The organism is Corynebacterium glaucum, from assembly GCF_002287505.1.
Taxonomy (GTDB): Bacteria; Actinomycetota; Actinomycetes; order Mycobacteriales; family Mycobacteriaceae; genus Corynebacterium; species Corynebacterium glaucum.
The window spans coordinates 2,036,533-2,148,451 of sequence record NZ_CP019688.1; the positions used below are offsets into that span (position 1 = coordinate 2,036,533).

At 61.1% G+C, this 111,919-nt stretch carries 108 protein-coding genes, 10 tRNA genes, 3 rRNA genes and 2 pseudogenes (2 of these 123 running past the window's edge); 46 read left to right on the forward strand and 77 right to left on the reverse strand.

All coding sequences use genetic code 11. The features are described from left to right. The 3 genes from ettA to CGLAU_RS09885 all read right to left on the reverse strand — a co-directional run. Positions 1 to 94: the 5' end (the start) of an energy-dependent translational throttle protein EttA gene (ettA, locus tag CGLAU_RS09875; protein ID WP_095660560.1), read on the reverse strand. It extends 1,577 nt beyond the left edge of the window; 94 of the gene's 1,671 nt are visible here — the first part of the coding sequence; its start codon is at positions 92 to 94; its stop codon lies off the left edge, out of view. A 109-nt stretch (positions 95 to 203) separates the two neighbouring features. Next, positions 204 to 746, reverse strand: coding sequence for a single-stranded DNA-binding protein (locus tag CGLAU_RS09880; RefSeq protein WP_095660561.1), 543 nt, complete (start codon positions 744 to 746; stop codon positions 204 to 206). Between the two features lie 176 nt (positions 747 to 922). Beyond that, complete coding sequence (locus CGLAU_RS09885) at positions 923 to 2,896, reverse strand: bifunctional copper resistance protein CopD/cytochrome c oxidase assembly protein (protein WP_095660562.1); 1,974 nt, start codon at positions 2,894 to 2,896, stop codon at positions 923 to 925. Between the two features lie 78 nt (positions 2,897 to 2,974). On the opposite strand from CGLAU_RS09885, the gene CGLAU_RS09890 reads away from it, so the two are divergent. After that, a tRNA-Arg gene (locus CGLAU_RS09890) sits at positions 2,975 to 3,051 on the forward strand. Positions 3,052 to 3,142: 91 nt separating this feature from the next. On the opposite strand, the gene CGLAU_RS09895 is transcribed toward CGLAU_RS09890, so the two are convergent. The 10 genes and pseudogenes from CGLAU_RS09895 to CGLAU_RS09945 form a co-directional block, all read right to left on the reverse strand. Next, entirely contained in the window at positions 3,143 to 4,339 is a 1,197-nt protein-coding gene (locus CGLAU_RS09895) for an IS481 family transposase (protein ID WP_095660563.1), read from the reverse strand. Positions 4,340 to 4,699: 360 nt separating this feature from the next. Then, on the reverse strand, positions 4,700 to 6,049 hold the full coding sequence (locus tag CGLAU_RS09900) for an IS256 family transposase (protein ID WP_095658980.1): 1,350 nt from the start codon (positions 6,047 to 6,049) through the stop codon (positions 4,700 to 4,702). A 326-nt stretch (positions 6,050 to 6,375) separates the two neighbouring features. Continuing rightward, positions 6,376 to 7,322: pseudogene (locus CGLAU_RS12535) on the reverse strand (IS3 family transposase); the annotation flags it as partial. A 51-nt stretch (positions 7,323 to 7,373) separates the two neighbouring features. Further along, positions 7,374 to 8,438: pseudogene (locus CGLAU_RS09915) on the reverse strand (IS481 family transposase); the annotation flags it as partial. Positions 8,439 to 9,469: 1,031 nt separating this feature from the next. Then, complete coding sequence (locus tag CGLAU_RS09925) at positions 9,470 to 10,117, reverse strand: NAD(P)-dependent oxidoreductase (protein ID WP_095660567.1); 648 nt, start codon at positions 10,115 to 10,117, stop codon at positions 9,470 to 9,472. 18 nt (positions 10,118 to 10,135) lie between these two features. Further along, positions 10,136 to 11,047 (reverse strand): EamA family transporter, encoded by a 912-nt coding sequence (locus tag CGLAU_RS09930; protein ID WP_095660568.1) that lies wholly within the window; start codon positions 11,045 to 11,047, stop codon positions 10,136 to 10,138. Beyond that, a complete protein-coding gene (locus tag CGLAU_RS09935; protein ID WP_095661164.1) occupies positions 11,032 to 11,973 on the reverse strand; it encodes a pseudouridine-5'-phosphate glycosidase in 942 nt (313 codons plus the stop codon). The genes CGLAU_RS09930 and CGLAU_RS09935 overlap by 16 nt, the downstream gene beginning before the upstream one ends. Further along, positions 11,966 to 12,196: a tautomerase family protein gene (locus tag CGLAU_RS12305; protein WP_157731350.1), complete on the reverse strand. Its 231-nt coding sequence runs from the start codon at positions 12,194 to 12,196 to the stop codon at positions 11,966 to 11,968. The genes CGLAU_RS09935 and CGLAU_RS12305 overlap by 8 nt, the downstream gene beginning before the upstream one ends. Positions 12,197 to 12,236: 40 nt before the next feature. Further along, the gene (locus CGLAU_RS09940; RefSeq protein ID WP_095660569.1) at positions 12,237 to 16,061 is read right to left on the reverse strand and encodes a non-ribosomal peptide synthetase; all 3,825 of its coding nucleotides are present in this window, start codon (positions 16,059 to 16,061) and stop codon (positions 12,237 to 12,239) included. Between the two features lie 26 nt (positions 16,062 to 16,087). After that, positions 16,088 to 16,498 (reverse strand): uracil phosphoribosyltransferase, encoded by a 411-nt coding sequence (locus CGLAU_RS09945; RefSeq protein WP_095660570.1) that lies wholly within the window; start codon positions 16,496 to 16,498, stop codon positions 16,088 to 16,090. Here CGLAU_RS09945 and CGLAU_RS09950 point away from each other — a divergent pair. Continuing rightward, the gene (locus tag CGLAU_RS09950; protein WP_157731307.1) at positions 16,454 to 17,122 is read left to right on the forward strand and encodes a hypothetical protein; all 669 of its coding nucleotides are present in this window, start codon (positions 16,454 to 16,456) and stop codon (positions 17,120 to 17,122) included. The two genes, CGLAU_RS09945 and CGLAU_RS09950, sit on opposite strands and share 45 nt — an antisense overlap. Positions 17,123 to 17,193: 71 nt before the next feature. Continuing rightward, a complete protein-coding gene (locus CGLAU_RS09955; protein WP_198304885.1) occupies positions 17,194 to 18,111 on the forward strand; it encodes a DDE-type integrase/transposase/recombinase in 918 nt (305 codons plus the stop codon). On the opposite strand, the gene CGLAU_RS09960 is transcribed toward CGLAU_RS09955, so the two are convergent. After that, a complete protein-coding gene (locus CGLAU_RS09960; RefSeq protein WP_095660572.1) occupies positions 18,104 to 18,481 on the reverse strand; it encodes a uracil phosphoribosyltransferase in 378 nt (125 codons plus the stop codon). The two genes, CGLAU_RS09955 and CGLAU_RS09960, sit on opposite strands and share 8 nt — an antisense overlap. A gap of 62 nt (positions 18,482 to 18,543) precedes the next feature. Then, positions 18,544 to 19,245: a phosphoribosylanthranilate isomerase gene (locus CGLAU_RS09965; protein ID WP_095660573.1), complete on the reverse strand. Its 702-nt coding sequence runs from the start codon at positions 19,243 to 19,245 to the stop codon at positions 18,544 to 18,546. A gap of 756 nt (positions 19,246 to 20,001) precedes the next feature. On the opposite strand from CGLAU_RS09965, the gene CGLAU_RS12310 reads away from it, so the two are divergent. The 8 genes from CGLAU_RS12310 (at position 20,002) to CGLAU_RS10000 (ending at position 24,342) form a co-directional block, all read left to right on the forward strand. Further along, positions 20,002 to 20,148: a hypothetical protein gene (locus tag CGLAU_RS12310; protein WP_157731352.1), complete on the forward strand. Its 147-nt coding sequence runs from the start codon at positions 20,002 to 20,004 to the stop codon at positions 20,146 to 20,148. Between the two features lie 2 nt (positions 20,149 to 20,150). Then, a complete protein-coding gene (locus CGLAU_RS09970) occupies positions 20,151 to 20,435 on the forward strand; it encodes a hypothetical protein (protein ID WP_095660574.1) in 285 nt (94 codons plus the stop codon). Positions 20,436 to 20,590: 155 nt separating this feature from the next. Continuing rightward, positions 20,591 to 21,973: an MFS transporter gene (locus CGLAU_RS09975; protein WP_095660575.1), complete on the forward strand. Its 1,383-nt coding sequence runs from the start codon at positions 20,591 to 20,593 to the stop codon at positions 21,971 to 21,973. A 41-nt stretch (positions 21,974 to 22,014) separates the two neighbouring features. Next, positions 22,015 to 22,440, forward strand: coding sequence for a hypothetical protein (locus tag CGLAU_RS09980; RefSeq protein WP_095660576.1), 426 nt, complete (start codon positions 22,015 to 22,017; stop codon positions 22,438 to 22,440). Next, a complete protein-coding gene (locus CGLAU_RS09985; protein ID WP_095660577.1) occupies positions 22,437 to 22,754 on the forward strand; it encodes a transcriptional regulator in 318 nt (105 codons plus the stop codon). The genes CGLAU_RS09980 and CGLAU_RS09985 overlap by 4 nt, the downstream gene beginning before the upstream one ends. A 10-nt stretch (positions 22,755 to 22,764) precedes the next feature. Beyond that, on the forward strand, positions 22,765 to 23,580 hold the full coding sequence (gene cmrA / locus CGLAU_RS09990; protein ID WP_095660578.1) for a mycolate reductase: 816 nt from the start codon (positions 22,765 to 22,767) through the stop codon (positions 23,578 to 23,580). Further along, positions 23,573 to 24,217: an oligoribonuclease gene (gene orn / locus CGLAU_RS09995; RefSeq protein ID WP_095660579.1), complete on the forward strand. Its 645-nt coding sequence runs from the start codon at positions 23,573 to 23,575 to the stop codon at positions 24,215 to 24,217. The genes cmrA and orn overlap by 8 nt, the downstream gene beginning before the upstream one ends. Before the next feature lie 49 nt (positions 24,218 to 24,266). After that, positions 24,267 to 24,342, forward strand: a tRNA-His gene (locus CGLAU_RS10000). Positions 24,343 to 24,392: 50 nt separating this feature from the next. Here the strand turns inward: CGLAU_RS10000 and CGLAU_RS10005 are convergent. Next, positions 24,393 to 25,625 (reverse strand): L,D-transpeptidase, encoded by a 1,233-nt coding sequence (locus CGLAU_RS10005; RefSeq protein WP_415877160.1) that lies wholly within the window; start codon positions 25,623 to 25,625, stop codon positions 24,393 to 24,395. Between the two features lie 192 nt (positions 25,626 to 25,817). Here CGLAU_RS10005 and CGLAU_RS10010 point away from each other — a divergent pair. Continuing rightward, a tRNA-Lys gene (locus tag CGLAU_RS10010) sits at positions 25,818 to 25,890 on the forward strand. Positions 25,891 to 26,006: 116 nt separating this feature from the next. Continuing rightward, positions 26,007 to 26,570, forward strand: a complete 564-nt coding sequence (locus CGLAU_RS10015) for an isochorismatase family protein (RefSeq protein ID WP_095660581.1) — start codon at positions 26,007 to 26,009, stop codon at positions 26,568 to 26,570. Here the strand turns inward: CGLAU_RS10015 and CGLAU_RS10020 are convergent. Beyond that, positions 26,567 to 27,193: a DUF305 domain-containing protein gene (locus tag CGLAU_RS10020; protein ID WP_232507104.1), complete on the reverse strand. Its 627-nt coding sequence runs from the start codon at positions 27,191 to 27,193 to the stop codon at positions 26,567 to 26,569. The genes CGLAU_RS10015 and CGLAU_RS10020 overlap by 4 nt on opposite strands. Positions 27,194 to 27,309: 116 nt before the next feature. Continuing rightward, the gene (locus CGLAU_RS10025; RefSeq protein WP_095660582.1) at positions 27,310 to 27,585 is read right to left on the reverse strand and encodes a DUF3618 domain-containing protein; all 276 of its coding nucleotides are present in this window, start codon (positions 27,583 to 27,585) and stop codon (positions 27,310 to 27,312) included. 88 nt (positions 27,586 to 27,673) lie between these two features. Between CGLAU_RS10025 and bcp the strand changes: the two genes are divergently transcribed. After that, complete coding sequence (gene bcp, locus CGLAU_RS10030; protein WP_095660583.1) at positions 27,674 to 28,144, forward strand: thioredoxin-dependent thiol peroxidase; 471 nt, start codon at positions 27,674 to 27,676, stop codon at positions 28,142 to 28,144. 155 nt (positions 28,145 to 28,299) lie between these two features. Here the strand turns inward: bcp and CGLAU_RS10035 are convergent. Continuing rightward, a tRNA-Leu gene (locus tag CGLAU_RS10035) sits at positions 28,300 to 28,384 on the reverse strand. 111 nt (positions 28,385 to 28,495) lie between these two features. Here CGLAU_RS10035 and CGLAU_RS10040 point away from each other — a divergent pair. Both CGLAU_RS10040 and CGLAU_RS10045 read left to right on the forward strand, forming a co-directional pair. Then, entirely contained in the window at positions 28,496 to 28,942 is a 447-nt protein-coding gene (locus CGLAU_RS10040) for a hypothetical protein (RefSeq protein ID WP_095660584.1), read from the forward strand. Positions 28,943 to 28,945: 3 nt separating this feature from the next. Beyond that, positions 28,946 to 29,356, forward strand: coding sequence for a DUF3817 domain-containing protein (locus CGLAU_RS10045; protein WP_095660585.1), 411 nt, complete (start codon positions 28,946 to 28,948; stop codon positions 29,354 to 29,356). Positions 29,357 to 29,404: 48 nt separating this feature from the next. Here CGLAU_RS10045 and CGLAU_RS10050 read toward each other — a convergent pair whose 3' ends face one another. The 9 genes from CGLAU_RS10050 to clpS form a co-directional block, all read right to left on the reverse strand. Next, complete coding sequence (locus CGLAU_RS10050) at positions 29,405 to 29,776, reverse strand: hypothetical protein (RefSeq protein ID WP_095660586.1); 372 nt, start codon at positions 29,774 to 29,776, stop codon at positions 29,405 to 29,407. Positions 29,777 to 29,803: 27 nt separating this feature from the next. After that, positions 29,804 to 30,403: an RdgB/HAM1 family non-canonical purine NTP pyrophosphatase gene (gene rdgB, locus CGLAU_RS10055; protein ID WP_095661166.1), complete on the reverse strand. Its 600-nt coding sequence runs from the start codon at positions 30,401 to 30,403 to the stop codon at positions 29,804 to 29,806. Positions 30,404 to 30,408: 5 nt separating this feature from the next. Continuing rightward, a complete protein-coding gene (rph, locus tag CGLAU_RS10060) occupies positions 30,409 to 31,155 on the reverse strand; it encodes a ribonuclease PH (RefSeq protein WP_095660587.1) in 747 nt (248 codons plus the stop codon). A gap of 15 nt (positions 31,156 to 31,170) precedes the next feature. Further along, positions 31,171 to 31,941 carry an MBL fold metallo-hydrolase gene (locus CGLAU_RS10065; protein WP_095660588.1) on the reverse strand — a complete coding sequence of 257 codons (771 nt, stop codon included), beginning with the start codon at positions 31,939 to 31,941 and terminating at the stop codon, positions 31,171 to 31,173. 10 nt (positions 31,942 to 31,951) lie between these two features. Then, positions 31,952 to 32,785: a glutamate racemase gene (murI, locus tag CGLAU_RS10070; protein WP_095660589.1), complete on the reverse strand. Its 834-nt coding sequence runs from the start codon at positions 32,783 to 32,785 to the stop codon at positions 31,952 to 31,954. Next, positions 32,782 to 33,441, reverse strand: a complete 660-nt coding sequence (locus tag CGLAU_RS10075; RefSeq protein ID WP_198305110.1) for a rhomboid family intramembrane serine protease — start codon at positions 33,439 to 33,441, stop codon at positions 32,782 to 32,784. The genes murI and CGLAU_RS10075 overlap by 4 nt, the downstream gene beginning before the upstream one ends. A gap of 159 nt (positions 33,442 to 33,600) precedes the next feature. Next, on the reverse strand, positions 33,601 to 34,560 hold the full coding sequence (locus tag CGLAU_RS10080; RefSeq protein ID WP_095660590.1) for a P1 family peptidase: 960 nt from the start codon (positions 34,558 to 34,560) through the stop codon (positions 33,601 to 33,603). 9 nt (positions 34,561 to 34,569) lie between these two features. Then, positions 34,570 to 35,109 (reverse strand): DUF2017 domain-containing protein, encoded by a 540-nt coding sequence (locus CGLAU_RS10085; RefSeq protein ID WP_095660591.1) that lies wholly within the window; start codon positions 35,107 to 35,109, stop codon positions 34,570 to 34,572. 5 nt (positions 35,110 to 35,114) lie between these two features. Continuing rightward, positions 35,115 to 35,450: an ATP-dependent Clp protease adapter ClpS gene (clpS, locus tag CGLAU_RS10090; RefSeq protein WP_095661168.1), complete on the reverse strand. Its 336-nt coding sequence runs from the start codon at positions 35,448 to 35,450 to the stop codon at positions 35,115 to 35,117. A gap of 67 nt (positions 35,451 to 35,517) precedes the next feature. On the opposite strand from clpS, the gene CGLAU_RS10095 reads away from it, so the two are divergent. After that, positions 35,518 to 36,933 (forward strand): nicotinate phosphoribosyltransferase, encoded by a 1,416-nt coding sequence (locus tag CGLAU_RS10095; protein WP_095660592.1) that lies wholly within the window; start codon positions 35,518 to 35,520, stop codon positions 36,931 to 36,933. Positions 36,934 to 36,944: 11 nt separating this feature from the next. After that, positions 36,945 to 38,903: an ATP-dependent DNA helicase gene (locus tag CGLAU_RS10100; protein ID WP_198304918.1), complete on the forward strand. Its 1,959-nt coding sequence runs from the start codon at positions 36,945 to 36,947 to the stop codon at positions 38,901 to 38,903. 154 nt (positions 38,904 to 39,057) lie between these two features. Here the strand turns inward: CGLAU_RS10100 and CGLAU_RS10105 are convergent, their stop codons facing one another. From CGLAU_RS10105 to nrdF, 4 genes are all read right to left on the reverse strand, one after another. After that, a complete protein-coding gene (locus CGLAU_RS10105; protein ID WP_415877131.1) occupies positions 39,058 to 39,807 on the reverse strand; it encodes an aminoacyl-tRNA hydrolase in 750 nt (249 codons plus the stop codon). Beyond that, positions 39,804 to 41,057: a phosphoserine phosphatase SerB gene (gene serB / locus CGLAU_RS10110; protein ID WP_095660593.1), complete on the reverse strand. Its 1,254-nt coding sequence runs from the start codon at positions 41,055 to 41,057 to the stop codon at positions 39,804 to 39,806. The genes CGLAU_RS10105 and serB overlap by 4 nt, the downstream gene beginning before the upstream one ends. Before the next feature lie 143 nt (positions 41,058 to 41,200). Then, the gene (gene ctaD / locus CGLAU_RS10115; RefSeq protein WP_095660594.1) at positions 41,201 to 42,979 is read right to left on the reverse strand and encodes an aa3-type cytochrome oxidase subunit I; all 1,779 of its coding nucleotides are present in this window, start codon (positions 42,977 to 42,979) and stop codon (positions 41,201 to 41,203) included. Between the two features lie 288 nt (positions 42,980 to 43,267). Then, entirely contained in the window at positions 43,268 to 44,287 is a 1,020-nt protein-coding gene (gene nrdF, locus CGLAU_RS10120; RefSeq protein WP_095660595.1) for a class 1b ribonucleoside-diphosphate reductase subunit beta, read from the reverse strand. A 170-nt stretch (positions 44,288 to 44,457) separates the two neighbouring features. Between nrdF and CGLAU_RS10125 the strand changes: the two genes are divergently transcribed. Together CGLAU_RS10125 and CGLAU_RS10130 are read left to right on the forward strand one after the other, a co-directional pair. Then, a complete protein-coding gene (locus CGLAU_RS10125) occupies positions 44,458 to 45,171 on the forward strand; it encodes a FadR/GntR family transcriptional regulator (protein WP_095660596.1) in 714 nt (237 codons plus the stop codon). Between the two features lie 96 nt (positions 45,172 to 45,267). Next, a complete protein-coding gene (locus tag CGLAU_RS10130; protein ID WP_095660597.1) occupies positions 45,268 to 45,702 on the forward strand; it encodes a VOC family protein in 435 nt (144 codons plus the stop codon). 19 nt (positions 45,703 to 45,721) lie between these two features. Here the strand turns inward: CGLAU_RS10130 and nrdE are convergent, their stop codons facing one another. From nrdE to CGLAU_RS10155, 5 genes are all read right to left on the reverse strand, one after another. Then, positions 45,722 to 47,875 (reverse strand): class 1b ribonucleoside-diphosphate reductase subunit alpha, encoded by a 2,154-nt coding sequence (gene nrdE, locus CGLAU_RS10135; RefSeq protein WP_095661171.1) that lies wholly within the window; start codon positions 47,873 to 47,875, stop codon positions 45,722 to 45,724. A 77-nt stretch (positions 47,876 to 47,952) separates the two neighbouring features. Further along, entirely contained in the window at positions 47,953 to 48,486 is a 534-nt protein-coding gene (gene nrdI / locus CGLAU_RS10140) for a class Ib ribonucleoside-diphosphate reductase assembly flavoprotein NrdI (RefSeq protein WP_095660598.1), read from the reverse strand. 94 nt (positions 48,487 to 48,580) lie between these two features. Further along, entirely contained in the window at positions 48,581 to 48,808 is a 228-nt protein-coding gene (nrdH, locus tag CGLAU_RS10145) for a glutaredoxin-like protein NrdH (RefSeq protein WP_095660599.1), read from the reverse strand. A gap of 342 nt (positions 48,809 to 49,150) precedes the next feature. Beyond that, positions 49,151 to 49,273 (reverse strand): type B 50S ribosomal protein L36, encoded by a 123-nt coding sequence (gene ykgO / locus CGLAU_RS10150; protein ID WP_005288826.1) that lies wholly within the window; start codon positions 49,271 to 49,273, stop codon positions 49,151 to 49,153. A gap of 131 nt (positions 49,274 to 49,404) precedes the next feature. Next, entirely contained in the window at positions 49,405 to 50,787 is a 1,383-nt protein-coding gene (locus tag CGLAU_RS10155) for a sugar porter family MFS transporter (protein ID WP_095660600.1), read from the reverse strand. Positions 50,788 to 50,813: 26 nt separating this feature from the next. Between CGLAU_RS10155 and nadE the strand changes: the two genes are divergently transcribed. After that, the gene (nadE, locus tag CGLAU_RS10160) at positions 50,814 to 51,659 is read left to right on the forward strand and encodes an ammonia-dependent NAD(+) synthetase (RefSeq protein ID WP_095660601.1); all 846 of its coding nucleotides are present in this window, start codon (positions 50,814 to 50,816) and stop codon (positions 51,657 to 51,659) included. A gap of 9 nt (positions 51,660 to 51,668) precedes the next feature. Here the strand turns inward: nadE and CGLAU_RS10165 are convergent, their stop codons facing one another. Further along, positions 51,669 to 52,427 (reverse strand): fructosamine kinase family protein, encoded by a 759-nt coding sequence (locus tag CGLAU_RS10165; RefSeq protein WP_095660602.1) that lies wholly within the window; start codon positions 52,425 to 52,427, stop codon positions 51,669 to 51,671. Next, on the reverse strand, positions 52,420 to 52,914 hold the full coding sequence (locus CGLAU_RS10170; protein WP_095660603.1) for a methylated-DNA--[protein]-cysteine S-methyltransferase: 495 nt from the start codon (positions 52,912 to 52,914) through the stop codon (positions 52,420 to 52,422). The genes CGLAU_RS10165 and CGLAU_RS10170 overlap by 8 nt, the downstream gene beginning before the upstream one ends. Positions 52,915 to 53,061: 147 nt before the next feature. Here CGLAU_RS10170 and CGLAU_RS10175 point away from each other — a divergent pair, with 147 nt between their 5' ends. From CGLAU_RS10175 to CGLAU_RS10195, 5 genes are all read left to right on the forward strand, one after another. Continuing rightward, a complete protein-coding gene (locus CGLAU_RS10175; RefSeq protein ID WP_232507105.1) occupies positions 53,062 to 53,487 on the forward strand; it encodes a MarR family winged helix-turn-helix transcriptional regulator in 426 nt (141 codons plus the stop codon). Positions 53,488 to 53,558: 71 nt separating this feature from the next. Further along, positions 53,559 to 54,173, forward strand: a complete 615-nt coding sequence (locus CGLAU_RS10180; protein ID WP_198304924.1) for a DsbA family oxidoreductase — start codon at positions 53,559 to 53,561, stop codon at positions 54,171 to 54,173. Continuing rightward, complete coding sequence (locus CGLAU_RS10185; RefSeq protein ID WP_095660605.1) at positions 54,166 to 54,633, forward strand: nucleoside deaminase; 468 nt, start codon at positions 54,166 to 54,168, stop codon at positions 54,631 to 54,633. The genes CGLAU_RS10180 and CGLAU_RS10185 overlap by 8 nt, the downstream gene beginning before the upstream one ends. A 22-nt stretch (positions 54,634 to 54,655) precedes the next feature. Continuing rightward, on the forward strand, positions 54,656 to 54,976 hold the full coding sequence (locus tag CGLAU_RS10190; RefSeq protein ID WP_095660606.1) for a DMT family transporter: 321 nt from the start codon (positions 54,656 to 54,658) through the stop codon (positions 54,974 to 54,976). 34 nt (positions 54,977 to 55,010) lie between these two features. Then, a complete protein-coding gene (locus CGLAU_RS10195) occupies positions 55,011 to 55,412 on the forward strand; it encodes a DMT family transporter (protein ID WP_095660607.1) in 402 nt (133 codons plus the stop codon). A gap of 113 nt (positions 55,413 to 55,525) precedes the next feature. On the opposite strand, the gene CGLAU_RS10200 is transcribed toward CGLAU_RS10195, so the two are convergent. The 4 genes from CGLAU_RS10200 to pgm all read right to left on the reverse strand — a co-directional run bounded on the left by CGLAU_RS10200 (position 55,526) and on the right by pgm (position 58,703). After that, positions 55,526 to 55,598 (reverse strand) — tRNA-Ala (locus tag CGLAU_RS10200). A gap of 91 nt (positions 55,599 to 55,689) precedes the next feature. Beyond that, positions 55,690 to 56,433, reverse strand: coding sequence for a DsbA family protein (locus tag CGLAU_RS10205; protein WP_095660608.1), 744 nt, complete (start codon positions 56,431 to 56,433; stop codon positions 55,690 to 55,692). An 18-nt stretch (positions 56,434 to 56,451) separates the two neighbouring features. Continuing rightward, complete coding sequence (locus tag CGLAU_RS10210) at positions 56,452 to 56,973, reverse strand: MauE/DoxX family redox-associated membrane protein (RefSeq protein WP_232507106.1); 522 nt, start codon at positions 56,971 to 56,973, stop codon at positions 56,452 to 56,454. 71 nt (positions 56,974 to 57,044) lie between these two features. Then, complete coding sequence (gene pgm, locus CGLAU_RS10215) at positions 57,045 to 58,703, reverse strand: phosphoglucomutase (alpha-D-glucose-1,6-bisphosphate-dependent) (RefSeq protein ID WP_095660609.1); 1,659 nt, start codon at positions 58,701 to 58,703, stop codon at positions 57,045 to 57,047. 547 nt (positions 58,704 to 59,250) lie between these two features. Between pgm and CGLAU_RS10225 the strand changes: the two genes are divergently transcribed. The 3 genes from CGLAU_RS10225 (at position 59,251) to CGLAU_RS10235 (ending at position 61,253) form a co-directional block, all read left to right on the forward strand. Continuing rightward, positions 59,251 to 60,423, forward strand: a complete 1,173-nt coding sequence (locus tag CGLAU_RS10225; protein ID WP_095660611.1) for a globin domain-containing protein — start codon at positions 59,251 to 59,253, stop codon at positions 60,421 to 60,423. A 109-nt stretch (positions 60,424 to 60,532) separates the two neighbouring features. Beyond that, a complete protein-coding gene (locus tag CGLAU_RS10230) occupies positions 60,533 to 60,871 on the forward strand; it encodes a fluoride efflux transporter family protein (protein ID WP_095660612.1) in 339 nt (112 codons plus the stop codon). Positions 60,872 to 60,875: 4 nt separating this feature from the next. Continuing rightward, positions 60,876 to 61,253, forward strand: a complete 378-nt coding sequence (locus CGLAU_RS10235) for a fluoride efflux transporter FluC (protein ID WP_095660613.1) — start codon at positions 60,876 to 60,878, stop codon at positions 61,251 to 61,253. A 24-nt stretch (positions 61,254 to 61,277) separates the two neighbouring features. On the opposite strand, the gene CGLAU_RS10240 is transcribed toward CGLAU_RS10235, so the two are convergent. The 7 genes from CGLAU_RS10240 to ramA all read right to left on the reverse strand — a co-directional run bounded on the left by CGLAU_RS10240 (position 61,278) and on the right by ramA (position 72,882). Beyond that, positions 61,278 to 63,860 carry an ABC transporter permease gene (locus tag CGLAU_RS10240; protein ID WP_095660614.1) on the reverse strand — a complete coding sequence of 861 codons (2,583 nt, stop codon included), beginning with the start codon at positions 63,858 to 63,860 and terminating at the stop codon, positions 61,278 to 61,280. Next, positions 63,860 to 64,585: an ABC transporter ATP-binding protein gene (locus tag CGLAU_RS10245; RefSeq protein ID WP_095660615.1), complete on the reverse strand. Its 726-nt coding sequence runs from the start codon at positions 64,583 to 64,585 to the stop codon at positions 63,860 to 63,862. Before CGLAU_RS10245 ends, CGLAU_RS10240 begins: the two co-directional genes overlap by 1 nt. Positions 64,586 to 64,778: 193 nt before the next feature. Beyond that, positions 64,779 to 64,896 (reverse strand): 5S ribosomal RNA (gene rrf / locus CGLAU_RS10250). Between the two features lie 136 nt (positions 64,897 to 65,032). Beyond that, positions 65,033 to 68,113: ribosomal RNA gene (locus tag CGLAU_RS10255) — 23S ribosomal RNA — on the reverse strand. A 497-nt stretch (positions 68,114 to 68,610) separates the two neighbouring features. Beyond that, a 16S ribosomal RNA gene (locus tag CGLAU_RS10260) occupies positions 68,611 to 70,123 on the reverse strand. The 16S, 23S and 5S rRNA genes sit together here, the layout of an rRNA operon. Positions 70,124 to 70,743: 620 nt before the next feature. Next, complete coding sequence (murA, locus tag CGLAU_RS10265; protein WP_095660616.1) at positions 70,744 to 72,003, reverse strand: UDP-N-acetylglucosamine 1-carboxyvinyltransferase; 1,260 nt, start codon at positions 72,001 to 72,003, stop codon at positions 70,744 to 70,746. A gap of 39 nt (positions 72,004 to 72,042) precedes the next feature. Beyond that, on the reverse strand, positions 72,043 to 72,882 hold the full coding sequence (ramA, locus tag CGLAU_RS10270) for an acetate metabolism transcriptional regulator RamA (protein WP_095661174.1): 840 nt from the start codon (positions 72,880 to 72,882) through the stop codon (positions 72,043 to 72,045). Between the two features lie 275 nt (positions 72,883 to 73,157). On the opposite strand from ramA, the gene cysK reads away from it, so the two are divergent. Further along, a complete protein-coding gene (gene cysK / locus CGLAU_RS10275) occupies positions 73,158 to 74,093 on the forward strand; it encodes a cysteine synthase A (RefSeq protein ID WP_095660617.1) in 936 nt (311 codons plus the stop codon). Between the two features lie 91 nt (positions 74,094 to 74,184). Next, on the forward strand, positions 74,185 to 74,775 hold the full coding sequence (gene epsC / locus CGLAU_RS10280) for a serine O-acetyltransferase EpsC (RefSeq protein WP_095660618.1): 591 nt from the start codon (positions 74,185 to 74,187) through the stop codon (positions 74,773 to 74,775). Between the two features lie 22 nt (positions 74,776 to 74,797). On the opposite strand, the gene CGLAU_RS10285 is transcribed toward epsC, so the two are convergent. The 4 genes from CGLAU_RS10285 to CGLAU_RS10300 all read right to left on the reverse strand — a co-directional run bounded on the left by CGLAU_RS10285 (position 74,798) and on the right by CGLAU_RS10300 (position 76,327). After that, positions 74,798 to 75,082, reverse strand: a complete 285-nt coding sequence (locus tag CGLAU_RS10285) for a GNAT family N-acetyltransferase (protein ID WP_095660619.1) — start codon at positions 75,080 to 75,082, stop codon at positions 74,798 to 74,800. 78 nt (positions 75,083 to 75,160) lie between these two features. Then, positions 75,161 to 75,233, reverse strand: a tRNA-Phe gene (locus CGLAU_RS10290). A gap of 26 nt (positions 75,234 to 75,259) precedes the next feature. Beyond that, positions 75,260 to 75,333 (reverse strand) — tRNA-Asp (locus CGLAU_RS10295). Between the two features lie 97 nt (positions 75,334 to 75,430). Continuing rightward, positions 75,431 to 76,327 carry a DMT family transporter gene (locus tag CGLAU_RS10300; RefSeq protein ID WP_095660620.1) on the reverse strand — a complete coding sequence of 299 codons (897 nt, stop codon included), beginning with the start codon at positions 76,325 to 76,327 and terminating at the stop codon, positions 75,431 to 75,433. 63 nt (positions 76,328 to 76,390) lie between these two features. Between CGLAU_RS10300 and CGLAU_RS10305 the strand changes: the two genes are divergently transcribed. Further along, positions 76,391 to 76,969 carry a TetR/AcrR family transcriptional regulator gene (locus CGLAU_RS10305; protein WP_232507107.1) on the forward strand — a complete coding sequence of 193 codons (579 nt, stop codon included), beginning with the start codon at positions 76,391 to 76,393 and terminating at the stop codon, positions 76,967 to 76,969. A gap of 61 nt (positions 76,970 to 77,030) precedes the next feature. Here CGLAU_RS10305 and CGLAU_RS10310 read toward each other — a convergent pair. Then, positions 77,031 to 77,104 (reverse strand) — tRNA-Asp (locus CGLAU_RS10310). Between the two features lies 1 nt (position 77,105). Continuing rightward, positions 77,106 to 77,178, reverse strand: a tRNA-Glu gene (locus tag CGLAU_RS10315). A gap of 71 nt (positions 77,179 to 77,249) precedes the next feature. Between CGLAU_RS10315 and CGLAU_RS10320 the strand changes: the two genes are divergently transcribed. Next, the gene (locus CGLAU_RS10320) at positions 77,250 to 77,834 is read left to right on the forward strand and encodes a CG0192 family protein (protein WP_095660622.1); all 585 of its coding nucleotides are present in this window, start codon (positions 77,250 to 77,252) and stop codon (positions 77,832 to 77,834) included. Between the two features lie 3 nt (positions 77,835 to 77,837). On the opposite strand, the gene CGLAU_RS10325 is transcribed toward CGLAU_RS10320, so the two are convergent. The 3 genes from CGLAU_RS10325 to CGLAU_RS10335 all read right to left on the reverse strand — a co-directional run bounded on the left by CGLAU_RS10325 (position 77,838) and on the right by CGLAU_RS10335 (position 79,141). Next, entirely contained in the window at positions 77,838 to 78,251 is a 414-nt protein-coding gene (locus CGLAU_RS10325; RefSeq protein ID WP_095660623.1) for a YccF domain-containing protein, read from the reverse strand. A 10-nt stretch (positions 78,252 to 78,261) separates the two neighbouring features. Then, positions 78,262 to 79,062, reverse strand: coding sequence for a zinc transporter ZupT (zupT, locus tag CGLAU_RS10330; protein WP_232507108.1), 801 nt, complete (start codon positions 79,060 to 79,062; stop codon positions 78,262 to 78,264). 6 nt (positions 79,063 to 79,068) lie between these two features. Further along, positions 79,069 to 79,141 (reverse strand) — tRNA-Lys (locus CGLAU_RS10335). Positions 79,142 to 79,315: 174 nt separating this feature from the next. Here CGLAU_RS10335 and CGLAU_RS10340 point away from each other — a divergent pair. Then, positions 79,316 to 80,278, forward strand: a complete 963-nt coding sequence (locus CGLAU_RS10340; RefSeq protein WP_157731354.1) for a DUF559 domain-containing protein — start codon at positions 79,316 to 79,318, stop codon at positions 80,276 to 80,278. Between the two features lie 197 nt (positions 80,279 to 80,475). Here CGLAU_RS10340 and CGLAU_RS10345 read toward each other — a convergent pair whose 3' ends face one another. Next, a complete protein-coding gene (locus tag CGLAU_RS10345; RefSeq protein WP_095660625.1) occupies positions 80,476 to 81,990 on the reverse strand; it encodes an acetyl-CoA hydrolase/transferase family protein in 1,515 nt (504 codons plus the stop codon). 169 nt (positions 81,991 to 82,159) lie between these two features. Between CGLAU_RS10345 and dusB the strand changes: the two genes are divergently transcribed. Next, positions 82,160 to 83,332 carry a tRNA dihydrouridine synthase DusB gene (gene dusB, locus CGLAU_RS10350; protein ID WP_095660626.1) on the forward strand — a complete coding sequence of 391 codons (1,173 nt, stop codon included), beginning with the start codon at positions 82,160 to 82,162 and terminating at the stop codon, positions 83,330 to 83,332. Continuing rightward, positions 83,322 to 84,092 carry a phosphate signaling complex PhoU family protein gene (locus CGLAU_RS10355; RefSeq protein ID WP_198304925.1) on the forward strand — a complete coding sequence of 257 codons (771 nt, stop codon included), beginning with the start codon at positions 83,322 to 83,324 and terminating at the stop codon, positions 84,090 to 84,092. The genes dusB and CGLAU_RS10355 overlap by 11 nt, the downstream gene beginning before the upstream one ends. A 223-nt stretch (positions 84,093 to 84,315) precedes the next feature. Here CGLAU_RS10355 and pstB read toward each other — a convergent pair whose 3' ends face one another. From pstB to mshD, 5 genes are all read right to left on the reverse strand, one after another. Continuing rightward, positions 84,316 to 85,092: a phosphate ABC transporter ATP-binding protein PstB gene (gene pstB / locus CGLAU_RS10360; protein ID WP_095660628.1), complete on the reverse strand. Its 777-nt coding sequence runs from the start codon at positions 85,090 to 85,092 to the stop codon at positions 84,316 to 84,318. A 32-nt stretch (positions 85,093 to 85,124) separates the two neighbouring features. Continuing rightward, positions 85,125 to 86,117 (reverse strand): phosphate ABC transporter permease PstA, encoded by a 993-nt coding sequence (gene pstA / locus CGLAU_RS10365; RefSeq protein WP_095660629.1) that lies wholly within the window; start codon positions 86,115 to 86,117, stop codon positions 85,125 to 85,127. Positions 86,118 to 86,134: 17 nt separating this feature from the next. Beyond that, the gene (gene pstC, locus CGLAU_RS10370; protein ID WP_095660630.1) at positions 86,135 to 87,211 is read right to left on the reverse strand and encodes a phosphate ABC transporter permease subunit PstC; all 1,077 of its coding nucleotides are present in this window, start codon (positions 87,209 to 87,211) and stop codon (positions 86,135 to 86,137) included. Between the two features lie 168 nt (positions 87,212 to 87,379). Beyond that, complete coding sequence (gene pstS, locus CGLAU_RS10375) at positions 87,380 to 88,537, reverse strand: phosphate ABC transporter substrate-binding protein PstS (protein WP_095660631.1); 1,158 nt, start codon at positions 88,535 to 88,537, stop codon at positions 87,380 to 87,382. Between the two features lie 194 nt (positions 88,538 to 88,731). Then, positions 88,732 to 89,580, reverse strand: coding sequence for a mycothiol synthase (gene mshD / locus CGLAU_RS10380; protein ID WP_095660632.1), 849 nt, complete (start codon positions 89,578 to 89,580; stop codon positions 88,732 to 88,734). Positions 89,581 to 89,604: 24 nt separating this feature from the next. Here mshD and CGLAU_RS10385 point away from each other — a divergent pair, with 24 nt between their 5' ends. Continuing rightward, a complete protein-coding gene (locus tag CGLAU_RS10385; RefSeq protein WP_095660633.1) occupies positions 89,605 to 90,261 on the forward strand; it encodes a heme-binding beta-barrel domain-containing protein in 657 nt (218 codons plus the stop codon). A 7-nt stretch (positions 90,262 to 90,268) separates the two neighbouring features. Here CGLAU_RS10385 and CGLAU_RS10390 read toward each other — a convergent pair whose 3' ends face one another. Next, positions 90,269 to 91,192, reverse strand: a complete 924-nt coding sequence (locus tag CGLAU_RS10390; RefSeq protein WP_095660634.1) for an aminodeoxychorismate lyase — start codon at positions 91,190 to 91,192, stop codon at positions 90,269 to 90,271. A 32-nt stretch (positions 91,193 to 91,224) separates the two neighbouring features. Between CGLAU_RS10390 and ygfZ the strand changes: the two genes are divergently transcribed. Next, a complete protein-coding gene (gene ygfZ / locus CGLAU_RS10395; protein ID WP_095660635.1) occupies positions 91,225 to 92,292 on the forward strand; it encodes a CAF17-like 4Fe-4S cluster assembly/insertion protein YgfZ in 1,068 nt (355 codons plus the stop codon). Between the two features lie 113 nt (positions 92,293 to 92,405). Next, positions 92,406 to 92,615: a DUF3073 domain-containing protein gene (locus CGLAU_RS10400; RefSeq protein WP_095660636.1), complete on the forward strand. Its 210-nt coding sequence runs from the start codon at positions 92,406 to 92,408 to the stop codon at positions 92,613 to 92,615. A gap of 71 nt (positions 92,616 to 92,686) precedes the next feature. On the opposite strand, the gene purM is transcribed toward CGLAU_RS10400, so the two are convergent. The 3 genes from purM to CGLAU_RS10415 are packed head-to-tail and all read right to left on the reverse strand — an operon-like array spanning position 92,687 to position 95,634. Next, positions 92,687 to 93,760, reverse strand: coding sequence for a phosphoribosylformylglycinamidine cyclo-ligase (gene purM / locus CGLAU_RS10405; protein ID WP_095660637.1), 1,074 nt, complete (start codon positions 93,758 to 93,760; stop codon positions 92,687 to 92,689). Next, positions 93,757 to 95,226: an amidophosphoribosyltransferase gene (purF, locus tag CGLAU_RS10410; RefSeq protein ID WP_415877133.1), complete on the reverse strand. Its 1,470-nt coding sequence runs from the start codon at positions 95,224 to 95,226 to the stop codon at positions 93,757 to 93,759. The genes purM and purF overlap by 4 nt, the downstream gene beginning before the upstream one ends. Before the next feature lie 24 nt (positions 95,227 to 95,250). Continuing rightward, positions 95,251 to 95,634 carry a sterol carrier family protein gene (locus CGLAU_RS10415; protein ID WP_095660639.1) on the reverse strand — a complete coding sequence of 128 codons (384 nt, stop codon included), beginning with the start codon at positions 95,632 to 95,634 and terminating at the stop codon, positions 95,251 to 95,253. A gap of 24 nt (positions 95,635 to 95,658) precedes the next feature. Between CGLAU_RS10415 and CGLAU_RS10420 the strand changes: the two genes are divergently transcribed. Beyond that, on the forward strand, positions 95,659 to 96,666 hold the full coding sequence (locus tag CGLAU_RS10420; protein WP_095660640.1) for an acyl-CoA thioesterase: 1,008 nt from the start codon (positions 95,659 to 95,661) through the stop codon (positions 96,664 to 96,666). Positions 96,667 to 96,709: 43 nt separating this feature from the next. Here CGLAU_RS10420 and purL read toward each other — a convergent pair whose 3' ends face one another. From purL to purS, 3 genes are read right to left on the reverse strand one after another with little or no spacing between them, the layout of a single operon-like run. Beyond that, positions 96,710 to 98,992, reverse strand: a complete 2,283-nt coding sequence (gene purL, locus CGLAU_RS10425) for a phosphoribosylformylglycinamidine synthase subunit PurL (RefSeq protein ID WP_095660641.1) — start codon at positions 98,990 to 98,992, stop codon at positions 96,710 to 96,712. Between the two features lie 2 nt (positions 98,993 to 98,994). Continuing rightward, the gene (gene purQ / locus CGLAU_RS10430; protein ID WP_095660642.1) at positions 98,995 to 99,675 is read right to left on the reverse strand and encodes a phosphoribosylformylglycinamidine synthase subunit PurQ; all 681 of its coding nucleotides are present in this window, start codon (positions 99,673 to 99,675) and stop codon (positions 98,995 to 98,997) included. Continuing rightward, the gene (purS, locus tag CGLAU_RS10435; RefSeq protein WP_095660643.1) at positions 99,672 to 99,902 is read right to left on the reverse strand and encodes a phosphoribosylformylglycinamidine synthase subunit PurS; all 231 of its coding nucleotides are present in this window, start codon (positions 99,900 to 99,902) and stop codon (positions 99,672 to 99,674) included. Before purS ends, purQ begins: the two co-directional genes overlap by 4 nt. Positions 99,903 to 100,117: 215 nt before the next feature. On the opposite strand from purS, the gene CGLAU_RS10440 reads away from it, so the two are divergent. The 4 genes from CGLAU_RS10440 to CGLAU_RS10455 all read left to right on the forward strand — a co-directional run bounded on the left by CGLAU_RS10440 (position 100,118) and on the right by CGLAU_RS10455 (position 105,326). Next, a complete protein-coding gene (locus CGLAU_RS10440; RefSeq protein WP_095660644.1) occupies positions 100,118 to 102,826 on the forward strand; it encodes an ExeM/NucH family extracellular endonuclease in 2,709 nt (902 codons plus the stop codon). 66 nt (positions 102,827 to 102,892) lie between these two features. Next, complete coding sequence (locus CGLAU_RS10445; protein ID WP_095660645.1) at positions 102,893 to 103,828, forward strand: metal ABC transporter solute-binding protein, Zn/Mn family; 936 nt, start codon at positions 102,893 to 102,895, stop codon at positions 103,826 to 103,828. Then, the gene (locus CGLAU_RS10450) at positions 103,825 to 104,508 is read left to right on the forward strand and encodes a metal ABC transporter ATP-binding protein (RefSeq protein WP_095660646.1); all 684 of its coding nucleotides are present in this window, start codon (positions 103,825 to 103,827) and stop codon (positions 104,506 to 104,508) included. Before CGLAU_RS10445 ends, CGLAU_RS10450 begins: the two co-directional genes overlap by 4 nt. Beyond that, positions 104,508 to 105,326, forward strand: coding sequence for a metal ABC transporter permease (locus CGLAU_RS10455; RefSeq protein WP_095660647.1), 819 nt, complete (start codon positions 104,508 to 104,510; stop codon positions 105,324 to 105,326). The genes CGLAU_RS10450 and CGLAU_RS10455 overlap by 1 nt, the downstream gene beginning before the upstream one ends. On the opposite strand, the gene CGLAU_RS10460 is transcribed toward CGLAU_RS10455, so the two are convergent. Both CGLAU_RS10460 and CGLAU_RS10465 read right to left on the reverse strand, forming a co-directional pair. Continuing rightward, positions 105,327 to 106,001, reverse strand: a complete 675-nt coding sequence (locus CGLAU_RS10460; RefSeq protein WP_095660648.1) for a DUF2334 domain-containing protein — start codon at positions 105,999 to 106,001, stop codon at positions 105,327 to 105,329. It abuts the gene before it with no gap. Positions 106,002 to 106,006: 5 nt separating this feature from the next. Next, entirely contained in the window at positions 106,007 to 108,130 is a 2,124-nt protein-coding gene (locus CGLAU_RS10465) for a S9 family peptidase (protein ID WP_095660649.1), read from the reverse strand. 86 nt (positions 108,131 to 108,216) lie between these two features. Between CGLAU_RS10465 and CGLAU_RS10470 the strand changes: the two genes are divergently transcribed. Continuing rightward, positions 108,217 to 108,939: a hypothetical protein gene (locus CGLAU_RS10470; RefSeq protein ID WP_095660650.1), complete on the forward strand. Its 723-nt coding sequence runs from the start codon at positions 108,217 to 108,219 to the stop codon at positions 108,937 to 108,939. Positions 108,940 to 108,942: 3 nt separating this feature from the next. On the opposite strand, the gene CGLAU_RS10475 is transcribed toward CGLAU_RS10470, so the two are convergent. After that, on the reverse strand, positions 108,943 to 109,830 hold the full coding sequence (locus tag CGLAU_RS10475; RefSeq protein WP_095660651.1) for a phosphoribosylaminoimidazolesuccinocarboxamide synthase: 888 nt from the start codon (positions 109,828 to 109,830) through the stop codon (positions 108,943 to 108,945). Between the two features lie 19 nt (positions 109,831 to 109,849). Here CGLAU_RS10475 and CGLAU_RS10480 point away from each other — a divergent pair, with 19 nt between their 5' ends. Further along, complete coding sequence (locus CGLAU_RS10480) at positions 109,850 to 110,371, forward strand: hypothetical protein (RefSeq protein WP_095660652.1); 522 nt, start codon at positions 109,850 to 109,852, stop codon at positions 110,369 to 110,371. Between the two features lie 4 nt (positions 110,372 to 110,375). Here the strand turns inward: CGLAU_RS10480 and purB are convergent, their stop codons facing one another. Further along, positions 110,376 to 111,830, reverse strand: coding sequence for an adenylosuccinate lyase (gene purB, locus CGLAU_RS10485; RefSeq protein WP_095660653.1), 1,455 nt, complete (start codon positions 111,828 to 111,830; stop codon positions 110,376 to 110,378). Then, positions 111,823 to 111,919, reverse strand: partial view of a phosphoribosylamine--glycine ligase gene (gene purD / locus CGLAU_RS10490; RefSeq protein WP_095660654.1) — the final stretch only. The gene runs 1,178 nt beyond the window's last position; the window shows 97 of its 1,275 coding nt (coding positions 1,179-1,275); its start codon lies beyond the right edge, outside the window; the stop codon is at positions 111,823 to 111,825. The genes purB and purD overlap by 8 nt, the downstream gene beginning before the upstream one ends.

Genomic DNA, 111,919 nt, shown 5'->3' on the forward strand with positions numbered 1-111,919 from the left:
CGCCCGGGTAGAAGGCCATGGTGACATTGTCCAAAATGACCTTGTCACCGATAGCACGGCGGACATTCTTCATCGTGTAGATGAACTCAGCCACGTGTAATCCCCTTGGGTTATGCGAGTTGAAAGACGCTTCACAGGGTACATCACCCACCCCCGCCTCACCCAGGGGCATTCAGGGGACTGCGCAGGGGCGGATCCATGAACTAGAACGGGGCAGCGGCATCTTCCTTCACATCGTCAAACGTCACCACATCCTCCGCGCTGATGCGGGTTTCCGCGAACGCGGGCCCATCCTGTCTAGCGACCAGATCATCCGCCGATTGCGCTTGCAGTTCCTCGCGCAAAGCTCGCGCGGAGTGCAGGACCTGGTAGTTCGACAGATCAAAAGAAACCTGTGTGGCTTTCAGCATGATCTTGGAGCGGGTCTGGGTCACCGGCTTCCCGGTTTCATCCACCCCCTCCTCGGACCAGGTCTTGGTGACCAGCTTGCCGGTGACAGAAACGGGGGCGCCTTTGAACAGGGAGACGCGGCAATTGTTGGCCAGTGATCCCCAGCACTCCGCGTCGATGTAGAGGTTGTCAACGTCTTCCCAGATCTCGGAGCCGTGTTCATCCTGGACTCCGGTGGGTCTGCGACGCGAGGATGCGATCCGGAGTTTGGTCAGCTGCCGATCCTGCGGACCGACGCGCAAGTACTCCGGCTGCGAGACGAGATTGCCGTGAATAGTGACGATGGTGGCGGACATAGGAAGTAGGCCTTTCGCTCAGGTTTACGTGGTGGGCCGGGGCAGGGGTGCCGTCGATAAGCAACTTGCTCCCCCAGCACCTGCAGCATGGCACGAAACAAACGAAAGGTAAAGGAAGCGTCGATTTGGCCTGTGTGCAACTTTTTTGCTCTCCACAGGTGAGCGATTTCGCGCAGCTAAGACTGGTTATATTGCGCGAGCATCTCGTTGTAACGGCGCCACTCTTCGTCGTCGGTTTCCTCAGCTCGGCGATCCACCTCGGCGGTCTCTGCACGATCGTCCAGCAGCCATTGCCTAAACAACACGCCGAAGACGATGACCAGCGGGAACGAACCAGTGGCCCACGCGATACCGCCGCCGACTTTCTGATCCGCAAGCAAGTCCGGCTGCCACGGCAACTGGAGCGCCTGGTAAAAGTCCTCTGCGAGCACGATGTTGAGCTGCATAAGGTACACACCCATGAAGAGGTGGACTGGCATGGAGATCCACAACCATGCAAGGCGGATCTTCGCGTCGGCGCGCTGCGGAATTTCGTCGGGTCCGATGAGCTCCCAGAAGTAAAAGTACCCGGAAACCAAAAACACCGCGTTCATGATGACATGACCGGCGTGCTCTGAAATCATCAGCTCATACAGCGGAATAAAAAGGTACAGCGCGTAGAAGAAGAAGATGAACTGAATCAGGCTCACCGGCGGGTAGGTGACCACGCGCAGGAACGTCGACCGCTGGAAACTTTCCACCCATTGCCGCGGATTGAACTCGCCGGCGGGGTATGCGGCGCGCACCAGGGTCAGTGGAGCGCCGAGCACCAAGAGGACCGGCACGCCCATCGACAGGATCATATGCACGGCCATGTGCGCGGAATAGGCCGCAGGCATGTGCATGCCGAGGCGGGAAGAGAGCGTGACGACGATTGCGCCGCAGCCAAGCAACCACCACACCGTGCGAGAAACTTGCCACCCTTCGACGCGCCGTGCGAGGTGCAGATAAAAGGCAGCCAGCAGAATGGCAATGACGCTGAATAGCAATTCAAAGCGCCACAGGGTGAACCAGTTGCCCCACGTCACCGGCTCCGCCAGGTTGTAACCCATCTGCACCTGCATCTGCGTGAGATTGGGATCGCGCGGCGGGGGCGGCGGGGTGCGGCCGAGGGTGGCGGCGAGGCCGGTGACGGCAGCCATGACAATCACCTCGACGGCGGCGAGGCGGGTGAATGCCTTCGGGTCTTTGCTCAGCGCAGGGATGGTGCGCTGCCGGTGCCAGTAACCGAGCACGCCTAGCGCGAGGAGTCCAACAGCCTTCGCAATGAGTACCCAGCCATAGTCATAGTCGGTGAGTTCGGTCAGCTGGATGCGGATTGCCCCGTTGATCAGTCCCGAGACAAGCATGGCGAGGAACGCGAAGAGCGCGATATTGGAGTAGCGGCGCACCGCCGGTTCCAGGTTCGGTCCGAGCCTGCGCCCGTGTGCGACTAGCGCCATCAGCGCGCCCACCCAAACGAGCATGAATGTCAGGTGCCAAATGAACGAGTTCGTGCCGTAGTCGTGATTACCACCGGTAGCGGAGTGCCCGGTGAGCGCCAACGGCATGATCGCGATGACCGCACCGATGAGCAGCGCAACCTGCGGCCACCACGTGCTAGCAACAAAACCGGCCGCGGCCACGACAGCGGCGATCGCGGCAACGATGAGCCAGACTTGCGATTCCTGGACTTGCTCGATTGCGGTTGACCACGCATTGGCTTCGAAGATGACGTTGGCCAACGGTTCGCCGGAGACGTCGGAAAGCACGAGCGGGATCATGACAATGCCGACTAGCGCAAGTCCAGCCGACGCCCACGCGCCGGTACGCGAAGCGATGTGGCCGTCGACAGTCAGTGGCGCGCCGTTCAGGTCCTGCCCGACCATGCGCGGGGGGATGAGAAACGCGGAAAAGAGGAATGAGCCAACCGCAAGCGCGGCGAGCATCCAGCCGGCCCCGCGCAGCGCCGGTAGGCCGAACGTGGTCGGCCAGCCCGGATCTGGGATGCCCAAGACGGCTAACGACTCCCCCACAAACGACTGAGCGACCGCCCCCGCAATGACCGCCGCGACAAGCACAGCCGCGAGGTAGAACGGCCACGCCGCTTTCACAGCCCGCTTCTCTTGCATGCCTTTCACCCTACTTTCGCACGGTTACAAGCCATAACTCGCGCTGCGCTACAATGCTGGCTGGGTTTTTCACCCACTGCCTCCATAGCTCAGTGGATTAGAGCAACCGGCTTCTACCCGGTGTGTCGCGGGTTCGAGTCCTGCTGGGGGCGCCATGTCCTGAGTCGCGACATGCTTGACAGATGAGTCGCGACATGGTGGACAAACCGGTGCCTCGGTTTTTGGTTTTCTGGGGTGCCGGTTTTGTCATTGGTGGGGGTTGAGGGGTGGGTCTCCTGTTTTCCAGTAGGGCTTTTGGTAGTCGCGACTGGTGTCGATGTAGTGCTCTGTGATGACTTCGCCGGTGTCGGCCAATGACGTGATGATGTGTTTGTCGGTGATGACCATGAGGATTTTCTTGCTGGCGTATGCGCGTCCGATGCCGAGGTGGAAGAGTTTTCCGGCGTAGCGGACGGTGGTTTTGCCGTTAGTGCATACGGTGTCGTTTCTGATTCGCCATTCTTCTTTGGGGTTGTCGCGTGGGCTGGCTTTGGCCCCAGTGGTGTAGACCTGCGCTGGGGTACGTCTGCCGAGTGCGCGGTGGGGGCGTTGGGTGTTGTAGTAATCAGCGAATTCGTCGAGGAGGTGCTGCAGCTCGTTGATGGTGGGCGCTGGTGATCTGGCGGCGAGCCATTTCTTGAGTGTCTGGTGGAAGCGTTCGATTTTGCCTTGGGTTTGGGGATGTCCGGGGCGACCATTCTTTTGCTGGATACGGTTGGCGGTGAGCACTTTCTCGAAGGCGTTCCTGCCGCCTTTTCGCCCGGCCAAGCGGGCGGTGAAGACGAGCCCGTTGTCGGTCAGCGTTGATGCTGGCGGCCCGTATGTGCTGATGAGGCGGGTCAATTCGGCAGCGACTGCCGCCCCGCTGAAGGCCGCGGCGGCGGTGATTGACATCAGGTAGCGGGAGTGGTCGTCGATGAAGTCGAGGACTTCGACTCGGGTGCCGTCAGCGAGGAACACGTGGGTGATGTCGGCCTGCCAGATTTCGTTGCACAGCGCTGCCTCAAAGCGGATGTAGGAGCTTTTGGGGCGCTTCTTCGGCTCTGGGGTCACCAAACCGGCATCGGTGAGGATCCGTCTGATTGTTGAGGTTGACGGCACCCGTTTGCCCTGCGCGGCTAAGTGGTAGGCAATAGTTTCCGGTCCCGCATCAAGGCCATGGCGGGTGAGCTGTTTGCGCATATCGATGATGTCGTTGCGCAGTGCTTCTGGAACCGCTTGCGGGTGCGTGTGCGGGGCCCGAGATTTCGGGGCGACGGCGGCATCGCCGCCGGCATCGTAGTCGGCGAGGATTTGATACACACGCTGGCGGCTGACACCGAAGCGTTTCGCCACCGCGGCAACTTTTTGTTTCTGGTCGCGCACTGCACGAACGATGGCGAGATTGCGGTTGGGACTGTTCATCTGTCAAACATGTCCCGACTCACCTGTCAAGCATCACTCATCAAGTTAAGGTCGGCCTAAGTGTCAAGAATGTCCCGACTCACCTGTCAAGCATCAGGACCATCGCCGCTGGAACAAGGTGTCAAATATGTCATGAACCTAGACACTGCTGGGGGCGCCATGTGTTGTCTTGAGACATCGTTCCGGTCGTGTCTCGAGATTTCGTCATTTTTGGGTGCCCCGGAGTGGGTTGGGTGCGGCTTTCAGATGGGGAGATCGGCCGCCCTGGCATTGGTCCTCCTGCGGTCCTTGAACGTGCCCGGCATTGGGCCAGAGCAGCTTCGTTGAGGGTGTCCGATTGTTTGTGTGCGGGGGCTTGGTTTACAGGTAGTCCGCGAATCGGTCGGGGTATGCCACGGCTAGTTGGTTGATGGCTTGTTTCCACCCGGTGGCTTTCGCCCCTTCAATATAGCCGTTGCATTCGATTGCCCGTTTTGCCTTCTTCGCCCGCTGGGCGGCGCGTTTGTCTTCGATGTTGCAAATCATCAACCACAGCGTCTTCAGCGCCGCGGTGTCGTTCGGGAACTGGCCCCGGTTGCGGGTAGCTTTGCGCAGTTCAGCATTGAGCGATTCGATCGCGTTCGTGGTGTAGAGCACCCTCCGGGCCGCTGGCGGGAACTGCAAAAACGGCACGAACTGCTCCCACGCATCACGCCACACCTTCACCGACTGCGGGTAGCGGCGCCCTAGCTCAGAGGCTTCGAACGCGTCCAGGGCGGCGCGGGCGGTGTCCTCGTTCGGTGCGGTGTAGACCTCCCGTAACGCACTCGATACGGGTTTGCGGTCTTGGTAGGACACCCACCTGTTCGCAGCCCGAATCAGGTGCACGATACAGGTTTGCACCATCGAGTTCGGCCAGGTTGCCTCCACCGCATCGGGTAAGCCTTTGAGCCCGTCGCAGCAGACGATGAACACGTCTTGGACCCCACGGTTGGCAAGGTCAGCGCACACGGACGCCCAGAATGCGGCACCTTCGTTACCGGCGATCCACAACCCAAGGATGTGTTTGATGCCGTCCATGTCGACACCAACGGCCATGTAGCAGGACTTGTTGACCACGCGGTTACCATCGCGGATCTTGATCCGCAATGCGTCGAGAAAGATCACCGGGTAGAACTCTTCGAGCTGTCGGTTCTGCCACATCATCACCTCATCGAGTACCGCGTCGGTGATCGTGCTGATCGTATCGGGGCTCATGTCCACCCCGAGGGTGGTTGCGAGGTGGTGCTGGATGTCTCGCACTGTCATCCCGCCCGCATACAGGGAAATGATCATGTCATCAAGCTCAGTGAGCCTGCGGGCCCCCTTTGGCACCATCTGCGGGGCAAACGTCCCCGCCCGATCCCTTGGCATGGTTACTTCCAGCGGGCCGTAGCCAGAGTCGACGGTCTTGGTATACGACCCGTTGCGGTGGTTATCCTCACCGCGGGTGTCAACCTCAGCTTTGGCTTTGCGGTCAGAGTGCTCATAGCCCAAATGGGCATCCATCTCCGCCTGTAGACCGGCATTGATCGAGGCCTGTAAAAGCCCCTTGACCAGCTCGCTGGCATCGTCGGTGGAGGTGGACAGCTCCCCGATGAGCTTGGCGAGCTCGGGGTTATCCATCAGCTTCTCGCTGATCTCATTGACCCTGGCCGGGTCATGGCTTTTCTTCGGTGACACCGTAGTCATTATCGGTGAAACTCCTTCAGATCAGAGCCTCACACACAAAACTCCTGACACCCTCAGCTTCGTTCAGACGGTCCCAATGGATCTAGCGATTGACGGCCCATGAACGTGACGCATCTGCCACGGGGCCGAATCCATCTGTTTAGGCGCTTCGCATGCGCAAGGATTGTCCGGAGCCGGAACGATGTCTCGAGACATCAGTTCACACCGCCGCGGGACGGTTTCCGGGCACGGGTTGCCCACCGGAACGATGTGGTGAGACATACCGCCTAGACAGACCGGAACGATCTCATGAGACATGCGGAACGATGTCATGGAACCAGACAACCGTAGCGGATCGACACATACTGCGAACCACGATCACTGTGGTGGACAAGCCCTTCAGCGCGAAGATCACCCGCGTGATACAGCGCGTGCTCAAACGCCTCTAGCGGCAGTTCATCGGTGTGCATACTCGCCCGGGTCGCGACACCGACAATCTTGCGCGAATACACATCGGTGATGAACGCGGTATAAGCAAAGCCCGACAGGGTACGCACATAGGTGATGTCAGCAACCCACAACCGGTGCGGTGCGCACGCAGTGAAGTCACGATTGACCAAATCGGGACGGCAATCAGCGACGTCAGTCCGAAGTGTCGTGATCGGAGTGCGGCCACGCCTGCGGCCTTGGATGCCGGCGAGTTTCATCAACCGTGCGGTTTGATCACGACCGATATCCCAGCCGGCGCGCTGCATGGCCTTCCACATCTTCCGCACGCCGTAGACGCTGAAGTTGTCCTCGTAGACCTTCACAAGTTCGGGGATGAGCAGCGCGTCTGACAAGCTCCTGGCTGACGGGGCTCGTGTTTTCGCTGCCCGGTAGCCACGAGAAGTGATAAACCCACACTCTGTCTGCCTCAACGTGCGACAAATGGCCTCGACCCCGAAGCGATCGCGATACGTGTCGATGTATTCGATCATCTTCTGGTGGGACGGGCGAGTTCCGCTGCGAAAAAAGCTGACGCTGTCTTCAAAATCTCGTTAGCCCTGCGCAGCTCGTTATTTTCCCGCCGCAGACGCTTCAGTTCATCCTCTACTGACTCGTCGGTGCTGCCCTGAGCATCGAAGGCAGATATTCGAGGTTTCAACCAGTGATTAAGCGTGTGCGCCGAGACGCCAAGCTTCTCACCGATCTCTTCGGCCGCAGCCCACTTTGAGCACCCCTCAAGCTCAACGAGTTCCTCAGCGAGGCGCACCGCCTTGTCTTTGAACTCGTCACTGTACTTCCTAGGCATGATCCCCATCCTTCTCTAGAAACGATCGGAGCTAAACCCAGGACGCTTCATGATGATCATGAGTACTTTTTCGCCTCTGTAGGCTCGTCCGATTCCTAGGTGGTAGATCCTTCCGGCGTAGCGGATGGTGACTTTTCCGTTGGTGGCGACGGTTTCGTGGCGGACGCGCCATTCTTCTTGTGGGTTGTCGTTGGGTGCGGCTTTTACTCCTGTGGTGTAGGCCTGCTCGGGCGTGCGGCGGTTGAGTGATCGGTGGGGGCGTTGGGTGTTGTAGTAGTCGGCGAATTCGTCGAATTGGTGTTGGAGTTGGTAGACGGTTTCTGTTGGTGGTCGGGCATTGAGCCAGTGTTTGAGTGTTTGGTGAAACCGCTCGATTTTGCCTTGGGTTTGCGGGTGGCCTGGGCGGCCGTTTTTCTATTGGATGCGGTGGTGGTTGAGGAGTTTTTCGAAGGCGTTTCTGCCTCCTTTGCGTCCGGCGAGACGTGCGGTGAACACCATCCCGTTGTCGGTGAGGGTTGATGCTGGTGGGCCGTAGGTGTCGATGAGGTATTGCAGCTGCGCTGCCACGGCTGCGCCTGTAAATGCTGGTTGTGCGGTGATTGACGGTAGGTAGCGGGAGTGACCGTCGATGAAGTCGAGGATTTCTACGCGTGTGCCGTCTAAAAGAAACGCGTGGGTGATGTCGGCTTGCCAGCATTCGTTCGGTAGCGCGGCTTCAAATCTGATGTAGGAGCTACGTGGTTTCTTTTGCGGTTGCGGGCTGACCAAGCCGGCATCGGTGATGATTCGGCGGATCGTTGATGTTGACGGAACGCGCATGCCTTGGCGTTGCAGATGGAAAGCAACGGTGTCTGGGCCTGCGTCGAAACCGGCCCTGGTGAGCTGTTTGCGCATGTCGATGATGTGTTTGCGCAGCGTTTCAGGCACAGCCTGTGGGTGGGTGTGCGGGGCGCGGGATTTCGGGGCGATGGCCTCTGGGCCGCCTGCATCGAAATCGGACACGATCTTGTAGACGCGTTGGCGTGAGATGCCGAAGCGTTTGGCGACCTTGGCGACAGGTTCGCCTTGGTCGCGCACAGCTTTGACGATGGCGAGGTTGCGATTCGGGCTGTCCATTTGTCAACCATGTCCCGACTGAATACCAGCGTCGTACCGCGCCTTGCTGGGGCAGCTGAACGTGTCAATCATGTCGCGACTGAGGTGTCAACCATCACCCCGAGTACTTTCCCGCCCCTAAGTGTCAATCATGCCGCGACTCACCTGTCAACCATCATTACCATTGCTCCAGGCACAAGCTGCAGCGGATTACAATATGGGCCTGTTTCAATGGGATTGTCAGGAATGCGTCCCACCAAGCCGTTTGATATGTGCTTGCGCCGAAACTTTGAAGATGGAATCCACATTCCCTTTCAAGGTTCGCCCGAAGTTGTCGAGTGCTTTGATCGCCCCGGTGGTGGGATAGCGTTTTACCATGCGCTCAACCTCAGTAGAGTTCAGTGGAAGCAAGTTGGGGTAGCTCCACATGAAAGCAAAACGTTCGTTTGGCCTAATTTGGGCTGTGTCTGATGAGAAAAGCCAGCTTTCAGTTGCCGACCTCCTCCATACAAGCACGCTCGAGCCGGGGAAGTGTCCTCCTAACTGGACTAAGCGCGACCTCAAATCAATCTGCAGATCGTCTTTCCAGAATACCGAGGGTACACTTTTAGTATGCGCCCATTCCTCGTCCATTTGATTGACGAGAACGCGACCACCATACGAGTCGGCCCAATGACTCTGTGCCCCATACATGTGAGGGTGACTAGCGGCTATCGTCAGAGGGCTAAGATTCTCGCCTGTTTCTATCAGGGCCTCAACAGGGTCGAGGACGACAGGCAATGGATCCCACAGAAGCCACTGGTCCTGGCTCTTTAGCAAATAAGATGTATGTCCAATCCCGATCTTCGGGCAGGTAGTCATTGAGAATGCGTCGGACGCAATCTTTTTAACTTTTACTTTAACGTCGGTTAGGCTGGTCGGGTCCAGCCATACTTGACCTTCTGGATCCCGGTACTGCCGAGGGTCCTCACAGACGGGACACCAGAGCTGTCCGCTCTCTACAGCTTCAAAATTCTCCACTCCGCAATTACGGCAGATTAGCGTTTTAGCCACTAGTAACCCCCGGTGACCAACCGCTCCCCCGAAGGCTTCTCGACCTCTTCCAAGATGAGACCCGCATAGTCCAACCACGTCAATTCCGATACCCCCTGTTCATTAGAAACCAGCGCTGTATTAGACTTACGCACCCTACCTACCCGCTCCCCTTCGACTAGGCGGGAGGGTGGAGCCACATATGTCCATCTTCCCCGTGGAAAGATGTCCACTAAGGCGTCGAACTGATCCGCTGAAGCTCTTGCTATATCGCGCCAAGCGTCCTCGACGTAGCCCGAATCCACCACGCGCTCAGCGTTAGGCTCATCCGACACGGGCAGAGCTCCGGCGCCCCCACTAACCACGAGCCAGACGCCCTTTTCGGCGCAAACACTCGCAACAGACAGCGTGCCTCTCACGAGCTCCGCCTCCCGCCCCTTTGACGGCCGTGTCGCGCTGACAACAACGTCCGGTTTAAAGGAGTTAATTATCCCAGTTAGGAATTCCGCATCGTAAGCATCACCATTCACTAGCTGGCCACCCAACTTCTCCAGTATCCGAGAGGAGCTAGAACGCGTGACTCCCACAACGATGTGCCCTCGCTCCAGCGCGGCCTCTGTCAGGACAGATCCTACCTGACCACTAGCTCCTAATACCAGTACTTTCATTCTCGATTCACCATGCTTTCATCTTCGCGTTGCCCCCCTAAGCGAGGTTTGGGCCGCTCCCCATGGCGGGGCGATCTGAGACAAAACGATGGCAGTCAAACACAAAAGGAAACCGAACCACTGTGGGAGAGTTAACAACTCGTCTAGGAGTAGGTAGCCAAGCAAGGTTGCCACCAATGGAGACAGCAATGGCAAGAAACTTGCAGACACGGCAGATATTTTCCCCAGACCTGTAAACCAAGCCCAATAGGTCAAAAGTCCTCCTGCGATTGACAACCATGCATACCCAAGTATACTCCTCAAATCTTGAGGTGGAGGCGTACCCTCAAACAAGATAGCCATCGGTAGTTGCAACAACCCACCCCACGCTAGCAACCAAGCTGCCCAGGTGAAACCGTCAGTAGGGCGCTGCCATTTTTTGGTCATTACGATTCCGAGCGCCATGGATACGGTTCCAAGAATACCTGCGGTTATACCTAACGGGTCAAAGATAGAGTCCGATGCAAGCACCATTACAGCAACTCCGACCACTCCAGCGATTGCCCATGCGACACGCCAGATGCTTGGGCTTTGATACAACAAGACCCATGCGAATGCGATAACGAAAAGAGGCTGACATGCGGATAAAACTGATGCCATTCCCCCTGGCAGCCGGTAAGCCGCTACGAATAGCAGGGGGAACCACAACCCAATGTTAAGGATCGCCATAATTAAGGATCGCCAGATCCATTCGCCTCGAGGAAGCTGCTTACATATTAAAAGGCCAATTATCCCTGCCGGTAACGCGCGCAAAACGCTAGACCAGATAGGGTATCCTGGGGGCAAGAACTGAGTTGTGACGATATAAGTAGTACCCCATACCGCCGGGGCAGAAGCCGATAACACTACCCAGCGCCAATTTTCCGTCGGTTTTTCTATCGACGCTCCCATACTACCTTTCCCTCTCCTTTGAAAGTGCCACCGCTAATTCCGCCCCCCCTGCTCACTACCTCAACCATAACCTCGAAATTTGCATCTCTCGATCGCATATTCGTCTTTTCGTCGATGAAGCGCATTACATATTTAGTTATGTCCTTTCCTCGCACATTTTCGGCGTGAGCTCTCGCAAGTGCCTGCTGGACTGCCGACTCCACCAATTCATGGTCAAGGGCGATTTCGTCGCTGGGTGAGACTAGCGCCAAGAACCCACTACCTAGATCAAGTTCGATGTGGTTGCGAGCCGCTTTGGCGAGATCAGCAAGCCTGTCGAACCGAGCACCCAACTTGACACCCGAAGACTTGCAGTAGAAAGCAGGAAACTCTGAAGTATGAAATCCGACCGCTGGAATATTCAGCGTCTCCAACACCTCGACGGTCTTAGGTATGTCGAGAAACTTCTTGACACCGGCTGACACGACTATTACTCGTCTACGTGCAATTTCGTACAAATCGCCCGACATGTCCATAGTCGTCGCGTAGTCTCGATGAACACCTCCAAGCCCTGCGGAGGCGAATATTGGCACACCTGCCAATTCACAGATCGCTAGTGAGGCGCTGACTGAGGTCGCACCAAGGCTACCACGGACCAGTTGAACGGCAATGTCTCTGGACGTAACTTTATCGACGTTGTTCGCGGTGGTCAGGCGCTCTAGGTCCGCTTCGGTAGCCCCAAGGCACAATTTACCGCGGTCAATAAACGTAATTGCGGGCACCACTCCGCGTGAGCGTATTGCTTCGTCACAGGCACTCTGAAGCTCCACGTTCTTAGGGAAAGGCAACCCGTGCGAGAGTACATTAGACTCCAACCCTAGGATCGGAGTTCCCTCCTCGAGGGCATTCCTCACCTCATCTGAAACAGAGACTCGAAGTTCATTCAAGATAATCAGCCACCACTTGCAGCTCATCAATGTTGGGAAGGATGATCGGATCAACTACCTCTTCACCCCAACGGCTCCCGTCCACAGGCACTAAGTGTAATGACACCTTCCTGTAAGAAACCGAGAAGTACCGCTCGATGAGCTCTGCCAACTCACGACCAAAGCTGTCTTTCTGCTCGTTGCTTATAGGAGATTGGAAGTAATACATTTCAACGTGTGGCACAGGTCAGAACTCCTTGATCATGTATACACCCGGTCCAGTATCAGACATGGATTGCGTTCGATTGGAAATCCGAAATTATGGCACCTAGCTCTTTCACATGCGGAGGCTTCAGTATTTCGTAGTGGTCCGCGTCGAACCCAATCGTTGTGATGTCTAGAATATTTCTTTCGAGAATCTCATCGACAGAAGAGTATTTGTCCCCCTTTGCTTTCACTAGCAGTATTGGGCAGCTAACGTGATAAGCCTCCATTTCTTCGAAAGAATAATCGAATTCATATTGCGTGCAAACCAACCTCACAATCCGCTCGATCTGATCTGGATCAATCGCGTGATTCTTTTTCTGAATAAACTCGACGACATCGTCCAAGGACTTGGCTGTTGCTGTGACCTTCTGGAAATCGTGAGGATCCAAGGGGTGGTTGAACACACTCAAAAGCATTCCTACGAATTCTGGGTTGTCGACGCTGCTATCCCGTTCGCCCGTTTGGGGTATAAGAAGATGCCCGTCGGTAGATAAGGTTGGATTTCCCGGACAGAGTAGCGTCAAGGAGTCAACCCTACGGCCTTGCGCTTCAAGCAAGGCCGCGCTAGTAAGAGCAGTGCGACAGCCGAATGAATAGCCAATCAGGTGCAGCACGCCTTCGCCCGGCGCGAATTCGCAATCCTGTTCAGCCACCTGCTCTATAGAAGCTACCGGACTTTCCCGTTCATTGATTCCTTGTGCTTGAATTCCGATGATTTCCCCACCCGCTGACAGATTATCTGCAAGGTGGCTCAGGTTCAGGGGCAGGCCACCGAGGCCTGGCCACATCAGCGAACTCACTCGGCCGCTGCTTTGAGCTTGGCCACCGCCTGGATCCATTTCTCTCAATTTGATAGCGCGACTTTGTGTGATCGGATTCTTGATGACCGAGGCCAGTTCCTCAAGGACCGGGTTAGCAAATATCAGCTGAGGGGTCACCGACTCTCCAAAGACCGTCTTAAGGCTCGAAACTAGCATCATCACCCGCACTGAGTTGCCACCCAAATCAAAAAAGTTGTCAGTGGCCTTGATGCCCTCACATTTTAGGATCTGTCCCCACGACCTTGCAATGGCCCTCTCCACCTCCCCCTCCGGCGCACGACCGGAGCTCGATCTAAGGGAAGTAGCTCTCTGCTCGGAGATGGCCATGAGCGCAGTGCGATCAACTTTCCCGTTGGGGGTTGTCGGTAGAGCCGGTAAGACAGTGACTTGGTCCGGAACCATGTAACTCGGAACCTGGTCACGTATCTCACGGGTAACAATTTCTGCAGGCCCCTCCATATGCACCTGGTCCTCGTTCATACCCCTGTGCAGCCTTTGGGATTTGCTTATGGGGCCACCGACCGCAAAGTAGAACGATATCTCCTTAGACTCGGATTCAATTTTAAGAATCTCAGTCGCCTTGATAGCGGCCGGCAACGGGCTACCAGAAAATGAACTATACCCTGAAGACATAAACCCAAATGCTTCACAGTGGGACTGCAACCGGTGAAGAGCTGCTCCTAGCGAAACATACTGCCTTTTCAAGTCGAGTTCGGAATCCAGGAAATACAAGCCAACCCCGAACGACGAGGTCCTGTAGACACTCTGATTAATTGCAATGACATCAGAAACCTCTACGAATGCGTCGCTTATTTTTGTAAATTGACCAGCATTCTCAGCATACGTGCCACGGCTCAGACCACTCACCCGATCATCAACGGAGATGAAAACTTCAGGCGCATGACAGTAACTATCGGGTAATTCGGAACTGGATATCGATACGATTTCGAGTGAACCGAGGTATAAGTCCTGCGGCAGCTTTCCGCAATCAACATAGTCGGGCGGACTATCGCTGAAGACCGCACAGTACCTGCTATTTTCAAAAATATCGTCGAGCAAGCCAAGCAAATGTCCGAGCTCGAAGTACTGAACTTCCCTTACATTCTTCTCATAGACAGAACGGATAGCCGCCTCGTGGGATACGAGGTGAACCCTAGTTACAGAACTCGGGCTGTGATCATCCTGTACCCATTTGAATCCCTTTTCTACGGGATCGAAATACCAAGTTTGACCATAGTGGGGTGAATCCTTACCGAAGCTAACGTACGCCTGAATAGAGTACAGAGCGCCGGGCGATGCATAACCGTATTTCGGCAATAATCGTCGCTCGTCTTTGAACGCACTTATTCCCCAAAGTATAGAAGCTAACGGGGCGGCGTCAACCAAGTCCCTATCGAGGCCAATGCCCAGGTGGAGCGGGTCCGATTCTTGTTTTGCGACACGAACCATCTGCACCAGATCTTCGAGGGAGAATTTATCTCCCTCAAATGTGCGATAGCTCTTGCGGCAAAATGCAAGCTGCTCGAGCTGTTCGACCAGCTCATTTGGGGCTTCATTTATTAGGCTCTCAACTTCTGTACCCAAATCCGTGCGAACACCAAGGTTCGAAAGCTGCGCTTTAACCTGGAGTCGGCTGTTCTTCGAGAGATGATGGACACCGCCACCACGCCCATCCATAAGTGGAGCTGCATTAGACGATAGCTGGAGAAAAGCTTCGAGGCGCTGGGGCACGTCTTCACCACCCCCAACCACGACACATTCCGCTTTCGAAACCCAAGGGTGCTGAAGATATTGGTTATTGATTTCATCCAACTCGATCCGATTCCCCCGCAGCTTAATCTGGTTGTCTATTCGACCAAGGAAGCGTAACTGGGCATCGTCCCCACAACGAACCAAATCTCCCGATCGGTAGCTGGGCAACCCGTTGACGGTAAGAAACTTTTTGCGTGTTTCTTCGCTATTATTCACGTAGCCCATTCCAACTAGTTCGCCGCAAATGATCAGTTCGCCTTCGATACCAGGAGTTGGCTGCCTAATCCCGCCGCCTACATCGATGTAGAAAACGCTATCTGCGGCGGGAGCGCCGAGAGGTACGGTAGAAGACCTATCAGTTGGAGCAATCATCTCGGGACCGAACCTAAACGCAGAAGAGTTAATTGTGCACTCACTCGGGCCGTATAGGTTAACGATCTCAGCTGACGGGAGTTGGCTACGTATTTCGTCCACAAGGTTCCACGAAAGTGCCTCACCACCCGAAAAAACCTTTTGGAGCGAAGGCGAGGCGGCGAAGCCACCAATGTCGGCGATCGCCTGCAAAAGAGTTGGTACGGCTTGCAAGGTATTAACCGCGTAATCCGATATAGCCTGTACTATTGTATGAGGGTCTCGAAACGCCCCGTGTGGTGATGGAACCGGAATAGCCCCATTGATAGGCGCTAGAATCTCCCACTGCGCCGCGTCGAAGCCGATCGGCGTCTTCTGCAAGATGCGTGTTGAGGGATCCAGGAAGCCTTCGCTTCTGAGCCAACGCATTTGACAGCTCAGGTTTCGCCTTGATATGGCTATGCCCTTGGGGTTTCCCGTAGAGCCTGAAGTATAGATGAGGTACGCAGTTTTATGGCCGTTCCACTCCAGAGATACGACGGGCCACTCCTCCGTGGGAGTGTCAAATCCCTGCGTTAGGCGTTCCTCAAGCTCGAGAGGAAGCCGAACCAGCTGCAGACCTTCAATCTCCCCGAGGGCTTTCGCGTCTGCCGAACTGTCAATGATAGCTGTTCTCGTGGTTGAATCTTCTAAAATGTATCGGATGCGTTCCACAGGGTATTGGGAGTCGATCGGAATGTAAGTTGACTCTCGCGCCAGAGCCTCGAGCGCGATCATCGAAATATGCGGCCCCGGCTGCCCGATGATTGCCACCGGCGAAGCATTCTTCGAGGCCTCGCTGAAAACAGCATGGACTTCCGCAGAAGAGCCTGCGCAGTTTGAGTTACTGGGTGAGTTCATGTCTAAGTCCATTCTCATTTCTTAGAAGGTAGCTAAACTGCTAATCACCCTGCACTGAAGAACCGGTCGCCGAAGTCACCAATACCCGGGAGCATGTATCCATTTTCCGTGAGGGCCTCTTCTATCGAGGCGATAACGTATGTGCAGTCGGGGTGACGTTGCTGCACAAATTCAAGCCCTTGCGGTGAAGCGAGGTAGTTAACTGAGATTATCGAGGTCTCCTGAACGCCGACATCCTTAAGGCGATCAATAGCGAGGGATAGGGACCGCCCAGTGGCAACCATAGGTTCAAAGAGCAGAACTGTCGACGAAGCAACACTGTCAGGAAGACTTTCGTAATAAAACTTCGGCGTTAAGGTTTGGGAGTGAAGCTTTCCTGTGAACCCCCGGTTATCGGTGAGGAGTTCCAGATGAATTACCCGTTGGCGGTTCGCGAGCGTGCCGTCGAGCTTTATCGCAAGGGGTTAGAACCTCGGCAGGTACGCACCCGTTTGAGTGATGAAGGCATCGATCCTGTGCCTTCGGCGGCGTCGATTTGGCGGTGGGCAGTTAATGCTGAGCACGGTGTTGAGGTGGATCATCATTGGCGCAGTCCGAGCGAGGTTGCCGCAGCGGTGCGGGCGGCACTGACTTCGCCGGGGTCGCTGCGGGAGATAAGTCGGCAGTGTGGGGTATCTTCGACCGCGTTGTCGATCTGGGTTCGAAATTTCGCTCCCGACGAAGAGACGCGGCGTGGGATGAACCCTGAGCAGCTGGAGCAGGCGACACTGTGGCGTGTGGAGCAACATAGACGCCGCCCGCGCAAGAGCGCATCGCCACAAACCCCCAAGCCGACTTCTGCTAGGGCTGCCAAAATTGCGAGTGAGCAGCATGTGACTCAGCTCGATGATGCTGCGTTGCCGGATGATCCTGAAGAGCTTAAGGCGATGTTGCGCCACGAGCGGTTTCTACGGCTTGCGGACAAGGCCTTGTTCGAGGCTGTGATGGAGTCCGAGGGAAAAGCCCCGGCCCGGAGACGCTCGACAGCATGGTCGTCGCTCAAGCTGTCCAGCGACTCCGGGCGCACGGATACCAAGTAAAAGCCAGCTGCGAGCACTTCGGGTTGAACCTGAGCACCTACAAGCATGCGTGTCGACGACTGAAATACCCGATGTCGCAGCGGGCAACTGCCACATCGGCGATCATCGCGGTGTCGAAAGCAAACAGCGGAATCTACGGCTATCGCAGGATCTTGGCGGTGTGCAGGCAAAACGGGTGGACGATAGGTGAGAAAACAGTACGCGCCATCATGTACGCAGAAAACCTCACCCCGAAGTCCAAGCGGACCATGAGGCACCGCTCGTACAAAGGAGAAAACGCCCACCGGCCGGCGAACAAGCTGCTCATCGGGGACCTGGAAGAAGCAGCTGCCGCGGATGTCGTTGTCTCACAGGGCTACTCGCGCGAAGCGTGCAGACGTCGCGAAGCACTTGAGCCCGATTTGGTTCACGACTTCTACGCCGATAGGCCGAACGAGAAATTCGGTACCGACGTCACCGAGTTCGCATGCCGAGACGGCAAGGTGTATTTCAGTCCGTTGATCGACTTCCATGACAATCTGCCCCTCGTCTACACCATGAGCACCAGCCCGACCGCCGCGCTGACGAACACCATGCTGGAAGCCGCGTTGACAACCATCAAGCCTGGGACCAAACCGATCATTCATTCTGATCGTGGGTGGGCCTACCGACATCCGGAATGGGTAAGTATGCTCACCGACCCCACCCACGACCAGGCAGCATGCGGCAACTGTGACCCGGGCAAACCCTGCGACAACGCATGGGTTGCGATCCCATCGCTGTCGCGACTCGGCAAAAGCGGCGATAACGCCAGAGTGGAAGGATTCTTCGGCCTGCTCAAAAGAGAGCTCTACGCCGCCGGCATCAACTCCCAAAAGATGGGCACCGAGGAATTCATGAACTATCTTGAAACCCACCTGGACTGGTTCGTCTACCAACGACTCACAAGACATCCAGGTAAGGGCTACACAACCCTGGCCGAGCAACGCGCTCTGGCTACAGCTATCTAACAAACACGACTAAATAGCCACAGTGGTTCACAGGAAAGCCGCAGTCCCTTTCGCGGTTTCTTTGCAGAAGTATTTTACCTATTGTCATTCCCGGCAAAAGGGAGCGTGCAGCAAATTCCATACTTTCACCTGCCCTTATTACTGACACCCCACATATGGGCCTAGTCAATCGGACACCATTAAATTTGGCATTGGTTGGGGTAGTTACCGACTCAGGGGTGTAGTGGGCGAAACTCAAAGCGTATTCGATCAACATTCGATTAACGCGCTCTGTCGCCCATGTGAACTCGCGAATCGAACTGTTTTTATTACGAGCGATCGTCTGAAAGTAAGTAAGAAGATTTGACGACGGAAGCTCATTAACTGACATACTCCTTCTTTCACCTTTCTGCGCATGGAGGACGGCGCGCCAACTTTTGTCTGGGTTATGCGTTAAAGTTTTTTACCCCCTCCGTTAGAGTTGGCGATTTGGCGGAAGGCGCGCATCGCCTCCGAAACGAATTCTTTGACTAGTCCGGCATCCTTACGCCCGTCGCTACCCTCCAGCCCGGTGTGAGCGTCAACCCCAGCTGGTTTAGTTTCCAGAATCGCATCGCCAACATTGTCGGGATTCAACCCCCCGGCGATAATTACCGGTTTGCTAGCCTGTCGGACAATTGCCGCGCTGGTTTCTATGTTGTGCTGGATCCCTGTCGCGCCCATGGCTCCAGTCCTTGGGTTATAGGTGTCAGTCAAAAACATGTCCACATGCGCATCCATGGCTCGAACAGTTTCCAGTAGCTCCACTTCGTTGTTTTCTTTAACGATGAGGCTCTTAAGGATCTGAATTTGCGGGAGTTGCTTTCGAAGGCGTATGATTTCACTGGTCTCGATGTCCCCATGCAGCTGAACGGCATCGAAACCAAGTGCGCTTACTAACTCGGTTAATTCTACTGCACTAACGCTGTAGGAGATCAATACTGAAGTTGCGCGACCTTCAACATGTTTTACTACGTCTTTCGCCATGGCTTCGGTCAGATCATCGTTACCCGACGGTAGACGAAGTGGAATCCCTAGCCAATTTGCACCGGCCTGGATGACCAGGTCTGCCTCATCCGGATCGTGAAGTCCAGCAACCTGAATGACTGGGTTCATGGTTCCCCCTTACTTTCAATTAACGGATGCTTATACCCTACACCAGAATCTATTCGCTTCCTCTTGTCTTTTTGCGTATGAACTCGTGCGGTAGCGTTTGCGGAGCTAGTGGGACCCAAAAAGGCGGTCAGTTCGAGCATTTTCAGAAGCATTTTAATGAAAACTTCAGCCCTTCCAGGGTCATTAGCTCAGATTCATTTTGTTCATAGGCTTCTTGGACATAGGTCCGAGGACTTCTTTGACGTGGAGTCGGCGGTCTTCTTTGACATGACGAGCGGATCTTCTCCGTTCTCCGCATCCCCCTTTCAGCCACTTAACCCGCAAATGCCCAATCGGCCTTTCTGAGCTAATGTAAGTCTGCCGAGAATTGCCCGATTCCTGCAAAACTGGGAGACCGTTTTACTCTCGAGCCGGATCGAATTCAGCGACCTTTTTGCGCTTGTGCAATGGAAGCCAACCAGCAAATTCACCTTCGCAAACGTCTAGAAAGCCGACAGGCATGCCTAGGAGGTCGCCGGACTTCACAGGAAGCTAGGGAACCGGTCCTTGTTAAGAGGAAACAGCACCGGCGAGGCAGTTCAGATTCGGGCGAGGACGTCGGGGATTTCAAAGTCACCTAAGAGCCGTCGACCATAAACGAAATTATGTGATTAACATTGTTTAAGTTTCTTCAAGTTACGCAGCATCTTGGCCGCCGAGGCTTCTGGTAAACTGGGTACTCTGGGAGACTCATCCAAGTCCAGAAGGGAGCGAACCATGACCGAGAGCCGCCCACCGAAGATCGAAGACAGCATTGACCACCTCGGCGATCCGGATGCCACTCACGACGTGCAGGAATCCGCGTCAGCGGAAGACACGATCGAAAGCACCAATGCGGACGCTGAAAGTGATGAGGAGGCGTAACCATGGCTGACAATCCGAACTACGACGGTGTAGATAACGTCGATGACTCGAACGGCGGAGTGGGCGATGCCGCCGCAGGTGTAGAAAACACCGGTGTCGAGCCGGGCAGCGAAACCGACCGCCTGCTCGACGCGGCGACGACCCGTATTGGCAACGAGCCAAATGATGAGGGTTCGTTAGGCGATTTCGAAGATGTAAACCAGGACGCAGTCGACGGTACCCGCAACGTCACCGAGGGCGACCACGGCGAGACCCCAGATCAGCTGCGATCCGACATCGAACGCTAGAAGCAACGTCGCACCTCCCCCACCGCTGAGACTCTTCGCGAGCGCTCGGCGGTTTTTCATTTGCTGGGTGAATTTGAGACGACCGTTCCACTGTGTGATACATTCTGAACCGCCAGATGGACTTTGGTCCACACAGTGGAATGAAAGGACTCGCGATGACGGCGAGCGTCGATAATCAGCCCTCTCCCCAGCCGGCGATACCTACGGCGATTCGGGAAACCACTCCGGAAGAACGTCGCCGCGTGCGACTCGCTTCCACGATCGGCACCACGATCGAGTTCTACGACTTCTACGTCTACGCCACCGCCGCTGTGGCGGTGTTCCCATTCCTATTCTTCCCAAAGTCGGAATCCAGCACCGTCGCCCTGCTCTCGTCGTTCGCCACATTCGGCCTCGCGTTCATCGCTCGCCCGCTCGGTTCCATACTCTTCGGACACTTCGGTGACAAGGTCGGCCGTAAGGCCACCCTGGTCGGCGCCCTGCTGACCATGGGCATTGCTACGTTCATCATCGGTTTGCTTCCCACGTACGCGCAGGCGGGCATCTGGGCGCCGGCGCTGCTTGCACTCATGCGCTTTTGCCAGGGCCTCGGCCTCGGCGGCGAGTGGTCAGGCGCAGCCCTGCTGTCCACCGAGACCGCAGCGAAGGGCCGCCGCGCCTGGGCCGGCATGTGGCCACAGCTCGGTGCACCGTTCGGCTTCTTCCTTGCCAACGGGCTTTTCCTCATCTTGGTTTCGGCCTTGGGCCACACCACCGGAGATTTTGAAGGCGCGTTCATGCGCTGGGGCTGGCGCATCCCATTCCTCCTCTCCATCGTGATGGTTGCGATCGGCCTGTGGGTGCGCCTCCAAGTGGAAGAGACCCCGGTGTTCCAGCAGGTCGAACAGAACGACCAGAAGGCGGCATCGCCTTTGGCCGAGGTGTTCAAGACCGCATGGAAGCCGCTAATTCAGGGCACCTTCATCATGGTTGGCTGCTACACACTGTTTTACATCGTGACCACCTGGTTCTTGTCTTACGGCATTGGCTCCGCGGAAGAGGGCGTTGGCCTAGGCATCGCATACCCAACCTTCCTCAAGCTGCAGCTAATCTGCATCTTCGGCTTCATGCTGGGCATCCCGGTCGCGGCGCACCTAGCCGACACGTTTGGCCGCCGCCCAGTGTTGGGCCTGACCTCGGCCGCAATCATTGTTTACGGCCTGTGCTTCAAGTGGCTCCTTAACCCGGACACCTTCACCATGGTCTCCTTGGGCATCTTCCTGTTCATCGGCATGATCCTTATGGGCTTCATTTTCGGCCCGATGTCGGCGATTCTGCCTGAACTGTTCCCGTCTAACGTGCGCTACACCGGTTCCGGCATCGCCTACAACATCTCTTCCATCTTGGGCGCTGCCATCGCCCCATTCATCGCGACCGCCTTGAGCGCCGAGTACGGCCCCCAGGCCGTGGGCGTCTACCTGGTCATTGTTACTGCGATCTCGCTTGTGGCCATCCTCTCCGCCCCGGAGACCAAGAACCAGGAAATGCACGAGATCTAATCCCCTTGCTTTCCAAACCGGAAAGTGTCACACTTGCCGATATGGAAAGCAACAACGTCACCCCGGAAGAGGCCCGCGTTGCCCTCGAATCCGTGGACGGGATCGCGCAGAGCGTCAAGCGCTCCCCCACGCCCCTATGGGCGTACGCGCTCGTCAGTTCGCTCTTCGGCTTCACCGTCGCGATGACGATACTTGAATGGAAGTACTGGTGGGTGGCGTTTATCCTCATGATAGTCGTGAGCGTTGCCCTGGCAATGTACGAGCGCAACCGCGCTGTGCGCCCCAGCATGAAGCAGCCGCTACAGGAGGACCCTCAGCCCAACTGGGTAGCCGCGGTGGCGCCGGTGGCCATCCTGCCATTGATCTGGCTCGTACCTGAAGGGAGTACCGTCGGCGCGGCGATCGCGGGTGTAGTCACCGCGGTGGTGTTCACCGCCATCCTTTACTACGAGGGCAAACGCCGATGATCGATCCAATCATCCACCCGCTGCCCCGCCTCCAGATCTGCGCGGCGCTCTTCCACGCCGGTGCTGTTGAAACTGCAACGAGCCGCCAGGAGATGCGCTTCTCCAGCCTTAAGACGACAACCGGTCTCTCGGACTCCGCGCTTTCGAAGCAGCTCACTGCGCTAGAAGAGCACGGTTACATCTCACGATTTCGCGAGTACGGCTCAAGCCGGGCAAAAGACACGGTCTGGGTAATGCTGACCGAGCACGGAGTCCGGGCATTCAAAGGGCACATCCAAGCGCTTCAAGAAATTGCCGCCGGGCAGGGCGGGTAATCTAGCGGCTATGAGTTACCCGCAGCCGTCGACAAGTGCCTATGCCCTGATCACGGGCGCAAGCCAAGGCATCGGTGAGGCGATCGCGCGCAAGCTCGGCGCCGCCGGCCATAACCTGATCCTCGTCGCCCGGCGCGAGGAGGTGCTCATGCGCATCGCGAACGAACTTGCCGCCACCCACGGCATCAACGTCGAAGTCTTCGCCGCTGACCTGGCGAAGGAGCGCGATGTCGACGCCCTGTTGGACCACATCGCGCAGCGCGAGATCTCGATCTGCGTCAACTCCGCGGGCATCGCCTCCTTCGGCGCATTCATGGACCAGGACTGGGAGTACGAGACGAACCAGTTCAACCTCAACGCGACCGCGGTGTTCCGCATCACCAAGGCGGTGCTCGATCAAATGGTGCCGCGCGGCAACGGCGCACTATGCAACGTCGGCTCAGCCGCGGGCAATTCCCCGATTCCAAACAACGCAACCTACGTCTTCACTAAAGCTGGCGTGAACACGTTTACGGAGTCGCTGCACTACGAGCTCAAGCCCACCGGCGTACACTGCACGCTGCTCGCGCCGGGGCCGGTCCGCGAGGCGGAAGTGCCGGCGGAGGAACAGACGTTCGTCGATAAGCTTGTGCCCGACTTTCTCTGGACCACCTACGAGTCTTGTGCTGAGGACACAATCCGCGCGATGCGCAAGAACAAGCGGCGCGTGGTGCCGGGCCCGTTGTCGAAGGCGATGGACGTGGTGTCTACATACGCTCCGCGCGGCTCGCTCGCGCCGCTGCTCGGTTCGTTCTACGCGAAGATGGGAGAGGAACAAAATGCCTGAAACCACCCTCGACATCCCGGCGAAGGACAACCGCATCGTCTGGGTCGACCTGGAGATGACGGGCCTGGACCCGCAGCGCCACGTGATCGTGGAGGTCGCGGCACTGGTTACTGATGCGGAGCTGAACATCCTCGACGAGGGCCTCGACATCGTCGTCCACGCCACCGACAACGAGCTGGCGCAAATGGATGACTTTGTCACCGACATGCACACCACCAACGGGCTCCTCGACGCCATCAAGGAAACTTCGACAACCATCGCGCAGGCCGAAGAGCAGGTGCTCGCGCTGATTGCGAAGCACTGTGAGAGCTCGAACCCGCCCCCGCTGGCGGGCAACTCCATCGCTACGGACCGCGCGTTCATCCGTCAACACATGCCGCGCTTGGACGCCGCCCTGCACTACCGCATGATCGATGTGTCCACGATCAAGGAGCTCGCCCGCCGCTGGTTCCCCAAGGCGTATCAGAACCAGCCGGAGAAGGGCATGAGCCACCGGGCGCTCGCGGACATCGTCGAATCCATCCAGGAGCTTGATTACTATCGACGCTCCGTTTTCACCGCCTCCCCCGGCCCCACCGGCGAGGATGCCCGCGCCGCCGCTTCCGAAGCGCAGCAGGCGTACCAGCGGTTTTTGTAAACTACACGGCCCGTACTAAGGTAGATCCCGCTGCTTTTCAGCAGCGATGGTGGCTGTAGTTCAGCTGGTAGAGCACCAGGTTGTGATCCTGGGTGTCGCGGGTTCGAGCCCCGTCAGCCACCCCAAAGCGCGAAAGCCCTGGCCACCCGGCCAGGGCTTTTCCGCGGTCAAAGGGCTACTCGTAGAGCGGTTCAGCGGACCCGCCGGAGCGCATTTCCCAGTCGAGGTTCCAATACCCCAGCCCGTCGTACGGCGTTAGCGTGCCGCCGGAGGTGTTCTCCACGATCACCGGGTCGCCGCGGCGGACGTACTCCATGAACCACTTCGCGTCCTCTGTGGTCGCGTTGATGCAGCCGTGGGAGACGTTGCGCGAACCCAGATCACCCACTGCCCACGGCGCCGCGTGCACGTAGATGCCGGAGTAGGACATCTGCGTTGCATAGCTCACCGGCGTGACGTAGCCGCCCTCGCTCAGATCCAGCCCGTACGAACGCGAATCCATCACCAGGCTTTGGTGTTGATCGCCCACCACGTAGATACCGTTCGGGGTGTCAAACTGCTCATCGCGGCCCAGCGCGATCGGCAACGACTTCACCAGCTCCCCGTCGCGGTACACGCTCAGGGTCTTCGAATCGTTGTCCACATAGGCCTCCACCAGATCGCCGATGGTGAAGCTCACCGTTTGCTCATCGCCGCCACCCCACAGGTCGCCACCTAGGTTGTGGCCGTACAGGTTCGTGGTCACGCTGACCTCAGTGCCCGGCTCCCAGAACTCTTTCGGGCGCCACCGCAGTTCGTAGGGGTCGATCCAGAAGAACCCGCCCTCGGTGTCGTTGGAAGTCTCGATGGTGATCGCATCCTCGGCGGCCTTCGTGTCCTGAATCGGCGCACCGAACCGGAACGTCACCGCCTGCGCCACGCCCACCGTCGAGCCATCAAGTGGCCCCACAGCCACGTTCGCCTTCCACCCAGGGTTCACGGTGGAAAACTTCGACGTCGACGTCTTTCCGTCCGCGTTGCGCGCCTCCACGGTGTAGGTACGTCCGTAACCCAGCACCTCAGTGGTTTCCCACTCAGAGTTGTCCGAGTTGAACTCGGCCTCGACCTCGGTCCCTTCCTCATTCTTTATGGTCACCGAGAGCAGTTTGCTTGTCGACGTCACCGTGACACCTTCCGAAGGCGCCACTCCCGTTTCCCCATCCTTGATTGAGATCTTGGGCGGCTTCGCGTTCGTGGTCGAGGTGTCGGTGCTTTCGCCGTCGTCACCCGAGGGGGCGGCGAGTGCTTCTGAAGTTTCCGCAACGGAACTTAACTGCTGGTCACCGATCGTGCACCCTGACACTCCAAGGCCCACAACACCAGCGATAGCCGCCGCCGCGATGAACCGATGAGCGCCCTGCAACCGCATCCGCTCTCCCCTCGTGCTAGCTCGTTCGTCGTTGAGCATATCGCGGCGTCGCCTCGAGTTGTTAGTCGATCCAAGTCCCACCGCAATTACTACAGCACGTCGCCGAAATGCCCACACGCAGGCGATTTCACCAGAATTCCGGTCGGTGCTATAGTTCTTTTTCGTTGCCCAGGCGGGCGGACAAGTTCATAAGCGCCATTAGCTCAATTGGCAGAGCAACTGACTCTTAATCAGTGGGTTCGGGGTTCGATTCCCTGATGGCGCACAAAATCACCACACTGCAAGGCTCGCGGAACTCAGCACCGCGGGCCTTGTTCTTTTTCCACTGCTTGCAAGGTTCTTTTTCCACCGCTTGCAAGATCTGGGCGCTACAGTGTCATCATGACTCGCGCACTGCTAATCGTTGACGTTCAAAACGACTTCTGCCCCGGCGGCGCACTTGCTACTGCCCGCGGCGATGAGGTCGCGGGCAAGCTCGCAGAGCTGCTCGAGGACGAAGCTGCCATCAGCGGCTACTCGCATATTCTGGCCACACAGGACTGGCACATCGATCCGGGTGAGCACTTTTCACAACAACCGGATTTCGTTGATTCGTGGCCGGTGCACTGCGTCGCCGACACCGCTGGAGCGAATCTCCGTGCACCGCTCGACGTTGCAAAGATCGATCGCTTCTTCCGCAAAGGCGCGTACTCCGCCGCCTACTCCGGTTTCGAGGGCAGCGATGAAGCAGGTGTTCTTCTACTGGACTACCTCACTGAGTACGGCATCGATTCGCTCGACGTGGTCGGCATCGCCACCGACCACTGCGTGCGTGCCACCGTGCTGGACGCGTGCAGAGAGAACATCGATGTGCGCGTCCTTGCGGAACTTTGCGCCCCGGTTGACGAGTCACGAGGAGACTCCGCCCTCACCGAGATGAAAGAGGCCGGGGCGGAGATCGTTTAGCGGCTTGATTGGCGGAGCAGGTCTTCCATCTCCCCCATCTCGGCGACCTGGACATCAATCATTTCCTGCGCCATCTCACGCAGCGGGGCGTAGCCGCCGCGCTCCACTTCATCCTGCGTCATGTCGATGACGTGGGCGTGGTGGGAGTGCATCATTTCCAGGAAGGCGGTTCGCAGCTCGTCGCCACTCAACGAGGCGAATTCCTCTAGCTGCTCTGGCTGGAACATGCCGTTCGCGATGTGCTTCGAGTGAAGCTCCATGTCCTCTTCGATGCCCCACTCCTCGGCCCATGCCCGCATTTGCTCGTTCTCTCTTTCCTGCCCCTGCTTAATGCGCTGGGCCAGATCACGTACTTGCGGGTCGTCGACATCGGAGGCCAGGAGTACATCGGACATCTCGATTGCCTGCTCGTGGTGGGGCACCATCATTCCGATGAAGTGCACGTCAACGTCGTTGTGCGCCCCTTCCTCCGGAGCAAAGGCCGCGCGCAGCGAAGGTCCGAGCGCGGTCGCTAAAAGCACGAGCGCGGCGATAACTGCGAGAGCTACCACGAGCGGTTTTTTGCTCGGGCGCATCGCCTCGAGCGATTCGTCCGCGCCACTTTGCAACTTACTGTCCGGCATTGGTATTCCCTTTTCGATGAAAATGTGGATATACAAAAGCCGCCCGAGCTTCATGGTGCGAAGCTGGGCGGCGAGGCCGTGTCTAAGTACGGCGATTTGCGGCCGTACGTTGAAAACTAGCGGTTTGCCAGCAGCTTCTGCAGCTCCTTGAGCTGGCTCTTGCGCTTGCGGCCGTTGTAGAAGCGAATCCCCACGAGCACCGCGATGCCTGCGACGATGCCGCCGATGACTTTCTGCACCGTCTCGTCCTGAGCCCACTCGACGGCCTGCTCCTTCGCGTTGTCCGCGAGGTTGGAAGGGTTGGTGCGGTCCGCGAGCTCGTCGAGGGTGCTGGCGAGCTGGCTACGGGTGCGCTCGATCTCGCGCTCGATGTCATTAATGTCTCGTGCCACGGGGGTGTCTCCTACATTCGTTGCTTAAAGCTGTTCCGAAACCACAGTAGTGGAAACGTCGGGAGAAAACAGTGTAGAACGGGGAAGCATGACCGAGCAGAACCGACTCTCTCCCGGCGATACCGCCCCAGCGTTCACCTTGATCAACGACCGCGGCGAGGATGTCTCCCTCGCCGACTTCGCCGGCCAGCAAGTGATTGTGTATTTCTACCCGCGTGCAAACACCCCGGGTTGTACCACGGAGGCCTGCGACTTCACCGAGCGGTTTGACCAGTTCGAGGGCGCCTCGGTGGCAGTGCTGGGAATCTCGCCCGATCCCGTGGACCAATTGGCGAAGTTCCGCGCCGACCGCGATCTGAAGGTGGAGCTCCTTTCCGACGAGTCAAAGGAGACCCTTCGCGCCTGGGGCGCATACGGGAAGAAGAACACCTACGGAAAGATCAGCGAGGGCGTCATCCGTTCGACGTTCCTGGTCGGCGCCGATGGGAAGATCGAGCAAGCTCAGTACAACGTAAAGGCGACGGGCCACGTTGACCGCGTGCTGCGCGACTGGATGTAGTCCGCGACCCATTTGCCGCAGTCTCAGGCAGCAGTCTTAGTCACCCGTAAACACAAACCTCGGATCGGGGATGCCGGATTCGCACCCTTTTTCGAAGTTTTGGCGGATCTCCGAGACCTGCGATCCGAGGTTTGGGCGTGTGGCTTGGGTTTTCGTGGTGCGCCCGGAGAGACTTGAACTCTCACGTCCTAAGACACTGGAACCTAAATCCAGCGCGTCTGCCAATTCCGCCACGGGCGCGCGTGCACTTACTTTACACAGAGGTGGGTCGTGACCCTAATGCGTACAAGCACCGAGCTCAGCTCAAACTTTAGTTTGGTTCGGTTCGCGTGGTGGGTAGACTGAACCACTGTGAGTGAAGACAGCGAGAGGCCGCAGCGCGAGCGCGTAAAAATCCGCGCTTGGCACATCTTGCTTCTCGCCGCTGCTGTAATCACCTGCCTGCTTTTGGCGTGGTGGCAATGGACCCGCTACCAGTCCGGCACCGGCACTTTCCAAAACCTCGGATACGCCTTGCAGTGGCCGTTCTTCGGAGCGTTCTTCGTCTACGCCTACAGGATGGGCATCAAGATGGAGAACGAAAAGATCGATGCCGAGAATTCAGGCGAGGTACTGGCAAACATGTACGAGGCGGACCTCGCGAGGTTCGGCGCATCGGATGGCGCGACCATCACCGAGATTGATGAAGACTTTCTTCCGCAACGCCCACAAATCGATGTCGCTGAATTCAACGAGATGGTAACTCCGAAACGTCACCACCCTGGCGCAACTTTCGACGAAAGGACCGGCGAAAACTAGCTCATGTCGAACCCGACCAACCCCTCTCACGAGCCTTCGACGCCGCAGCAGACGGCAGCATCGCAGACAGCAACTCCACGCATTCACCCCGAGCGGCAGCGTCGCGTCCGTTCGGCGCTGACGCTGTTTTCCATTGCAGCGTGGGTGACCGGCGTGCTGCTGCTTCTACTGGTGGCCCGCATGGTCATGGAATACGGCTTCGGCATGGATGTTGCCGCGCTTGCTTGGGTCGCCCGCGTGCACGGACTCGCCTTTATCGCATTCCTGATGGCGTCGCTGAACCTGGGACTCAAAGCTCGCTGGCCGGCAACCACCTGGGTAGTCACCGCCATCTCGGGCGTGGTGCCATTCCTATCGTTTGTGGTCGAGGCGCAGCGTCGAAAAGAGGTCAAGCAGACCTTCCAGTTGAGCTAACAGGGTTCGCTGGGCTAACCGGGCTAGCCCAACCGGGGGGGCAACTTCTTAGCGCTCGCCGCGGGTCAGCACCATAACGCCGACCTTCTCTGCGTTGTCGTTCTGCGGGGTGAGCGTCAAAGCATCGTTGTTGATCTGGCCCGTGTATTTCATATCCTGGCCAGTCAGCGGGTCAGCCAGCTTGAAGTCCTCGCCATCTCGCTTGCACTTTGCGTCGTTGGATTCGCCGCTGGTCTCGGTCATAGACCAGGAACAATCGCCGCCGTCGATGGTGAGCGTTGCGGAGCCTCCGCCGGAGGCGGAGTCGGTGGCGGTGATGTCACCAGACCAGGTGCCGTCCCAGTCGCTGGACGAGCCGCAGCCAGAAAGCAGCGCACCAGCGGTCACAGTAGTTACTACAAAAATCAATGGTTTCTTCATAACCCCCACCATAGCCGGAAGGTACTTCTACCCACGAAGCGCGGCAATCGCCGGGGCGAGTTCACGCAGTGCTTTCCCGCGGTGGGAGCGGGCATTCTTCTCCTCCGCTGTGAGTTCGGCAGAAGAACGTCCCGGCGCATCGGCGGGAGCGAAGAGCGGGTCGTAGCCAAACCCGTTCTCGCCGCGCGGTTCACGTAGCAGAGTTCCTTCCCAGCGCCCCTCGGCGGTAGTTTCCTCCCCATCCGGCGTCACAAGCGCGCAGCACGAAACGAACGCGGCACCACGAACGTTGATGTCTTCCATCTGTGCCAGCAGGAGACGGTTGTTCGCCTTGTCGTCACCATGCGCCCCAGACCAGCGTGCGGAGAGCACACCCGGCATCTCGTTGAGGGCGACGACAGTCAGGCCCGAATCGTCCGCGACACACGGCAGCCCGGTGGCTACCGCCCCAGCCCGGGCCTTGATCAACGCGTTTTCCGCGAAGCTGAGACCGGTTTCAGCAGGTTCGGGATACGAGGGGGCGTCGTGAAGCGAAATGAGCTCTACCCCCTCGATGCCGAGCTCGCGCAGGACCTGCTCCAACTCGACGAGCTTTTTCGCGTTGTTCGAAGCGACGAGGAGTTTCACCGTGCTCACAGCCCCAGCGCCGCCTTCTGAGCGGCGATGAGCTCGGCGCAGCCTTTCTCGGCGACATCGAGCATCGCGGCGAGCTGGTCGCGGCCGAACACGCCATGTTCGCCTGTGCCCTGGATCTCGACGAAGTTGCCGCCCTCCTGCATCACCACGTTGAGGTCAACCTCTGCGCGCGAATCCTCGACATAGGGCAGGTCAAGGCAGACGTGGCCGTCGATCACGCCGGCGGACACCGCCGCAACGGGCGCGAGCAGGGGTTCGCCGGGCACGAGGCCGCGGTCTTTGAGCACTGCGATCGCATCTGCAAGCGCGACGTAGGCGCCGGTAATCGACGCAGTGCGGGTGCCGCCATCTGCCTGCAGTACGTCGCAGTCGATTTGGATTGTGTTCTCGCCGAGCTGGGTGAGATCCACAGCGGCACGCAAACTGCGCCCGACCAGGCGTGAAATCTCGTGGGTGCGGCCCTTGACCTTGCCCTTCATCGATTCGCGCGGCATGCGCTCGTGGGTAGCGGACGGCAGCATCGCGTACTCGGCGGTGAGCCAGCCCTCGCCGGAATCCTTCTTAAAGCGTGGCACGCCTTCCTCCGCGGTGGCAGTGCACATCACGCGGGTCTGGCCGAACTCCACCAGCACGCTGCCGGCGGGGTTTGTGGTGAATCCGCGGGTGATGCGCACCGGGCGCATCTCGTCGAAGGCGCGGCCGTCGACGCGGGAGAATGAAGTGTCAGAAACGGGGTCAGTCATGCGCCCCAGACTAACTCACACCTCGAAGACAGCGCCCGCCTCGCCGACGATGACCTCGCCGTCGAACTCGGCCTGCGCCGCAGCCCGAGCGGCTTCCTTATCGCTCCATGGCTGGATGTGCACCAGCACCAGCGTTTTCACCCTGGCTTCGCGCGCGATACGCCCCGCATCCTGGCCGGACAAGTGCATGCCCTCGGGTTGGCCCTCCGACGTTGGCCCCCAAGCCGACTCGCAGAAGAGAAGATCCGCGTTCAACGAGGCGTCGAAAAGCGATGGTGTGAACCCTGAGTCCCCGGTGTAGGTGATGACCTTGCCGGTGGCCTTGTCCTCGACGCGCAGCGCGTGCGACTCGGCTGCCGGATGAACGACTGGGAACGGCGTGATGATCACGCCCTCAAGCTCAACCGGCGTGCCCGAGATCCAGGGATGGAACTCGAAGGTGTCCGAGATGTCATTGATGTCATCGGGGCCATCCGAGCCCATCCGGCCGAAATGTTCGGGTGCGTAGGACGGGCCGTACATTAGGTTCCGACCGGCCGCGGGCGCCGTCGGATGGTAGCGGCGCCACACGAGCAACGACGCCACGTCAGAGCAGTGGTCCGCGTGCAGGTGGCTGAACACGATGTGCGCGGCCGAAGGGTCAAAGTCCCGCTGCATTGCAGCGAGCGCTCCAGGGCCGAAATCCATCACCACATCCGGGTTTCCGGCAGTGGAGACCACATACGACGATCCGGGGTTGCCAGGCGCCGCCAAGCTACCGGAGCATCCGAGGATGGTGAGCTTCATGGACAACACTCTACGGTGCGCCGCGTCCGACCGCATGCACGCGCGGGCCCAGAATGCGCTCGGCCAAGCGGTCGAACTGCTCCGGATCGCCGGTGGACTCGAACACGCGCTGCGGCGTGGTGTCCGGCGCGGCGAGCAGGTCACGCTCGGTGAGGATTCGCAGCACATCCTTCGACGTCTCCTCTGCGGAGGACACCAGCGTGACGTGATCCCCCACCGCCAGCTGAATCACGCCTGAGAGCAGCGGGTAGTGGGTGCACCCGAGCACCAGCGTGTCCACGCCGGCGGCCTGCAGCGGCTCAAGGTAGCCCTGCGTCACGCCCAGAATCTGCCGGCCGGAGGTGATGCCGCGCTCCACGAACTCCACGAACGCGGGACACGCCGCCGCAGTCACCTCTACCGAGGGGTTGAGTGCGAACAGGTCCTGGTACGCCCCGGACGTAATCGTTCCGGTTGTGCCGATGACGCCGATCTTGCCGTTGCGGGTGGTGGCCATCGCGCGACGCACCGCCGGCTGAATTACCTCAACGACGGGGATGTCGTAGCGCTCGCGCGCATCGTGCAAGAACGCCGAGGTGGCGGTGTTGCAGGCGATCACCAGCATTTTGCATCCGCGCTCGACCAGTTCGTCGCTGATCCGCTGCGCATGCGCGCGCACGTCCGCAATCGGCTGCGGGCCGTAAGGCGCATTCGCCGTGTCGCCGATGTAGATCAGCGACTCCCCCGGCAGCTGATCCATCACCGCGCGAGCCACGGTCAGCCCGCCCACACCAGAGTCGAACAGGCCGATCGGCGCGTTGTTGTACTGCTCCACGAGCTCAAACTGCTCCAACTGCGCGCTCACCTGCCCATCTGTTGCCGCAACTGCTTTTCCTGGCGCTTCGCCACCAGCTCCGGCGGGTCGTCCGAGGTAATGATCGTGGCCGCAACGACACCGCCGATTGCGCCGAACAGGTGCGCCTGCCAACTAATCCCGGGGGTGCCGGGCAGCATGCCCCACACCAGACCGGAGTAGAAGAACCCGAGAATCAAGCCAAGAATAATCTGCGCACCGGAGCGGTTGAAAAGCCCGCGCACAAGAAGGTACGCCAGCCAGCCGTACACCAGCCCGGAGGCGCCAATGTGGTTCGTGCCCACGCCGCCGAAAACCCACGTGCCCAGCCCGCCGATGATCACCACAAACGCAGTGACCTCCCAGAACACGCGCTTGCCCGAATACCCCACTAGGAAAGCGAACAGCGCGCCTGCGAACGAGTTGGAAATGATGTGATCCCACCCGCCGTGCAACAGCGGCGAGGTGAAGATGAACGGCAAAGACACCACCTCAAGCGGGTGGATGCCAAACACAACCAGGTAGCCGTTGAAGAAAAGGACGTTGATCAGCTGTACCGCCCAGATCGCCACCAGGTAGCCCACGGCAAAGCGGAGGCCGGTGCTGCGCTGCTGCTTGCGCTTGGACACCGGCTTCGCGCTCGGCTGCGGCTGTTGCACAGGCGGCATGCCAGCCGACCCCATCGGGAAGGCAGGCTGCTGGGTCTCCGGGTGCGAGAACGGGCGCTGGAACGGCTTGCCGTAACCGGGCTGGCCGGTGTCGCCGTAACCCCAACCGGGAGGAGTCTGGTGCTGGTGGTACGGATTGTGAGTCATCGAGGCATTAGCTTAGCGGGCAATCTCACGCCATGCCCGCACACCGTAGGCAGGCTCAGCGCTCACCACAGCATCCACAATCGCGGCTTGCACACAGTCCGCTGCAGCAGCAGAAAGGGCACCAAGCTTATCGACGCTTACGTTATCCACCGCATCCCGCACCGACACAGCGAACAGCGTGTCCCCGTCCAACGGCGAATGCGCGGGGCGCACCGCGCGGGCGATCCCATCATGGCCTGCCATGGCAAGACGCTTGAGCTGCGCGGGGCGAAGCGGCGCGTCGGTGGCGATCACCCCGATGGTGGTGTTCAGCTTCGATTGCGCCTGCCTGGGCATCGGGCGCTGGCATTCCGAGAACGCGTCGAGATCCACCGCCGGTTGCGTCGGGCCACCGTAGAGCCGCCCGGTTGCCGGGTCGATGACGGATCCAACCGGGTTGGCTACGACGTAGGCGGCCACGGTGTATTCCGCGACACCTACTTGTGCCTGGCCGAACCCGCCTTTGAGCACCCCGGCGGTGGCACCGCACCCCGCGCCGACGTTGCCTGATTTTGCGGGTTCGCCCCGGTACGCCTGCGCAACCGCAGCGGCCCCGTCCGCCTGATCCGGCCAATGCTCTGAGTCGCCGACGGCGAGGTCGAAGATCACCGCTGCTGGCACGATCGGCACCCGCGGGCCGCCCGGCACCGCGCCACCGAACACGTCGAAGCCCCGGCCACGCTGGGCGATGGCGCGCATCGCACCGTCCGCGGCTGCGAGACCGAACGCACTGCCTCCGCTGAGCACGACCGCGTGCACCTTCTCCACCGTGTTATGCGGCTCGAGCAGGTCCGTCTCCCGAGTGCCGGGACCACCACCGCGCACGTCGACGGCGCAGGTCATGCCCTCACTGTCTGCTGCGCACACCACCGTAACGCCTGTATCCCCCAGAGATGCGTGGCCGATGAGGACGCCGGAGCCGTCGTCAAGCAAAAAGCTCTCCTATTCCATCATTGCTTCAAGCAGGGAGTCCTGGCAGTAAGCGAGCCAGTCCATAAGCACCGCGCGGTCCTGGGCCTCAGCCTCGCCGCCGCGGTCATCCTCGGAGACGTAGAGACGCATGTCGTTGAGCGCGGCAATGAAGCGCGGCGCGTCGGCCTCCTCGATGGTCACCTCGACCCCGCCTGTGGGCCCGAGAACCTCGTTGACCACCTGCAGGTTAATCAGCTTGGCCTTGATGATGTCGTTTTCGTGGAGGCTCCGCAGCAACCCGTTGTCGCCGTCGAACTCCTCATCGCCCTCCCGCTCGAAGTCGGGCAGCAGGCGCGCGAGCTTCGGATCCTCCGGGGCCTCGGTGTGGCCCGCGGACATGCCGATCATCTCCGCGAACTCGTCCTTCGGCGCGGACTGAGCGCGCCCGATGAGCGCCTCCGAAACGGTAGCGGTGAGATCCCCGATCACTTCGCGCTCCATCGGTTCGAAGCGGGTGGTGAATTTTACGGAAGAGCGCATGAGGCCCTTCTTCCTGCGCCACGGTTGCATGTGCCCTATCCCGCCTGCTGCATTGTGGCCCACAGGCCTGCCGTGTGCAGCTTCTTCACGTCGCCTTCGACCTTGTCTTTCTCGCCCGAGGAGACAACGGCCTTGCCCTCGGTGTGGACCTGCATCATCAGCTCGTTAGCGCGCTTGCGGTCGTAGCCCAGCACGGTCTGGAAGACGTAGGCCACATAGCTCATCAGATTGACCGGGTCATCCCACACGATGCACATCCAGGGCAGGTTCTCGCTGGTGGTGACCTCGACCTCGATCGCCTCGTCCAGTTCAGGCGAGGCGATCGGCGAGCTCATCCGCGCACCTGCGGCGGACGCTTCCGAAGCGTTCATGCAAGCCTTCATGCGCCCCAGCTTACCTTGACCTGCGTCGCCCCTGAATGGAGTAGCCTTGTACAGCATGACTGACTCTTCAGCGTCATCTTCGGCGACCTCCTCGGCGTCATCTTCGGCGACACCCACCCGCGTCAGCGACGCCCGCACCGGCGCCTGTCACGAGTCCACCGCGTTCCTGACGGACATGTACGAGCTGACCATGCTCGACGCCGCGCTGCAGGACGGCACCGCCCACCGCAAGTGCGTGTTCGAGGTGTTCACCCGTCGCATGCCCAACGAACGCCGCTACGGCGTGGTCGCCGGCACCGCCCGCGTGATCGACGCGATCGCTAGCTTCCGCTTCACCGAAGAGCAGATTGAGCTCGCGGACTTCCTCTCTGAGGAGGCGAAGCAGTTCCTGCGCGATTACAAGTTCACCGGCGACGTCGATGGCTACCGCGAAGGCGACCTCTACTTCCCCTACTCGCCGATCCTTACTGTGCGCGGCACGTTCGCCGAGTGCGTGATTCTGGAGACGGTGATCCTCTCCATCTTGAACTACGACTCCGCAGTCGCATCCGCCGCGTCGCGGATGGTATCGGCCGCAGACGGCAAGCCGATCATTGAGATGGGTTCGCGCCGCACGCACGAGCAATCCGCCGTCACCGCGGCCCGCGCAACCTACATCGCCGGCTTCGACGCCACCTCCAACATGGAGGCATCGCTGCGCTACGGCATCCCGGCCTCCGGCACCGCCGCACACTCCTGGACGTTGCTGCACGTGGACGATAGTGGCAAGCCGGACGAGCGCGCCGCCTTCCGCGCCCAGATTGAGGCCGCCGGCGTGGACACGACGCTGCTGGTGGACACGTTCGACATCACGAAGGGTGTGGAAAACGCACTCGAGGTCGCGGGCACCGAGCTCGGCGCGGTGCGCATCGACTCCGGCGATCTGGGCATCATGTCGCGGCGCGTGCGCGCCCAGCTCGACGAGGCTGGGGCGTTCAACACCCGCATCATCGTCTCCAGTGACCTGGACGAGTTCGCAATCGCGGGCCTGCGCTCCGACCCGGTCGACGGGTTCGGTGTGGGCACCTCGGTGGTCACGGGCTCCGGTGCTCCTACTGCGGGCTTGGTGTACAAACTCGTGGAGGTCGACGGGCACTCGGTGGCCAAGCGCTCCTCGGGCAAGGCGACCTACGGCGGCGCGAAAAGCGCCCTGCGCGCCTACCGCGCTTCGGGCGTCGCGGTTGCAGAAGTCGTCTACCCGCAGGGCGCTGAAATCACCCGCAAACAAAACCTGGCCTACCGCGAGCTCACGGTCCCGATGATCAGGGGCGGAGAACTTGTCGACGCCGCGTCTGACCCGTTCAACCTCGAAGCCGCCCGCGCCACTCACCGCGACGCGCTGCAGACGCTGCCTTGGGAGGGCCTGGCACTCTCGCGCGGCGAAGTCGCCATCCCGACGCACTTCGTCGGCTTCCCCGAGCCCGCCGAATAAGCTCGACGGTTGTGAGCCAGCCCCTGTCGCAAACTACCGAAGACCTTCTCGCGGCCGCCGTCGACGCCATCGGCGGCACCCCGCGCCCCGGTCAGCTCGCGATGGCCCAGGCCGTCACCCGCGCCTTCGACTCTGAGCGCCACCTCGCGGTGCAGGCCGGCACCGGTACCGGCAAATCGCTCGCGTACCTCGTCCCTTCGATCCTGCATGCCCAGCGCACCAACTCCACCGTGGTGGTTTCCACCGCCACGATCGCGCTGCAGCGCCAGCTCGTGGAGCGCGACCTTCCGCGGCTTGCCGACGCCCTCGAGCCACTCATGGAGCGCCGGCCGACTTTCGCCATCTTGAAAGGCCGGAACAACTACCTCTGCCTCCATAAGCTTTCGCTTGACGACGACACGCCCGACGCGCTCATCGAGGAAGACAACCTGAGCAGAATCGGACGCGAAGTGAAGCGAGTTGCCGAGTGGGCCGAGGAGACCGAGACCGGCGACCGCGACGACCTCGTCCCAGGTGTGTCAGACCTGGTGTGGCGCCAAGTATCGGTGACCTCGTCGGAGTGCCTCGGCGCCGCGCGCTGCCCACACGGTGAGGAATGCTTCGCCCAGCTCGCCCGCGAAGCTGCCGGCGAAGTCGACGTTGTGGTGACCAACCACGCCATGCTTGCCATCGACGCACTCAGTGACGTGCAGATTCTGCCCGAGCACTCCGCGGTGGTGATTGACGAGGCCCACGAACTCGACGACCGCATCACCGCCGTGGCTACCAACATCATCTCGGACCGCGCGCTCACGCTCGCCGCCCGCCGCGCCGGCAAACTCGGCGCAGATACAGCGGTACTCGAGGATGTCGTCGATGATTTCAACGCTGCGATTGGCATCGAGGAACCGGGCCGCTGGGAGACTATTTCCGAGCCGGCCCGCGCCGCTTTTGCCGCCCTGTCATCCGCGCTGGGCAAGACCTACACCGCAATCGCGGACGCACCACCCGGCGAATCGGAGAATAGCCCCGAGACCTTCGCTGAACGCGGCAATTTGAAGAACCACCTCTCCGACCTCGAAAGCGCCGTCGACCGCATCCTGAGCGTCTTCGACGAAGAGGACGTGACCAAACACCGCGACGTCGTCTGGCTGACCCGCAGCGAGCGCGGCGACGATGCCGTCTCGGTCGCCCCGCTCTCCGTCGCCACGCTCTTGCGCTCCCAGCTTTTCGCTGACACCACCGTGGTGCTCGCCTCAGCGACGCTCAACGTCGGCGGCAACCTCAACGCCATGGCCGCAGCTTGGGGCCTACCCGACGGCAAATGGGACTCCCTCGACGCGGGCACGCCGTTCAACCCGTCAAAGGCCGGTATTCTCTACACTGCGCGCCACCTGCCCCCGCCCGGCCGCGACGGCCTCACCGACCAAACTCTCGACGAGATCGCCGAGCTGATCACCGCCGCCGGCGGGCGCACCCTTGGACTGTTCTCTTCCCGCCGCGCAGCCGATCAGGCCGCCGAAGCAATGCGCTCTCGCCTCCCCTTTGACATCTACCTCCAGGGCGAGGACTCCACCGGCGCACTCGTGGACAAGTTCGCCAAAGCCGAGAACTCCTGCCTCTTCGGCACTCTCTCCCTGTGGCAAGGCGTGGACGTCCCGGGTAGCGCTTTATCGCTCGTGATCATCGACCGCATCCCCTTCCCCCGCCCCGACGATCCCCTGCTCCAAGCACGCTCTAACGCAGCCGATGCCGCAGGACGCTCCGGCTTCATGGAGGTCTCCGCCACGCACGCCGCACTCCTCCTCGCCCAAGGCACGGGCAGGTTGTTGCGCTCAGTAGACGATCGCGGGGTCATCGCGGTCTTGGACAGTCGCTTATCGACGAAGCGTTACGGCGCCTTCCTGCGATCCTCACTCCTCCCGTTCTGGCAGACCACCGACCCGGAAGTCGCCCGCGGAGCCCTGCGCCGCCTCGTCGCCAACTCTTAGCCCCCGCCGCCTCCACCGGCTCCCCTGAGGTCTACATACGTACCCCCAACTTGTAGACCTCAGCCGAATCCGCGCCCCACCTGTCACACGCGACCTGCACGTTTGTCCCGGCACCCCGCTTGACGTCTACACCCAGGAGCCGCAAATGTAGACCTCAGCTGATGGGGGCGGTGCCGGGCGGGAGTGCCACGACGGTCACCGATCCAGGTGCGACCTCCGTGTAACCAGCGTCTCGGACAACCACAGCATTCGGGTGGCCCGAGCACTTCGCGAAAGCCTCCGGGTCCACCTCGCGCACGGAGAGCACGAAGCCGGTTTTTGCCCAGGCGCGGGCTTTTTCCAACGGCAGCGCCGCGGCATAGAGCATCGAAGCGTGGCCGACCTGAGCGGCTGCTTTGCCTAATGACATGGTCAAGGAGGCGTCGATAAGCAAAAGTGGCCCCTCGGTGACGATCGGGGTGGTAGTGCTGTCCTCGAGCTCGGTGCCTTTGATCTGCAGTTTTGCGATAGCGGGCGGGACTTCGTTGGTGGCAGACGGGACGAACGCTCGGGCAGTGCCGACGGTGACACCGGGCAGAACTTGCACGTTGTCCCACGCCTTGTTTCGCGCGCGGCGGGCGACTTTTCGAATGCGGTGCGAGTACCACGCGGCGAGGTGTTCGCGCCAGAATCCCTCGGAGCCCGCGCGCTCGTCGAGGCATACGGCGACGACGGCGCGGGCGGCATCTGTGAGCACCTGGTTACGTGCGGGCGGATCTTGCTTGGGCAAGTTGAGCGCGAGCTGCATCGCCTGGACCGTGGACGGATCGTCCGGGTCCTCGGTTCGGTTCCGGTAATCCCCTTCGATCAGCTCGGCGAGCAGGGCATGAGCCGCGGCGAAGGAGTCTGCCTGTTGCTCGGTCACGAAAGCGGGACTCGGCCGTCGATACCCGCGGTGGTGTTCGCGTGGTCGATCTCTTCGCGGGGGATGCCGAGGATGTAGAGGACCTCATCCAGGAACGGGTGGTTCACGCTGGCGTCCGCGACTTCTTTGAGAGCGGGCTTCGCGTTGAAGGCGATGCCGAGGCCGGCGCGAGAGAGCATGTCGATGTCATTCGCACCGTCGCCGACTGCCACCGTCTGGTTCATGGTGAGCCCGGAGTCAGCGGCGAATTCCTCGAGAAAGTCGGCCTTCGCGGTGCGGTCGACGACCTTGCCGGTGACGCGGCCGGTGAGCTTGCCGTCCACGATCTCAAGAGTGTTGGCGCGCACGTAGTCCAACTCCAAGTCCTCGGCGAGACCCTCAAGCACCTGGATGAAGCCACCGGACACCACTGCGGTGCGGTAGCCCATGGAGTTCAGCGTCCGGATTGTCGTGCGCGCGCCCGGAGTGAGCTCAATCTGGGCGGCGACCTCGTCGATGACCGAGGCGTCGAGGCCTGCAAGGGCTTTCACTCGTTCACGCAAGGACTCCTCGAAGTCGAGCTCGCCACGCATCGCGCGATCCGTGACTTCGGCGACTTCAGCCTCCTTGCCTGCGTGGGCGGCGAGCATCTCGATGACCTCGCCGGTGATCAAGGTGGAGTCGCAGTCGAAGCACACCAGGCGCTTCGCGCGGCGATGCAGGCCCGCGTGCTCCATCGCGATATCGATGCCCAACTCGGCGGAAAGTTCGGCGAGCTGCCTACGTATTTCCTTGCCGTCGCCCGGGGTGTAGTCCGGAATAGTGATGCGGAATTCAAGTCCAGTCACCGGGTACTGGGCGATGCCGCGAATCACGTTGATGTTCGCGCCGAAACTTGCGAGTACTTCGCCGAGGCGAGATACCGCTGCGGCAGTGACCGGGTTGCCCAGTGCGACCACGACGTGAGTGGAGCTTGCTCTTGAAACCTGGGCAGTATCTGCCCCGGTTTCGATAGTCACCCGCTGTCCAAACTCCCAGAGTCCGGCACGGAGGTCGCGCTCAAGGTCCGTCAGTGCCTGCGGGTTCATGCCGACGAGTGCCGCCAGCATGAGACGCCCGCGGAAGTTGGTCTGCTCAACGTCGAGCAACTGCACCTCATGCCGAGCGAGCGCGGTGAAAAACGCGGCTGACACGCCCGGGCGGTCCGGGCCGGAGGTAGTGATGATCGCAGGCTTTAAACCTTCCTGCAGTTCGACCTCGAGTGCGGGCATGGTCGGCTCACTTTCGTGTCTGTGGGGGGGGGCAGGAAACGGTACGCAGCTATTCCCCGCGTCCCCGCGCAGGTTAGCACGGCAAAGCCCCTCATCTATCGATGAGGGGCTACAGCGTTCAGGAGGGTCTGACCGCGCCGAAGTTACGCGCTCGGGGAGGTCTTCGAGCCTGGGCCGTCGACGTGATCGAACTCGTGGCTCGCACCCTTCCACGTTGCCGGGGTGTCCTCAGAGTGGCCGGTGTGAGCTTCACGGCGCATGGTCTCAACCATGTGCGGGTAGTGCAGCTCGAATGCCGGGCGCTCGGAGCGGATGCGCGGCAGGGAGGTGAAGTTGTGGCGCGGCGGCGGGCAGGAAGTTGCCCACTCGAGGGAGTTGCCGTAGCCCCACGGATCGTCCACGGTGACGATCTCGCCGTAGCGCCAAGACTTGAACACGTTCCAGATGAACGGGATCATGCCAAGACCCAGGATCAGTGCGCCCACGGTGGAAACCTGGTTCAGGAGCGTGAAGCCGTCGGTGTCCAGGTAGTCGGCGTAGCGGCGCGGCATACCCATGTTGCCCAGCCAGTGCTGCACCAGGAAGGTCATGTTGAAGCCGATGAAAACCAGCCAGAAGGAAAGCTTCGCCAGCTTCTCGTCCAGCATGCGACCCGTCATCTTCGGGAACCAGAAGTGGACACCTGCGATCGCGGAGAACACCACGGTACCGAAGAGGGTGTAGTGGAAGTGAGCAACCACGAAGTAGGAATCGTGCAGGTGGAAGTCCAGCGGCGGAGCAGCGAGCATGATGCCGGTCAGACCACCGAAGAGGAAGGTGAACAGGAAGCCCATGACCCACATCATCGGGGAATTGAAGGTGATGCGACCGTTCCACATCGTGCCCACCCAGTTGAAGAACTTCACACCGGTCGGCACGGCGATCAGGAAGGTCATGAAGGAGAAGAACGGCAGAAGCACTGCGCCGGTGGCGAACATGTGGTGTGCCCACACTGCCATCGACAGGCCTGCAATCGCCAGGGTTGCGAAGACCAGGCCGATGTAGCCAAAGATCGGCTTGCGGCTGAAGACCGGGATGATCTCGGAGATGATGCCGAAGAACGGCAGTGCGAGAACGTAGACCTCCGGGTGGCCGAAGAACCAGAAGAGGTGCTGCCACAGGATGGCACCGCCGTTAGCGGTGTCGTAGATGTGGCCGCCAAGCAAACGATCGAAGAGGACGCCCATTGCAGCTGCGGTCAGCAGCGGGAAGATCATCAGTGCGATGATCGAGGTCACAAAGATGGTCCAGGTGAATACCGGCAGGCGGAACATGGTCATACCCGGCGCGCGCATGGTCAGCACGGTGGTGAGCATGTTGACCGCCGAAGCAATGGTGCCGACACCGGTCGCACCGACACCCACGACCCAAAGGTTCGCGGACACGGACGGGGTGTGCGTTGCATCAGCCAGCGGCATGTACATGGTCCAGCCGAAGTCGGCCGCACCGCCCGGGGTGAGGAAGCCCGCAAGCATCGCAAAGACACCGACGGTGGTGACCCAGAAACCAAACGCGTTCAGACGCGGGAACGCCACGTCCGGCGCGCCGATCTGCAGCGGCAGCACGTAGTTGGCGAAGCCCCACACGATCGGGGTGCCGAATGCCAGAAGCATCACGGTGCCGTGCATGGTGAAGAGCTGGTTGAACTGCTCGTTTGACAGGAACTGAAGCCCCGGGCTGAACAGCTCGGCGCGAATGAGCAAGGCCATTAGGCCGCCCACGAAGAACCAGACGAACGACATGATGATGTACATCACGCCCAGTTCCTTGTGGTCGGTCGTGGTCAGCTGCTTATACATCTGGGAACCACGGCGTGCGTTGCCAGTCGGTTCCGGACGAGTCGGCGGGACGTAATTGTCCAGCCTTGGCGCCACAGCGGTCATACGATCCTCCTGAATACGGCCTCAGGACTCCCCCCGCAATTGCGCAGGTGAAGCACGAAAAGCCAAATTTGATACCGGATAATAATAACTATCGGTTCATGAAATTGCCAGCCTCCACAGGCGGGCTACGGCCCTGAGTCTATCCTTCCGGCCTCGGTGTTTGGGATTATGGCTAGTCAACTGTCTATTAACGCAGTTCAGGACCGAAACAAAAGCCGCGCCAGCCACCGTGGGTTAACCCAAACGGGGGCGCGCGCGGCGTGTGAGCCGGACGGCCAACAGTATGACTTAGAAGTCCCAGTCGTCGTCCTGGGTGTCCTCCGCCTTACCGATCACGTAGGAGGAGCCGGAACCCGAGAAGAAGTCGTGGTTTTCGTCGGCGTTCGGTGCAAGCGAAGCCAAGATCGCCGGCGATACCCGGGTTTCATCGGCCGGGAACAGCCCCTCGTACCCAAGGTTGTTCAGCGCCTTGTTCGCGTTGTAGCGCAGGAAGCGCTTGACATCCTCGGTCCAACCCAGCGGGTCGTAGAGATCCTCGGTGTACTGGATCTCATTGTCGTAGAGGTCGTAGAGCAGATCGAAGGCGTGCTCCTTGAGTTCATCGCGACGCGCTTCAGACTCATCGCGCAGTGCCACCTGATACTTGTAGCCGATGTAGTAGCCGTGCACCGCCTCGTCGCGAATGATCAGACGGATAATGTCGGCGGTGTTCGTCAGCTTGGAGTGCACAGACCAGTTCAGCGGCAGGTAGAAGCCCGAATAGAAAAGGAAGGACTCCAGCATCACTGACGCGACTTTCTTCTTCAGCGGGTCATCGCCCACGTAGAAGCTTTCGACAATTTTGGCCTTGCGCTGAACCTCTTCGTTTTCCTCGGTCCAACGGAATGCGTCGTTAATCTCTGGAGTGCTCGCGAGCGTCATGTAGATGTTGGAGTAGCTCTTTGCGTGCACCGACTCCATGAACGCGATGTTGGTCAGCACCGCTTCCTCATGAAGGGTGCGCGCGTCCGGAATGAGCGATACCGCGCCGACAGTGCCTTGCAGCGTGTCCAGCAGCGTGAGGTTCGCAAACACGCGCATGGTCGACAGCTTCTCGTCGGCGTTAAGCGTGTTCCAGCTCGGGATATCGTTGGACACGGGGATTTTTTCCGGCAGCCAGAAGTTTCCGGTCAACCGGTCCCACACCTCTTGATCTTTGTCGTCCGGAATCTCGTTCCAGTTAATCGCCTTCAACGGCTTGGGGTGGGCATCGACGTAGTCCTCGTAGTCCTGGTAATCCTGCCCGCCCTGGTAATCCTCGTGGCTCATGCTGCCAATAGTAGCCCGACGGCAGCCCTCCGAGCTGTGACCCCTGCTATTTCATAACAGCTATATATTTCTTATGCGAGTTCTATAGTTGAACCTGCTCACACCACACCGGGAGAGCTTGATTAAACTATTAATCGTTTCGAGGCACGCAACCAGGACGAAGGAGAACTATGCCGGCCCCCCGAGAGTCCGCAGCCGAGCCGCTGTTGGCGTCAGTCCTCGCCACACTGGGCAAGGAAATCGTCTCCGGGGCAATGCCCGCCGGCCACACCTTCACCCTGCAAGACCTCTCAACCCGGTTTGAAATTTCGCGCACCGTCGCCCGAGAGGCCATGCGCGCGCTGGAGCAGCTCGGCTTGGTCACCTCGTCCCGCCGCGTCGGCATTCGTGTGCTTCCCCAGAGCGAGTGGGCAGTTTTCGACCGCTCAGTCATTGCTTGGCGCTTGGCCTGCGAGTCCCAGCGGCCTGACCAAATCCGCTCGCTGGATTCGCTGCGCACCGCCGTCGAGCCGATCGCCGCAGCTCTCGCCGCCATCAACGCGAACGAGGAGCAAGTCGCACGGCTGAAAGAGCTCGCACAGCATCTCTCAGAGCTCACGGAAGCCGGGGCGGGTAACACTGAGGAGTTCCTGGAATCAGACAAGGAGTTCCACACCCTCCTCCTCATTGCATCGGGCAACGAAATGTTCGCCGCTCTCGCCGAACCCATCATGAACGTGCTCGAAGGCCGCACCCGGTACGGCATCATGCCGGATGAGCCGGAGATCGCCACCATGCGCCTCCATTCCGACCTCGCCGAAGCCATTGAACGCGGCGATGTCCAGGCCTCCGAGCGCACCTCCCGCAGCCTCCTGCACGGCATCAGTCAGTTCATGGAAATCTAGAAGCTTTTCGCTTATCGACGGCCTGCCGGACGCGGCTCCCACTCCCCCATGCGTTTGCCATTGCCGGGCAAACTTCGCGGTCCTAAACTTCCCCGCATGACTATTTCAACGTCTGCGTACATGTCGTTCCCGGGAATTGCCGCTGAGGCTTTCAAGTTCTACCACTCCGTATTCGGCGGTGATCTGCATGTGATTACTTACGGTGAGCAGATCGACGCCGGCGTCGAATTCCCCTTTGACGCCCCACGCGAGGCGGTCGCCAACGGGTTCCTATCGGGTCCGTTCTCGCTCACCGGTGGCGACGACCTTCAGCGCTCCGCCGAGAAGTTGAGCCCCGGCGACATCAACTTCACCGCCGAGGTGTCTAGCCACGAAGAAGGCGAGCAGCTCATTGAGAAGCTGACCGCCGACGGTGGCCTAGTGCACATGCCGTTCGCGGTGGCACCGTGGGGCGATCACTTCGGTGTCGTCGAAGACCGTTTTGGCGTGCGCTGGAATGTCACCACCTCCAGCGACGGCGGTCAAAACTAACTACGCAAGATCGGCCCGCCTAGAGCATGCAGGAAACGCAGCCCTCGACCTCGGTGCCTTCCAGCGCCATTTGACGCAGGCGGATGTAGTACAAGGTCTTGATGCCCTTGCGCCATGCGTAAATCTGCGCGCGGTTGATGTCTCGGGTGGTCACGGTGTCCTTAAAGAACAGCGTCAATGACAGGCCCTGGTCAACGTACTTCGTGGCCTCAGCGTACGTGTCGATGATTTTTTCGTACCCGATCTCGTACGCGTCCTTGAAGTATTCCGCGTTCTCGTTATCCATGTGGGGTGCCGGGTAGTACACGCGGCCGATCTTGCCTTCCTTGCGAATTTCGATCTTGGAGGCGATCGGGTGGATCGACGACGTGGAGTTGTTGATGTAGGAGATCGAGCCGGTCGGCGGCACCGCCTGCAGGTAGCGGTTGTAAATACCGTCGCGGGCGACTGCCTGCTTCAGCTCCTCCCATTCCTCGGTGGTTGGGACTGCGATGTCGCTGGCGTCAAAAAGTGCCTTAACCCTCTCTGTCTTCGGCTGGAAGTCGGCGGGATCGTAGCGGTCAAAGAACGCGCCCGAGGCGTACTCGGAGTGCTCGAAGTCGGCAAACGCTTCACCTTTTTCAACGGCAATCTTGTGGGAGGCCTTCACACACTCGTACATCACGGCGGCGAAGTATGCGTTGGTGAAGTCCAGGCCTTCCTCGGAGCCGTACTCGATGTGCTCGCGGCCGAGGTAGCCGTGCAGGTTCATCTGGCCGAGGCCAATCGCGTGGGAGGCATCGTTGCCTTCGCGCACAGACGGTACCGAGTGGATGGAGGTGGAATCAGCCACCGCGGTCAAACCGCGGATCGCGGTCTCAACAGTGCGGGAGAAGTTGTCTGAATCCATCGTCATCGCGATGTTCAGGGAACCGAGGTTGCACGAGATGTCGTGGCCGATCGTGTCGTACGTGAGATCGTCGTTGAGCTCGGAAGCCGAGTTCACCTGCAGGATCTCAGAGCACAGGTTAGACATGTTGATGCGGCCGGTCTTGACCGGGTTGGCCTTGTTCGCAGTGTCCTCAAACAGGATGTACGGGTAGCCGGACTCGAACTGGATCTCTGCGATGGTCTGGAAGAACTGGCGCGCCTTGATTTTGGTCTTACGGATGCGCGGATCCTCCACCATTTCCGCGTACTTCTCGGTGATTGAGATGTCCGCGAACGGCTTACCGTAAACGCGCTCGACATCATACGGGGAGAACAGGTACATATCGTCGTTACGCTTCGCCAGCTCGAACGTGATGTCCGGGATGACCACGCCAAGGGAGAGCGTCTTAATGCGGATCTTCTCATCCGCGTTCTCGCGCTTGGTGTCTAAGAAGCGCATGATGTCCGGGTGGTGCGCGTGGAGGTATACCGCGCCGGCGCCTTGGCGTGCCCCGAGCTGGTTGGCGTAGGAGAAGGAGTCTTCCAGAAGCTTCATCACGGGGATGACACCGGAGGACTGGTTCTCAATGTGCTTGATCGGGGCACCGGACTCGCGAATGTTCGACAGCAGCAGCGCGACACCGCCGCCGCGCTTCGAAAGCTGCAGCGAAGAGTTGATCGCACGACCGATGGACTCCATATTGTCCTCGATGCGCAAAAGGAAGCATGAGACGAGCTCGCCGCGCTGTGCCTTGCCCGCGTTCAGGAACGTCGGCGTGGCCGGCTGGAAGCGGCCGGTCATGATTTCGCCGACAAGCGCGGTGGCCAAATCCTCGTCGCCGTTTGCGAGGAAGAGGGCGGTCATGGAGACGCGGTCTTCGAAGCGCTCGAGGTAGCGCGAGCCGTCAAACGTCTTCAGCGTGTACGAGGTGTAGTACTTGTACGCGCCCAGGAACGTCTTGAAGCGGAACTTGTAGGAGTACGCGCGCTTAAAAGTGGACTTCACAAAGTCCCAGTCATACTTCTCGATCGTCTCCGGCTCGTAGTATTTGTTCTCCACCAGGTAGTCCATCTTTTCTTCCAGATCATGGAAGTAGACGGTGTTCTGGTTGACGTGCTGGAGGAAGAACTGGTTGGCCGCCTCGCGGTCCTTATCAAACTGGATCTGGCCGTTCTCGTCGTACAGGTTAAGCAGCGCGTTCAGCGCGTGGAAATCCAGCTGGTCTGCCTTGGTCGCAGGCTCTGGAACGTTCTTACCAAGGATCTCGGGCGCAGTGGTGGTCACGGTTAGGCCTTTCGGGCTTATGAAGCAGGGCGGAGGATAAGTAAGGTGAAGCTGATCTAAACGGCGGCGTGTTTCTTTGCGTACTTCGCGCGGTACCGCGCCAAGCGCTCTGCGTTTTCATCGCTTACAGGGGCCTGTTCGACGTACGCCACGTCGTCCGCGTTGAGCGGGGCGAGCCCCAGACGTTCCGCGTGCCCAAGCAACTGGGAACGAACACGGGCGGCGTCGTCGCTCACCCCCATCAACTCGAAGCGGTAGAGGTACGGCACACCGCACTTCGCAGAGATCACTTCGCCTGCACGGCAAAAGTCCGCGCCGAAGTTTGAGTTTCCAGCGGCGATCACGCCACGAATGAGACTGCGGTTGTGCTCGTTGTTCAGGAAGCGAATGACCTGCGGCGGCACGGGGCGAGAATTCTCATGTGTGAGCGATACCCCTCCCCCATAGGTCGGGCAGATCAGCACATAGGGTTCGTCGACAATCAGCTCCCCGCTGGTGCGATGGAGGGGGATGCGACGAGAGGGCAAGCCCACCTTTTCTACGAATCGTTTCGTGTTCTCGGTGGCGGAGGAAAAGTACACGACTAACATTGCCGCTCCCTTTTTCTAGCCCTTCTTCTAGTGCTGAGTTGTGTTGTGTTGTTTTTGCTGTGTTGTTTGTGGCAGATCTTGGAACTGCAGGCCGTTAGGCGGCAGCGAGACCGCGGATGCGGTCGGGGCGGAAGCCGGACCAGTGCTCACCATCGACCTCAACGACCGGCGCCTGCAGGTGCCCCAGAGCCATCACGTAATCGCGAGCAGAGTCGTCGAGCGAGATGTCAACGAGGTTGTAGTTAAGCCCGGCCTTGTCGAGCGCGCGGGTAGTTGCACGGCACTGCTGGCAAGCCGGCTTGGTGTAAACGGTGATAGACATCCTCGTGCCTCTTTCTGCGCGGTGATCCCGCACGATTCGTTCCCAAACAATTATTGCGCCGAATCCCCTCGGCGGCACACCAGAGACACTATACCTTGGGTGAAACTACAGCAACTAACACTACATATAGTAGTTACATAGGTGGTATTCGCAGGATGGGGCAATAGAATTACCCATATGTAGTCTCTGTTTCACAGGTTTTCCGGAAAACTGCTTACATCCGTGCAATTAATTTTTGCTTAGAGTTTCGTGCCAGCTCAAAGGCATGTCTTAAAAATGCCGAAATCCCGCCGTTTCCGGAGCAATATCCGAAAGCGACGGGATCTTAAGAGGGTCGAGCGACTAGCCCTGGCGAGCCTTGAAGCGCGGATCCTTCTTGTTAATCACGTAGACCTTGCCGTGGCGGCGCACAACCTGAGCGCCCGGCTTGTTCTTCAGCGACCGAAGCGACTTGCGGACCTTCATCGGGCGCTCCTTTCTTTAGCAGGTTTCTCAATCACAGCGACGTCCGGCGTTTCCACCGCGTCGCAACACGTCAGTACACACTACACGCCGCGCGCGTGGGAACCAAACCTTCGACCAAGACGCCTCGCGTGCTACCTCGCATACCGACGTTCCATTTCGCCAGCCACATCTTCCAAGCTCCGGCGCATCGTCTCGGGCACGTGGCGGGTGACAAAGATCGCGGCCACGATGCCGAAGATAGCGAATACCGCGAAAATTGCGGTGGCGGAGAAAGCGTCGACGAGCGGGAGGAAGAATTGTGCGACCACCCAGTTCATGCTCCACAACGCAAGCCCGGCAAGTCCCATCCCCAAACCGCGGATCTGCGGCGGCACCAGCTCGGATATAAGCAGCCACGTCGTGGGCGAGACTGCCGCTTGTTGCGAGGCGATGAAGCCCGCCATGCACGCAAGTGCGACCCAGGCCAACGAGGCATTCTGCTCGGCGGCCCGGTACATCAGGGCGAGGGCCGCGAGGAACACTACGTTGCCGGTGAGCCCGATCAGCAGCAGCTTGCGCCGACCGATCTTGTCGATGACTTGGAGACCAATCCAGCACGCCACCACCGAAACTACTCCGATCACGATAGACGTGTACACGGCATTCTCAGTGGACAATCCGACCTTATTCATCATCGTCGGAGCGAAGTAGACGATCGCGTTCACGCCCGTGATCTGCTGCGTGATGCCCAGCAGGGCGGCGATGAGCACTGTTACGCGAAGCCAGCGGTGGCGGGTGAACTCCGCCCATTCATTGCTGTCCTGAGCCCGGCGCGCGACATCCTCCTTGTGCGCGATGTCGAGTTCGTCGTAAGTAATGCCCACCCTCGTAGCGACTGTGGTGGCCTCTTCCAACCGGCCGCGGCGCGCGAGCCACAGCGGGGTCTCGGGCAGCATGAGCATGCCGACGGCCAGCATGAGGCCGGGGACAGCCGCCGCTCCGAGCATCAGATGCCAATTTCCGGTCGGCGCGAGCAGCGAGTTGACCAGATATGCCAACAGCTGCCCCACGACGATGAGGAGCGTGTTCAGCGAAACGAGCCGTCCGCGCACCGCCGCGGGCACGACCTCCGCGATGTACATCGGAGTGACAATAGAAACTGCACCCACCGCAAAACCCAGAAGCGTGCGCGCGGCGGCGAGGGAGCCAACTCCCCCGGCAAGCGCGCACCACCCGGAACCGACGACGAAGATCACGCCGGAAAGAATGAGCGTGCGGCGCCTTCCCAACGCATCCGCCACCGCTCCGCCGGTCAGCGCACCGATTGCGGCGCCAACTAGCAGCATCGAGGTGACAAATCCCTCTTGTGACGGTGTCATGCCGAAATCTGGGGTGATGAATAGCAATGCGCCGCTCATGACACCGGTGTCGTACCCGAACAGCAATCCCCCGAGTGCCGCAGTTGCGGCCACGGTGCGAACATATCGGGTAGCTGCTGGAGTTACCCCCTGCACAGGCTGTGCGTTTGATCCCATGCAACTTAATATGCACACGGTATAGCATGTCTGTCATGTCCGGAACATCCGAAAAGTTGCAGGCTGACATCATAAAGGCCCTGGGAGTCAAGCCCTTAATCGATCCAGTCGAAGAACTGCGCACCCGAGTCGACTTCCTAGTGAAGTACCTCGAGAAGACGCACGCATCCGGTTTTGTGCTTGGCATTTCCGGCGGACAAGACTCGACGCTCGCCGGTCGTCTCGCCCAGCTTGCGGTGCACAAAGCTCGGGCTCAGGGCGCGAGGACGCGCTTCATTGCGGTGCGGTTGCCGCACGGTGAGCAAGCCGATGAGGACGACGCGCAGCTCGCGCTCCAGTTCATCCGCCCCGATGAAACGGTGACGGTGAACATCAAGGAACCCACCAACGCGCTCAGCGCCGAGGTCGCCGGCGAGCTGGGCGATGCCAAACTCACCGACTTCAACAAGGGCAACGTCAAAGCGCGCATGCGCATGGTGGCGCAGTACGCCATCGCAGGTGAGCGCGGAATGCTGGTGATCGGCACTGACCACGCCGCGGAGAACCTCACCGGGTTCTTCACCAAGTTCGGCGACGGTGCCGCCGACCTCATGCCGCTCGCCGGCCTGAATAAGCGACAGGGCGCCCAGATTCTCGAGCGGATGGGCGCGGACCGCCGCCTCTGGGAGAAAGTCCCCACTGCGGACCTCGAGGATGACCGCCCAGCGCTTCCGGACGAGGAAGCACTCGGTGTCACCTACGCAGAGATCGACGATTACCTCGAAGGCAAGCAAGTTTCGGACGAGGCTCGCACCCGCCTCGAGCGCCTCTGGCGAAACGGCCAGCACAAGCGCCACCTCCCGCCGGGCCCCAACGACACGTGGTGGCGCTAGCGTCCAGCGCTACCCCACCACGTCAAGCGTCGCTTCAGCCGCCCGCACCAAGGCGGAGCCGTAGCTCGGCCCGTGGGTGTAAGCATGGACCGCGAGCGGGTGCATCTGGTGCGCGGGAATTCGAGCACGCCAATCGTCGTTAAGCAAGCCCTGCTCGAGGTAACCCTCCACGAATGCCTCCCAGTGGGGTGCCCCGAAAAGCTCGAGCATCGCAATGTCCGTGAGTGGGTGCCCGCCGTGCGCCGCAGGGTCAATGAACCGCGCGCGGTCCGTGCCAAAGAGCAGATTGCCACTCCACAGATCACCATGGATGCGGGCCAGCGGTGCGTCCTCATCCTCAGCCAGGAGCGCTTCGCACGCTTGCTTAACGACGTCTAACCCACGCTCATCCAAATTCCCCGCCGCAACGGCTTTGTCCGCGAAGGGCAGGACTCGTTGGTGCACGTAGAAGTCAGCCCACCGCTGCGTGGGAATGCAGTCCTGCTGCGCGCGGCCGATATAGTTCGGGCCGTCCCAACCGTCGGCCGGGGCACCGAACGCCGCCGCGCCCATCGCGTGAATCGCCGCAAGCTCGCGGCCGCCTTGACGGGCAGCCTCCGCCGTTGGGCGGGTGGTGGCGACGCGCTCAATGGTCAGCGTATTCGCGGCGTCATCCACCTCGAACACCTCCACCACCGCGTCCGAACCTTCACGTAGCCAGCGCAGGTACGCCGCCTCCGCCGCGGCCGAGTGCGGGCCCGACCCGTGCTTGGTAAACCGTTCAGTCATTACGTGCATCCACCTCTCGCTCGAGATCCAATAGGAATCGTTTCATCTCAACGCCCCCGGCGTAGTTGCCCATCGCCCCGTCCGCACGTACTACCCGATGGCACGGCACCACAATCGGCAGCGGATTCTTCGCGCAGGCCGTCCCCGCCACTCGCGCGGCACCCGGGATGCCCGCAGCCTCGGCCAATTCGGCGTAGCTCACGGTTTGCGCGTAAGGGATCCGTCGCAAAGCAACCTGCGCCTTCTGGTAGGTGCCGGACGAAAACCGCCAATCCAGCGGGAGGTCGAACTCCTTCAGCTCGCCGGCAAAGTATTGAGCAATTTGCTTATCGACGGCCCCTTGCACGCCCTCCCGAGCCCCCAACTCGCCAACAACCGCCTCGAACTTCGCCGGGTCGAGCTCGACTTTCACCAGGCCGGTGTCGCTGCTGACGCTGAGCAGCTCGCCCACCGGTGTGCAGTGAATGCGGAAATAGAAATCGTCCATCGGTTTCGAGGTTACGCACCCTTTTCAAACGAGTCGCTGAAGTTTGAGTTCCCAACCCCCAGTGGCCCATCTGTTGACGAGGGGCAAATCACCATCTACATTCGATGCATGTACAGGAATGTACATTACAGAAGGGGGCTGGAGAGAGTGAAGGAGCCCGGAGCTTCGTGGACCACAGTGACCGCAACCGTAGGCGAGATCGAGGCAGCGCTGAACAAGTGGCTGACTCATAGCCACGGGTTGGGACTCACCGATTTTCGTGCGCTGACTCTACTCAGCGAGGCCCCAGATCACGAACTGCGAATCACTGAACTATCCACACAGGTCGGACTCAACCAAAGCTCAACAACCCGACTTGTTGCACGACTCGAAACCAAGGGTCTTGTTGTGCGAGATACCTGCCCGGACGATGGCCGCGGAATCTACGCAGTTATCACCGAGGCCGGGCTCAACTTGGTACACACACTGGCCGTGCCCTACGTCGAACGCCTCCAGACGCTGGTCGCCAGCACGATCACCAATGACCCAGCAACGAGCCGTGCTTTCAGCACCATCCTCAACTACCCGTCCTGACCCTTCAACCCGCCCTGCCAAGACCAATCCATACCCATATACATGCATGTGCATACAGTAAGGAGAGTACTGTGACACCAATTATTGTTGACGTGTACGTCGACTACGTCTGCCCGTTTTGTTTTCTGGTCGAACCGGCCATCGAGGAGCTGAAACGTGACCGCGACGTGCAGCTCAGGGTTCGGCCGTTCGAGTTGCGCCCCGACCCGGTACCCACCTTGCGACCAGAGGATGAGTACTTGCCGCGCGTATGGCGCGATTCGGTCTACCCCATGGCCGAGCGCGTGAATGTACCGGTAAGGCTACCGAGTGTTTCGCCGCAACCTCGCACAGAAAAGGCGTTCCTTGTGCTGCAGCTCGCTCAAGAGCACGGCGTTGCTGAGGCCTACTCGCGAGCGGTGTTCGCGGCCTTCTTCCAGGAGGACCGCGACATCGGCGACGAGGACGTAATAGTCAACATCGCTGAGAGCGTAGGAATTGAAGCCGCTTTAGCCCGCCAAGCCATGAGAAGCCCCGAGCGGCTACGTCAACATCGAGCTGACTTGGCTTACGCCACCGAGACGGTCGGCGTGACCGCAGTTCCCAGCTTCGTTGTCAACGGCAAGCTCCTCCAAGGCATCCCCAGCGCGACCCGGCTGAAGAACGCTGTCGACGCAGCGTATACCTCTGGAGGCCAGGATGACTGACTTCTTACAACATGTGCTGACCAAAGCTGTCGCCGCATCGTTGGCCCATGTTGAGAGCGGCGGCATTCCGTTCGTTGGAGTGATCGTCGACGGTGAACGAGTGCTCTCGGAGTTTGGCGTTAACCGCGTTCACGAAACCGGCGACCCAACGGCTCACGCCGAGATCGTCGCCATCCGTGATGCCCTCGCGGCCTCTGGACGTACTGAGCTTCGCGGCACGATCCTGCTGGCCACGGGTGAACCGTGCGGCATGTGCTACCGATACGCCCTCGACACAGGAATCACTGACATTCGTGTGGCCGTCCCCCGCGACGAGGTCGCAGCACTCGGCTTCGACTATCGCGATAGCTATCGATCTTTCGGGATTACGGACACGATCCGGGGCTCTCACATGCACCCTCTGCGAGTGCCCGGTGATACCGAACCCTTCACTCGCTTCCTCAGCCTCCACAACATCTGACCCAACGGAAAGGACCGTTGCCATGCAGTGGCTTTACCTCTCTATCGCCGTCGTCTTCGAAGTCACGGTCGGGATCGCAGCCGGAAAGGCTCAAGGTTTCCGAAACATCCCCTGGACAATTGCGACCTTGATCAGTGGCGCCATCGCTACCTTCTTCCTGAGCCTCGCGCTTCTCTCCTTCGATGTCGGCGTCGGCTACGCCCTATGGACCTCCCTCGCCGGTGTCGGGATCGTTATCGTCGGTGCTCTCTTCCTCAACCAGCGGTTGACCTGGAAGAAGCTCCTCGGCATCGCCATCGTCATCGTCGGAGTTGTCGGTCTCAACCTCGCAGGTTCCGCCTAGGCCAACAGCAAACTATTGAAAAGGAGAATCCATCATGACTACCACCAACACGGACACCGTCACTTCAACTCAAACTAGCAATGCTGGACCATGGGCTGCGCTTTTGCTCGCGGGTGCCTTCGAGGTCGGCTATGCCCTGAGCGTCAACGGCAGCCGGGGCTTCACCAATCTATCGTGGTCTCTTGTCGCACTCGTGTTCTTCTTGTGCACCTTGTACTTCCTCAGCGTCGCGCTGAAGCGCATCGATGTTGGCATCGGCTACGCCGTGTGGGCAGGAATCGGAGCTGTCGGGTCAGCCGTTCTCGGCCCTGTCTTCTTCGACGAATCCTTCACCACATCCAAGGCCATCTGGCTCGCCGTAATCATTGCTGGAGTCGTCTGGCTCAAGCTTGCCGACAGCACGAAACTCAATTCCCGTACGGATGCAGTAAGCTGAGCCAGGAAGTGCTTGCTGCTAAGCATTGGAGTCCCTCTCCCGGGGCAGAGAGGGCAATAAGGCCCGAGCTGCAACCATCCAAGATGGCTTGGTCTCGAGCCTTACCAGTAAAGTGGAGCTAACGGGATTCGAACCCGTGACCCCCACACTGCCAGTGTGGTGCGCTACCAACTGCGCCATAGCCCCTTGTTTCGGAGAGCTTCCACCTACCGCGTTGGCGGCGAGAAGCAACTCCGCTCAATATACCGGCCGCCCCATGGGCGGCCAAATCCCCAGGTTAGTTACTCTTGGAGTTCTTGAGGGTCTCCACCCACTGGTCACGAGGCGCGCCGAGTTCCTCGGCATCAGTGCCGTCGATAAGCACGCGCGGCGTCCACGCTTTACCCTTCAGCTCCTCCTGGTGCTTCGAGTTCTCAGCACCCATCTCCTGCGCGGTCTCGATGAACTTGCCGTCGCGGATGTCCATAATGGCTTGGTCAGACGCGCCCCAGTCGGCCGCCAAATCCGCGATGGCGTTGTTGTCGATCTGCGAATACACGCTCTGCTGGTTCACAAACAAGTAATCGCGCAGCGTGAACGCGACATCGTAGTCACCGGTCGCGAGCAGGGCGAGCATTGCCGCCAAACCAGTGGTGGAGTGGCCCACCTCTCCGCGGTCAAGGTTGGTCATCGGACGCAGATCCACGCGAATTTCTCCAGCCTTGAGCGCCTCGATCATTTGCGCGTCAGCGGCCACGTGCAACTCCGCACAGTAGGAGCAAGAAAAGTCCTCGTAGTAGTCAGCGACTGGGGCATCCGCGTTCGATCCGCTAAGCCGGATCACACTATCGCCTCCAGCCCATTCCACGTTGATGCCCGAGACATCAATCACTTCATCCTGCTTCGCCTGGGTTTGCTCCGCACGGCCTTTGTACACGATCATGCCGATCACCAGTGCGGCGATAGCCAGCACGGCCAACACGGCCCAAAGGAAGGCCGAATTGCCCTTGGAGTTCGGGTTCTCAACTTTGCGGGTACTCACGATTAGGTCTCCTGTTATTTACGGGTAAATTGCGAACTTCTTAAATGGTCGCCACATCATGAACGCGGTGACGGCCAGATATGCCACGTCGCGCCAGATCGATTTCAGCAGCGCCCCCTCTTGGGGATCCGCCGTCGCGGGGTCAAAACAACCGCAATCAATCACCAGGCCACGAGTGTGCGCTGAGTACAGGCCCATGATGAAGATCAGCAGCACCCCAATCGACACCCCGCCCGCCCAACGGATCTTGATGCCGAGCAGCAGCAGCAAACCGCCAGCCAACTCGAGCGGGCCGATCACCTGCGCAATGAGGTCCGACCAATACGGGGTGAAGATCTCGTAGGCCTCGACCGTCTGCACCATGTTGATGTGTGACTCGGTGACTTTCTGCCACCCGGCATTGATCCACACGTAGGCCATGCCGAATCGGGCCAGCGCGGAGAGGATGTCCAGCACAAGCTCCCCGGTACTGCGGGTGGCGGTGCCAGCTTGCGTTGTTGCCGTGTCGTCGGCAGGCTTGACTGCGGTAGAAGAACTCACCTGATTGACCCTAGTCCACGCCCCGCCCTGCGGGAACGAGACGCGGGTGTGTCACTGGTTACTCCCGAGATCTACTGCCCCAGCACCTCGGAGACGATTGCAACCGCTTCGTCTTGCACCTGCTTCAAGTGCGCTTCACCGTTGAAGGACTCGGCGTAAATCTTGTACTTGTCCTCGGTGCCGGACGGACGCGCCGCGAACCAGGCGTTTTCGGTGGTCACCTTGAGCCCGCCGATGGCAGCGCCGTTGCCCGGTGCCTCGGTGAGCTTCGCGGTAATCGCCTCGCCCGCCAGCTCGGTTGCCGGCACTTGCTCCGGGGACAGCGCCTTTAACGTCGCCTTCTGCTCGCGGTTCGCCGGTGCGTCAATACGCGCGTAGGCCGGCTGGCCGAACGCATCCTGGAGCTCGTGGTAGCGCTCCGACGGGGTCTTGCCCGTCACCGCGGTGATCTCCGCAGCGAGCAGGTCCAGGATCAAACCGTCCTTATCGGTCGACCACACGGTGCCATCCTTGCGCAGGAAGGATGCGCCTGCGGATTCTTCTCCGCCGAAGCCCACGGAGCCGTCGATAAGCCCGGGCACGAACCACTTGAATCCGACCGGGACCTCAACGAGCTTGCGGCCGAGCGATGCAACTACCCGGTCAATCATGGACGAGGACACGAGTGTCTTGCCCACTGCCGTGCCCTCGGACCAGCCGTCGCGGTGGCTGAATAGGTACTCGATGGCCACAGCCAGGTAGTGGTTCGGGTTCATCAGGCCAGCGTCCGGAGTGACAATGCCGTGGCGGTCCGCGTCCGCGTCGTTGCCGGTGGCGATGTCGTACTTGTTTCGGTTGTGCACCAGCGAGGCCATGGAATTCGGCGAGGAGCAATCCATGCGGATCTTGCCGTCGGTGTCCAGCGTCATGAACCGCCAGGTCGCGTCAACCTCCGGGTTGACCACGGTGAGGTTCAAGCCGTGTGCTTCCGCGATCGCGCCCCAGTAATCCACCGAGGCGCCGCCCATGGGGTCAGCCCCGATCGAGAGGTTGGAGCCGCGGATCGCCTCGATATCGATCACGTTGACCAGGTCCGCAACGTAGCGCTGCTTGAACTCGAAGCGGCCCGCGCGCTCATCCAGCACGCCGCTTACCGACGCCCGCTGCACGCCCTCCAGCCCGCGGACCAGGTACTCGTTCGCGCGCTGCGCAATCCAGTCGGTCGCGTCGGTGCCGGCCGGGCCGCCGTTCGGCGGGTTGTACTTGAAGCCACCGTCGCGCGGCGGGTTATGCGACGGCGTGATCACGATGCCGTCGGCACGCTTCGGATCGGTGCCGGTCACACCACCAGAGAGCTGCGCGTTGTGGGATAGAATCGCGTGCGACACCGCCGGTGTCGGGGTGTAGCGACCCTCCGCGTCCACCAGCACCTCGACGCCGTTGGCCAGCAGCACCTCCATTGCGGAGATCATCGCCGGCTCGCTGAGCGCGTGGGTATCGCGGCCGATGTATACCGGGCCGCCGATGGAGTTTTCGCGGCGGTAATCCACAATCGCCTGCGTCGTAGCCAGGATGTGCGCCTCGTTGAACGCGTTGTCCAGGCTGGAGCCGCGGTGGCCGGAGGTACCGAACGCGACCTGCTGATCCGGGTCGGAAGCGTCGATGTCGCGGGTGTAATACGCCGTGACCAGTTCGGCGATGTCGATCAAGTCCTCGGGGCGGGCCGGCTGTCCGGCGCGTTCGTGTGCCATGGTCGTGCTCCTTGTCGCGGGGTGTGGAAGTGTGCTTTAACGCGAGGCTACACCGACTGCGAGGTACGTCATCACAAGCCAGCGCAAGGCTCTGGGCACCATGGGCCGCAGGGGCGGTAAGAAAGCCGCCCAGCTGTGGGAAACAGACCCCGGCGGCGACTATGCGCAAAGTCGCCGAGAGGCACTGGAAGCAGCTCATGCAAAGCGCGAAATAAGCAGTGAGCTTTTGGGAACGCGTATGCGGATGCTTTTCCTAGAAGCGAATGTGTTGGGAGCTTCTTTTAAGCGATTGGGTGAGATGCTCGACATGTTCTTAACTGAACGCCGCTATCCTGCGGGCGGCGTAGCAGGCAGCCAAACCGGCCCACATGGAGCATGCGAGAGCACCTCTCTACAAGATGGCCAAGGCTCCAGTCGCCAACTAACCTCCTTCGTCTGAGGGGCCATCCAATCCCGCCCCAGGTGGCTAGGTTGTGGTGACTTCACCCCCTTATTAAACACGGATAAACTCGGTTATAAACATTCCGTCCCGTGAGAGGATCACCACGTGTTCGTCACCGATCTGCCCGACACCAAATCAGCCCACTTAAGTCCGGAACACAGCGAAACCGTCAGGGCAACGCTGCCTTTGGTCGGGGAAAATATCGAAACCATCACCCGCGTCTTTTACTCCAAGATGTTCGCCGCGCACCCGGAGTTGCTCTCCGACCTGTTCAACCGAGGTAATCAGAAACAGGGTGCCCAGCAGAAAGCACTGGCAGCTTCGGTGGCCACCTTCGCCGCGCAGCTGGTTGACCCGGACGCACCCGACCCGGTGATGATGCTCGACCGTATTGCCCATAAGCATGTTTCACTCGGCATCACCCCCGACCAGTATCAGATCGTCCATGACAACCTCATGGCCGCCATCGTCGATGTGCTGGGGGATGCCGTCACGCCGGAGGTCGCGGAAGCCTGGGACAAGGTCTACTGGCTCATGGCGGACGTTCTGATCAAACACGAGGCCAAGCTCTACGCCTCCGATAACGTGACCCCCAGTGAAGTGTTTCGCACCGCAACGGTCACCGAGAAGAAAAGGCTCAGCGAGGATGTGACTGCCTACACTTTGACCGGGGACTTCTCGGTGCCGCGACCGGGTCAGTACACCTCCGTCGGTGTTAAGCTTCCCGACGGTGCTCGACAGCTGCGCCAGTATTCCATCATCGGTGGTGACGCGAACCATTACCGCATCGCGGTTCTCACCGAGGGTGAGGTTTCCACCTTCTTGCGCGACAACATTGAAGTCGGAGACACCATGGATGCGACCCTCGCCGCTGGCGACCTGGTCCTCCATGAAGGGGACAACTCGGTAGTGCTCGTCTCATCCGGTATCGGCTCCACTCCAATGGTAAGTATTCTCGGTCATCTCGCCGCAGAAGAGCCGAGCCGCAAGGTGACATACATCCACGCAGATGTAAGCGAAGAATCCTGGGCTCAGCGCGAGGAATCGCGCGAGCTCATTGCCTCAATCGCGGATGCAACAATGGGAGTGTCTTTCAGGGATGCCGGTCAGCGGGTGAACATCGCGGAATACGACCTTGCTGGTGCCGATGTCTATCTCTGCGGCGGTGTGACATTTCTGCAGGCTCTGCGCGCCGACATTGAAGCCCTGCCGGTCGACAAATCCCCCAAGGGTGTCTACTTCGAGCTGTTCAGCCCGAATGATTGGCTCGTGGGTTAAACCCCCGGAGTCTCGCCGGGGGTTGCGCCGAAACGCACCCCACACTGTCCCGGCCTGTCGAAGGGGAATAGGCTAACCGCCTCTGCATTCTCAAGTACACTTCACCGACGTGCCTGTTCAGAGTGGAAAAGAACCCCTGCTTGTGGGTCTCGGTGCCGGGCTGGGGGCGCTCGCGCGCTTCCTCATCGTGGCTGCTGTGCCCACCGTCGGCCTCGCCGCCGAGTTCGCGCTCACGCTGGCCATCAACATCGTCGGCAGTTTCGCCATGGGCGCGCTCAAACCCGGGCCATTTATCGGCGTCGGTTTCCTCGGCGGGTTCACCACCTTCTCCGCGCTCGCCCTTGCGTCGGCGCAGGCGTCGGCACTCGCCGCGCTGGTGTTCATGGTGCTCAGTTTCGTCGGTTGCGTGTGCGCCTGGCTCGCAGGTGACAGGTTGAGGGGGGCTTAGGGCCATGCTTATCGACGTCTCCGCCAACCCCACCACCCTCATCACCGCTACCGTCGCTGTGTTCCTGGGCGGCGCGCTGGGAGGCCTCGCTCGCTGGGCGCTGTCCCAGATCCCCGCTGATCGGGTCGGCACTTTCGCTGCCAACATGGCCGGTGCCACCATTCTGGGATTCGTTGCCGGCGCCCCAGAAGTGTGGCAACTTGCTGCAGGCGTCGGTTTCGCCGGCGCGCTGTCCACCTGGTCGACCCTGGCCAAGGAGATCGGCGAGCTGATCAAGACCAAGAATTACGGCGAGGCCGCGCGCTACGTGGCCTGGACCGCGGCGCTCGGCATCGTGAGCGCGTACTTCGGCCTCATGTGGGGCGCGCGCGGCTTCGCTTAGTCCGCGCTACTGAGTCTGCGCTGGTTAATCTGCGATCGCGTCCAGCGGCGGCGTCTTCGCCGCCCGGTTCGCCGGCCACAGCGCAGCGATGATGCCCACGATCACACTGCCCAGCAGCATCCAGCCGACCAGACTCCATGGGATGACGATGCGGTCGAGCCCTTGGTCCGCGAGCACCGTCAAGAACGCCCACCCGAGGCTCAGACCGAGCACAATGCCCAGCACGGCGCCGAAGAACGCCATCTGAACGGACTCCAAGATGATCATGATGCGCACCTGGCGGCGGTGGGTGCCCACCGCGCGCAGCATGCCGATCTCCTGGCGGCGCTCGATCACCGACAGCGTCAGCGTGTTCACAATGCCCAGTACCGCGATCACCACGGCTAAGGACAGCAGGGCGTAGAGGATGAAGAGCATCTGGTCGATCAGGTCGAGCACTTCGCCGGAGATGTCGTCTTTGGACTGCACCTGAACCACAATGTCGCTCTTCACCGCCTGCTCAAGATTCTTGCGCAGTTGGTCGGAGCTCACGGTGCCGTCGTTACTCACCCCCAGCATGATGATGTTCACGGTGCCTGGCACGGAAATCTGCTGCGCAACGTCTTCACTCACCACCACGGCGGTGAGGATGGAGGAGTTCTCGAAGATGCCTTCCACCGTCGCCTCGACTACCTCCGGCGAGACGCCGGGAGCTGCGACGGTCACCGTGTCCCCCACAGACCAGCCGCGCGCTTCCGCCCACTCGCGGGGAGCAATGACGGTGTTGCCCTCGAGCGTAGAGGTACCGTCGACCATGTCCATCGTGATCAGGTCGCTGGGATCGCCGTAAAGCACTGAAGTGGAGCCGAACTCGCCAACCTGCGCGGAGTACTCGCCGTTGACGGTCAGCGGCGCTTCGGTGTAGGCAGCGACATCGCCCACGCCCTCGACCTCCGGGATGCGTTCCATCAGGTTGTTCGGGATCGGGAACGCACCGAGCACCGGCCCAGCCAGCACGTATTCAGCGCTCACCTCGTTCTCCGCCACGTTGTCAACGGAGTACTTCATCGATGCGCCGAACATGCCGATGATGTTCACCAGGGCAATGCCCAGCATGAGGGCGAATGCGGTGGCAGATGTGCGTCGTGGGTTGCGCTGCGTGTTAGTGGATGCCAACTTGCCCGCGGTGCCAAACGGTGCGCCGATGATCCTGCCCAGCGGCGGCACAATCGGCAAACTCATCGCCGGACCGGCAAGGAATACGCCGGCGATCACCGCCACCGCAGCGATGCCGACCAGCATGGCACGGGACGCGGTACGCCCGTCCACCCACAGCAACCCGCCGACGGCCGCAGCAACGCCAAGCGCAATCAGCACACCCCCAATCACCGTGCGCTGCGTCAGCGGCTGCGGGGCGGCCGATTCGCTTGAACGCATCGCCTCGACCGGCTGCACCTGCCCGGCTTGGCGTGCCGGCGCCCAGGCAGAAAGCATGGTCACAATGACACCGACCACGATGGGCGCCAATGCCGCATCCGTCGAAAAGCCTAAGCCCCCTGCGGGAAGCGGCATGCCATAGGAACCCAAGAGCCACTTGATTGCTGCGACCATGCCCACGCCGGCGCCTATGCCAAGAGCCGAACCAATCAGGCCGACAATGAACGCCTCCAGCGAGACCGAGCGCGTGATCTGGCCGCGGGAAGCGCCGAGCGCGCGCAGTAACGCGAATTCTTTCGTGCGCTGCGCGACGATCATCGAGAACGTGTTCGCGATCAGGAACGTGCCCACCAGCAGGCCGACCAGGCCGAACGCGATCAGGAAATACGAGACAAAGGACAGCGCCTCGCGCACGCTTTCCGAAGCCTTCTTCGCAGCCTCCTCACCCGTGCGCACAGAAAGCTCGGGGTAATCACGCATCATCGAGTCGACCAGCCCCTGAGCCCCATTGCGATCCGAAGCCTTCAGCGTCATGCCGGGAACCGTCTCATCGGCCACATAGAAGTCCAGGTAATCTGACTCAGGGAGCCTAAAGCTTAACGACGTCTCCTGCGTCACCTCATCGTCGTAAAGCCCGACCACCGTGACGGTTTGGCGAGCTCCGGTATCAACGATGATGAGTTCCTCGCCAAGCTTGATGTCGTAGAACTCGGCGCCGTTGCGGTTGAGGATGACCTCCGCCGTGCCCTCAGTGACCGGGCGGGGTTCAGGCGCGCGCCCCTCTACGATGTCGGGACTCGGGCCGATCGCATCGTCCGGGGCGTAATACAGCGTCGACATCGACATGCCCTGGCGCGTCTGAATCGCCTGTTCATTCGTCCGGGCGGCCACGACGATGACCATCCCCGAGACGTTCACCTTTTCGACGCCGCCGCGTTGAGCCAGTTCATCAAAGTCCTTGCGCGGCACCGCACTGGCATTGTCACCGGGCTCGACTACCACATCGGCGTTTTCGTACCGCGTAGCCAGCGCCGAATCGAACGTGCGCTCCAGCATGTTGGTGAACATCATTGATCCCGCGATGAATGCAGTGCCAAGCACCACGGCAAGCACCGTCAAGGACAGCCGCAGTTTGTGGGCACCGACGTTACGCAACGAGACCTTCGTCATCGCCCGGGATCCGGCGGCCATCAGCGCTCGATTCCGGCCATGACTTTAAGGATCGCATCCATCGTCGGATCCCACATCTCGTTGACAATCTGGCCGTCGCGCAGGAAGACCACGCGGTCTGCATACGATGCCGCCCGAGCGTCGTGGGTCACGATCACCACGGTCTGCCCGTCCAGGTCGACCGCTTGGCGCAGAATACTCAGCACCTCCCGTCCAGCGTTGGAGTCGAGGTTTCCCGTTGGCTCGTCGCCAAAAATGATCTCGGGTTTACTCACCAGCGCGCGGGCGCACGCCACACGCTGCTGCTGCCCACCCGACAGTTCACTCGGACGGTGGGTGAGGCGGTTGGAGAGACCAAGCCTCTCTGTAATCTCGTCGAACCAGCCCCTATCAATCTTCCTACCGGCGATGTCAGTTGGCAGGGTGATGTTTTCAGCAGCGGTCAGCGTGGGCACAAGGTTGAAAGATTGAAAGATGAAGCCAAGCCGGTCGCGCCTCAGCTCAGTCAGAGCTTTATCGCTTAACGACGACAGCGCCGTCCCACCGATATACGCCTCACCGGAAGTAAACGAGTCGAGCCCAGCCATCGTATGCATGAGGGTGGATTTACCCGACCCAGATGGACCCATGATCGCGGTGAAGGCCTTGCGGCCGAATTCGACGTTCACCCCATCGAGCGCGGAGACCTGCGTATCCCCCTGACCGTAGGTCTTCACTAGATTCACGGCCCGTGCTGCTGATTCCATTACTTCTCCCGCTTCTCGCGCCGCGAATCTTTCTATGCCACACCCGCTGCCAGCAGGCACCACGAATACGCTACCTCGAGTTAATAGATGCCGGTATTCGGCAGGACAGATCGGCAATGGAAATGCCTGCGACCGGTCGCTCGCCGTGGTGTTGGCGGGTGACCGGTCGCAGGTGGTTGTTGTGAAGTTGTTGGGTCGGCGGTAACCTACTCTCCCACACCCTCCCGGGTGCAGTACCATCGGCGCGGGCGGGCTTAGCTTCCGGGTTCGGAATGGGTCCGGGCGTTTCCCCGCCGCTATCAACTACCGACACATTTGTGGTTGTTGGCCCCACACTGTTGTGTCCCCAGGGTTGGGGTCCCCCCTGTTGGTTGGGGTGGTGTGGTGTGTCAGATACCGGAGAATGGACGCGTTGCAGGTTGTGTTTTGCTGGTTTGTGTTTGTTGTTGGTGTTTTGGTTTTGGTGTATTAGTACCGGTCGCCTGACCACATTACTGTGGGTACAGTTCCGGCCTATCAACCCCATCGTCTTTGGGGAACCTATGAAACCTCATCTTAAAACAGGCTTCCCGCTTAGATGCTTTCAGCGGTTATCCTTTCCGTACGTAGCTAACCAGCGCTGCTCCTGGCGGAACAACTGGCACACCAGAGGTACGTCCGTCCCGGTCCTCTCGTACTAGGGACAGCCTTTTTCAAGTTTCAACGCGCGCGGCGGATAGAGACCGAACTGTCTCACGACGTTCTGAACCCAGCTCGCGTGCCGCTTTAATGGGCGAACAGCCCAACCCTTGGGACCTACTCCAGCCCCAGGATGCGACGAGCCGACATCGAGGTGCCAAACCATCCCGTCGATATGGACTCTTGGGGAAGATCAGCCTGTTATCCCCGGGGTACCTTTTATCCGTTGAGCGACACCACATCCACAAGTAGGTGCCGGATCACTAGTCCCGACTTTCGTCCCTGCTCGACTGGTAAGTCTCGCAGTCAAGCTCCCTTGTGCACTTACACTCTTGCACCTGATTGCCAACCAGGCTGAGGGAACCTTTGGGCGCCTCCGTTACATTTTGGGAGGCAACCGCCCCAGTTAAACTACCCACCAGGCACTGTCCCCAACCCAGATCATGGGCCAAGGTTCAGGTATCCACTACGGTCAGAGTGGTATTTCAACAACGACTCCACGGGCCACTGGCGTGGCTACTTCACAGTCTCCCACCTATCCTACACAAACCGCACCGAACACCAATACCAAGCTGTAGTGAAGGTCCCGGGGTCTTTTCGTCCTGCCGCGCGTAACGAGCATCTTTACTCGTAGTGCAATTTCACCGGGCCTGTGGTTGAGACAGCAGGGGAGTCGTTACGCCATTCGTGCAGGTCGGAACTTACCCGACAAGGAATTTCGCTACCTTAGGATGGTTATAGTTACCACCGCCGTTTACTGGGGCTTAAATTCTCCGCTTCGGTGAAACTCACCTAACAGGTCCTCTTAACCTTCCAGCACCGGGCAGGCGTCAGTCCGTATACATCAACTTCATCGTCTTCGCACGGACCTGTGTTTTTGATAAACAGTCGCTCCCCTCTCTTCTCTGCGACCACCACCAGCTTGAAACCGCATGTGTTTCGCACCAGGTGTGGTCCCCCTTCTCCCGAAGTTACGGGGGCATTTTGCCGAGTTCCTTAACCACAGTTCACCCGCTCGCCTGAGTATGCTCTACCTGACAACCTGTGTCGGTTTCGGGTACGGGCCGTCTATCCACATCGCTAGAGGCTTTTCTCGGCAGCACAGGATCACCAACATCACCCCTTTTGGGCTACGCATCACGCCTCACACCTTCTGACGGCCGCATTTGACAAGCCGTCGTGCTGCACGCTTGCACCACAATCCAAATACGTGGCTTGGCTACCACTCTGCGTCACCCCATCACTGACCTACCACGGATCAGGCCCCACGCATCACCACACCACAGGCACCCAAAAGGATGCTGTCAGTACGGCTCTGGGTGGTTAGTCTCACCGCTTCGATACTGGGCGCGGATACACGGGTACGGGAATATCAACCCGTTGACCATCGACTACGCCTGTCGGCCTCGCCTTAGGACCCGACTCACCCTGGGAAGACGAACTTGACCCAGGAACCCTTCGTCATTCGGCGGGCAAGATTCTCACTTGCCATTCGTTACTCATGCCTGCATTCTCACTCGCACACAGTCCACTGCCCCTTCCAGTACAGCTTCACCCCATGCACGACGCTCCCCTACCCAACGCAAAAACGTTGCCGCGGCTTCGGCGGTGTACTTGAGCCCCACTATATTGTCGGCGCGAAACCACTCGACCAGTGAGCTATTACGCACTCTTTCAAGGATGGCTGCTTCTAAGCCAACCTCCTGGCTGTCTTCGCGATCCCACATCCTTTTCCACTTAGTACACCCTTAGGGGCCTTAACCGGCGATCTGGGCTGTTTCCCTCTCGACTATGAAGCTTATCCCCCACAGTCTCACTGCCGTGCTAGGTTTCACCGGCATTCGGAGTTTGGCTGACATTGCTAAGATGATAGTCCCGCTCAACCAACCAGTAGCTCTACCTCCGGCAAACACACACAACGCTGCACCTAAATGCATTTCGGGGAGAACCAGCTATCACGGAGTTTGATTGGCCTTTCACCCCTACCCACAACTCATCCCCTCAGTTTTCAACCTAAGTGGGTTCGCGCCTCCACAACCTCTTACAGCTGCTTCACACTGGCCATGGGTAGATCACCCCGCTTCGGGTCTAGGACATGCCACTAAAAGGCACCCATTTCGGATTCGCTTTCGCTACGACTCCCCAACCAACTGGTTAATCTCGCGACATGCCGCTAACTCGCAGGCTCATTCTTCAAAAGGCACGCCATCACACACAAGAGGTGCTCTGACGGATTGTCAGCGCACGGTTTCAGGAACTCTTTCACTCCCCTCCCGGGGTACTTTTCACCATTCCCTCACGGTACTTCATCCGCTATCGGTCACACTGAGTATTTAGGCTTACCGGGTGGTCCCGGTAGATTCACAGCAGATTCCACGAGCCCGCTGCTACTCGGGGCAAAATGACCACACCACGCATGTGCGCCTTCACGTACAGGACTCATCACCTACTCCGGTGTGCCATCCCAGACACTTCCGCTAACACACAACACATGATGCGACAGTTGACAGCCTGCCACGGTCATACCCCACAACCCCACGCATGCAACCCCTGCCAGGTCTCACACACACATGGTTTAGCCTCATCCGCTATCGCTCGCCACTACACACGGAATCACACTTGTTTTCTTCTCCTACGGGTACTGAGATGTTTCACTTCCCCGCGTCAACCCCCACACAGGCTATGCATTCACCTGCAGGTAACCGCCCACAACGACGGCTGGGTTTCCCCATTCGGACATCCTCGGATCAACGCTTAGTTGGCAACTCCCCGAGGCATAACGCAGCCTCACACGTCCTTCATCGGCCCAGCATGCCAAGGCATCCACCGTACGCCCTTAAAACAAAACACACTAAACAACACCCACACACACCCCACCACCACAACAAAAGGTGACAGCAGAATATGCGCGGGCAACACACAAAAAAGAAAGAAAAAAACACTACCCAACCAACCCCAACCCCACACAAGGAGCCAGGCAATTGATTGGTTCATGCTCGCGTCCACTCTCCAGTTCTCACACACCACACCCACACACCCCACACACAACCACCGGCTGCGTCCAGGACTATGCGGGCCACAAGAACACCACACCATGCACACACAGTGCACACAAACGGTGTGTTGTTCCAGACACCCAACAGCATGCCAACGCGTATGTTTATGAACCCCCGTTGATACATCGGTGCACTCGTGACATCTCCAACGCGGGCGACGTTTCTGAAGCCACCCGCCGGTATGTGACCACCCGGATATTTTGCAAATGTATTCGGTGGCAGGCGCACCCACGGCAACCTCAACCACCACACCCTGCAACTGCAGGGTTTGTTTAAAGTACTGCTCCTTAGAAAGGAGGTGATCCAGCCGCACCTTCCGGTACGGCTACCTTGTTACGACTTCGTCCCAATCGCCGATCCCACCTTCGACAGCTCCTTTTGACAGGCCACTGGCTTCGGGTGTTACCAACTTTCATGACGTGACGGGCGGTGTGTACAAGGCCCGGGAACGTATTCACCGCAGCGTTGCTGATCTGCGATTACTAGCGACTCCGACTTCATGGGGTCGAGTTGCAGACCCCAATCCGAACTACGACCGGCTTTAGAGCGATTCGCTCACCCTCACAGGCTCGCAAGCGCGTTGTACCGACCATTGTAGCATGTGTGAAGCCCTGGACATAAGGGGCATGATGATTTGACGTCATCCCCACCTTCCTCCGAGTTAACCCCGGCAGTCTCTCATGAGTCCCCACCATCACGTGCTGGCAACATAAGACAAGGGTTGCGCTCGTTGCGGGACTTAACCCAACATCTCACGACACGAGCTGACGACAACCATGCACCACCTGTACACCAACCACAAGGGAAACCACATCTCTAGGCCGATCCGGTGTATGTCAAGCCCAGGTAAGGTTCTTCGCGTTGCATCGAATTAATCCACATGCTCCGCCGCTTGTGCGGGCCCCCGTCAATTCCTTTGAGTTTTAGCCTTGCGGCCGTACTCCCCAGGCGGGGCGCTTAATGCGTTAGCTACGGCACGAACCCCGTGGAAGGGACTCACACCTAGCGCCCACCGTTTACGGCATGGACTACCAGGGTATCTAATCCTGTTCGCTCCCCATGCTTTCGCTCCTCAGCGTCAGTTACTGCCCAGAGACCTGCCTTCGCCATCGGTGTTCCTCCTGATATCTGCGCATTTCACCGCTACACCAGGAATTCCAGTCTCCCCTACAGCACTCAAGTTATGCCCGTATCGTATGCAACCCCGAAGTTAAGCCCCGGTATTCCACAAACGACGCGACAAACCACCTACGAGCTCTTTACGCCCAGTAATTCCGGACAACGCTCGCACCCTACGTATTACCGCGGCTGCTGGCACGTAGTTAGCCGGTGCTTCTTCTCCAAATACCGTCAAAATTCGTCTTTGGCGAAAGGAGTTTACAACCCGAAGGCCGTCATCCCCCACGCGGCGTCGCTGCATCAGGCTTGCGCCCATTGTGCAATATTCCCCACTGCTGCCTCCCGTAGGAGTCTGGGCCGTATCTCAGTCCCAATGTGGCCGTACACCCTCTCAGGCCGGCTACCCGTCGACGCCTTGGTAGGCCATTACCCCACCAACAAGCTGATAGGCCGCGAGCTCATCCCACACCGAAAAAACTTTCCACCACGATCACCACACCGTGGTCCTATCCGGTATTAGACCCAGTTTCCCAGGCTTATCCCAAAGTGCAGGGCAGATCACCCACGTGTTACTCACCCGTTCGCCACTCGAGTACCAAAGCAAGCTTCGGCCTTTCCGTTCGACTTGCATGTGTTAAGCACGCCGCCAGCGTTCATCCTGAGCCAGGATCAAACTCTCCACAAAAACACCAAACAATAACTGCCCAGTGCGTGTTTCAGAAGAAACAGGCCGTGAAAAGCCCAATACCCAACCAAAACAAACCACCCAACACAAAACCGTGCTGGACTGGCTATCCAAAAATTACCTTCGTGTCTGCTTGTTGTATCCGACGAGGAAAAACCAACAAACAACACAGTTTTAAAAAAACTACTCGTGAAACCATCACACGCATGATGCTGTGTAGCTTTTCACCAGCACACCACAAGCCCCAATCATTGGTTCAAGGCCATGATGACCGGCACACACCAACCACCCCACACAAACAGCTAGGGGCAGCAAGCACCAACCACAAACACACCACACAACGCAAAAGTTCACAAACAAAAAATGCATTGGCACACTATCGAGTTCTCAAACAACACACGCACACCCCCCAAACAACCCACAACAAAGCAGATCATCCAGAAGGAGACGTAAGATTCTTAGCCGTTAGCGCTCGTTTTCCTACCGCTCACACAATCCTGAAACCACATCCAGGCGGGGCGTTGTCGGTCGCGCTGACTCACATAAACCTACACACACCACCACAACAACACAAACCCGCACCACAACACACGTTTTCGTGCTGTTGAAGGTAATGCAATCTACTCCGCGCCGACACGCTCGATCCTGGCGCCAAGCGCGGTCAGCTGCTCAACGAACGACGGATATCCGCGATCGATGTGGTAGACGTCGTGCACCGTCGTCACCCCATCCGCCACCAAGCCAGCGAGCACCAGACCCGCTCCTGCACGGATATCGGACGACCACACGTCTGTGGAAGACAACTCATCGACTCCCCGGAGCACAACGTGGTGGCCATCCACGTTCGCGTCCGCGCCGAGACGCAGCATCTCGTCGACAAACCGGAAGCGCGCTTCGAAGACGTTCTCGGTGATCACCGAGACCCCCTCGGCAATTGAAGAGATCGCGATTGCCATCGGCTGCAGGTCCGTCGGGAAGCCGGGAAATGGCAGCGTTTGGTAGTCCACGGCTTTGGGACGCTGGTCCATGCGCACGCGGAAGCCGTTGTCGTAAGTCTCGATGTCCGCGCCCGCCAGCTTCAGTTTCGACAGCGCCAGGTGCAGGTGCCGAGGCGCAACGCCGCCCACGGTGATGTCGCCGCGGGTCATTGCTGCTGCATAGGCCCACGTGCCGGCTACGATGCGGTCACCGACCACGGTGTGCTCAGTCGGATACAGCTTCTCCACTCCGTCGATAGTGATTGTCGACGTGCCTGCGCCGCCGATGCGCGCACCCATTGAGTTCAACATTTCGCAGAGGTCGACGACCTCGGGCTCGCGAGCCGCGTTGTCCAGCACCGTCTGCCCCTCCGCCATCACTGCAGCGGTCACGATGTTCTCCGTGGCGCCCACGGATGGGAAGTCCAGGCTGATCTTTGCTCCGCGCAGGCGCTCCGCTTCGGCGACCACCGCACCGTGCTCGATGCGGGTGGTTGCCCCGAGCTTTTCCAAACCCGTCTGGTGCATATCCAGCGGGCGCGAGCCGATTGCGTCGCCACCGGGAAGCGCCACGCGCGCCTCGTTACACCGGGCGACCAGAGGGCCAAGCACCGCGACGGAAGCACGGAATTGGCGGACAGCTTCGAAGTCCGCATTGGGCGAAACGGTGGCCGGGGTGTGAATGTGCACGGTGGCTCCGTCAATATCCACCTCACACCCGAGACCTACAAGGACCTTGCGCATCAACGGAACGTCCAAGATCTCGGGACAGTTATGCAATGTGGTCGTGCCTTCGGCGAGAAGCGCCGCGGCCATGAGCTTCAAGACACTGTTTTTTGCGCCGTCAACTTTGACAACGCCTTCGAGTCGAGCACCGCCAGTGACCAGGAATCGTTCTTTCACATTCCTAACCGTACCCAACTCGCGCTCGCGCGCACCGGATTACGGCAATGCCCCAATGCGACGGGCAGCGTTGACCGCCTCGTAGCGTGTGTGGGCGCCGAGTTTGCGCATCACACTGCGCAGATACGACTTCACGGTCTCGGCTCCAATGCCCATTTCCTCGGCAGCCTCGACGTTGGTATGACCGAGCGCGACGCAGGAGAGCACATCAAGTTCGCGGGCAGACAGCTTGGTCGACTGCTTTACGCGAACCGGGGAAACCATTTGGTCGCAAAGCTGCTCGAGTTCCTTGCGCAACGCCTCGTCTTCGACACGGTTAGCTAGCATCCGCAGCTTTGAGTGCGTCGAGCGGACCTGTTCCCACTCCGCGCCGTTCATCACTCGGCCCTGACTGGTGGCCGCCTTCCCGCCGTCCAAGCGTCGCATGGCGGAGTTCACGGCCAGCTCCTGCTCAAGCGTGCGCGCGGTCAACGTGACCTCTTCGATCACCTTGTCGCCCAGGCGCACGGTTGAGTGCACACCGACGTAGAGCACGCCGCGGATTTCGCGTTGCACGATCACCGGCACCGCAACCACAGAGTGCAGACCCTCGTCCTGGATCACCTTGTCGTAATCATGGGAGATGACGTTTGCCCGGGTGTAGTCGGAGACACCGACTGCGCGGCGAGTTGCCACTACGCGGCCGCCAACGCCCGCCCCCTGCTCAATGATGAGATTCTGCAGTGCGGGGGTACGCAGCCCGATCCACTGGGTGATCTGCAAGCGGTTGTCGGCCAGCAGCGTTCCGTACATGGCCACCGGGATGCCGGTCGCGGTCTTCAGCGCGGTAAGAGCTGCGCGAATTGCATCGTCATCGTCTTTGACCCGTTGGGCGTCCACAGTCATATGGCAAATCATAACCACCGCTTGGGGGTAGCCAAATTTGGCCCCGCCAGCGATAAGGATGTCTGTTGGTGTGGGAATACCTACACCCTTGCGTTGCCCCCGTGGGTAAGGCGTGGGGGGAGCCGTCGATAAGCGAAGAAAGAGCCCCAAACCCCCAGGTGAGAACTTGTAGACAAATCGGTACGGCGAGCTTAAACTGTGTTGTCTAGTGGCAGCCGGTACACTTCTGGATAGGCCCTGAAATTAAAACCCCTAAGGAGTACTAGACCATGGCGAAAATTGCAAACAATGTTCTCGACCTCGTCGGCGGCACCCCGCTTGTTGAGCTGCACGGAATCACCGAGAACTCAAAGGCTCGCGTGCTGGCCAAGCTGGAGTTTTACAACCCAGCAAACTCGGTGAAGGACCGCATTGGTAAGGCGATCGTCGAGGCCGCGGAGGCTTCCGGCGAGCTCAAGCCGGGCGGCACCATCGTCGAGGCAACCTCGGGCAACACCGGTATTGCGCTCGCGCTCGCCGGCGCTGCCAAGGGCTACAAGGTCATCCTGACCATGCCGGAGACCATGTCCACCGAGCGACGCGTGGTTCTGCGTGCTTTCGGTGCGGAGATCGTGCTCACCCCGGGCGCAGCGGGCATGAAGGGCGCCGTGGAGAAGGCAAACGAAATCGTTGCCGAGCAGGAGAACGCGGTTCTGGCCCGCCAGTTCGAAAACGAGGCGAACCCGCGCATCCACTACACCACCACCGGCCCGGAAATCTGGGAGGACACCGACGGCCAGGTCGACATCCTGGTCGCGGGCGTGGGCACCGGCGGCACCGTCTCGGGCGCCGGCAAGTTCCTCAAGGAGCAGAACCCGGATCTCAAGGCAGTGGCTGTTGAGCCGGCCGCCTCCCCCCTGCTGTCCAAGGGCGAGGCTGGCCCGCACAAGATCCAGGGCCTCGGCGCGAACTTCATCCCGGACACCCTCGACCGCTCGATGGTGGACGAGATCATCGCAGTGACCAATGAGGACGCAGTCGCCATCTCTCGCGAACTCGCAGTCAAGGACGCGATCCTCGGCGGTATCTCCGCCGGCGCGAACGTGAAGGCCGCGCTTGAGCTTGCTGCCCGCGAGGAGAACGAGGGCAAGACCATCGTCGTCATCATCCCGGACTTCGGCGAGCGTTACGTCTCCACCCTCCTGTACGAAGACATCCGCGACTAAGAGCATTTCGCTTAACGACGATTGCGCCCCCGCTTCCCAGCTTCGAATCTAACCAGCTGGGCGCGGGGGTTTCGCATGTAAGCTCACCCGCATGCTGTTTTCGATCATCGCCACTGTCCGCGAGGACCTGGCCAACGCCCGCGAGCACGATCCCGCAGCACGCGGCGACGTGGAGAACGCGATCGTTTACTCCGGCCTCCACGCGATTTGGATTCACCGCGCCTGCCATGCCATGTGGGTGCGCGGGTGGAAAGGCCCGGCCCGCGTTCTGGCGCAGTTCAACCGGTTCCTTACCGGCGTTGAGATCCACCCAGGTGCCACCATTGGCCGCCGCTTCTTCATTGACCACGGGATGGGCATCGTGATCGGCGAAACCGCCGAGATCGGTGACGGTGTGATGCTCTACCACGGTGTCACCTTGGGCGGGCAGGTGCTCACTCAGACGAAGCGCCACCCCACAATCGGCGACAACGTGACCATCGGCGCCGGAGCCAAGGTGCTCGGCCCCATCACCATCGGCGCGAACTCAGCCATCGGCGCGAATGCTGTGGTTACGAAAGACGTGCCGGAGAACTCGATTGCGGTGGGCATCCCTGCCAAGGTGCGCCACCGTAAGTCCGACGAGCAGAGGCACCTGGTCGATCCGGACAACTACGTCGACCCGGGCAGCTACATCATCTAAATCAGGTTGTTAAACCACGACGCTAGACCAGGTCTTTGTATTCCGGGTTCGCGTCAATGTATGCGGCGACGGCCGAGCACATGGGCACGACGCCCAGGCCCCGCTCACGGATGTCGTCCAGGGCGAACTTGATAAGCGGCTTCGATAGCCCTTGGCCTCTGAATTTCGGGTCCACCACGGTGTGCGGCAGCACGCGCACGCCGATGAGGTCGCTATAGGACGCGAAACCGGCCAGCTCGCCGTCGATGGTGAGCTCGTACTGCTGGGCGGACTCGTTGATTGCCAATTCGTAGTTGTTGTTAGACATGCGCCCACCTTACTGGCAGCGCCAACTACTCAACGAGAAAACTCCCTACCGCATGATGTACGAGAGGGAGTTTTGGTGTGGCCAGAGCCAGGATCGAACTGGCGACCCCACACTTTTCAGGCGTGTGCTCTACCGACTGAGCTATCTGGCCAGAACCGCTTCCGCGAAGCTGTTCTGCGACCCTGACGGGACTTGAACCCGCGACCTCCGCCGTGACAGGGCGGCGCGCTAACCAACTGCGCCACAGGGCCATATTCTGTTGTTATCGTGCTCTTGCACGAATTGATACCTTACACAGACCCTTCCCCCGCCTACAAATCCGCAGGCACGGTGTCTTTTCGGTGTGGATTAGCTCGTCGCCTGGCGTTGTCCCCGAACAGTCAGAGCAACGGCGATGAGACCTAAACCCATACCCGCGAGCTGCACAAGACTGATCTCTTGGCCAAACATCATCCACGTCCAGAGCGAAGTAACTGGCGGGGTAAGGAACAGCAGCACGCTGGTTGTGGTTGGTCCGATGGTTCGCAGGCTAGCGGTGTAAGCGGCGTATCCTCCGACGCCGGAAAGGAAGACCAGCCACAGGATTGCCCACACAAGCTCAGCATTGACGGTGACGCCGATGCGTCCTGTCGCCACGGCGACCCCCACGAACAAGACCGCCGCGGTGGTGGTTTGAATGGCCAATGCCTGCACAATGCTCGCCTTTGGGCGCCATGCGCGCTCCAGGACAGCAGTAGCCGACAAGGCAAACAGGGCCACGAACGGCAGCAGCAAGCTCACCGCGGCCGAGGCGGCAAAATCGATGGAGCCCACGGCGAGCCCCACTGCGGCCAGCCCCAGGCCGAGACCGGCGAACATTCGGCCGTTGAACGGGTCGTTCCACAAACGCGAACTCACTGCCGCAACAAGGAGAGGTTGCAGCGCGCAGATCAGGGAGGTGATACCCGGGTCGATGTCAGCCGCGGAGGCGCTGAAGACCGCACCGAGAAAGATCGCGTGGGAGAGCACGCCGATAGCCACCTGCTGCCACACGTCAGTGCGGCTCAGAGCTGGCAGGGCACGGGCTTTGATCGGAGCGTTCGCCGCCCGAATGAGACCAACCGCACCCAGGAGCAGCGCCGAGGTGACCAGGTACCGCCAGGCAAGGAGACCAACGGGAGACGCACAGTCGCCAGCCAACAGCGAGCCAACGAACCCGGAACTCCAACACACAACGAACGCGATAGCAATCAGGATCTGTTTCACCGCAACAGGGTAAATATACCAGTCGGTATACTGTCAATGTACCTCCACCGGAAGGAGCAAACCTTGCCTGCACTTAATGACCTCTCCCCGGCACAACCGCCCGAAACCACGCCCGGCGGCCAACGCATCCTCGACGCCGCATCCGAGCTGTTCTACGCGCGCGGCATCGGCGCCACGGGCCTTGACCTCGTGGTTGAACAGTCGGGAGTGACCAAACGGACCCTGTACCAACGGTTTGGCTCCAAGGAAGGGTTGATCTGCGCCTACCTCACCGCCCGGGCGCATCGGTGGCAAACGCTTGTGCTTCAGCGGGTCCAAGTGGCGATCGACTCGGGCGAGGACCCGGTCAGCGCTGTCTTCGACCTCACGCGCGAATGGTTAGCGGACAACCCCCGTGGGTGCGGCTTCGTCAACGCATGGGCGGAGCTGGGCGGCAACAGCGGTGCAGAAATACAGACGGCCATCCGCCAGGAGAAGCAGTGGATGCGGACACTGTTCTTCACCACAACAGGCGATGAACAAGTTGGAGAACTCATCCACGAACTCTACGAAGGCGCGCTCATTTGCAGCACGATCCTGGGCGATCAAAACGCCCTGCAACGCGCGAAAGCCGGCGCGCAGCGGCTCGTTGGGAGAAAGTAACTGCGGCAACAAAGGGCCGTCGATAAGCGAAAAGCGGACTTCCGAAGAACTCCGCTACCGGCGACCCTGACGGGACTTGAACCCGCGACCTCCGCCGTGACAGGGCGGCGCGCTAACCAACTGCGCCACAGGGCCGTACCCCCAACGGGATTCGAACCCGTGTTGCCGCCGTGAAAGGGCGGAGTCCTAGGCCTCTAGACGATGGGGGCGCTGCTTAGACAGCCTGTTGATCATAGAACAACGCCTTCCCAACAACCAAACGAGCACTACAGTGGGGAGCATGGCTGAAGCAATCATTCACGACGCGTCCCTCTCCCCGACCAAGGACGAGATCCTCGCGGAGCACTCCCCGATCGTCGAACGTCTCGGTTCGTATCGGGCGGTTGATCGCGACAACGAGGTGGGCATCGAGGTACTCGTCGGCACCGACAGTCACGGCACGCTCACCCAGTGCGGTCTGACGTATCGCGACAAGAGCATTGCGCTTGACGACGAATTGCTGCCCCTCTCCCACTCCGTCCTCGGCGACCGTTCAGTGTCGCACCTGACAGCTGATCCCGTGGGCGTGCGTGAAGTGATTGCTTTGATCCTAGCCGGGGGCCGCGGTGCGGACTTCTCGATTGGTGCGCCGATCTTTGAGGTTCACGGCACCGGCCAGACTCCCGACGTTGTTGTGGGCGACGTCGAGATCGACGAGCACAACGAGCATACCTGCTTCGGTACCGTTACCGTCGACGGCGAAGAGCACCGCTTCCAGCTCCGCCTGCAGCAGGAGATCAAGGACCAGCACTCAGCGGATGCCGACGAACTCGCGCTGGTGAAAGACGGCGACGTGCCGCTGATCAAGCTCGAGGTGTGGAAGTAGCGGTTAGCGCACGACGGGGGCGTAGCGCGAGCGCTCGTCGCTGCTTGACACGACGCGTGAGCCGAACGGGAAGCAGGTCACCGGGATCATCTTCAGGTTTGCCCATGCCATAGGCAGGCCGATGATGGTCAGCGCCTGAACAACTGCGGTGGTGACGTGGCCGATTGACAGCCACATGCCCGCGAGTACAAACCAGATGACGTTGGCCAGCAGGCTGAAGACACCCGGCTCGCCCTGCACCACCTCACGGCCAAACGGCCAGATCACGTAACCCGCAATGCGGAATGACGCGATGCCGAACGGGATGGTGACAATGAGCAGGCAGGCCAGAATGCCCGCAAGGGTGTAGCCGATGAACAGCCAGATACCTGCGGTGAGCAGCCAGATAATGTTGAGAATGAACCGGATCAGACCCATATGGGCGAGCCTACCCCGGTAGAACGAGCAGGCTCACGGCCATGACCGCCATGCCGGCAACGAGGCCGTAGACCGCGGCGTGGTGGCGACCCGTTTGGATTGCGGTGGGCAGCAGCTTGTCCAAGCTGACGAAGACCATTACGCCGGCGATCGCCGCGAACGTGAGACCCAAGGTCTGCGGACCCAGGAACGGGCGCAGCAGAAGGAAGCCGATAATCGCGCCGAGCGGTTCCGTGAGCCCAGACAGCGCCGCCCACCCGGCGGCACGCCACTTACGTCCTGTCGCCTCACGCAGCGGCACAGCGACGGCGACACCTTCCGGAATGTTGTGCACGGCGATCGCGAATGCGATGGGCAGAGCGAGCACCGGGTCAGCGAGGGCCACCATGAACGTGGCAAAGCCTTCCGGGAAGTTGTGGATCGCGATTGCGGCGGCCGTGAACACGCCGACGTTGCGCATGCGGTTGGAGCCGTTTGAATGCGGATCCTCGTGAGGGTTGACATCTTCAGGGACGAGGCGGTCGATGAGCGCGATCGCCACAATCCCAGCGAAGAAGGCGACTGTGCCCCACAGTTCGGGGTTAGGGTTATCCGCTTCGATGAGCGATTCGATGCCCTCGGGCAGGAGCTCGATCAGCGAGATGTAGACCATGACACCGGCCGAGAAACCCAGGGAGCCGGCGAGGAACCTGGCGCTTGGACTGCGCTTGAGCGCGACGATGACACCGCCAAGGCCCGTTGAAAGCCCGGCGAATAGGGAGATGGCCAGGGCCATCCAGACCGCATTGGCGTCGACACCGAGGTTGTGCATGAGTTGTGGGCCCTCCGGGGCTCGAACCCGGGACCTGCGGATTAAAAGTCCGTAGCTCTACCAACTGAGCTAAAGGCCCGTAAGCGTCAATCGTAGACAATCGGGCCAGCGAACTTGAAATCGGGGCGAGTTATCCACAGATTCGAATCTGTTGCGTGCCTTTCGTTTGTCCGTGTGCGAGAATTCGGACATGGGGAATGAGCGGGGGAATCGACAGATCAGCTTGGTTCAACGACAAGCCGAGGAGTTTCGGGTGGAGTTGGCCAATGCGGTTGAAGGGGTCGTCGATAAGCGAAAGCTCTCTCGAAATGCCGAGCTGAAGGCGGCTTTGATCGGGGACGAGTATGCGCAACTGGCGGCGACGCAGTACATGGCACGGGCGGCGTTTGAGACGCTGCCGAAGTGGATGCGCGAGGCAGTGGAGGCGGTAGCCACTGGCCGCGGAATGTACAAGGGGACGCTGGTGGGGCGTAGTGCAGCGCGGGTGCATGGAATGTGGATGCTGCCATGGGCACCGTTCGCACACGAGGTGACGCTGCCGTCGGGGAAGCGACCGGCAGGATCCAAGGCGCTGCGTGGTGCGGTCTATCGATGGAGTCCGTTGCGGGATGACGAGAAGGAGAAGTTGCACGGGGTCGAGGTGACCGATGCGGTACGGACCTGCATCGATATCGCACGCTACTACGGGTTCGTGGAGGGCTTGGTGGCCATGGATTGGGTGCTCGCTGCGGGGAAAGCCACGCGCGAACAGCTTCTGGAAGCTGCAGCGAAGATGGGACGGTTCCGGAACAAGGCGGTTGTGTTGCGTGCGATCGCTTGCGCGGTGTCGGGGTCGGATTCGGCGCTCGAATCATGGTTTCGGGCAGAACTCATCGAGCGCGGCGTTGGCGGGTGGAGGTTTCAGGCGCAGATCGGGCCATTCCGTGCCGATTTTCTCTTCGACGAAATCCTGGTGGTAGAGATCGACGGGCGCAGTAAAACGCGAGACAAAGCGAACGAGGTGCTGCGCGCCGAGCGGGATCGCGAGCGGTGGATGTTGCGGCAAGGGCATCCGGTTATGCGGTACTACTACGAGGATCTTCGGGACCATCTGGACAGAGTGCTTGCCGAGATCGGGGATGCGCGGCGGCGGGGGCATGCGGCCGGTGGGGCCAGTGCGGCCAGTGGGGCTAGCGGGGCCAGTGGGGCTAGCGGGGCCGGCCGGAAGGTTGAGTAAGCGGCTGGCCTTCACCACCAACCTTTAAGCGCCAACTTTTCAGCCCCAAGTTGGTGCTTCTTTCTGAGTTAAACCCCAACTTGGTGCTTAAAAGTTGGGGGTAAAGAGGGCGAGGGGTTTGAGGGGCACGGTGGATCGGATAAGCGGAACGCCCGTCCAGCGTGTGAACTGGGCGGGCGCTTCGTGGCGAAAGGCGCTTACTGCGCGTCCTTCTTCTGCATCGTGCCGGTCTCTTCGATGCGGTTGTGGAAGTCGAAGGCATGCTTCAGGTCGTGCGGAGTGGACTGGTACTTGCACTTGGAAGCGAGTTCGACGTACTCCTCCAGCAGCGGGCGGTAGGTCGGGTGCGCGATGGAGATCATCTTGGCCACGCGGTCGCGCGGCGCAAGGCCACGCAGGTCGGCAACACCGTACTCGGTGATGAAGACCATCGCGTCGTGCTCGGTGTGGTCGACGTGGGAAACCATCGGCACGATTGCGGAGATGGCGCCACCCTTGGCCTCCGACGGAGAGATGAAGGAGGAGATGTAGGCGTTGCGGGTGAAGTCACCGGAACCGCCCAGAGCGTTCATCAGGCGGGAGCCGTTGATGTGGGTGGAGTTCGCGTTGCCGTAGATGTCGGCCTCGATCATGCCGTTGGTGGCGATGAGGCCGGTGCGGCGGATCACCTCCGGATGGTTGGAGATCGACTGCGGACGCAGGATGATGGACTCGCGGTAGCGGGCAGCCTCGTTGTTCATCTTTTCTGCGTACTCCGGCGACAGGGAGAAGGAGGTCGCAGAGGCCACGGTCATCTTGCCGGCGTCGATGAGGTCGACCATGCCGTCCTGGATCACCTCGGTGTAGGCCTGGATGTTCTCGAACTTGGACTCCATCAGGCCCGCCATCACGGCGTTCGGGACGTTGCCCACGCCGGACTGCATAACGTAGCCGTCGTATGCCAGGCGGCCAGCCTGCACCTCGTGCTCGAGGAAATCGAGGAAGTTGCCGGCGATCTGCTCGGAAACCTCATCCGGTGCCTTGAACGGGGCGTTGCGGTCCGGGTCATTGGTCTCCACCACAGCGACGACCTTCTCTGGGTCGATCTCGATATAGGTGGTGCCGATGCGATCGCCGGCCTTGGTGATCGGGATCGGGATGCGGTTCGGCAGCGGCGGCACGGTCCAGATGTCGTGCATACCCTCGAGATCCTCGGATTGCCAGGAGTTGACCTCGATGATGATCTTCTGCGCAGCGTTAAGGAACTCGACGGAGTTGCCCACGGAAGACGACGGGACAATGTTGCCGTCCTCGGTGATGCGCACAGCCTCGATGATGGCGACGTTGATGTCACCGAAGAAGCCCTGCTCAACCATCATCCCGGAGTGGGACAGGTGGATGTCCTGGAACTTCATCTCGCCGGCGTTGATCTTGTTACGCATCTGCGGGTCGGACTGGTACGGCATGCGGTAGCGCAGCGCGCCCGCCTCAGCAAGCACACCGTCACACTCAGGCGCGGTGGATGCACCGGTGAACAGATCGATCTTGAAGTCCTGGCCCTTGTCGTGGGCAGCCTTGGCCTTCTCGGCGATCGCTCCCGGCAGGGCCTTCGGGTAGCCGGCGCCGGTGAAGCCGGAAATACCGACTTTGTCACCGTGCTCGACGAACTCAGCTGCCTCCTCGGCAGACATCACCTTGTCGCGGAGCTTGGCGCTGGCGATACGGTCGCTCATGAAAGATCCCTCTCTTTAGCTATGGATTCGGGTAACAGTTCCCCACCATTGTGACCTATCTTGCATTTGTGTGGGGAAGTTGGTTTAAACGAAGCGTCGAAAAGCGAATGCCCCACCCCCGAAAGTGTGATTGGACTGAATCGCTTCGGGCGGGAAGAATAGGGGCATTATGACGGCACCTACCACCACTGCGCTTTCGATCGGGGGGATCGACCTTGACTCCCCCGTCATGCTCGCGCCGATGGCAGGCGTGACCAATATGCCGTTTCGCGTGCTGTGCCGCGAGATCGAGGAGCAGCTCACGGGCACCGCGAGCGGGCTGTATGTGTGCGAGATGATCACGGCACGCGCGATGGTGGCGCGGAACCAGAAGACGCTGCACATGACGACATTCGCGGACGTGGAGACGCCGCGGTCGATGCAGCTCTACACCGTGGATCCGAAGTTCACGTACGAAGCGGTGCGGATGATCGTGGAGGAAGACATCGCGGACCACGTCGACATGAACTTCGGCTGCCCGGTGCCAAAGGTGACGCGCAAGGGTGGCGGATCGGCGATCCCGTATAAGCGCAGGCTGTACGGCAACATCGTGCGCGCCGCGGTTGAAGCTGCTGACGGTCGCGTGCCAGTGACCGTGAAGTTCCGCATCGGCATTGACGACGACCACCACACGCACCTCGACGCTGGCCGCATCGCCGCAGAGGAGGGCGCGGCTGCGGTGGCGCTGCACGCGCGCACGGCGGACCAGCGCTACTCGGGTGTGGCGCAGTGGGACGAGATCGGCCGTCTGGTCGAGCACATGGACGGCACGGGCGTGCCAGTGATTGGCAACGGCGACATTTTCGCCGCCGAAGACGCCGCGCGGATGATGGCGCAAACCGGCTGCCACGGTGTCGAGGTCGGCCGCGGGTGCCTCGGCCGGCCGTGGCTTTTCTCCCAACTCGGCGCGCAGCTCCGCGGTGAAGACATCCCACCCGAGCCCACCTTGGGGGAGGTCGCCCGCATCATCTACCGCCACGCGGAGCTCTTAGCGCTTCACGACGGCGAGTCCCACGCGTGTCGGGATATTCGCAAGCACACCGGTTGGTACCTGAGAGGGTTCCCGGTCGGGGGCAAGTTCCGAAAGGACCTGGCGCAGGTCGAGTCCCTGGCGCAGCTCGAATCGCTGTTGGAAACCATCTGGGCGTCGCCGGAACTGTCTGAGGCTGTGGCAGAGCACGCTGACGATGCGCGCGGCCGACAGGGTTCACCATCAAAGGTTGCGCTTCCCGACGGCTGGTTGGACGACCCCGAGGATGAGACGGTCCCCGAAGGCGCCGAGGTCGAGAACAATGGCGGATAACGCTCCGGGTAGCGCGCGCCCCCAGATCAAGCTGCGCACCGCGTTCCGGCAGCGTCTTCAGGCGTATACCGACGACATTCTCACTATGAGCGAACTCGCGCGAAACCACATGGTGCACGCCGCACACGCGCTGATCAACCAAGACTTGGAGGCGGCCGAAGAAGCTCTTTCAGGCATTGACCAGCTCTGCGAAATCCACGCGCGCTGCGAGGACCGCGCGATGGCGTTGCTGGCTCGCCAGAGCCCCGTAGCCACTGATCTGCGACAAGTGGTGTCCTACCTGCACATCGAAGGCGACCTCACGCGGATGGGCAATCTCGCCAGACTCGTGGCGACGATCGCGCGTCAGCACCACCCCGCCCCGGCCCTGCCCGCTGAGGTCGGCCCAGCGCTCGTGGACATCGCCGAGGCGACGAACGCGATGGCAGAGGTTGCGGTCCAGCTCATCGAATCTCCCGATGTCGAAGCGGCGTTGCTACTGCGCGACGCGGATGCTCGCGTGGACACCATGACCCGTGAACTGACTGCGAATGCCTCGAGCGCGGACTGGGAGCATTCCAACCGCGAGGCCGTGGACTGCGCGCTGGTGGCGCGCTACTTCGAGCGCTACGCCGACCACTGTGTACGCATCGGCGAGCGCGTGATCTTCATGGTCACCGGCTCGCATGCGGACGAGTACGCCACCTACCGCGATTTAGACGATGAAGAGCAGGCCGAGCGTATCGCGGAATCGCAGCGCCGCTTCACCCCGCGCGCCTAGCCGCCACATCAAACCCTGATAGCTGCCGCAAACCCGGATAGTTTCGCACCCTTACGTACAGAACTGACTACATAAGGGCGGCTAACTATCCGGGTTTGGCTAGATTGTCCGGGTTTGGGTTCGGGGGTTGGGGCTCGGAGATCGTATGGGCCCTAAAACGCGAAACACCGCCGATCCCGTGGATGGGGAGGGCGGTGTGTCGTCGACAAGCGAAAGCCCGAGCTTAACCGAAGCGACCGGCGATGTAGTCCTCGGTCTCCTTCTGGTTCGGGTTCTCGAAGATGGTGGTGGTGTCGTCGAACTCCACCAGGTGGCCCGGCTTACCGGTGGCCTCGAGGGAGAAGAAGGCGGTCTTGTCCGACACACGAGCAGCCTGCTGCATGTTGTGGGTCACGATGACGATGGTGTAGTCCTCCTTCAGCTCGTGGATGAGGTCCTCCACGGCCAAGGTGGAAATCGGGTCGAGTGCGGAACACGGCTCATCCATGAGCAGCACCTCCGGGCGAACCGCAATCGCACGTGCGATGCACAGACGCTGCTGCTGACCACCGGAGAGGCCGCCGCCCGGCTTGTCCAGACGGTCTTTGACCTCGTCCCAAAGGTTTGCGCCGCGCAGAGACTGCTCGGTGATCTCGGCGAGCTTCTTCTTGTCCTTCTCGCCCTGCAGGGTCAGGCCGGCGACAACGTTCTCCGCGATGGACATGGTGGGGAACGGGTTCGCCTTCTGGAACACCATGCCGACGGTGTTGCGGACCGCAACTGGGTCCACCTTGGAGTCGTAGATGTTGTGGCCGTCGAGGAGGATCTCGCCCTTCACGGAGGCGTTCGGGATGACCTCGTGCATGCGGTTGAGGGTGCGGAGCACGGTGGACTTACCGCAACCGGACGGGCCGATGAATGCGGTGACGGCCTGCGCCGGGATATCCATGTTGACGTTCTGCACGGCGTGGAAGTCGCCGTAGTAGATGTTGACGTCGTTGAGTAGAAGCTTGGTTGACATCTAGGTTTCTCCTTACTGAGAGTTAGGTACGGCTACTTCTTGACCGAGAACTTGGAGGCGATGAAGCGGGCGAGCAGGTTGAGGGTGACCACCAGGATCACCAGGGTGAGCGCTGCGCCCCACAGGCGTTCGTTCGAAGGTCCGGTCGCGCCGGCCTTCCACATATCGAGCATGAACAGCGGCAGCGAAGACTGCGGCTGGTTGAACATGTGGTTCCAGTTCATCGCCGGGTTGGAGCCCACGAGGATCAGCACCGGAGCGGACTCGCCCATGACGCGGGCGATAGCCAGCATGATGCCGGTGACGATACCGGAGAGCGCGGTCGGAAGGACGATGCGTGCGATGGTCTTCCACTTCGGGACACCAAGCGCGTAAGTGGCCTCGCGCAAGTCCATCGGCACCACGCGGAGCATCTCCTCGGTGTTACGGACCACGACCGGGATCATGAGCAGAATCAGCGAGAGTGACACGGCGAAGCCGGAACGCTGCTGGCCCAGCATGGTGATCCACAGGGCGTAGATGAACAGGGCGGAAACGATGGACGGAACACCGGAGAGGATGTCCACCATGAAGGTGGTCAGCTTGCCAAGGCGGTTGCCGTTGGAGTACTCGACCAGGTAGATCGCGGTGAAGATACCGATCGGGATGGCGAACAGGGAGGCAACCAGGGTCTGCAGGAGCGTACCGACGATCGCGTGAGCAGCACCGCCGCCCTCCTTGGTCGCACGGATGCCAACCATGTCGCTGGTCCACCAGTGGCCGGAGAAGACCTGCTCGTAGCCACGGGAGATAACGGTAATGAGGACCCAGAGCAGCGGAATCAACGCCAGGATCATGCACAGCCACAGCAGACCGCTCATGATGTTGTTCACGGTCTTGCGGCCCTGGGAGATGTCGGTGAACGGGGAACCGTCGCCGGCGCGAACCGGGGTCTTCGCCGAAGTGGTGGTCGTTGTGGTCGTCGTGGTCGCCGTCTCGGAGACGGACTGGCCACCGTTGTCAGGAGTCGGGACAGCAGTAGACATTGTCAGGCTCCTCCTTCCTACTTGTTCACGATCGCGCGGGCGATCGAGTTGACGATGAAGGTCAGGACGAACAACACGAGACCGGCGGCGATGTAGGCACCGGCTGAAGTCGGGTTGTTGAACTCTGCGGACGCGTTCGCGATAGCGGTCGCGAAGGTGGTGCCGCCGTCGAAGAACGAGCCGCGGTACTCGTTGGCCGGAGCGACCACCATGTAGAGCGCCATGGTCTCACCCAGTGCGCGGCCGAGACCGAGCATGGAACCAGCAATAAAGCCGGACCAGCCGAACGGCACCACTGTCATGCGCACGACTTCCCAGCGGGTGGCGCCGAGAGCCAGAGCGGACTCGATCTGGCCGGGAGGGGTCTGCACGAATACCTCGCGGGCGGTTGCGGCGATGATCGGCAGGATCATGATCGCCAGCACGATGCCACCGGTGAGCACGTTACGGCCGGTCGCGAACGGCGGAGAGTTTTGGTAGGTGGCAAACAGGAAGAAGTCGCCGCCCCAAGAGTTGACCCAGGTGTAGAACTTGCCCAGCAGCGGGCCGAGCACCTGCGCACCCCATAGACCGAAGACGATCGACGGCACCGCGGCGAGCATGTCCACCAAAGTGGCCAGCGGGCGCACCAGCTGCTTCGGACAGTAGTTGGATAGGAACAGCGCGATACCGAGTGCGATCGGCATGGCGATGACCAGTGCGATCAGGGAGATCGTCAGCGTGGAGAAGAACAGGTTCGGAATACCGAAACGCATGTCATCCAGGTTCGCGGTGGACCACTGGCCACCGTAGGTGAAGAAGTTCTCCTGGTTACGGCGCAGCGGGTCAAATGCCTGGATCAACAGGAACAGACCGACGGCTGCAACCAGAACGGTGATCAGCGCGGCGGAAAAGGTAGAGAGGAACTCGAAGACGCGGTCGCCCGGGCGCTTCACGCCGGCGCCGCCGCCTGTCTGCGGGGCGCCCTCGGTGGCCGGGTCTTGGCCCTTTTGCACGGGTGCGCCGGTGGATTCTTGCACAACGGCGTGATCACGAGTAGCCGGGCCAGCGCCGCGGTCATCGTGCTCAGATGCTGGCAATTCGTTGTCAGCCATAGTCACAATTCCTTTGGGTGAGATATGAGACATGTAAGGAGAAGTGGGATGCGAAGACAACTCAAGCACACCCCGACATAGATACGCCCCCCTAACGAATAAGGATCGGAAGGGGGGGACGCACCCTGCCAGAGCACGGCTTTCAGCCCACTCCGGCAAGCAAGGCGCTTAGCCGTTGATTGCGTTCACAGCGTCACGCAGGCGCTCGAGGTAGGAGCCGGAAACCGGGATGAAGCCCTCGCCCTCAAGCTCGGAGTCCTGGCGATCCAGAGCGATGTTCAGGAAGTCCTTGACCAGGTTTGCGGTGGAGTCGTCGTAGCCAGCGGAGCAGACGATCTCGTAGGTGGTCATGACGAGCGGGTATGCACCGTCCTCGTGCTGGGCGAACAGAGCCTTGGAGTCGACGACCATGTTGTGGCCCTCGGTCTTGAACTCCATCTTGTCCAGAGCGGTGCCAACGTTCTCAGCGGTGAGTTCGACCGGGCCAGCGCCGAAGTCGACGTTTGCCTTCTGCTCAGCGAAGCCAGCCTCAACGTAGGTGATTGCACCCGGGGTCGCGTTGACCTCCTGAGCCACGCCGGAGGAACCGTTTGCGCCGGTGCCAACTGCGTTCGGGAATGCCTTGCCCTCGCCGGTCCACTTGCCATCGGAAGCAGCAGCCAGGAACTTCTGGAAGTTGTCGGAGGTGCCGGACTCGTCGGAACGGAAGAACACGCGGATCTCCTGATCCGGCAGTTCGGTGCCCTCGTTGTTCGCAGCGATTGCCTCGTCGTTCCAGTTGGTGATGTTGCCCTGGAAGATGTCGACCAGGTTGTCAACGGAGAGGTTGACCTCGTCAACGCCGTCCAGGTTGTAGGCGATAGCGATCGGGCCGATCACCATCGGAAGGTGCCAAGCCTCGTTGCCGCCGCAACGCTCCTTAGCCTGCTCAGCCTCGTCGTCCTTCAGAGCGGAGTCGGAGCCTGCGAAGGTGGCCTGGTTCGCGATGAAGTTCTTGATGCCCGCGCCGGAACCGGACGGGTTGTAGGCCAGGTTTGCACCCGGAACCTCGGCAGCGTACTCAGCGCCGAAGTACTCCATAGCGTTCTGCTGGGAGGAAGCGCCCTCAGCAACCAGGGTGCCGGTCTCGCCGGAGAGCTCGTAGTCACCCTTCTCAGCGCCAGCGGCATCGGTGCTGTCGGAGGAGGTGCTGTCTGCAGCGGTGGTAGCTGCGGTGTCCTTGGTGGAGTCGGTGCTGTCGGAGTCATCACCACATGCAACAAGGGTGGCGGAGGAGAGTGCGGCGATGCCTGCGAGTGCGGCGGTGCGCTTGAAGTTGCGGATCACGGGGTACCTTTCCGGTTCTTGGTAGATCAATGCAAGAGCATCGGTCCCTCAGGGATGCGCCTGGGATTGCTGAGTGCGAACCCAGATCACGTCCGAATACTCACGTCGCTTAAAGGTACGGCCCGGTGGTTAACCTCTGGTGTCGAGTCAAGTGAACAATCCGTAAACTCTCAGCGATCAACGTAAACTTGCAGCTAGATCGCGCGATATTGATAGACGACATGGGATTCTGCGACTGTGAACCCGATCTCTTTGTACCGCTTCACCGCCGGCCGATTATCCGCTTCCACATACAGGATGACCTGCGAAGACCCCCGCACCACCAGGTGATTCAGCCCTGCCTGCATGAGCGGTCCCCCCATTCCCTCCCCCCGGTAGGCGGAAGCCAGGCCGACCACGTACACCTCGCCGACGTTGCCCGGATGCTCTTTGGTCCAGTGGAACCCAGCCAATTCCTCGCCGTCGTACAGCAGCCACACGCCGCGCGGGTCAAACCACTCAGTATCCATTCCCCGCCGCAGCCGCTCCAGGTCCCACCCACCCTGCTCCGGGTGCCAGGAGAAGGCATCGTTGTTCACCTCGAGCCATTGCTTATCGACGCTCCCCTGTCCCCACCGCGCACACGCATCGGCATAGTCCAGCAACTCGAAGCCCTCTGGAAGCGCGATCTCCGCCTCAAGCTCGTCCGCGTCGATGGACATCACCAGCAGTTCGCGCGTCACCACCATGCCTTTGGCCGCGGCGAACGCCCGGGCGGCGGGGAGGTTGCCGTGGGCCCAGAATTGCGGTTGGGACGAGGCGTCGATAAGCGAAAGAAGCTCTGAGCCGACCCCTTGCCTGCGATGTGCTGGGTGAACGACCAGCTCAACCGCACCATCCGGCGCGCAGGCCGCAAGGCCGGAAACATCCTCGCCACGCCGAACCTCATGGTGGGTGTGGTTGAGGGAGGTGTCTTCCAGGCCGCGGAGGAACTGCTCGGAGAGCGGCGCGATGCCGTCGTGCGACTCCGCAGCGGCGATCAGCTGAGCGATAGTAACGGTCATGCCCCGAGACTACGCTGGGAAACCATGAGTGAAAACGAGACCGTAAACGAAGACGCGAACCAGCATCCCCTCGACGGTTCGGCGGCCGTGAACCTGGCGGCGGAGCAAGCCAAGAACACCGCGCACCGCAACATTCCACCGCATGGATTTGAAAACTTCCCGCTCGAGGACGACACCGCGAACTTGCGGCAAGGGCCTTCGCTTCACGACGGCCTCTTGGCACTGCTCCCCCTGGTAGGCGTGTGGCAAGGCAGCGGTCAGGCCAACGACCACGGCGAGGAATACGCCTTTGGCCAGCAGCTGGTGATTTCGCACGACGGCGAGAACTACCTGCGCTTCGAATCGCGGCTGTGGCGCTTGGATGAGAACGGCGAATCAACCGGCGCCGATCAGCGCGAAGTGGGGTTCTGGCGGATCTCCGAATCCGACGAGATCGAGGTGACGTTGACCAACTCGCGCGGCCTTGTAGAGGTGCTGTATGGCTCGATGCGCAACGAGCGGGCGTGGCAGCTGGAGAGCGCGTCGACTATCGCCACGGAGACCGGCCCGGCCGATCACGGTCCCGGCAAGCGCCTTTACGGTCTGATGCCGAACAACAACCTCGGCTGGGTAGACGAGCGCCTGGTAGACGGCGAGCTCGTGCCGTACATGTCGGCAGAGCTGCAGCGCATCGCTGGATAGACCCGTGTCAGTTCAGCGCTTTGGTGATGAGCTCGCGGATCTCCGCCTCATTGTCCGGCGCTGGCAAGGTCTTGCCATTGAGCTCGGTGACGCGGGCGCAAATGCGCGTGGAGCTGACCAGCCACACTGATTCCGTGCCATAGAGCTCGCCGAGCGCGATGTCCTTTTCTTTGCATTTCCACCCCTGCTTGGTGGCGTAGTCGAAAACTGCCGCCTGGGTGGTTCCCGCCAGGATGCCCGGCCCGGGCGCCGGGGTGCGCAGGCGCTGGCCTTTTTTCACCATGATGACGGAACTCGTCGAACCCTCGAGGACGCGCTCGGTGCCGCGCTCTATGTAAATAACGTCGTCCGCGCCTTTTCCGCGTGCCCAGCGCAAGGCGGCCATCGTCGCGGCGTAGTTGAGCGTCTTCGCTTCCGCACCCAGCCACTCCACGTCTGGTTCAACCGTGTAGCCGCGCGGCGTAGTCACCACTTTCACGCCCTGCTCGCGCTGCGCTAGAACGTCTGCCGGGATGGGGCGCACCGTGAGCCACGCGGTTGGCACACCGGTGGTCTCACGGCCGCGCGTCATCGTCCAGACACACTTCGCCTCGATCTTTGCCGGGTCCTGCGCCCGCTCGCGGCAGTAGTCGGCGACGGCCTCAGCGGTGACGCGCGCCCACTGCTCCCCGACCGGTTCCGGCAACTCCAGCGCCGCTGCAGAACGAGCGAAGCGGGCGAGGTGCTTTTGCAGATTCTTGGCCTCGCCTCCTCGTACCAACACGGTTTCAAAGATGCCGTCGCCACGCGTGAGCCCCGCATCATCCCAGAACACGTGCGGGGTGTGCGGGCTTTGTCTGCGGATGGATCCCCCAAACGGCTCCACCAGGTAGATCACGGGTTCCGGTGGAAGGAGTGATTGATGGTCAAGGCCCTGACCTGCGTGTCCCATAGCCCACCATTATGCACCTATGATCGGTGCGCATGGCACAGTCCTATTCCTCGCCACTGCTCGCTCTTCCCGGCGCGGTGCCGGATGAGGCCACCGGGGTCGCACTGCACTACGGCAACCCGCTCGCTGAGCAGCGCCGCATGCGGGAGCACCCCGCGCTGATCGACCGCTCCCACCGTGCCGTCGTGCGCGTCGGCGGTCCGGACGCGGCGACGATTTTGAACAATTTGCTTTCGCAGAAACTTGATGACGTTCCAGCCGGCTTCGGCGGATCCGCCCTGGACCTGGACATGCAGGGCCACGTGCTCCACCACGTCGACGTGATCTTCAACGGCGATGCATTCTACTTCGACATGCCACGCGCCCAGCACGAAAGCTTCGTCGACTACCTCAGCCGCATGAAATTCTGGTCCGACGTGACCATCGAAGACACTGACCTCGCAGTGGTCACCGTGCTCGGCGGCGGCTCCATCCCCGGCGCAGACATGACGCGCGCCGTGCCCTTTGGCGCATGGTTGCGTATCGACGGCCTCGTGCCCCGCGAATCCCTCCACCACGCCGCCACCGAATTTTCGCGCGAGATCGGCAACGTGGTCGGGCTCATGGCGTTTGAAGTCGCGCGTGTGCGCGCGATGGAGCCGGAGCTCGGCGTCGACCTCGACTCCAAGTCGATTCCGCACGAGGTGCCGCGCTTCATAGCGCGCGGTGAAGCACCGCTCTACCCGGCCGCCGTTCACCTGAACAAGGGTTGCTACCGCGGGCAAGAGACGGTGGCGCGAGTAGAGAACCTCGGCCGTTCTCCCAGGTTGCTGGTGATGTTGCAGCTCGATGGGTCGTCGCCAAGCGAGCCCCAAGTGGGAGCCGCAATCACCGCTGGGCCTGGGGGGCGGACGGTGGGCCGTTTAGGCACCGTCGTGCACGATGCCGACGAGGGTCCGATCGCGCTGGCGTTGGTGAAACGCTCCGCGCTAGACGGGCCACTGGAGATTGACGGTACCGCCGCAGTGGTTGATGCCGCTTCCCTGCCTACCGACGAAGGCGAGCACGCCGGCCGGCGCGCAGTGGAAGGCCTGCGCCGCGGTACCGGCCCCGGGGTCTAGGAGCGGAATTCGCAGCGTATAGGGCCGAGGCGAATTTTCATTTTGTTTTGGCTATGATGTCTGGCAGGACAAACACTTTTCGAACTTAAGAACCACCTCAAGGGGGTCACGCCATGGGTCGCGGACGCGCAAAAGCGAAGCAGACCAAGGTCGCTCGCCAGCTCAAGTACAACTCTCCTGAAATGGATCTGGATTCCTTGCAGCGAGAGCTTGCGGGCCAAAACCCGGAGTCCAGCTGGGACGATGACGAGGCGGACACCGAATACGGTGACTACTCCGATTGGAACGACGAGTACGGCCAAGACAAGCGCGCAGCCCGCTAGCTGCACAACCTCACAGCCCGAAGCAAAAGCGCACCCCGAGTTTGAACCGGGGTGCGCTTCGCGCTTACGAGTTAGTACTGCGGGTGCGTGCCGCTAAGCACAGCGCGGGCGGTGACCTCGCTGTCCTCGCCCGAGTGCGCAGCGCGGACCTCACCGAGCACCCAGCTGTCGATGTGGCGCGCAGCCAGGATCGCCAGCGCGCGGTCGCGGTCCGCGGGCGAGACGACGGCGACCATGCCGACGCCCATGTTGAAAGTCTTCTCCATCTCCTCATCCGGCACCTGGCCGATCGAGCGGATGGTGCGGAAGATCTGCCCTGGCGTCCAGGTGGCGCGGTGCATCTCGGCGACCAAGCCCTCCGGGATCACGCGCTCCATATTGCCTGCGAGCCCGCCACCGGTGACGTGGCAGAAGGTGCGCACGTCGCATTCGGCTGAGAGTTCCAAGCAATCCAGCGCATAGATCCGAGTCGGTTCCAAAAGCTCGTCGCCAAGCGTGCGCCCGAGCTCCTCGATGTGACCGTCGAGCGGCAACCCGGCGCGCTCGAGCAGCACATGGCGCGCAAGCGAGTAGCCGTTGGAGTGCAGGCCGGACGACGCCATCGCAATGATGACATCGCCCTCGCGCACGCGGTGCGGTCCGAGCAACTCATCTGCCTCGACGACACCGATGGCGGTGGCGGAGACGTCGTAGTCGTCCTCTCCCATCACGCCGGGGTGCTCCGCGGTCTCGCCGCCGAGCAGCGCGCACCCAGCCTGGACGCAGCCCTCGGCGATTCCGGCGACGATCTGCGCCACCTTTTCAGGCACGACCTTGCCAATCGCGATGTAGTCCTGCAAGAACAATGGCTCGGCGCCACAGACGACGAGGTCGTCGACGCACATCGCGACCAGGTCGATGCCGATCGTATCGTGCTTGTCCATCGCCTGCGCCACGGCGAGCTTCGTGCCCACGCCGTCGGAGCCGGCGGCCAGCAGCGGCTCTTTGTACTTGCCCAGCGCGAACAGGCCGGCGAACCCGCCTAAGCCACCGCGGACCTCGGGGCGGGTGGCGCGGCGCGCGTGGTCCTTGAACAGCTCGACGGCGCGGTCGCCTGCTTCGATGGAAACGCCGGCGGCCTCGTAGGAGACAGGTTGCTCAGTCATGACGCGGTTTCACCTTTCTGGATGCGGCGCACTAGCTCGGCATTCGGGTTGCCTTCAGGCAGCCCCAGCGGGTAGGAACCCGTGAAGCACGCGGCGCAGAGTGATTCGTGTGGGTGGGAGGAGGCCTCCACGATGTCGTCGATAGGCACGAAAGCGAGACTGTCCGCGCCGATCATGGTGCGGATCGACTCTGAGATTTCTTCGTCCGAGCCGCCGCGCCCGTGGTTGGCAATCAGCTCGCCGGGGCTGGCGAAGTCGATGCCGTAGAAGCACGGCCACTTCACCGGCGGCGACGCGATGCGCACGTGCACCTCGCCGGCGCCGGCTTCGCGCAGCATGCGGATCAGTTTGCGCTGCGTGTTGCCGCGCACGATGGAGTCATCCACCACCACAAGCCGCTTGCCCTCAATCACTTCGCGCACCGGGTTGAGCTTCAGGCGCAGCCCCAGCTGGCGCAGGGTATCGGACGGCTGAATGAACGTGCGCCCCACATACGCGTTCTTCATCAGCCCCTGCTTGAACGGGATGCCGGACTCCTCCGCGTACCCGATCGCCGCGGGAGTGCCGGATTCGGGCACAGGCATGACCAGGTCTGCATCCACAGGGAGCACTTTTGCTAATCGACGCCCAATGTCAATCCGCGCACTGTTCACACTTTGCCCATCAATGATGGAGTCGGGCCGCGCGACATACACGTACTCGAAGACACAGTGCGCTCGCGGAGTCTCCGCGAAGCGTTCAGAGTGCACGCCTGATTCGTCGACCCAGACCAGCTCGCCCGGCTCAATGTCGCGCACGAACGACGCGCCGACAATGTCCAGCGCACAGGTCTCCGACGCGATTACCCATCCCCCGTCAAGGCGGCCCAGCGACAGCGGGCGCACCCCGTGTGGGTCGCGCGCAGCGTAGAGAGTGTGCCCGTCGGTGATCATGAAGCAGTACGCGCCTTTGACGCGCGGCAGCAGTTCACGGCACGCGTCCAAGAGCGTCTTGCCGTCTCTGATCAGGTCCGCGAGCAGCGCCGAAACCACCGCCGTATCGGAGGAGGAACCCTGGCCCTCCACACCGGAAGCCGGCACCAGCTTCTTCTCAATCGCCTCCGCCTGCAGCTCGGCGTAGTTGATCAGATTGCCGTTGTGCGCAAGCGCCACATCGGTGCCGTTGGGCGAGGTGCGAAACATCGGTTGGACGTTTTCCCAAGAGTTCCCGCCCGCCGTGGAGTAGCGAGTGTGCCCAATGGCCACCTCACCGTGCAGCGCATTGAGCACCGACTCGTCGAACACCTGGCTGACCAGGCCGGTGTCCTTGAACACCACGATGTTCTCTTGGTCGCCGACCGCGATGCCGGCGCCTTCCTGGCCGCGGTGCTGCAGAGCGAAAAGGCCGAAGTACGTCAGCTTGGAGACGTCTTCCTCCGGCGCCCACACGCCGAAAACGCCGCATTCTTCCCGGGGTTGGTCTTCCACGCCAACCACTGTAACTGAGACCATCTACCCGAGCGGAATTACCGGCAGGCCACGCCCAACATCGCTCGCGCGCGACCCGGAGGCATCCACCGTGCCCGCCGCGACTTCCGCGTCGAGAGTGGTCAGCCCGGTTGCCAACCGCAGCCATGTGCGAGGGTCGGTCTCCACAACGTTCGGCGGCGTGCCTCGCGTGTGGCGGGGGCCGTCGATAAGCTGCACCGCAACAAAGGGTGGCACACGTAGCTCAACCGTATGCCCCGGCAACTCCTCGGCGAGGGTGCGCGCGGTGGTCCGGCAGGCCTGGGCCAGTTCGCTTCTCGACGGCTCCTTTGATCCCGCATCCCGAACCCATTCCGCCACGGCTTCCACCGCGGCTCGAGTTTCGGCAGGATCCGTTCGTTTCGCCATAGGCCCATACTAGGGTTTGGTGCTATGTCAAACACACCTGTGCCCGTTGAGAAATCTTCTTCCATCACGCTGCGGTTTATGGCCGCGCCGACCGACGTGCTGCATGCCGGTGCGCACGGGGTTTCCGGCGGCCGCGTGCTGGAGTGGATCGATAAGGCGGCGTACGCCTGCGCGACGCAGTGGTCGGGAACGTATTGTGTCACCGCGTATGTCGGGCATATTCACTTCACGCGCCCGATTCCCTCGGGCCACATCGTGGAGGTGCGTTCGCGCATCGCGATGACGGGGCGCTCTTCGATGCACATCGTCAATGAGGTGCTCTCCGCCGACCCGCGCCACGGCAAGTTCACCCGCGCGTGCGACTGCCTGGTGATCTTCGTGGCCAAAGACACCGAGACCGGCAAGCCCATGGCAGTGCCCACCTTCGTGCCCACCACCGAAGAGGAGCGCCGCGTAGCCGATGCTGCTTTATCGCGCATCGACCTGCGCAAGGCCATCGAAGAAGAGATGTCGGGCCAGACCTACACCGACGACTCGACCGCGCCGCGGCTCATACACCGCTTCCTGGCCAAGCCCACGGACGTGAACTGGGGTGGCAACGTGCACGGCGGCACAGCGATGGAATGGATCGACGAGGCAGGCGCGGCCTGCACCATGGAGTGGTCCGGCGAGCGCACCGTTGCCGTGTACGCGGGCGGAATTCGCTTCTACCACCCGATTCACATTGGCGACCTGATCGAGGTGGAGGCTCGGCTGACCCGCACCGACACCCGCTCGCTGCACACCTCGATCCACGTGCGCTCCGGCGATCCGCGCGGCGGGCGCGGCGCGCTGACCGAAGCGATTCACGCGTCGGTGACGTACTTGGGCATCGACATAGACGGCGAGGCACTGCCGGCGCGCCCCTTCACCCCGGCCACGGACGAGGACCAGCGGCTGTGGGAGCACACGCAGCGCCTCAAAGACCTGCGCGCGCAGTACGAGCCGGAGCCGCTGGTCGAGCCGATGCCGGCGGCGCAGCGCATCGACTAGCGCCTGCCCCCCAATCTTCCGCCCCGCCCAGTCTCAACCCGGCTTAGACCGCGGAGTTGGGTGCGGTGGCGTGGTCGAAGTGGCTCGGCATCGTCGCCGCCCAGGCCTGGGCAAGGTCGTCCATCTCGATCGAGGTGTCGCCGAGGTGCAGCGTGCCGTCGTTAAGCGTGGAGCCCACGACTGCAACCGGAATGCCTGCGGAAACTGCGCGCTCGACGGCGATGTCGGCGCGGTCGCGCGTGACGGCGATGAGCACGCGGGAGGCGGACTCGGAAAACAGCGCGGTGAACAGGTCCTCGTGCACCGGCGAGAGGTCGAGCTGCGCGCCCAGGTCGGAGCCGAGCAGCATCTCGAACAGAGCTTGCGAGAGGCCGCCCTCGGAGAGGTCGTGCGCTGCAGAGATGGTGTCGCTGCCGTGCAGATACTCCGCGAGGCGCGCCTCGTTGGCTAGATCGACCTGCGGCGGCAGGCCGGCCAGGCCTTGGCCGGAGATGTCCTGCCACACGGAGCCGCCGAACTCGTCCTTGGTCTCGCCGAGGAGGATCAGCGTGTACTCCTCGTCGCCTGCGGTCAGCGCGTGCGGCAGCGCAGTGGAAACATCCTCGATCACGCCGAGCACACCCACCACCGGGGTCGGCAGAATCGGGGTATCGCCGGTTTGGTTGTAGAAGCTGACGTTGCCGCCGGAGACGGGAATGGCCAGCTCGGCGGCGCCGTCGGCAAGGCCGTGCACTGCCTCGCGGAACTGCCACATCACGTCTGTGTTTTCCGGGGAGCCGAAGTTCAGGCAGTTCGTCACCGCAACCGGGGTCGCGCCGGTGACTGCGACGTTGCGGTACGCCTCCGCCAACGCGAGGCGCGCTCCCATGTTCGGGTCGAGGAAGGTGTAGCGCCCGTTCGCATCCGCGGACACTGCAACACCGCGGTTGGACTCTTCGTTGATGCGCAGCACACCCGAGTTGGCGTACTTCGCCTGCACGGTGTTGCCGCGCACGTAGCGGTCGTACTGCTGGGTGATGAAGTCGCGCGAGCACAGCTGCGGCGAGGCCACCATCTTCAGCCAGGTGCCAACGATGTCGTCGCTCTTTTCAACCTCGGTCTTCGTCTGCACGCCGTCGAGCCACTGCGGGCGCTCGAAAGGCCGGTTGTACACAGGGCCTTCATCGATTGTCGACGGAGGCGCGTCGAGCACCAGCTCGCCCTGGTGGTACACCGCGAGGCGGTCGGCTTCATCCGTGACCTCACCGATCACGGCCGCGTTGACGTCCCACTTCGCGCAAATCTCCATGAAGCGGTCGACGTTTTCCGGCGCGACCACAGCGCACATGCGCTCCTGCGATTCGGAGGCGAGGATCTCTGCCGCCGTCATGTTCTCTGCGCGTAGCGGCACGTGGTCGAGGTCGACGCGCATGCCGCCGTCGCCGGCCGCGGCCAGCTCCGAGGTGGCACACGCCAGCCCGCCGCCGCCGAGGTCTTGAATGCCCACGACCACGCCAGCGTGGTAGAGCTCGAGACAGCACTCGATGAGCACCTTCTCCGCGAACGGGTCTCCCACCTGCACAGCCGGGAGCTTGCGCTCCTCGCCTTCCTCGAAGGTGGCGGAGCCGAGCACGCTCACACCGCCGATGCCGTCGAGGCCGGTGCGCGAGCCGAAGAGAATGACCTTGTTGCCGGTGCCGGAAGCGAACGCGAGGTGCAGATCCTCCACCTTCAGCGTGCCCACGCACAGCGCGTTGACCAGCGGGTTGCCAATGTATGCCTCGTCGAACACCGTCTCGCCGCCAATGTTGGGCAGGCCGAGGCAGTTGCCGTAGCCACCGATGCCGCGCACCACGCCCGGCAGCACTCGCTTGGTGTCCTCCGCATCCAGCGGGCCGAAGCGGAGCTGATCCATCACCGCGATCGGGCGCGCGCCCATGGCCATGATGTCGCGCACGATGCCGCCAACGCCGGTCGCGGCGCCCTGGTAGGGCTCCACAAACGACGGGTGGTTGTGCGACTCCACACGGAAGGTCACGGCGTCGCCGCCGCCGATGTCCACCACGCCGGCGTTCTCGCCGATGCCGGCGAGCAGTTTCGCGGCCATTTCCTCGGTCATGGTTTCGCCGAAGTAGCGCAAGTGCACCTTCGATGATTTGTAGGAGCAGTGCTCGGACCACATCACCGAGTACACGGACAGCTCCGCGTCCGTCGGGCGGCGGCCGAGGATGCCAACGATCTTCTGGTACTCGTCGTCCTTGAGCCCCAGTTCGGCGTAGGGTTGCGCCTGGTCCGGGGTGGCTTTCGCGTTCTCGACGGTGTCGTTTACTACTCTTGCTGCAGTCACAGTTACGCTCCGATCTTCGAAATCGCGGCGATGGCGGAAGTGAACAGGCTGAGCCCATCGGTGGACGGCCCGGTCAACGTCTCAATCGCGTGCTCGGGGTGTGGCATGAGACCAACGACGCGGCCGGTCTCGTTGGTTACGCCGGCGATGTTGTTCATCGAGCCGTTGAAGTTGTCGGTGTAGCGGAACACCACGCGACCTTCTTTTTCCAGCGCTTCGATAGTCTCCGGCGCGGCCTGAAAGCGGCCCTCACCGTGTTTGGCGGGAACGAGGATCTTCTGGCCCTGCTCGAACTCGCTGGTCCACGCCGTCTCTGCGTTCGCTACCTCGAGGTAGGTATCCACGCAGTGGAAGTTGAGGTTCTGGTTACGCGTGAGCGCACCCGGCAGCAGCCCGGACTCGGTGAGGATCTGGAAGCCGTTGCAGATGCCCAATACCGGCATGCCCTTGCCCGCGGCCTCGACCACGGCACCCATCATCGGTGCGAGCGCGGCGATCGCGCCCGAGCGCAGGTAGTCACCGTAGGAAAAACCGCCGGGGACCACGACGGCATCGATGCCGGTGAGGTCTTCGTCGGCGTGCCACAGGGCTTTCGGCTCGGCTCCGGCAAGGCGGACGGCGCGCAACGCGTCAACGTCGTCAAGCGTGCCCGGAAATGTGATGACCCCGATAGTTGCGCTCATCGCACAACCTCGAAATCCTCGATGACCGTGTTGGCGAGCAGGGTCTCGGCGACGCGGCGGAGCTCTTCGTCGGTGACGGAATCATCCACCTCAATCTCGAACCGCTTGCCCTGGCGCACATCGGCGACCCCCTCGACCCCGATGCGGCCCAGCGCGCGGAGCACAGCTTGGCCCTGAGGATCCAGAATTTCAGCCTTGGGCATGACATTTACGACGACTCGTGCCATGAGAATCCTTTGTGTTGTAAGAGGTTGGAAGCCTTTCGCAAGTATAACGGAGGGCTCTAACACGCCGAGATCGGCGGTGAGGGGACACCAGGTACGTCCAGAGATGTGAATGCGCTTGAGGCGAGCTGGCAGCTTCCCGTGCGAAGATATAAAAGCTGAGTTATCTTAGCCGGGCAAAACCCCTGCCCCCTTCTCTTTCCCCGAGGTTTTCCACCATGCGCGTTCACTCCCACCGGGCCCTCAGCGCGACTTTCGCCATCGCGCTCGCAGCCGGCACCGTTTCCGTCGTCTCCCCCACCGCAGAGGCCGCTCCGGACGGCTCGAACATCATCATCAACGAGGTCTACGGAGGCGGCGGTAACAGCGGCTCCGTGTACAACAACGACTTCGTCGAGCTTTTCAACCCCACCTCTGCCCCGATCGATCTCACCGGCTGGACCCTCAACCAGTACTCGGCCAAGGGCAACCTCGGCGGCTCCGCGCAGCTCACCGGCATCATCCCGGCCGGCGGCTACTTCCTCATCCAGGGTCAGGCCGGCAATTCCCCGTCGCAGGACCTGCCCACCCCGGATGCAGAGGGCAAGTTCAACTTCAGCGGCAGCGAGGCCATCGCAGAGCTTGTCGACGCCAACGGTCAGGTCGCCGACCTCCTCGGCTGGGGCGGAGCGCAGAAGTTCGAGACCGCGCCCGCAGCGAAGACCAAGAACAGCACCTCCGTACAGCGCGCAGTCGAGGGCGTTGACTCCGACAACAACGCCGGCGACTTCGTCGTTGCCGACCCTACCCCGATGAACTCCGGCGGCGAGCAGCCTGCACCGCAGCCGAACCCAGATCCGAACCCAGAGCCCAACCCGGATCCCCAACCCCAACCCCAGCCGACCGGCCCGGTCACCATCGCTGAAATCCAGGGGCCCGGCGCGACTTCCCCGCTCGAGGGCCAGACGGTGACCACCCGTGGCGTGGTCACCGCCGTCTACAACGAGGGCGGTCGCAACGGCTTCTACATGCAGACCCCGGGTGCCGGCCAGACCAAGGGCACGGGTGACGCTTCCGACGCGATCTTCGTCTACATGGGCAAGGCCGCTCCGCAGGACTACCCGGCGCGTGGTTCCTACGTTGAGGTCACCGGCGAGGTCAATGAGTTCAATACCTCCACCCAGCTCTCCCGCGTCTCCGTCGCACTGGTCGATGAGGCATTCGATCCGGTCATCCCGGTACAGCTGGAGCGTCTTCCCGACGGCGACGAGGCACGCGAGCGCTACGAGGGCATGCTGGTCAAGCCCGGCGTGCACACCGTGACCGACAACTACAGCTTCAACACCTACGGTGAGTTCGGCGTCGTCCCGGGCACCGAGGCGCTGCGCCAGCCGACCGACATGATGGCGCCGGGTGCGGATGCATACGCCCTCGAGCAGGCACAGCGCGCGAACATTGTCTTGCTTGACGACGCTTCCACGTACAACTTCTTCCGCAACGACAAAGATGTTCCGCTGCCCTACCTGGAGACTTCGGACCAGGGCATCCGCTCCATGCGCGTCGGCGACCAGCTGGAGTTCAAGGACTCGGGCGTGATCGTGGAGTATTCCTTCGACGCATGGCGCTTCCAGCCACTGGTGCCGCTGACCGGTAAGAGCCCGGAGGAGGATCTCCCGGTGACCTGGGAGGACACGCGTGCCGCGGTACGCAGCGTTCCGAGCCAGGTCGAGGGCGCCTACTCCGTCGGCTCGTTCAACGTGCTGAACTACTTCACCACCCTCGGCGAGACCGAGTCCGGCTGCAAGGCGTACACCGACCGCTTCGGCGCCCCGATCGCGGCAAACCAGTGCTCCGTGCGCGGCGCGTTTAGCCAGCAGGCTTTCCAGGATCAGCAAGACAAGATCGTGTTGGCCATCAACGAGCTCGACGCGTCCGTCGTCGGCCTCATGGAGGTGGAAAACACCGCGCGTACGTCGGGTGACGTGAGCCGTCGCGACGAGTCCTTGGCAAACCTGGTCGCCGAGCTGAATAAGGCTGGCGGCAACTGGGATTACGTGAAGTCCCCGGCCAAGCTGGGTACCGACGAGGACGTCATCCGCGTCGCGTTCATCTACAACAAATCCAAGGTCGAGCCGATCGGAGAGTCCGTCATTTTCGACGACCCAGCGTTCACCGGCACCGCCCGCCAGCCGCTGGCCCAGGAGTTCAAGCCGGTTGGCGGCGCCGATGATCAGAGCTTCGTGGCGATTGTGAACCACTTCAAGTCCAAGGGCTCCGCCGTGCGTGGCGACGGGGATCAGCAGGACGGCCAGGCGAACTCCGCGCAGGTGCGAGTTGCGCAGGCGCAGGCGCTGCTTGACCACCTGGACCGCCAGAACCAGTGGGACGGCAAGCCGGCCTTCATCCTCGGCGACCTGAACTCCTACTCCCAGGAGGATTCGATCAAGGCGCTCAACGGTGGCGGCTTCGCGCTTGTAGAGCACAACGCAAAGCACAACCGCCCGGGCGCGGGTGCGGCGGCCCAGGAGTCGTCCTACACCTTTGGTAAGCACGTCGGCTCCCTCGACCACGTGCTTGCGAACGCCGCAGCCCAGGAGCTGGTGCAGGACGCCGCGGTATGGAACATCAACGCGGATGAGCCGATCGTGTTCCAGTACTCGCGACGCAACTACCACGGTTCCGACCTGTTCCAGAACGACAACCCGTTCGCAGCATCGGACCACGACCCGGTCAAGGTCGGCTTCAACCTGAAGACCAACGGCTCCACCCCGACCACTCAGCCGCCGCTGACCACTCAGCCGACCCCCACTACCGAGCCGACTGCCCCGACCGCACCGACCGCACCGACCGCACCCAGCAGCTCGGGCAAGGTGATCAGCTTCGTGTGGGGCGTGGTCTTCTCGATCCTGGGTGTGCTTGGCACGGTCGTCTCGAGGTTCTTCCGCTAGCCAGCCACCCCCAAGCGCCCACAAGCACGAATTGAAAACCATTTTCATTAGTGCTTGAATGGGCGCATGGCTCACTCACACATTTTCGCGTCGCTGCGCGCCGCCGCAGCCGCATTGCTCGCAGGGACGACGCTGGTCGCCTGCTCCGGAACGGAAAGTGACACGGCTGCGACGGAAGCGTCGACAAGCAATGTCTCAAAGATCGCGGCAACCACCCAGGTTTGGGCGGACGTGGCGTCCGCGGTGACCGGCGACGATGTCGAGGCGGTGATCACGGGTGCGAACGTTGACCCGCACCACTACGAGGCGACCGCAGCAGACATCGCGAAACTTCGGGAAGCGGACCTGGTGATTGCCAACGGCGGCGCGTACGACGCTGGCTTGTACGACGCGGTGGATGAGGCGAAGCTCATCCATGCGATCCCGCTTGCCGAAGGCGCGCAAGACCACGATCACGACCACGACCACGACCACGACCACGACCACGACCACGACCACGACGAGATCGAGCACGCGTGGTTCGTCCCGGAAAAGGTCAGCGAAGTTGCGAAGGAAATTGAACAGCGCGCAGGCGGCTCCGCAAGCGAGGTGACCAAGCGGATGGACGCGGTGAGCGAGCGCCTCGGGCAGCTCGACCACGTGCACCTCGCGATGACCGAGCCGATTGCGGCCGGTCTCCTCTACGGCACCGAGCTGGACGACGTCACTCCCGAGCAGTACGCACGCTCGACGCTGAACCACACCGACCCGTCCATTGACGCCATCGCCGCGTTCATCGAGGTCATCGAGCAAGGCTCCCTCGACTTCCTCGTGGTCAACCCGCAGAGCACGAACAGCGCCACCCAACGTCTCATCGACGCGGCCAACGACAACAACGTCCCCATCATCGAGATCACCGAAACCCCACCCGCGGGCACAAACTTCCTCGACTACATTGAGGAAGTCACCGACACAATTGAGCGCGTTGTGGCCGCCGCCGAACCGAAGGACCACGCTGCTTGATCGCCGAACTTCGCGACGCCGCCGTCGCACCACTCTGGGCCGGGCTCGATCTCACCATCGAGCCCGGCGAGTTCGTCGCTGTTCTCGGTCCCAACGGTGTCGGCAAATCAACCCTGTTGGGCACCATCCTTGGCTCACGCCGCCTTACCAGCGGCAGCGTGAGCGTCAACGGCCGAGTCGGCTTCATCCCGCAACAGCACATGTTTCCCGCCGATCTTCCGGTGCGCGGCCGCGACCTGGTCGCACTCGCGGTCGAACCGCGGGCGATGAGGAGGGCGGATCAAGGGGCCGTCGATAAGCTTCTTGCTCAAGTTGGCGCGACCAGTTTCGCCGATCGTCGCGCAGGGGTGCTCTCCGGCGGGCAGCAGCAGCTCATCCGGCAGGCTCAGGCCTTCGCGCAGGATCCGGAGCTTGTGCTTGCCGACGAACCCTTGCTCTCGCTTGACCCCTCCCGCCAGCGCGAGACCGTCGAGCGCCTCGCGGCGCACCCGGCGGCGGTGGTGTGCGTGACCCACTCGATCAACCCGGTGCTGGGTGTGGTGGATCGGGTGCTGTACATCGGGCCGGAGGGCCATGTGGTGGGCAGCGTTGATGAGGTGATGCGCTCCGAGGTGCTCAGTGAGCTCTACGGCACGCGCGTGGATGTGGTGGAGGTCGACGGCCGGATGGTGGTGCTGTAATGCTGCATCTGTTGAGCTTGGACTTTGTGCAGGCCACGCTGATCGCTTGTGCCTTGCTGGGTGTGCTTTCCGGCGTGATGGCGCCGTTGATTGTGCTGCGGCAGATGTCGTTTTCTGTGCATGCGACCTCGGAACTCGCGCTGATGGGCGCCTCGGCGGCGCTGCTCTTTGGGCTGAACCTTGGATTCGGTGCGGTGGCGGGAGCTGTGGTCGCGGCGATCGTGCTTGCGGCGCTGGGATTCCGCGGGCAGCAAGACTCCGCCGTCGGTGTGGTGATGAGCTTCGGCATGGGCCTTTCGGTACTGTTCATCCACCTGTATCCGGGCAATTCAAACCGGGCGCTGGCGCTGCTCACGGGCCAGATCGCGGGGGTGTCCGAACAGAACCTGGCGATGCTCGCGGTGACGACCGTGCTGGTGGTGGCAGCGGTGGCGCTGCTGTGGCGCCCGTTGCTCTTCGCGTCTGCAGACCCGGTGATGGCGGCTGCCTCCGGGGTGCGCGTGCGCACCATGGCGGTGGTGTTCGCGGCGCTGGTGGGCGTGGCCTCGGCGCAGTCGGTGCAGATCGTCGGTGCGTTGCTGGTGATGTCGTTGCTGATCACGCCCGGCGCGGCGGCCGCTGCCATCACCGCGAACCCGGTGCACGCGGTGTGGTGGTCAGTGCTGTTCGCCGAGGTTTCAGCGGTGGGCGGGATGCTACTCTCGCTCGCCCCCGGCGTGCCGGTTAGCGTGTTCGTTGCCTTCATCTCGTTCGGCATCTATTTGGTGTGCCGCGTGATCGGCGCGGTGCGCGGGCGCCGTATTCGAGTGCAGCGCTAATTAGCGGTACGCGCGGTAATCGGACGGCTTCGCTCCTGCTTCGACTGCGGCCGACGCGGCGGCGAGAAAGTCACGCCGCACCTTCTTCTGCCCCAGCTCACGGCCGGAGATCGAAAGACGGATGGTGTTGCCGCGCTCCGCTCCGCGTTCTGCGGCGCGGATGATGTTGCGGCGCCACCACTTCGCCGCACCGTAACCCTCGCCGACGGAGAGGTTGCGACACTGCACGAACTCGCCGGTCTGCAACTGGTGGATGCCGCGCGTGGACACCGCGACGTCGAAACCGAAATCAGGCAAAACCTCCAGCGTGCCCTCCGACATCTGCCACCGCGGCGGAGCGAACATCTCTAAATCGAAGCCGAGCGACTCCATCTGCCGGGTCGCACCCTTCAAGCGCAGTCGCGCCTCGTGCTCTTCCAGCGTGGCGAACTCTGCGCGCCGCCCCTGCACCGGCTGGTCGAAGCCGTTGAGCAGCAACGCCCGCTCCCCGGCCTGCTTGCGCAGCCAGGTGCGGGTCGTTTTGTCTTTCGCGAGATGCCAGCGCTTATCAATGTGCGGGGCCACCAGCAGCGACACCGGAATCGCGTCAGCATCGAGGTGGTCTACCAGCTCACGGACGCCGTCAAGGGTCTCGTCGAAAATCGATGAAACAGAGACGAGCAGGCGACCGGGCATGGGGGCTATTTTTCCACAGACTCGGCTGCGTCGCTGACCGCGCCGGAAGTCGCCAGCGTCCACGCGTACTCAAACGCGGTCTGCTTCCACTTCGCGTAGCGCCCGGAGACACCACCGTGACCGGCCGACATCTCCGTCTTCAACAGGAACGGCCCGCCGGTGGCCACCTCGCGCAGCTTCGCAATCCACTTCGCTGGCTCGACGTAGAGCACGCGCGTGTCGTTCAAGCTGGTCACCGCCAGGATTGCCGGGTATTCCTTCGCCTCGACGTTCTCGTACGGCGCGTACCCCGCCATGTAGTCGTAGACCTCGGCGTCGTGATACGGGTCGCCCCACTCCTCCCACTCGCCCACCGTCAGCGGCAACTCTGGCTTCAAAATGGAGGTCAGCGGGTCCACGAACGGCACGATCGCCTGGATCCCGGCAAACTTTTCGGGGGCAAGATTTGCGACGGCACCCATGAGCAACCCGCCAGCCGAGCCTCCCTCGGCCACCATGCGGTCATGGGTAGTCAGCCCCAGTTCGACGACCTTGTCAGCGCAGGCCACGAAGTCGGTGAACGTGTTCTTCTTGTGCAGCATCTTGCCGTGGTCGTACCAGGTACGCCCCATCTCGCCGCCGCCGCGCACGTGCGCGCACGCCCAGATCATCCCGCGGTCCAACAGACTCAGTCGCGCGATAGAAAAGCCCGGATCGGTCGACGCCTCGTAGGAGCCATAGCCGTACAGCAAAAGCGGCGCAGGGCCTTCGACGCCCTTTTTCCGCACCACGGAGATCGGTACCTCGGCGCCGTCGTCGGCAGTCGCCCACAGGCGGAACGCTTCGTACTCGTCTGCGTCGTAGCCGCCTTGAACCTCCTGCTCCTTGAGCAACGTGTATTGGCCGGTAGCCACCGTGTAGTCGAGCACCTGAGACGGCTGGGTAAACGAGGTGTAGCTGATGCGCACCACCGGCGCGTCCCATTCAGGGTGGCCCACAAAGCCCGCGGTGTAGAGCTCTTCGTCAAACTCCAGCTCGTTGAACGCCCCGAAGTCGCCGCCGGTGAGATCCGACACCGCGAGCCGCGAAATGCCCTCGCGCCGGTAGCTCAAAAAAATGAAGTCGCGGTAAACGTCCGTACCTTCTACGCGCATGGTCTCCGAGTGCGGCACCACCACGTTCAGATCGCGCAGGTCCGGCAGCGCAGCACTATCCGAAGCCACCGGCGCCACACTCACCGCGAAGTTCGGCCCGCGGGTGTTGTGGGTGACCACCCAGTACTCCGCACCGCCAACCTCGGCGTACTCCGCGTGGTACTCCACGCCCGCTTCGCGCGCCCACAGCACCTCGAACTCGGCGGTGGGATCCGTCAGCGGTACAACCCGGTACTCCGAAGTCAGCGAAGACGAAGCCAAGATGTAGAGGTAGCGCTCGGCGCGATCCGCGTTCACCCCGACGGCGAACTTCTCGTCGTCCTCTTGGTACACCAGCACGTCTTCGGATTCGGCGGTGCCCACCTTGTGACGCCACACCTGGTACGGCCGCCAGGCATCGTCGACGCGCACGTAGAAAATGTAGTCTTCGCCAGCCCACGTCGCGCCGTAGAAGACGTCGGTCAGGCAATCGTCGAAAAGCGAATTGTTCTGAAGATCCTTGATGCGCAGCGTGAAGCGCTCGTCGCCCTCGGTGTCGGTGGAGTACGCGAGCAGGCGGCCGGAGGTGGAGACGCTGGAGGCGCCCATGGAGAAGAAATCGTGGCCTTCGGCGAGCTCGTTGGCGTCAAGAAGCACCTGCTCACCCGGCATTTGGTCGACGATTTCCGGCGGGGTCCACGGGTCGTCTTTCACCGGCACGCGGCAGGAGATGCCGTAACTTTTGCCCTCCTCCACACGCCCGTAGTACCACCAGTCGCCCTGGCATTGCGGCACGCTCATGTCGGTTTCCTTGATGCGCAGTTTAATCTCGCCGTAGATCGCGTCGGTAAGACCCTCCAGGCCCGCAGTCATCTGCTGCGTGTACGCGTTTTCGGCCTCGAGGTGCGCGATTACCTCGGGGTTGTCCTTTTCCCGCAGCCACTCATAGTTGTCAGTGAACTCGCGGCCGTGAAATGTGCGGACAATCGGTCGGATCGGAGCTTTCGGGGCAGTCATAAGACACCACCCTACGCTGGGGCTTTTTGCTTATCGACGCTTACGTAACCCGCCCAGCGCTTTCATCCTCTGCTAAGTTTTTCCTTATGTTCAAGTACGCTAAGTCCAAGATGACCGTCGTCGCCGTCATGGCGGCAACCTCGCTCACACTCACCGCATGTGGCGAGGACAGCGAAGATACCCTGGAAGAACCGACCACCGAGGAAGCCACCTCCGAGCAGGCCATGACCTCCGAAGCGGAGACTTCTTCCGCCGCAGCATCGAGCTCCGCCTCGAGCGCTGACGGTTCCGGCGTGGCCGCGCCGCCGGCAGACTTCTCACCGGCGAACAACGGCGACCACTTCAAGCTTGGTGAAACCGCGCAGATCAAGACCACGAACTACGACGGCGCCGAGTTCTACCTCACCGTGCGCGTTGATCCCCGCACGCCGATCACTGCCGAGGAAGTCTCGAAGAACGCCGGCGGGCAGGAAATTGAGGACCTGGGCGAAGGCGATCAGCTCTTCTGCTTCCCGGTGACCCTCACCTACGAAGGGGTTGAAGGCGACACCACCGGCGTCCCGTCACTCCTGACCAGCCCGGTCGATGCTGTTGGTAACCGCGGCGGCACCCTGTACTACGGTGGCGACGTGGCCTGCGGCGTGCACCGCGGCGACAAGATGCCGAGCCTGCTCAAGCAGCTCGAGGTGGGCAAGGAGTACAAGACCGCCGAGCTCGCCATCGATTCTCCGGGCACCGTGGTCGCTGACTCCCTGAAGGTTTCCTACGATGTCGGCGATCAGAAGCACGAAATCTACTTCGACATGTAAGGGTTAGTTCCCCACCCAGTCTGCGAAGCGCTTCCCCGAGAGGCGCTCGTAGGCTTCGATGTAGCGATCGCGCGTCGCTTCAATCACCGAGCCCGGCAACTCCGGCGGCTGGAGGCCAGATTCCGGATCCCAGTCCGCCTTCGGGCCGGTGAGCCAATTGCGCACATACTGCTTGTCAAAGCTGGGCTGCACTTTGCCTTCCTCGTAGGAATCCGCCGGCCAGTAGCGCGAGGAATCCGGCGTGAGCACCTCATCCGCCAATACCACCGTGCCGTCGGCGTCGATACCGAACTCCAGCTTCGTGTCCGCGAGGACGATCCCGCGGCTTTCCGCGTGCTCCGCCGCGCGCGTGTACACCTCGAGCGTGAGCTCGCGCAGCTTCTCCGCCAGCTCGCCGCCGATCTCGCTCGCCATGTACTCGAACGTCACGTTCTCGTCGTGGTCGCCCTGTTCCGCCTTCGTCGCCGGGGTGAAAATCGGCTCCGGCAGCCTGGAGGCCTCGGTCAGGCCCTCCGGCAGCGCCACGCCGCAGACCTTGCCGCGGGCGTCGTATTCCTTCTTGCCCGAGCCAGTCAGGTAGCCGCGCGCCACGCACTCAAACGGCACCATGTTGAGCTTCTTCACCACCATCGCGCGCCCGAGTACCTCCTCGGGAATACGCGGGTCATCGATCGGCCCGGCCAAGTGGTTCGACACGTCGAGCAGGTCGAAGAAAAACATCGATGTCGCGGTGAGGATGCGGCCTTTATCCGGGATCGCCGGCTCAAGCGAGTAGTCGAACGCGGAGATGCGGTCGGAGGCCACCAAGAGCAGGTGATCTGGGTCCAATTCGTAGATTTCGCGGACTTTCCCGCCGGAGATGTGCTGGTAATCAGAGAGCTCTGCTGGCATGCGGGCTAGTATATTCCCCATGCTCAAGCGCGCGCCTGCCGTCCTCGCCGTAGCGTGCATTCTCACCGCCTGCACGTCGCCACCCAGCCCGTACTCCGGCGATGTCCCCGGGGCCCCAGACTCCACGCAGGATTTCGGCGCCAGCGCTGAGGTGGTCACCCTCGACACCGCGCACGGGGTTCCGGTTTCTTGGGAGGTCACCGTTTTCAAGCCAGTGCTTGTCGACGCCACCCCCGACTATCCCGAAGTGCACTGCTACCCTGTGACACTTACGCCCACTTTCATCGGCGACTACCCGGTGGATGTCACGGTGCAGATGCCCGAGTTCACCATGCGCAACGGCGAGCAGAAAGCGAACTTCTTCCAGCCCGGCGAGGATGCCAAAGTCTGCGATTTGAAAGACGATGAGCCGTCCGGCTACACCGGCGACCTCAAGGTCGGCAAAACGTACAACACAGCGTTCGCCTCGTGGTTCGGGCTCTACGGCGAACCCGCTACCGAGGTCGAGGTGAGCGGCACCAACACCGTCACCTGGAAGTAGCGCTCTAGAGGATCTCGCCGGGGGTGTAGTCGGCGGCGTTCGGGTGGGCGTCGACAAGCTTTTGCACCCGCTCCAGCACGCGATCGACCTGCGACTCTGCGGCCCCGATGAAGGCGTGGCGATCGCTGAGCGCCTCCTCGAGCTGAGTCTGATCCAGCGGGAGGCGGTCGTCGGCAGCGAGGCGCTCAATGAGGTTCTGCTCCGCGCCGTTTTCGCGCATGTCCAGCGCCATGGACACAGCGTGTTCCTTGATCACCTCGTGGGCGGTTTCGCGGCCCACCCCCGCGCGCACCGACGCCATCAGGATGCGGGTGGTGGCGAGGAACGGCAGGTAGCGGTCAAGCTCTCGGTTGATCATCGCCGGGAACGCGCCGAACTCGTCGAGCACGGTGAGCATGGTTTCCAGCTGGCCGTCGATGGCGAAGAAGGCATCCGGCAGCGCCACGCGGCGCACCACGGAGCAGAACACGTCGCCCTCGTTCCACTGCTGGCCGGCGAGATCCGCCACCATAGTGAGGTAGCCGCGCAGGATGACCTGGAAGCCGCCGACGCGCTCGCAAGAACGCGCGTTCATCTTGTGCGGCATCGCGGACGAGCCAACTTGGCCTTCCTTGAAACCTTCGGTGACGGTCTCGTTGCCGGCCATCAGGCGGATCGTGGTGGCCAGCGAGGACGGACCCGCGCCGAGCTGCACCAGCGCGCTTACCGCATCGAGGTCCAGCGAACGCGGGTAAACCTGGCCGACTGAATCGAAGACCCGCTCAAAGCCCAGGCCCCCGGCAATGCCGCGCTCTAGGCCAGCGAGCTTCTCCTCGTCGCCGCCCATCAGGTCAAGCATGTCCTGCGCGGTACCCATCGGGCCTTTGATGCCGCGCAGCGGGTAGCGGCCCAACAGCTCTTCGATGCGCTCAACAGCGACAAGGATCTCATCAGCCGCAGAGGCGAAGCGCTTGCCCAGCGTGGTCGCCTGCGCGGCGACGTTGTGGGAGCGGCCCGCCATCACCAGCGTCTTATACTCGCCCGCGCGGTTGCCCACCGCTTTCAGCAGCGCGATCGCTTTATCGCGGGCGAGCTCCAGCGAGCGCACGATCTGCAGCTGCTCGACGTTTTCGGTGAGGTCGCGGGACGTCATGCCCTTGTGGATCTCTTCGTGGCCCGCAAGCGCGTTGAACTCCTCGATGCGCGCCTTCACGTCGTGGCGGGTGACGCGCTCGCGCTCCGCGATCGATTCCAGATCCACCTGGTCGATCACAGCCTCGTAGGCGGCAATTGCCTCGGCCGGGATCTCCACGCCAAGCTCGGCCTGGGCCTTCATCACCGCGATCCACAGCTGGCGCTCGAGCACGATCTTGTGCTCCGCGCTCCACAGCGTCGCCATCTCCGGCGAGGCGTAGCGGTTGGACAGGACGTTGGCGTTAGCAGGCTTGGCAGGCTTGGCAGACGTAGGCGCGTTAGACATGGTCCTCATTATCCACCACGGCAATCGCGCCCTCGATGGCTGCTCGCGCAATGTCGGAGCGGTAGAACGACCCCGGCAGCCCAATCTGC

What these genes read in the sequence shown, in the direction of transcription:
- CGLAU_RS09965 (WP_095660573.1), bottom strand. Translation starts at nt 19,245, where the DNA reads ATGAACCCAGTCATTCAGGTTGCTGGACTTCACGATCCGGATGAGGCA.
- CGLAU_RS10045 (WP_095660585.1), top strand. Translation starts at nt 28,946, where the DNA reads ATGTCGAACCCGACCAACCCCTCTCACGAGCCTTCGACGCCGCAGCAG.
- nrdF (WP_095660595.1), bottom strand. Translation starts at nt 44,287, where the DNA reads ATGAGCCACGAGGATTACCAGGGCGGGCAGGATTACCAGGACTACGAG.
- CGLAU_RS09940 (WP_095660569.1), bottom strand. Translation starts at nt 16,061, where the DNA reads ATGAGAATGGACTTAGACATGAACTCACCCAGTAACTCAAACTGCGCA.
- CGLAU_RS10440 (WP_095660644.1), top strand. Translation starts at nt 100,118, where the DNA reads ATGCGCGTTCACTCCCACCGGGCCCTCAGCGCGACTTTCGCCATCGCG.
- CGLAU_RS09880 (WP_095660561.1), bottom strand. Translation starts at nt 746, where the DNA reads ATGTCCGCCACCATCGTCACTATTCACGGCAATCTCGTCTCGCAGCCG.
- CGLAU_RS10130 (WP_095660597.1), top strand. Translation starts at nt 45,268, where the DNA reads ATGACTATTTCAACGTCTGCGTACATGTCGTTCCCGGGAATTGCCGCT.
- epsC (WP_095660618.1), top strand. Translation starts at nt 74,185, where the DNA reads ATGCTGTTTTCGATCATCGCCACTGTCCGCGAGGACCTGGCCAACGCC.
- CGLAU_RS10455 (WP_095660647.1), top strand. Translation starts at nt 104,508, where the DNA reads ATGCTGCATCTGTTGAGCTTGGACTTTGTGCAGGCCACGCTGATCGCT.
- pstB (WP_095660628.1), bottom strand. Translation starts at nt 85,092, where the DNA reads ATGTCAACCAAGCTTCTACTCAACGACGTCAACATCTACTACGGCGAC.
- CGLAU_RS10345 (WP_095660625.1), bottom strand. Translation starts at nt 81,990, where the DNA reads ATGAGCGACCGTATCGCCAGCGCCAAGCTCCGCGACAAGGTGATGTCT.
- CGLAU_RS10460 (WP_095660648.1), bottom strand. Translation starts at nt 106,001, where the DNA reads ATGCCCGGTCGCCTGCTCGTCTCTGTTTCATCGATTTTCGACGAGACC.
- CGLAU_RS10355 (WP_198304925.1), top strand. Translation starts at nt 83,322, where the DNA reads ATGGCGGATAACGCTCCGGGTAGCGCGCGCCCCCAGATCAAGCTGCGC.
- purS (WP_095660643.1), bottom strand. Translation starts at nt 99,902, where the DNA reads ATGGCACGAGTCGTCGTAAATGTCATGCCCAAGGCTGAAATTCTGGAT.
- CGLAU_RS10390 (WP_095660634.1), bottom strand. Translation starts at nt 91,192, where the DNA reads ATGGGACACGCAGGTCAGGGCCTTGACCATCAATCACTCCTTCCACCG.
- CGLAU_RS10240 (WP_095660614.1), bottom strand. Translation starts at nt 63,860, where the DNA reads ATGGCCGCCGGATCCCGGGCGATGACGAAGGTCTCGTTGCGTAACGTC.
- CGLAU_RS10015 (WP_095660581.1), top strand. Translation starts at nt 26,007, where the DNA reads ATGACTCGCGCACTGCTAATCGTTGACGTTCAAAACGACTTCTGCCCC.
- CGLAU_RS10190 (WP_095660606.1), top strand. Translation starts at nt 54,656, where the DNA reads ATGCAGTGGCTTTACCTCTCTATCGCCGTCGTCTTCGAAGTCACGGTC.
- CGLAU_RS10320 (WP_095660622.1), top strand. Translation starts at nt 77,250, where the DNA reads ATGGCTGAAGCAATCATTCACGACGCGTCCCTCTCCCCGACCAAGGAC.
- CGLAU_RS10050 (WP_095660586.1), bottom strand. Translation starts at nt 29,776, where the DNA reads ATGAAGAAACCATTGATTTTTGTAGTAACTACTGTGACCGCTGGTGCG.
- nadE (WP_095660601.1), top strand. Translation starts at nt 50,814, where the DNA reads ATGTCTGTCATGTCCGGAACATCCGAAAAGTTGCAGGCTGACATCATA.
- purM (WP_095660637.1), bottom strand. Translation starts at nt 93,760, where the DNA reads ATGACTGAGCAACCTGTCTCCTACGAGGCCGCCGGCGTTTCCATCGAA.
- ykgO (WP_005288826.1), bottom strand. Translation starts at nt 49,273, where the DNA reads ATGAAGGTCCGCAAGTCGCTTCGGTCGCTGAAGAACAAGCCGGGCGCT.
- CGLAU_RS10085 (WP_095660591.1), bottom strand. Translation starts at nt 35,109, where the DNA reads ATGCAACCGTGGCGCAGGAAGAAGGGCCTCATGCGCTCTTCCGTAAAA.
- rph (WP_095660587.1), bottom strand. Translation starts at nt 31,155, where the DNA reads ATGACTGACCCCGTTTCTGACACTTCATTCTCCCGCGTCGACGGCCGC.
- CGLAU_RS10170 (WP_095660603.1), bottom strand. Translation starts at nt 52,914, where the DNA reads ATGGACGATTTCTATTTCCGCATTCACTGCACACCGGTGGGCGAGCTG.
- CGLAU_RS10245 (WP_095660615.1), bottom strand. Translation starts at nt 64,585, where the DNA reads ATGGAATCAGCAGCACGGGCCGTGAATCTAGTGAAGACCTACGGTCAG.
- CGLAU_RS09975 (WP_095660575.1), top strand. Translation starts at nt 20,591, where the DNA reads ATGACGGCGAGCGTCGATAATCAGCCCTCTCCCCAGCCGGCGATACCT.
- CGLAU_RS09885 (WP_095660562.1), bottom strand. Translation starts at nt 2,896, where the DNA reads ATGCAAGAGAAGCGGGCTGTGAAAGCGGCGTGGCCGTTCTACCTCGCG.
- CGLAU_RS10475 (WP_095660651.1), bottom strand. Translation starts at nt 109,830, where the DNA reads ATGCCAGCAGAGCTCTCTGATTACCAGCACATCTCCGGCGGGAAAGTC.
- CGLAU_RS10465 (WP_095660649.1), bottom strand. Translation starts at nt 108,130, where the DNA reads ATGACTGCCCCGAAAGCTCCGATCCGACCGATTGTCCGCACATTTCAC.
- CGLAU_RS10470 (WP_095660650.1), top strand. Translation starts at nt 108,217, where the DNA reads ATGTTCAAGTACGCTAAGTCCAAGATGACCGTCGTCGCCGTCATGGCG.
- purB (WP_095660653.1), bottom strand. Translation starts at nt 111,830, where the DNA reads ATGTCTAACGCGCCTACGTCTGCCAAGCCTGCCAAGCCTGCTAACGCC.
- CGLAU_RS10165 (WP_095660602.1), bottom strand. Translation starts at nt 52,427, where the DNA reads ATGACTGAACGGTTTACCAAGCACGGGTCGGGCCCGCACTCGGCCGCG.
- CGLAU_RS10005 (WP_415877160.1), bottom strand. Translation starts at nt 25,625, where the DNA reads ATGCGGTTGCAGGGCGCTCATCGGTTCATCGCGGCGGCGGCTATCGCT.
- mshD (WP_095660632.1), bottom strand. Translation starts at nt 89,580, where the DNA reads ATGACCGTTACTATCGCTCAGCTGATCGCCGCTGCGGAGTCGCACGAC.
- CGLAU_RS10095 (WP_095660592.1), top strand. Translation starts at nt 35,518, where the DNA reads ATGACTGACTCTTCAGCGTCATCTTCGGCGACCTCCTCGGCGTCATCT.
- CGLAU_RS10185 (WP_095660605.1), top strand. Translation starts at nt 54,166, where the DNA reads ATGACTGACTTCTTACAACATGTGCTGACCAAAGCTGTCGCCGCATCG.
- CGLAU_RS10155 (WP_095660600.1), bottom strand. Translation starts at nt 50,787, where the DNA reads ATGGGATCAAACGCACAGCCTGTGCAGGGGGTAACTCCAGCAGCTACC.
- ygfZ (WP_095660635.1), top strand. Translation starts at nt 91,225, where the DNA reads ATGGCACAGTCCTATTCCTCGCCACTGCTCGCTCTTCCCGGCGCGGTG.
- CGLAU_RS09950 (WP_157731307.1), top strand. Translation starts at nt 16,454, where the DNA reads ATGAATTACCCGTTGGCGGTTCGCGAGCGTGCCGTCGAGCTTTATCGC.
- orn (WP_095660579.1), top strand. Translation starts at nt 23,573, where the DNA reads ATGCCTGAAACCACCCTCGACATCCCGGCGAAGGACAACCGCATCGTC.
- pgm (WP_095660609.1), bottom strand. Translation starts at nt 58,703, where the DNA reads ATGGCACACGAACGCGCCGGACAGCCGGCCCGCCCCGAGGACTTGATC.
- CGLAU_RS09980 (WP_095660576.1), top strand. Translation starts at nt 22,015, where the DNA reads ATGGAAAGCAACAACGTCACCCCGGAAGAGGCCCGCGTTGCCCTCGAA.
- CGLAU_RS10235 (WP_095660613.1), top strand. Translation starts at nt 60,876, where the DNA reads ATGCTTATCGACGTCTCCGCCAACCCCACCACCCTCATCACCGCTACC.
- ctaD (WP_095660594.1), bottom strand. Translation starts at nt 42,979, where the DNA reads ATGACCGCTGTGGCGCCAAGGCTGGACAATTACGTCCCGCCGACTCGT.
- clpS (WP_095661168.1), bottom strand. Translation starts at nt 35,450, where the DNA reads ATGAACGCTTCGGAAGCGTCCGCCGCAGGTGCGCGGATGAGCTCGCCG.
- CGLAU_RS10285 (WP_095660619.1), bottom strand. Translation starts at nt 75,082, where the DNA reads ATGTCTAACAACAACTACGAATTGGCAATCAACGAGTCCGCCCAGCAG.
- serB (WP_095660593.1), bottom strand. Translation starts at nt 41,057, where the DNA reads ATGCCCGCACTCGAGGTCGAACTGCAGGAAGGTTTAAAGCCTGCGATC.
- cmrA (WP_095660578.1), top strand. Translation starts at nt 22,765, where the DNA reads ATGAGTTACCCGCAGCCGTCGACAAGTGCCTATGCCCTGATCACGGGC.
- nrdI (WP_095660598.1), bottom strand. Translation starts at nt 48,486, where the DNA reads ATGTTAGTCGTGTACTTTTCCTCCGCCACCGAGAACACGAAACGATTC.
- CGLAU_RS12310 (WP_157731352.1), top strand. Translation starts at nt 20,002, where the DNA reads ATGACCGAGAGCCGCCCACCGAAGATCGAAGACAGCATTGACCACCTC.
- nrdH (WP_095660599.1), bottom strand. Translation starts at nt 48,808, where the DNA reads ATGTCTATCACCGTTTACACCAAGCCGGCTTGCCAGCAGTGCCGTGCA.
- CGLAU_RS10480 (WP_095660652.1), top strand. Translation starts at nt 109,850, where the DNA reads ATGCTCAAGCGCGCGCCTGCCGTCCTCGCCGTAGCGTGCATTCTCACC.
- pstC (WP_095660630.1), bottom strand. Translation starts at nt 87,211, where the DNA reads ATGGCTGACAACGAATTGCCAGCATCTGAGCACGATGACCGCGGCGCT.
- CGLAU_RS09970 (WP_095660574.1), top strand. Translation starts at nt 20,151, where the DNA reads ATGGCTGACAATCCGAACTACGACGGTGTAGATAACGTCGATGACTCG.
- CGLAU_RS09925 (WP_095660567.1), bottom strand. Translation starts at nt 10,117, where the DNA reads ATGAAAGTACTGGTATTAGGAGCTAGTGGTCAGGTAGGATCTGTCCTG.
- CGLAU_RS10195 (WP_095660607.1), top strand. Translation starts at nt 55,011, where the DNA reads ATGACTACCACCAACACGGACACCGTCACTTCAACTCAAACTAGCAAT.
- CGLAU_RS10325 (WP_095660623.1), bottom strand. Translation starts at nt 78,251, where the DNA reads ATGGGTCTGATCCGGTTCATTCTCAACATTATCTGGCTGCTCACCGCA.
- zupT (WP_232507108.1), bottom strand. Translation starts at nt 79,062, where the DNA reads ATGCACAACCTCGGTGTCGACGCCAATGCGGTCTGGATGGCCCTGGCC.
- pstA (WP_095660629.1), bottom strand. Translation starts at nt 86,117, where the DNA reads ATGTCTACTGCTGTCCCGACTCCTGACAACGGTGGCCAGTCCGTCTCC.
- CGLAU_RS09900 (WP_095658980.1), bottom strand. Translation starts at nt 6,049, where the DNA reads ATGACTACGGTGTCACCGAAGAAAAGCCATGACCCGGCCAGGGTCAAT.
- purQ (WP_095660642.1), bottom strand. Translation starts at nt 99,675, where the DNA reads ATGAGCGCAACTATCGGGGTCATCACATTTCCGGGCACGCTTGACGAC.
- bcp (WP_095660583.1), top strand. Translation starts at nt 27,674, where the DNA reads ATGACCGAGCAGAACCGACTCTCTCCCGGCGATACCGCCCCAGCGTTC.
- dusB (WP_095660626.1), top strand. Translation starts at nt 82,160, where the DNA reads ATGACGGCACCTACCACCACTGCGCTTTCGATCGGGGGGATCGACCTT.
- CGLAU_RS10065 (WP_095660588.1), bottom strand. Translation starts at nt 31,941, where the DNA reads ATGAAGCTCACCATCCTCGGATGCTCCGGTAGCTTGGCGGCGCCTGGC.
- CGLAU_RS10075 (WP_198305110.1), bottom strand. Translation starts at nt 33,441, where the DNA reads ATGCCGCCTGTGCAACAGCCGCAGCCGAGCGCGAAGCCGGTGTCCAAG.
- CGLAU_RS09955 (WP_198304885.1), top strand. Translation starts at nt 17,194, where the DNA reads ATGTCGCAGCGGGCAACTGCCACATCGGCGATCATCGCGGTGTCGAAA.
- CGLAU_RS10415 (WP_095660639.1), bottom strand. Translation starts at nt 95,634, where the DNA reads ATGGCGAAACGAACGGATCCTGCCGAAACTCGAGCCGCGGTGGAAGCC.
- CGLAU_RS10020 (WP_232507104.1), bottom strand. Translation starts at nt 27,193, where the DNA reads ATGCCGGACAGTAAGTTGCAAAGTGGCGCGGACGAATCGCTCGAGGCG.
- CGLAU_RS09985 (WP_095660577.1), top strand. Translation starts at nt 22,437, where the DNA reads ATGATCGATCCAATCATCCACCCGCTGCCCCGCCTCCAGATCTGCGCG.
- CGLAU_RS10385 (WP_095660633.1), top strand. Translation starts at nt 89,605, where the DNA reads ATGAGTGAAAACGAGACCGTAAACGAAGACGCGAACCAGCATCCCCTC.
- CGLAU_RS09895 (WP_095660563.1), bottom strand. Translation starts at nt 4,339, where the DNA reads ATGAACAGTCCCAACCGCAATCTCGCCATCGTTCGTGCAGTGCGCGAC.
- cysK (WP_095660617.1), top strand. Translation starts at nt 73,158, where the DNA reads ATGGCGAAAATTGCAAACAATGTTCTCGACCTCGTCGGCGGCACCCCG.
- CGLAU_RS10445 (WP_095660645.1), top strand. Translation starts at nt 102,893, where the DNA reads ATGGCTCACTCACACATTTTCGCGTCGCTGCGCGCCGCCGCAGCCGCA.
- CGLAU_RS09960 (WP_095660572.1), bottom strand. Translation starts at nt 18,481, where the DNA reads ATGTCAGTTAATGAGCTTCCGTCGTCAAATCTTCTTACTTACTTTCAG.
- CGLAU_RS10125 (WP_095660596.1), top strand. Translation starts at nt 44,458, where the DNA reads ATGCCGGCCCCCCGAGAGTCCGCAGCCGAGCCGCTGTTGGCGTCAGTC.
- CGLAU_RS10400 (WP_095660636.1), top strand. Translation starts at nt 92,406, where the DNA reads ATGGGTCGCGGACGCGCAAAAGCGAAGCAGACCAAGGTCGCTCGCCAG.
- CGLAU_RS09930 (WP_095660568.1), bottom strand. Translation starts at nt 11,047, where the DNA reads ATGGGAGCGTCGATAGAAAAACCGACGGAAAATTGGCGCTGGGTAGTG.
- CGLAU_RS10420 (WP_095660640.1), top strand. Translation starts at nt 95,659, where the DNA reads ATGTCAAACACACCTGTGCCCGTTGAGAAATCTTCTTCCATCACGCTG.